This is a genomic window from Acinetobacter seifertii, assembly GCF_000368065.1.
Lineage (GTDB): Bacteria > Pseudomonadota > Gammaproteobacteria > Pseudomonadales > Moraxellaceae > Acinetobacter > Acinetobacter seifertii.
In genome coordinates this window covers 1,318,246-1,433,588 of sequence record NZ_KB851200.1, presented here as the reverse complement: position 1 = coordinate 1,433,588, position 115,343 = coordinate 1,318,246, and the positions used below count along the sequence as shown (strand labels likewise).

119 protein-coding genes and 6 pseudogenes (2 of these 125 only partly in view) are annotated in these 115,343 nt (G+C 36.9%); 82 read left to right on the top strand and 43 right to left on the bottom strand.

What is annotated here, in order from left to right; translation table 11 throughout:
* From sstT to F985_RS14165, 6 genes are all read right to left on the bottom strand, one after another.
* Window positions 1-1,055, bottom strand: partial view of a serine/threonine transporter SstT gene (sstT, locus tag F985_RS14190; protein ID WP_004702029.1) — the 5' portion only. It extends 148 nt beyond the left edge of the window; the window shows 1,055 of its 1,203 coding nt (coding positions 1-1,055); its start codon is at window positions 1,053-1,055; its stop codon lies off the left edge, out of view.
* Window positions 1,056-1,480: 425 nt separating this feature from the next.
* Window positions 1,481-1,789, bottom strand: coding sequence for an ArsR/SmtB family transcription factor (locus F985_RS14185; RefSeq protein WP_004702027.1), 309 nt, complete (start codon window positions 1,787-1,789; stop codon window positions 1,481-1,483).
* Between the two features lie 474 nt (window positions 1,790-2,263).
* Window positions 2,264-2,830, bottom strand: a complete 567-nt coding sequence (locus tag F985_RS14180) for a TetR/AcrR family transcriptional regulator (protein ID WP_004702025.1) — start codon at window positions 2,828-2,830, stop codon at window positions 2,264-2,266.
* Window positions 2,831-3,190: 360 nt separating this feature from the next.
* Window positions 3,191-4,354, bottom strand: a complete 1,164-nt coding sequence (locus F985_RS14175) for a ribosomal protein uL16 3-hydroxylase (protein WP_004702023.1) — start codon at window positions 4,352-4,354, stop codon at window positions 3,191-3,193.
* Between the two features lie 30 nt (window positions 4,355-4,384).
* Window positions 4,385-4,978, bottom strand: coding sequence for a Maf family protein (locus F985_RS14170; RefSeq protein ID WP_004702021.1), 594 nt, complete (start codon window positions 4,976-4,978; stop codon window positions 4,385-4,387).
* Window positions 4,978-5,361: a DUF2237 family protein gene (locus F985_RS14165; protein WP_004702019.1), complete on the bottom strand. Its 384-nt coding sequence runs from the start codon at window positions 5,359-5,361 to the stop codon at window positions 4,978-4,980. Before F985_RS14165 ends, F985_RS14170 begins: the two co-directional genes overlap by 1 nt.
* 138 nt (window positions 5,362-5,499) lie before the next feature.
* Between F985_RS14165 and F985_RS14160 the strand changes: the two genes are divergently transcribed.
* The 3 genes from F985_RS14160 to fba all read left to right on the top strand — a co-directional run bounded on the left by F985_RS14160 (window position 5,500) and on the right by fba (window position 8,212).
* Window positions 5,500-6,687: a phosphoglycerate kinase gene (locus tag F985_RS14160; protein ID WP_004702018.1), complete on the top strand. Its 1,188-nt coding sequence runs from the start codon at window positions 5,500-5,502 to the stop codon at window positions 6,685-6,687.
* 123 nt (window positions 6,688-6,810) lie between these two features.
* Window positions 6,811-7,053, top strand: a complete 243-nt coding sequence (locus tag F985_RS14155; protein ID WP_004702017.1) for a hypothetical protein — start codon at window positions 6,811-6,813, stop codon at window positions 7,051-7,053.
* A gap of 121 nt (window positions 7,054-7,174) precedes the next feature.
* On the top strand, window positions 7,175-8,212 hold the full coding sequence (gene fba / locus F985_RS14150; protein ID WP_004702014.1) for a class II fructose-bisphosphate aldolase: 1,038 nt from the start codon (window positions 7,175-7,177) through the stop codon (window positions 8,210-8,212).
* Window positions 8,213-8,332: 120 nt separating this feature from the next.
* Here fba and F985_RS14145 read toward each other — a convergent pair whose 3' ends face one another.
* Both F985_RS14145 and F985_RS14140 read right to left on the bottom strand, forming a co-directional pair.
* Entirely contained in the window at window positions 8,333-9,643 is a 1,311-nt protein-coding gene (locus F985_RS14145) for a peptidylprolyl isomerase (protein ID WP_004702011.1), read from the bottom strand.
* Window positions 9,643-12,084, bottom strand: coding sequence for an LPS-assembly protein LptD (locus F985_RS14140; RefSeq protein WP_004702008.1), 2,442 nt, complete (start codon window positions 12,082-12,084; stop codon window positions 9,643-9,645). The genes F985_RS14145 and F985_RS14140 overlap by 1 nt, the downstream gene beginning before the upstream one ends.
* 120 nt (window positions 12,085-12,204) lie before the next feature.
* Between F985_RS14140 and F985_RS14135 the strand changes: the two genes are divergently transcribed.
* From F985_RS14135 to pyrF, 28 genes are all read left to right on the top strand, one after another.
* Window positions 12,205-13,218 (top strand): aminoglycoside phosphotransferase family protein, encoded by a 1,014-nt coding sequence (locus F985_RS14135; protein ID WP_004702007.1) that lies wholly within the window; start codon window positions 12,205-12,207, stop codon window positions 13,216-13,218.
* The gene (gene murU, locus F985_RS14130) at window positions 13,218-13,907 is read left to right on the top strand and encodes an N-acetylmuramate alpha-1-phosphate uridylyltransferase MurU (protein WP_004702005.1); all 690 of its coding nucleotides are present in this window, start codon (window positions 13,218-13,220) and stop codon (window positions 13,905-13,907) included. Before F985_RS14135 ends, murU begins: the two co-directional genes overlap by 1 nt.
* Window positions 13,908-13,994: 87 nt before the next feature.
* The gene (gene rsmG / locus F985_RS14125; RefSeq protein WP_004702003.1) at window positions 13,995-14,627 is read left to right on the top strand and encodes a 16S rRNA (guanine(527)-N(7))-methyltransferase RsmG; all 633 of its coding nucleotides are present in this window, start codon (window positions 13,995-13,997) and stop codon (window positions 14,625-14,627) included.
* 21 nt (window positions 14,628-14,648) lie between these two features.
* Window positions 14,649-15,431, top strand: a complete 783-nt coding sequence (locus F985_RS14120) for a ParA family protein (protein ID WP_004702001.1) — start codon at window positions 14,649-14,651, stop codon at window positions 15,429-15,431.
* Entirely contained in the window at window positions 15,428-16,315 is an 888-nt protein-coding gene (locus F985_RS14115; protein ID WP_004701999.1) for a ParB/RepB/Spo0J family partition protein, read from the top strand. Before F985_RS14120 ends, F985_RS14115 begins: the two co-directional genes overlap by 4 nt.
* A gap of 49 nt (window positions 16,316-16,364) precedes the next feature.
* Window positions 16,365-17,000: a MotA/TolQ/ExbB proton channel family protein gene (locus F985_RS14110; protein WP_004701997.1), complete on the top strand. Its 636-nt coding sequence runs from the start codon at window positions 16,365-16,367 to the stop codon at window positions 16,998-17,000.
* Window positions 17,001-17,015: 15 nt separating this feature from the next.
* Window positions 17,016-17,444 carry an ExbD/TolR family protein gene (locus tag F985_RS14105; RefSeq protein ID WP_004701995.1) on the top strand — a complete coding sequence of 143 codons (429 nt, stop codon included), beginning with the start codon at window positions 17,016-17,018 and terminating at the stop codon, window positions 17,442-17,444.
* A complete protein-coding gene (msbA, locus tag F985_RS14100; RefSeq protein ID WP_004701993.1) occupies window positions 17,441-19,168 on the top strand; it encodes a lipid A export permease/ATP-binding protein MsbA in 1,728 nt (575 codons plus the stop codon). Before F985_RS14105 ends, msbA begins: the two co-directional genes overlap by 4 nt.
* A 2-nt stretch (window positions 19,169-19,170) precedes the next feature.
* Window positions 19,171-20,181, top strand: coding sequence for a tetraacyldisaccharide 4'-kinase (gene lpxK / locus F985_RS14095; RefSeq protein ID WP_004701992.1), 1,011 nt, complete (start codon window positions 19,171-19,173; stop codon window positions 20,179-20,181).
* A 9-nt stretch (window positions 20,182-20,190) separates the two neighbouring features.
* Window positions 20,191-20,952 carry a 3-deoxy-manno-octulosonate cytidylyltransferase gene (gene kdsB, locus F985_RS14090; RefSeq protein ID WP_004701990.1) on the top strand — a complete coding sequence of 254 codons (762 nt, stop codon included), beginning with the start codon at window positions 20,191-20,193 and terminating at the stop codon, window positions 20,950-20,952.
* An 11-nt stretch (window positions 20,953-20,963) separates the two neighbouring features.
* Window positions 20,964-21,944 (top strand): DNA polymerase III, delta' subunit, encoded by a 981-nt coding sequence (locus tag F985_RS14085; RefSeq protein WP_004701989.1) that lies wholly within the window; start codon window positions 20,964-20,966, stop codon window positions 21,942-21,944.
* Between the two features lie 12 nt (window positions 21,945-21,956).
* Complete coding sequence (locus tag F985_RS14080; RefSeq protein ID WP_001183024.1) at window positions 21,957-22,298, top strand: PilZ domain-containing protein; 342 nt, start codon at window positions 21,957-21,959, stop codon at window positions 22,296-22,298.
* A 17-nt stretch (window positions 22,299-22,315) separates the two neighbouring features.
* Entirely contained in the window at window positions 22,316-23,089 is a 774-nt protein-coding gene (locus F985_RS14075; RefSeq protein WP_004701986.1) for a TatD family hydrolase, read from the top strand.
* Between the two features lie 37 nt (window positions 23,090-23,126).
* Window positions 23,127-23,735: a TetR/AcrR family transcriptional regulator gene (locus F985_RS14070; protein ID WP_000375838.1), complete on the top strand. Its 609-nt coding sequence runs from the start codon at window positions 23,127-23,129 to the stop codon at window positions 23,733-23,735.
* A gap of 9 nt (window positions 23,736-23,744) precedes the next feature.
* Window positions 23,745-24,296 (top strand): type II secretion system protein, encoded by a 552-nt coding sequence (locus F985_RS14065; protein WP_004701984.1) that lies wholly within the window; start codon window positions 23,745-23,747, stop codon window positions 24,294-24,296.
* Window positions 24,286-24,666, top strand: coding sequence for a type II secretion system minor pseudopilin GspI (gspI, locus tag F985_RS14060; RefSeq protein WP_004701982.1), 381 nt, complete (start codon window positions 24,286-24,288; stop codon window positions 24,664-24,666). The genes F985_RS14065 and gspI overlap by 11 nt, the downstream gene beginning before the upstream one ends.
* Complete coding sequence (gspJ, locus tag F985_RS14055; protein WP_004701979.1) at window positions 24,666-25,481, top strand: type II secretion system minor pseudopilin GspJ; 816 nt, start codon at window positions 24,666-24,668, stop codon at window positions 25,479-25,481. The genes gspI and gspJ overlap by 1 nt, the downstream gene beginning before the upstream one ends.
* Window positions 25,481-26,440: a type II secretion system minor pseudopilin GspK gene (gene gspK, locus F985_RS14050; RefSeq protein WP_004701977.1), complete on the top strand. Its 960-nt coding sequence runs from the start codon at window positions 25,481-25,483 to the stop codon at window positions 26,438-26,440. Before gspJ ends, gspK begins: the two co-directional genes overlap by 1 nt.
* Window positions 26,441-26,669: 229 nt before the next feature.
* A complete protein-coding gene (locus F985_RS14045) occupies window positions 26,670-27,266 on the top strand; it encodes a 6-pyruvoyl trahydropterin synthase family protein (RefSeq protein WP_004701975.1) in 597 nt (198 codons plus the stop codon).
* A gap of 50 nt (window positions 27,267-27,316) precedes the next feature.
* On the top strand, window positions 27,317-28,030 hold the full coding sequence (ung, locus tag F985_RS14040) for a uracil-DNA glycosylase (protein ID WP_004701973.1): 714 nt from the start codon (window positions 27,317-27,319) through the stop codon (window positions 28,028-28,030).
* Window positions 28,027-29,151, top strand: a complete 1,125-nt coding sequence (locus tag F985_RS14035) for an enoyl-CoA hydratase/isomerase family protein (protein ID WP_081401291.1) — start codon at window positions 28,027-28,029, stop codon at window positions 29,149-29,151. Before ung ends, F985_RS14035 begins: the two co-directional genes overlap by 4 nt.
* A 7-nt stretch (window positions 29,152-29,158) precedes the next feature.
* A complete protein-coding gene (gene tadA / locus F985_RS14030) occupies window positions 29,159-29,662 on the top strand; it encodes a tRNA adenosine(34) deaminase TadA (RefSeq protein WP_031944487.1) in 504 nt (167 codons plus the stop codon).
* Between the two features lie 69 nt (window positions 29,663-29,731).
* A complete protein-coding gene (locus F985_RS14025) occupies window positions 29,732-30,172 on the top strand; it encodes an SRPBCC family protein (RefSeq protein ID WP_004701967.1) in 441 nt (146 codons plus the stop codon).
* A 10-nt stretch (window positions 30,173-30,182) separates the two neighbouring features.
* Window positions 30,183-30,869: a (d)CMP kinase gene (gene cmk / locus F985_RS14020; protein WP_004701964.1), complete on the top strand. Its 687-nt coding sequence runs from the start codon at window positions 30,183-30,185 to the stop codon at window positions 30,867-30,869.
* A 104-nt stretch (window positions 30,870-30,973) separates the two neighbouring features.
* Window positions 30,974-32,647 (top strand): 30S ribosomal protein S1, encoded by a 1,674-nt coding sequence (gene rpsA, locus F985_RS14015; RefSeq protein ID WP_002050239.1) that lies wholly within the window; start codon window positions 30,974-30,976, stop codon window positions 32,645-32,647.
* Between the two features lie 156 nt (window positions 32,648-32,803).
* Window positions 32,804-33,106: an integration host factor subunit beta gene (locus F985_RS14010; RefSeq protein WP_004701961.1), complete on the top strand. Its 303-nt coding sequence runs from the start codon at window positions 32,804-32,806 to the stop codon at window positions 33,104-33,106.
* 23 nt (window positions 33,107-33,129) lie between these two features.
* Window positions 33,130-33,495, top strand: a complete 366-nt coding sequence (locus tag F985_RS14005; RefSeq protein WP_004701960.1) for a lipopolysaccharide assembly protein LapA domain-containing protein — start codon at window positions 33,130-33,132, stop codon at window positions 33,493-33,495.
* 169 nt (window positions 33,496-33,664) lie between these two features.
* Window positions 33,665-34,363 carry an orotidine-5'-phosphate decarboxylase gene (gene pyrF, locus F985_RS14000; protein ID WP_004701959.1) on the top strand — a complete coding sequence of 233 codons (699 nt, stop codon included), beginning with the start codon at window positions 33,665-33,667 and terminating at the stop codon, window positions 34,361-34,363.
* On the opposite strand, the gene F985_RS13995 is transcribed toward pyrF, so the two are convergent.
* Window positions 34,360-35,271: a LysO family transporter gene (locus F985_RS13995; RefSeq protein ID WP_004701958.1), complete on the bottom strand. Its 912-nt coding sequence runs from the start codon at window positions 35,269-35,271 to the stop codon at window positions 34,360-34,362. The two genes, pyrF and F985_RS13995, sit on opposite strands and share 4 nt — an antisense overlap.
* Window positions 35,272-35,317: 46 nt before the next feature.
* Window positions 35,318-36,865 carry a flavin-containing monooxygenase gene (locus tag F985_RS13990; protein ID WP_081401290.1) on the bottom strand — a complete coding sequence of 516 codons (1,548 nt, stop codon included), beginning with the start codon at window positions 36,863-36,865 and terminating at the stop codon, window positions 35,318-35,320.
* Window positions 36,866-36,986: 121 nt separating this feature from the next.
* On the opposite strand from F985_RS13990, the gene F985_RS13985 reads away from it, so the two are divergent.
* The 4 genes and pseudogenes from F985_RS13985 to F985_RS26330 all read left to right on the top strand — a co-directional run bounded on the left by F985_RS13985 (window position 36,987) and on the right by F985_RS26330 (window position 42,328).
* Window positions 36,987-38,006 carry an AraC family transcriptional regulator gene (locus tag F985_RS13985; protein WP_004701956.1) on the top strand — a complete coding sequence of 340 codons (1,020 nt, stop codon included), beginning with the start codon at window positions 36,987-36,989 and terminating at the stop codon, window positions 38,004-38,006.
* Between the two features lie 83 nt (window positions 38,007-38,089).
* Entirely contained in the window at window positions 38,090-39,232 is a 1,143-nt protein-coding gene (zapE, locus tag F985_RS13980) for a cell division protein ZapE (protein WP_004701955.1), read from the top strand.
* 369 nt (window positions 39,233-39,601) lie between these two features.
* The gene (locus F985_RS13975) at window positions 39,602-41,767 is read left to right on the top strand and encodes a malate synthase G (RefSeq protein ID WP_004701954.1); all 2,166 of its coding nucleotides are present in this window, start codon (window positions 39,602-39,604) and stop codon (window positions 41,765-41,767) included.
* 100 nt (window positions 41,768-41,867) lie between these two features.
* Window positions 41,868-42,328, top strand: a pseudogene (locus tag F985_RS26330) (GNAT family N-acetyltransferase).
* A gap of 55 nt (window positions 42,329-42,383) precedes the next feature.
* Here the strand turns inward: F985_RS26330 and F985_RS13965 are convergent.
* From F985_RS13965 to F985_RS0104440, 5 genes and pseudogenes are all read right to left on the bottom strand, one after another.
* A complete protein-coding gene (locus tag F985_RS13965; RefSeq protein WP_004701952.1) occupies window positions 42,384-42,797 on the bottom strand; it encodes an ExbD/TolR family protein in 414 nt (137 codons plus the stop codon).
* A 19-nt stretch (window positions 42,798-42,816) separates the two neighbouring features.
* Window positions 42,817-43,239: an ExbD/TolR family protein gene (locus F985_RS13960; RefSeq protein WP_004701951.1), complete on the bottom strand. Its 423-nt coding sequence runs from the start codon at window positions 43,237-43,239 to the stop codon at window positions 42,817-42,819.
* A 15-nt stretch (window positions 43,240-43,254) separates the two neighbouring features.
* Entirely contained in the window at window positions 43,255-44,136 is an 882-nt protein-coding gene (locus F985_RS13955) for a MotA/TolQ/ExbB proton channel family protein (protein ID WP_004701949.1), read from the bottom strand.
* 41 nt (window positions 44,137-44,177) lie between these two features.
* Window positions 44,178-44,900: an energy transducer TonB gene (locus tag F985_RS13950; RefSeq protein WP_004701947.1), complete on the bottom strand. Its 723-nt coding sequence runs from the start codon at window positions 44,898-44,900 to the stop codon at window positions 44,178-44,180.
* A 109-nt stretch (window positions 44,901-45,009) separates the two neighbouring features.
* A pseudogene (locus F985_RS0104440) lies at window positions 45,010-46,200 on the bottom strand (TonB-dependent receptor domain-containing protein); the annotation flags it as partial.
* On the opposite strand from F985_RS0104440, the pseudogene F985_RS0104435 reads away from it, so the two are divergent.
* Window positions 46,201-46,572, top strand: a pseudogene (locus tag F985_RS0104435) (3'(2'),5'-bisphosphate nucleotidase CysQ family protein); the annotation flags it as partial.
* Between the two features lie 57 nt (window positions 46,573-46,629).
* Entirely contained in the window at window positions 46,630-47,364 is a 735-nt protein-coding gene (locus F985_RS13945; protein WP_004701941.1) for a histidine phosphatase family protein, read from the top strand.
* 58 nt (window positions 47,365-47,422) lie between these two features.
* On the opposite strand, the gene rpsT is transcribed toward F985_RS13945, so the two are convergent.
* Complete coding sequence (gene rpsT / locus F985_RS13940; RefSeq protein ID WP_002117906.1) at window positions 47,423-47,689, bottom strand: 30S ribosomal protein S20; 267 nt, start codon at window positions 47,687-47,689, stop codon at window positions 47,423-47,425.
* A gap of 212 nt (window positions 47,690-47,901) precedes the next feature.
* On the opposite strand from rpsT, the gene F985_RS13935 reads away from it, so the two are divergent.
* The 8 genes from F985_RS13935 to F985_RS13900 all read left to right on the top strand — a co-directional run bounded on the left by F985_RS13935 (window position 47,902) and on the right by F985_RS13900 (window position 57,160).
* Window positions 47,902-48,567 carry an NAD(P)H-binding protein gene (locus F985_RS13935; RefSeq protein ID WP_004701938.1) on the top strand — a complete coding sequence of 222 codons (666 nt, stop codon included), beginning with the start codon at window positions 47,902-47,904 and terminating at the stop codon, window positions 48,565-48,567.
* Window positions 48,568-48,579: 12 nt separating this feature from the next.
* Window positions 48,580-49,086, top strand: coding sequence for a ribonuclease E activity regulator RraA (rraA, locus tag F985_RS13930; RefSeq protein ID WP_004701936.1), 507 nt, complete (start codon window positions 48,580-48,582; stop codon window positions 49,084-49,086).
* A 24-nt stretch (window positions 49,087-49,110) separates the two neighbouring features.
* The gene (locus F985_RS13925; protein WP_004701934.1) at window positions 49,111-49,890 is read left to right on the top strand and encodes a glutathione S-transferase N-terminal domain-containing protein; all 780 of its coding nucleotides are present in this window, start codon (window positions 49,111-49,113) and stop codon (window positions 49,888-49,890) included.
* Window positions 49,891-50,032: 142 nt separating this feature from the next.
* The gene (locus tag F985_RS13920; protein ID WP_025469149.1) at window positions 50,033-50,965 is read left to right on the top strand and encodes a Dyp-type peroxidase; all 933 of its coding nucleotides are present in this window, start codon (window positions 50,033-50,035) and stop codon (window positions 50,963-50,965) included.
* A gap of 84 nt (window positions 50,966-51,049) precedes the next feature.
* Complete coding sequence (locus F985_RS13915; RefSeq protein WP_004701928.1) at window positions 51,050-51,406, top strand: hypothetical protein; 357 nt, start codon at window positions 51,050-51,052, stop codon at window positions 51,404-51,406.
* 134 nt (window positions 51,407-51,540) lie between these two features.
* A complete protein-coding gene (mfd, locus tag F985_RS13910) occupies window positions 51,541-55,002 on the top strand; it encodes a transcription-repair coupling factor (RefSeq protein ID WP_004701927.1) in 3,462 nt (1,153 codons plus the stop codon).
* A gap of 201 nt (window positions 55,003-55,203) precedes the next feature.
* Window positions 55,204-55,638: an HIT domain-containing protein gene (locus F985_RS13905; protein ID WP_004701924.1), complete on the top strand. Its 435-nt coding sequence runs from the start codon at window positions 55,204-55,206 to the stop codon at window positions 55,636-55,638.
* 52 nt (window positions 55,639-55,690) lie between these two features.
* Entirely contained in the window at window positions 55,691-57,160 is a 1,470-nt protein-coding gene (locus F985_RS13900) for an adenylate/guanylate cyclase domain-containing protein (RefSeq protein WP_004701923.1), read from the top strand.
* 48 nt (window positions 57,161-57,208) lie between these two features.
* Here F985_RS13900 and fdx read toward each other — a convergent pair whose 3' ends face one another.
* The 8 genes from fdx to F985_RS13860 all read right to left on the bottom strand — a co-directional run bounded on the left by fdx (window position 57,209) and on the right by F985_RS13860 (window position 63,321).
* Window positions 57,209-57,547, bottom strand: a complete 339-nt coding sequence (gene fdx, locus F985_RS13895) for an ISC system 2Fe-2S type ferredoxin (protein ID WP_002049779.1) — start codon at window positions 57,545-57,547, stop codon at window positions 57,209-57,211.
* Between the two features lie 18 nt (window positions 57,548-57,565).
* Window positions 57,566-59,425 carry a Fe-S protein assembly chaperone HscA gene (gene hscA / locus F985_RS13890; protein ID WP_004701921.1) on the bottom strand — a complete coding sequence of 620 codons (1,860 nt, stop codon included), beginning with the start codon at window positions 59,423-59,425 and terminating at the stop codon, window positions 57,566-57,568.
* Between the two features lie 38 nt (window positions 59,426-59,463).
* Window positions 59,464-59,982, bottom strand: a complete 519-nt coding sequence (gene hscB, locus F985_RS13885; protein WP_004701919.1) for a Fe-S protein assembly co-chaperone HscB — start codon at window positions 59,980-59,982, stop codon at window positions 59,464-59,466.
* An 83-nt stretch (window positions 59,983-60,065) separates the two neighbouring features.
* On the bottom strand, window positions 60,066-60,386 hold the full coding sequence (iscA, locus tag F985_RS13880) for an iron-sulfur cluster assembly protein IscA (protein ID WP_004701917.1): 321 nt from the start codon (window positions 60,384-60,386) through the stop codon (window positions 60,066-60,068).
* Between the two features lie 30 nt (window positions 60,387-60,416).
* Window positions 60,417-60,803 carry a Fe-S cluster assembly scaffold IscU gene (gene iscU, locus F985_RS13875; protein ID WP_002049835.1) on the bottom strand — a complete coding sequence of 129 codons (387 nt, stop codon included), beginning with the start codon at window positions 60,801-60,803 and terminating at the stop codon, window positions 60,417-60,419.
* 66 nt (window positions 60,804-60,869) lie between these two features.
* Window positions 60,870-62,087, bottom strand: coding sequence for an IscS subfamily cysteine desulfurase (locus tag F985_RS13870; protein WP_004701914.1), 1,218 nt, complete (start codon window positions 62,085-62,087; stop codon window positions 60,870-60,872).
* 1 nt (window position 62,088) lies between these two features.
* On the bottom strand, window positions 62,089-62,562 hold the full coding sequence (locus F985_RS13865) for an Rrf2 family transcriptional regulator (protein ID WP_004701912.1): 474 nt from the start codon (window positions 62,560-62,562) through the stop codon (window positions 62,089-62,091).
* 111 nt (window positions 62,563-62,673) lie between these two features.
* Entirely contained in the window at window positions 62,674-63,321 is a 648-nt protein-coding gene (locus tag F985_RS13860) for a hypothetical protein (protein WP_004701910.1), read from the bottom strand.
* A 210-nt stretch (window positions 63,322-63,531) separates the two neighbouring features.
* Here F985_RS13860 and F985_RS13855 point away from each other — a divergent pair, with 210 nt between their 5' ends.
* From F985_RS13855 to F985_RS13845, 3 genes are all read left to right on the top strand, one after another.
* Window positions 63,532-63,987, top strand: a complete 456-nt coding sequence (locus F985_RS13855) for a phasin family protein (RefSeq protein WP_004701909.1) — start codon at window positions 63,532-63,534, stop codon at window positions 63,985-63,987.
* A 169-nt stretch (window positions 63,988-64,156) separates the two neighbouring features.
* Complete coding sequence (locus tag F985_RS13850) at window positions 64,157-64,429, top strand: HU family DNA-binding protein (RefSeq protein ID WP_001043034.1); 273 nt, start codon at window positions 64,157-64,159, stop codon at window positions 64,427-64,429.
* Window positions 64,430-64,560: 131 nt separating this feature from the next.
* Window positions 64,561-66,426 carry a SurA N-terminal domain-containing protein gene (locus tag F985_RS13845; RefSeq protein WP_004701906.1) on the top strand — a complete coding sequence of 622 codons (1,866 nt, stop codon included), beginning with the start codon at window positions 64,561-64,563 and terminating at the stop codon, window positions 66,424-66,426.
* Window positions 66,427-66,465: 39 nt separating this feature from the next.
* On the opposite strand, the gene F985_RS13840 is transcribed toward F985_RS13845, so the two are convergent.
* Window positions 66,466-67,413, bottom strand: coding sequence for an AraC family transcriptional regulator (locus tag F985_RS13840; RefSeq protein WP_025469148.1), 948 nt, complete (start codon window positions 67,411-67,413; stop codon window positions 66,466-66,468).
* Window positions 67,414-67,662: 249 nt separating this feature from the next.
* Between F985_RS13840 and F985_RS13835 the strand changes: the two genes are divergently transcribed.
* Entirely contained in the window at window positions 67,663-68,826 is a 1,164-nt protein-coding gene (locus tag F985_RS13835; protein WP_228128581.1) for an alkane 1-monooxygenase, read from the top strand.
* A gap of 115 nt (window positions 68,827-68,941) precedes the next feature.
* Here F985_RS13835 and F985_RS13830 read toward each other — a convergent pair whose 3' ends face one another.
* From F985_RS13830 to F985_RS13815, 4 genes are all read right to left on the bottom strand, one after another.
* Window positions 68,942-70,147 carry an acyl-CoA dehydrogenase family protein gene (locus F985_RS13830; RefSeq protein WP_004701900.1) on the bottom strand — a complete coding sequence of 402 codons (1,206 nt, stop codon included), beginning with the start codon at window positions 70,145-70,147 and terminating at the stop codon, window positions 68,942-68,944.
* A gap of 21 nt (window positions 70,148-70,168) precedes the next feature.
* A complete protein-coding gene (locus F985_RS13825) occupies window positions 70,169-71,452 on the bottom strand; it encodes an acyl-CoA dehydrogenase family protein (protein WP_171063670.1) in 1,284 nt (427 codons plus the stop codon).
* 229 nt (window positions 71,453-71,681) lie between these two features.
* The gene (locus F985_RS13820) at window positions 71,682-73,055 is read right to left on the bottom strand and encodes an ABC1 kinase family protein (protein ID WP_004701896.1); all 1,374 of its coding nucleotides are present in this window, start codon (window positions 73,053-73,055) and stop codon (window positions 71,682-71,684) included.
* 233 nt (window positions 73,056-73,288) lie between these two features.
* Complete coding sequence (locus F985_RS13815) at window positions 73,289-73,591, bottom strand: hypothetical protein (protein ID WP_004701894.1); 303 nt, start codon at window positions 73,589-73,591, stop codon at window positions 73,289-73,291.
* A 191-nt stretch (window positions 73,592-73,782) separates the two neighbouring features.
* Between F985_RS13815 and ybaK the strand changes: the two genes are divergently transcribed.
* The 8 genes from ybaK (at window position 73,783) to F985_RS13775 (ending at window position 82,255) form a co-directional block, all read left to right on the top strand.
* Window positions 73,783-74,247: a Cys-tRNA(Pro) deacylase gene (ybaK, locus tag F985_RS13810; protein WP_004701891.1), complete on the top strand. Its 465-nt coding sequence runs from the start codon at window positions 73,783-73,785 to the stop codon at window positions 74,245-74,247.
* Window positions 74,248-74,677: 430 nt separating this feature from the next.
* Entirely contained in the window at window positions 74,678-76,825 is a 2,148-nt protein-coding gene (gene mtlD, locus F985_RS13805; protein WP_004701889.1) for a bifunctional mannitol-1-phosphate dehydrogenase/phosphatase, read from the top strand.
* 105 nt (window positions 76,826-76,930) lie between these two features.
* Window positions 76,931-77,557 (top strand): 2'-5' RNA ligase family protein, encoded by a 627-nt coding sequence (locus tag F985_RS13800; RefSeq protein ID WP_004701886.1) that lies wholly within the window; start codon window positions 76,931-76,933, stop codon window positions 77,555-77,557.
* On the top strand, window positions 77,545-78,063 hold the full coding sequence (gene cobU / locus F985_RS13795; RefSeq protein WP_004701885.1) for a bifunctional adenosylcobinamide kinase/adenosylcobinamide-phosphate guanylyltransferase: 519 nt from the start codon (window positions 77,545-77,547) through the stop codon (window positions 78,061-78,063). Before F985_RS13800 ends, cobU begins: the two co-directional genes overlap by 13 nt.
* Window position 78,064: 1 nt before the next feature.
* Window positions 78,065-79,120 carry a nicotinate-nucleotide--dimethylbenzimidazole phosphoribosyltransferase gene (cobT, locus tag F985_RS13790; RefSeq protein ID WP_004701882.1) on the top strand — a complete coding sequence of 352 codons (1,056 nt, stop codon included), beginning with the start codon at window positions 78,065-78,067 and terminating at the stop codon, window positions 79,118-79,120.
* Window positions 79,113-79,712, top strand: coding sequence for a histidine phosphatase family protein (locus tag F985_RS13785; RefSeq protein ID WP_004701880.1), 600 nt, complete (start codon window positions 79,113-79,115; stop codon window positions 79,710-79,712). The genes cobT and F985_RS13785 overlap by 8 nt, the downstream gene beginning before the upstream one ends.
* A 124-nt stretch (window positions 79,713-79,836) precedes the next feature.
* Entirely contained in the window at window positions 79,837-81,405 is a 1,569-nt protein-coding gene (locus F985_RS13780) for a histidine-type phosphatase (RefSeq protein ID WP_004701878.1), read from the top strand.
* A 106-nt stretch (window positions 81,406-81,511) separates the two neighbouring features.
* Complete coding sequence (locus tag F985_RS13775) at window positions 81,512-82,255, top strand: adenosylcobinamide-GDP ribazoletransferase (protein WP_004701877.1); 744 nt, start codon at window positions 81,512-81,514, stop codon at window positions 82,253-82,255.
* 74 nt (window positions 82,256-82,329) lie between these two features.
* Here the strand turns inward: F985_RS13775 and F985_RS13770 are convergent, their stop codons facing one another.
* The 6 genes from F985_RS13770 to F985_RS13745 form a co-directional block, all read right to left on the bottom strand.
* Window positions 82,330-83,439, bottom strand: coding sequence for a 3-deoxy-7-phosphoheptulonate synthase (locus tag F985_RS13770; protein WP_025469146.1), 1,110 nt, complete (start codon window positions 83,437-83,439; stop codon window positions 82,330-82,332).
* Window positions 83,440-83,535: 96 nt separating this feature from the next.
* A complete protein-coding gene (locus F985_RS13765; protein WP_004701873.1) occupies window positions 83,536-84,423 on the bottom strand; it encodes a sulfite exporter TauE/SafE family protein in 888 nt (295 codons plus the stop codon).
* A 153-nt stretch (window positions 84,424-84,576) separates the two neighbouring features.
* The gene (locus tag F985_RS13760) at window positions 84,577-84,858 is read right to left on the bottom strand and encodes a hypothetical protein (RefSeq protein ID WP_004701870.1); all 282 of its coding nucleotides are present in this window, start codon (window positions 84,856-84,858) and stop codon (window positions 84,577-84,579) included.
* Window positions 84,855-86,411 (bottom strand): PepSY-associated TM helix domain-containing protein, encoded by a 1,557-nt coding sequence (locus F985_RS13755; RefSeq protein WP_004701868.1) that lies wholly within the window; start codon window positions 86,409-86,411, stop codon window positions 84,855-84,857. The genes F985_RS13760 and F985_RS13755 overlap by 4 nt, the downstream gene beginning before the upstream one ends.
* Window positions 86,404-86,703 (bottom strand): hypothetical protein, encoded by a 300-nt coding sequence (locus tag F985_RS13750; protein WP_004701866.1) that lies wholly within the window; start codon window positions 86,701-86,703, stop codon window positions 86,404-86,406. The genes F985_RS13755 and F985_RS13750 overlap by 8 nt, the downstream gene beginning before the upstream one ends.
* A 61-nt stretch (window positions 86,704-86,764) precedes the next feature.
* Complete coding sequence (locus F985_RS13745) at window positions 86,765-88,900, bottom strand: TonB-dependent siderophore receptor (protein WP_025469145.1); 2,136 nt, start codon at window positions 88,898-88,900, stop codon at window positions 86,765-86,767.
* A 221-nt stretch (window positions 88,901-89,121) separates the two neighbouring features.
* Here F985_RS13745 and lpxB point away from each other — a divergent pair, with 221 nt between their 5' ends.
* Window positions 89,122-90,297, top strand: a complete 1,176-nt coding sequence (lpxB, locus tag F985_RS13740; protein ID WP_025469144.1) for a lipid-A-disaccharide synthase — start codon at window positions 89,122-89,124, stop codon at window positions 90,295-90,297.
* Here lpxB and F985_RS13735 read toward each other — a convergent pair.
* Entirely contained in the window at window positions 90,294-90,941 is a 648-nt protein-coding gene (locus tag F985_RS13735) for an error-prone polymerase regulator EppR (protein ID WP_004701860.1), read from the bottom strand. The two genes, lpxB and F985_RS13735, sit on opposite strands and share 4 nt — an antisense overlap.
* A 118-nt stretch (window positions 90,942-91,059) precedes the next feature.
* On the opposite strand from F985_RS13735, the gene F985_RS13730 reads away from it, so the two are divergent.
* The 4 genes from F985_RS13730 to F985_RS13715 are packed head-to-tail and all read left to right on the top strand — an operon-like array spanning window position 91,060 to window position 96,093.
* Complete coding sequence (locus tag F985_RS13730; protein WP_004701858.1) at window positions 91,060-92,079, top strand: HlyD family secretion protein; 1,020 nt, start codon at window positions 91,060-91,062, stop codon at window positions 92,077-92,079.
* A complete protein-coding gene (locus F985_RS13725; protein ID WP_004701856.1) occupies window positions 92,072-93,835 on the top strand; it encodes an ATP-binding cassette domain-containing protein in 1,764 nt (587 codons plus the stop codon). The genes F985_RS13730 and F985_RS13725 overlap by 8 nt, the downstream gene beginning before the upstream one ends.
* A 10-nt stretch (window positions 93,836-93,845) precedes the next feature.
* Complete coding sequence (locus tag F985_RS13720; RefSeq protein WP_004701855.1) at window positions 93,846-94,970, top strand: ABC transporter permease; 1,125 nt, start codon at window positions 93,846-93,848, stop codon at window positions 94,968-94,970.
* Between the two features lie 4 nt (window positions 94,971-94,974).
* A complete protein-coding gene (locus F985_RS13715) occupies window positions 94,975-96,093 on the top strand; it encodes an ABC transporter permease (RefSeq protein ID WP_004701853.1) in 1,119 nt (372 codons plus the stop codon).
* Window positions 96,094-96,128: 35 nt separating this feature from the next.
* Here the strand turns inward: F985_RS13715 and F985_RS13710 are convergent, their stop codons facing one another.
* Complete coding sequence (locus F985_RS13710) at window positions 96,129-96,998, bottom strand: DUF2797 domain-containing protein (RefSeq protein WP_004701852.1); 870 nt, start codon at window positions 96,996-96,998, stop codon at window positions 96,129-96,131.
* A 39-nt stretch (window positions 96,999-97,037) separates the two neighbouring features.
* On the opposite strand from F985_RS13710, the gene F985_RS13705 reads away from it, so the two are divergent.
* Window positions 97,038-97,499: a DUF6231 family protein gene (locus F985_RS13705; RefSeq protein ID WP_004701849.1), complete on the top strand. Its 462-nt coding sequence runs from the start codon at window positions 97,038-97,040 to the stop codon at window positions 97,497-97,499.
* A gap of 99 nt (window positions 97,500-97,598) precedes the next feature.
* Window positions 97,599-98,189, top strand: a complete 591-nt coding sequence (locus tag F985_RS13700) for a YidB family protein (protein ID WP_004701848.1) — start codon at window positions 97,599-97,601, stop codon at window positions 98,187-98,189.
* A 107-nt stretch (window positions 98,190-98,296) separates the two neighbouring features.
* On the opposite strand, the gene F985_RS13695 is transcribed toward F985_RS13700, so the two are convergent.
* From F985_RS13695 to F985_RS13685, 3 genes are all read right to left on the bottom strand, one after another.
* A complete protein-coding gene (locus F985_RS13695; RefSeq protein WP_004701846.1) occupies window positions 98,297-99,358 on the bottom strand; it encodes a porin in 1,062 nt (353 codons plus the stop codon).
* A 254-nt stretch (window positions 99,359-99,612) separates the two neighbouring features.
* A complete protein-coding gene (locus F985_RS13690; protein ID WP_004701842.1) occupies window positions 99,613-100,026 on the bottom strand; it encodes an HIT family protein in 414 nt (137 codons plus the stop codon).
* 18 nt (window positions 100,027-100,044) lie between these two features.
* A complete protein-coding gene (locus tag F985_RS13685) occupies window positions 100,045-100,314 on the bottom strand; it encodes a YARHG domain-containing protein (protein ID WP_004701840.1) in 270 nt (89 codons plus the stop codon).
* A gap of 263 nt (window positions 100,315-100,577) precedes the next feature.
* Here F985_RS13685 and F985_RS26155 point away from each other — a divergent pair.
* From F985_RS26155 to F985_RS13660, 6 genes and pseudogenes are all read left to right on the top strand, one after another.
* Window positions 100,578-100,698 (top strand): annotated as a pseudogene (locus F985_RS26155) (GFA family protein); the annotation flags it as partial.
* A gap of 250 nt (window positions 100,699-100,948) precedes the next feature.
* Window positions 100,949-101,149, top strand: coding sequence for a hypothetical protein (locus F985_RS13680; RefSeq protein WP_004701837.1), 201 nt, complete (start codon window positions 100,949-100,951; stop codon window positions 101,147-101,149).
* 12 nt (window positions 101,150-101,161) lie between these two features.
* Window positions 101,162-102,187, top strand: coding sequence for an IS30-like element ISAba125 family transposase (locus F985_RS13675; protein ID WP_001988464.1), 1,026 nt, complete (start codon window positions 101,162-101,164; stop codon window positions 102,185-102,187).
* Between the two features lie 553 nt (window positions 102,188-102,740).
* Window positions 102,741-102,965, top strand: coding sequence for a hypothetical protein (locus tag F985_RS13670; protein WP_004701835.1), 225 nt, complete (start codon window positions 102,741-102,743; stop codon window positions 102,963-102,965).
* Between the two features lie 178 nt (window positions 102,966-103,143).
* Complete coding sequence (locus F985_RS13665) at window positions 103,144-103,518, top strand: cell envelope integrity TolA family protein (RefSeq protein WP_004701833.1); 375 nt, start codon at window positions 103,144-103,146, stop codon at window positions 103,516-103,518.
* A 179-nt stretch (window positions 103,519-103,697) separates the two neighbouring features.
* A complete protein-coding gene (locus F985_RS13660) occupies window positions 103,698-104,465 on the top strand; it encodes a class I SAM-dependent methyltransferase (protein WP_004701831.1) in 768 nt (255 codons plus the stop codon).
* 118 nt (window positions 104,466-104,583) lie between these two features.
* Here F985_RS13660 and F985_RS13655 read toward each other — a convergent pair.
* Window positions 104,584-104,967 (bottom strand): annotated as a pseudogene (locus F985_RS13655) (alpha/beta fold hydrolase); the annotation flags it as partial.
* Window positions 104,968-105,022: 55 nt separating this feature from the next.
* Between F985_RS13655 and F985_RS13650 the strand changes: the two are divergent.
* On the top strand, window positions 105,023-106,048 hold the full coding sequence (locus F985_RS13650) for an IS30-like element ISAba125 family transposase (RefSeq protein WP_001988464.1): 1,026 nt from the start codon (window positions 105,023-105,025) through the stop codon (window positions 106,046-106,048).
* Here the strand turns inward: F985_RS13650 and F985_RS13645 are convergent.
* Window positions 106,010-106,759, bottom strand: a pseudogene (locus F985_RS13645) (alpha/beta fold hydrolase); the annotation flags it as partial. The gene F985_RS13650 and the pseudogene F985_RS13645 overlap by 39 nt on opposite strands.
* A 133-nt stretch (window positions 106,760-106,892) precedes the next feature.
* On the opposite strand from F985_RS13645, the gene F985_RS13640 reads away from it, so the two are divergent.
* From F985_RS13640 to F985_RS13610, 7 genes are all read left to right on the top strand, one after another.
* Window positions 106,893-108,080, top strand: coding sequence for an O-succinylhomoserine sulfhydrylase (locus F985_RS13640; RefSeq protein WP_004701824.1), 1,188 nt, complete (start codon window positions 106,893-106,895; stop codon window positions 108,078-108,080).
* A gap of 177 nt (window positions 108,081-108,257) precedes the next feature.
* A complete protein-coding gene (locus F985_RS13635; RefSeq protein WP_004701821.1) occupies window positions 108,258-108,494 on the top strand; it encodes a hypothetical protein in 237 nt (78 codons plus the stop codon).
* Window positions 108,495-108,751: 257 nt separating this feature from the next.
* On the top strand, window positions 108,752-109,081 hold the full coding sequence (locus F985_RS13630) for a YbaB/EbfC family nucleoid-associated protein (RefSeq protein ID WP_002113538.1): 330 nt from the start codon (window positions 108,752-108,754) through the stop codon (window positions 109,079-109,081).
* A gap of 9 nt (window positions 109,082-109,090) precedes the next feature.
* Window positions 109,091-109,687 (top strand): recombination mediator RecR, encoded by a 597-nt coding sequence (recR, locus tag F985_RS13625; protein ID WP_004701819.1) that lies wholly within the window; start codon window positions 109,091-109,093, stop codon window positions 109,685-109,687.
* Window positions 109,688-109,990: 303 nt separating this feature from the next.
* Window positions 109,991-111,115, top strand: a complete 1,125-nt coding sequence (locus F985_RS13620; RefSeq protein ID WP_004701818.1) for a ribonuclease D — start codon at window positions 109,991-109,993, stop codon at window positions 111,113-111,115.
* Window positions 111,116-111,613: 498 nt separating this feature from the next.
* Window positions 111,614-111,880: a hypothetical protein gene (locus F985_RS13615; RefSeq protein WP_004701816.1), complete on the top strand. Its 267-nt coding sequence runs from the start codon at window positions 111,614-111,616 to the stop codon at window positions 111,878-111,880.
* A gap of 131 nt (window positions 111,881-112,011) precedes the next feature.
* Window positions 112,012-112,347: a hypothetical protein gene (locus tag F985_RS13610; RefSeq protein ID WP_081401370.1), complete on the top strand. Its 336-nt coding sequence runs from the start codon at window positions 112,012-112,014 to the stop codon at window positions 112,345-112,347.
* A 73-nt stretch (window positions 112,348-112,420) separates the two neighbouring features.
* Here the strand turns inward: F985_RS13610 and F985_RS13605 are convergent, their stop codons facing one another.
* Entirely contained in the window at window positions 112,421-112,585 is a 165-nt protein-coding gene (locus F985_RS13605) for a hypothetical protein (protein WP_000086293.1), read from the bottom strand.
* A 435-nt stretch (window positions 112,586-113,020) separates the two neighbouring features.
* On the opposite strand from F985_RS13605, the gene F985_RS13600 reads away from it, so the two are divergent.
* The 4 genes in view from F985_RS13600 to F985_RS13585 are tightly spaced (at most 29 nt apart) and all read left to right on the top strand, a layout consistent with a single transcriptional unit that may run on beyond the window.
* Window positions 113,021-113,326, top strand: a complete 306-nt coding sequence (locus F985_RS13600; RefSeq protein ID WP_004701812.1) for a YcgL domain-containing protein — start codon at window positions 113,021-113,023, stop codon at window positions 113,324-113,326.
* A complete protein-coding gene (locus tag F985_RS13595) occupies window positions 113,319-113,705 on the top strand; it encodes a hypothetical protein (RefSeq protein WP_019459071.1) in 387 nt (128 codons plus the stop codon). The genes F985_RS13600 and F985_RS13595 overlap by 8 nt, the downstream gene beginning before the upstream one ends.
* A gap of 29 nt (window positions 113,706-113,734) precedes the next feature.
* Window positions 113,735-114,586, top strand: a complete 852-nt coding sequence (locus F985_RS13590; RefSeq protein ID WP_004701808.1) for an AAA family ATPase — start codon at window positions 113,735-113,737, stop codon at window positions 114,584-114,586.
* Between the two features lie 15 nt (window positions 114,587-114,601).
* Window positions 114,602-115,343, top strand: partial view of a vWA domain-containing protein gene (locus F985_RS13585; protein ID WP_004701805.1) — the 5' portion only. The gene runs 446 nt beyond the window's last position; 742 of the gene's 1,188 nt are visible here — the first part of the coding sequence; the start codon lies at window positions 114,602-114,604; the stop codon falls past the right edge of the window.

Sequence of the window (115,343 nt, the reverse complement as noted above, 5' to 3'; positions counted from 1 at the left end):
AATAAACTACAAGCTACTGGAATTAAAAGTAGTGAACCGCCTGCAACACCAGATGCTCCACATGCTGAAACTGTAGCGACTACTGATAAAATAATCATAGTTGCTAAATCAACATGAATTCCTAATGTGTGTACAGTTGCTAACGTGAGTACTGTGATGGTCACAGCTGCACCGGCCATGTTAACAGTAGCACCTAAAGGAATAGAAACGCTTGCAGTAGATGGGTTAACGCCTAAACGCTCAGCTAAATCGAGGTTAACCGGAATGTTAGCTGCTGAACTACGTGTAAAGAATGCCGTAATACCACTTTCTTTTAAGCATTTAAAAACGAGTGGGTATGGGTTACCACGAATTGTTAAACCTACTAAAATTGGATTAACTACAAGAGCAACAAATAACATTGTTCCTAATAGGATTGCTAATAAGTGCGCATAACTTTCGAGTGTTGCTAAACCAGCATCGGCAAAAGTCACAGCTACTAAACCGAAAATACCTACAGGTGCAAATGCAATTACTTTATGAATAATGGCACTCACTGCATGTGAAACATCATGCATGACTTGTTTGGTTGTTTCCGAACTATGACGCATTGCTAAGCCAAGACCAATAGCCCACGCCAAAATACCAATAAAATTCGCTTCACTAATTGCTTGAACAGGGTTTGCAATAAAGCTTAAAAGCAAGTTCTTTAATATGTCTGCGAGGCTTCCAGGGGCTTGTAAATTGTTATGGCTAACGCTATTGAGATAAAGCGTACTTGGAAAAGACAAGCTAGCAACTACAGCACTAAAAGCAGCTAATAGCATGCCCACAACATAAAGTAATAAGACTGGACGTAAATTTGCACTATGACCTACTTGGAAATTGGCAATAGAAGAAAGAACCAATACAAAAACTAAAATAGGAGCAACTGATTTCAATGCTTTAATGAACAGTTCACCAAACAAGCTTAGATAGGGTGTAACGTTTGGAAATAATAGTGCAACGCCTATCCCTAAAACAATCGCAATAATAATTTTGGTGACTAAGCTTAATCGAGAAAAGAATTCAAGCATATAAAGGCCTTATTAACCTATTCGTGGCTAAAGGTTGAACAAGCGGAGTATTTTATACTTAAGTGATCGGAATCTTAAGCTTTTTTATAGCAACTAATTGGGTTTATAAGCTATGGTAATATTAAGTATATGTTTTTAAAATATTAAAATAATATTATTAAAGTGCCAAGAAAGATGTTTTGCTTACATTACAATCAATAAACCAATTATGTAGACTTGGCTATTTAGTAAATGAATGGTTGAAGATAAAAGATGTAAAAAGAAATAGAAGAGATTATTTTTGTTTTCAATAGATTTGAATACTAGAAAAACTACGCGAATTTTCAATCCTCTTTGCTGGAACAACTACACCCGCTACCAAGTTGAAAAATCGCATATTTCAGGAAATACATTAATATTATTATAATTTTATAAGTGCAGATCAGTTACTTTATGCAATATAACTGATAAAGCATATTTAAAATTGAATGCATCTTATCATCCTTTATAGAGTAGAAAATTTGTTTGCCATCACGACGGGTTGAAACAACATCACTTTTACGTAACATCATCAATTGTTGTGAAAGGGTGGGCTGGGTAATTTGTGTTTTGTCTTCGATCTGAGAGACATTCAACTCCTCATGAGCTAAGTGACATAAAATTAATAAACGGTCAGTGTTAGCTAAAGACTTTAATGTTCCTACGACAGAATCAGCCGCATTTTTCATTTCTTCAATTTGGAGTCCATCTTTCATACTTTATACCTATATCAATATGGCCGGCATAGTATAGATTGATCTTGCAGAAATGAATGTAGCAAAACTAATCAATCCAATTGTTTTTGTTGAAAAGGTTTATAAGTGTAATTGATAAATATATAGCATTATTAAGGTAAAACAAGAATTTGTAGTTGTTTTGTGTCAAAAGTGTTGCGTTGTGTGAGAAGCGTAATTGTTAAGTATAAATGAAACAAAGTTGAAGTAAACAATCCTTGTTTTAACTCTCATCAATAGTTAATTCTGATTTATGTCAAAAAAGTCGATAAAAAAAGATTGAGTTTTTACTTTTTAAAGATATAATGGATCGTGTACAGACAGGTCTGTATATTCTGGTTTGGAATCTTATTCCAAAAAGAAGTCTAACTCTAAACTAGAATGACTTTCAGACGCAGCGTGATGAATAAGAAGAAGATTCAACAACATAAGAAGAATAATATCACGCTTTATTTTTTAATGTGCAGTTTTTTCAAACTCAATTAATCTCTCCACACGTTTCCAGTAGTCATAAATTTTTACTGAACCATGTTCAACTTGAGCTTGAATGGTCATACCTTCTAAAATATTGACTAGAAGTAAAGCTAAAGGGCGGGACTCTTCAATTTTAAGTTCAATAAGAAGGTCTTGCATTAGCTGGGTCAACCATATTTTATATAAGGTTGCAGGTTGGTGAGTAGAAGGGTACTGTTTTAATACTTCTTCTAGGGCTTTTTGAAACATACACCCATTAAAATCATCACTATTAAACCAATTTGAATACCATAAAAATATTGCTTTAATACGAGCTAATGGATTGTTTTCATCTTCGTGGGAAATAGCAGCAGTAAGAGAATTTTGCAAAAGTGAGTTTCTCAACAATAAACACTCTTCAATAAGTTTCTCTTTTGAAGGAAAGTATTTATAAAATGTCATTTTTGCTACACCAGACTCACTGATGATACGATCTACTCCTATAGAATTATAACTATATGAGTTAAAAAGTCTTAAAGCAGTGGTAATGATGTCATCTTTTTTTGACATGTTTTGATAGCCTCACACAAATATTTTGCTCTTAGCCTAAATGGTGGAATGCATAAATAAAAAGCACGAACGCGCAATTTTACATTGTATTGATTGTTATTGATAGAAAAAAATACGTTTTTTGAAAACAATAAAAGATATAAAGCCAAATGCTCTAAATATAAATTTTATATTTATTAAAAAAAATTTCTATATTTTACAAAGTCTGTAATAGATCATTTTTTCACTTAGCAAGATTGATTTATACCATAAACGAATAACCATAAACATGGGTTTAAAGAATGGTATATTTAAACATGTATTTATAAAAGAAAAAAGGAGAAATTTATAAATTTCTCCTTTCGTGATGATTAGCTAATATTATTCCGCAGGAGGTAAAAGCATGATAATTGAATCATTTAATAATTGAACAATATTCTCTAAAATATCCGAACTGCTTAGTTTGTTATTGAAAGGAACACTTTTTCCGTCAGCTATAGCTTTAAGTTGAGTGGCAAAAGATTCCACAATTGGTAAATCTTCTCCATTACCCCAAAACTTTAAAACACCATTTTGTTCTTTATAAAGCAGGCGAGAAGCAGGTTCTAGTAATAATTCATAGCCTTCTGACAAAATAGCATTTAAATCTTCAATTTCAATTTCATCAGGTTCTGGAATATTGTCTGGATATTTAGGTTCAGTCATGTAGGCCATAATAGCAGCATCAAGTACTGATGAGTTTTGCAACTGAGCTAAAACCAAATCTCTTAAATAAGCTAATTCTTCTGGATTAATTTCACCAACTTGAGAAATATTCTTCCGAGCAATATCTACAACTGGGTTTTGTAGTAATTCATCGGTAGCAAATTGATCGCTAATTCTATCGATCATGCCTGAAATATTAGACATGCGAAAACCAAATGAGTAGGTTAAACACTCATCTTCTGCAACACCATAGTGAGATAATCCAGGTGGAACATATAAAAGGTCTCCAGGAGCCAAAACTTCATCAAAATGAACATCGATTTCAGATAAAAGCTTTAAAGGTTGATTGGGTACAAATTGAGTAGTTTCATCACACATTTGTCCGAGTTGCCAACAACGGTGGCCATGGCCCTGAACTAAGAATACGTCATAAAAGTCAAAATGTTTTCCGACTGAACCACCTTTAGGGGCATAAGAAACCATAATATCATCACGACGCCATTGGGGAATGAAAGGAAACTTCTTCCATAACTCGGCTAAATCAAATGAGTAATGATCAACTGCTTGTACTAAAAGCGTCCATAGTTTTGGGAGTTTTTGAAAGTCACCTTTTGTTAACGGCGATGATTTTAAATGCCATTCATTTGGGTTCTTATCTTTTTGACGGATAAGACGAGCACTGACATGATCTTCTACAGCAAGTTCTTTTACATCATTTGGCTCTAACATACCAATAATTTCAGGCATGGCATTGCGCACAAGTAATGGTTTTTTCTGCCAATATTCTGTTAGGAATTGTTCAGCAGTAATGCCGCCTAAAACGGTTAAAGGTTGTGTCATGGAGATAACCTATAAATAAGCTAATAAATATTAAGGAATTTGAAGTTCAAGCTGTCTTAAAATCTGACAAAGCTGAATCATGGGTAAACCCATTAAAGTGGTTTGATCTTGGCCTATCATTTTTTCAAATAGACTAATACCTAGACTTTCACACTTAAAACTTCCCGCACAATGGAAGGGTTTGTCTAACTCGATATATCTTTCGATTTCTAACTGGGTTAGATTGCGGAATTTAACTTGATAGTGATCAATAAGAGTGTGTTCAAAACCTTTTTCAAGGCACTGGACACTTAAAGCTGTACTAAAAAAGACTGTTTTACCAGAGTTGGCCGTTAATTGAGCTTTGGCATTTTCAAAGTTTAATGTCTTACCAATAAAATCATGAGGTGCATGTTCTCGCCATGCAACCTGATCTGATCCAATTACAATTGCTTGAGGATTCTGTTGAGCTATAAGCTGTGCTTTAGCAAATGCTAATCTTTTTGCTAAATCGTCGGCATGAGTCTCACCACAAGGGCTTTCATCAATATCTGGGCTAATACAGGTATATTCGAGTCTTAAACGATTCATCAAATCCTTACGCGTTTGACTACTCGATGCCAAGATAATTTTGGGTTGCTTCATCAAACTGCAAATTCCATTAACACATCTAAAGGAACATAGCTTAATACTGCTTGATGACAAGCGTGGAGTTTGATGGGAGGTGCTTGCCCAGCTTGATAAGCTTCAACCCAGCGAGTTACACAGATGCACCAGAAGTCGCCAGGCTGTAAACCCGGGAAGCCTGCCTCAGGTAGAGGGGTGATAAGATCATTTCCAATTTTTTGTGAAAAATTTAAAAACTCTGAAGTCATTTGGGCACATACAGTGTGTTGCCCAAGATCTGTTACCGCTGTATGACAAAAACCATTTCGAAAATAACCAGTAATAGGATCAAAACAACAGCTTGCTAAAGGTTCACCTAAAACATTTAAACGATTGATTTGTGGATCTGGATGAATAGACATAATGGATGAAATATTAGATTACTACCTCTATCATAATCAAAACTTTGGCTTTCTACAGCTTTTATGCAAAAAAACTAACCTTTTTTGATGTAATCATTTAAAATTGGCGCGTTTTTAAAATCATAAAGAGAGCTTTACATGAATTTTCAGCGTATGACTGACCTTAACTTAGCAGGTAAACGTGTACTTATTCGTGAAGATTTAAACGTTCCTGTTAAAAATGGCGTGATTACCAGCGATGCTCGTTTACGTGCAGCACTTCCAACAATAAAAGCTGCTTTAAAAAAAGGCGCTGCTGTAATGGTATTTTCGCATTTAGGTCGTCCTGTTGAAGGTGAGCCAAAGCCAGAACAATCACTTGCACCAGTTGCAGCATATTTAACTGAAGCATTAGGCCAAGAAGTTAAATTATTTACTGACTATCTTGATGGTGTAGAGGTTCAGGCTGGACAAGTGGTTTTGCTTGAAAATGTTCGTTTTAATGTGGGTGAAAAGAAGAACAATCCTGAACTTGCACAAAAGTATGCTGCTCTATGTGATGTATTTGTTATGGATGCATTTGGTACTGCTCACCGTGCGGAAGCTTCTACAGAAGGTGTTGCGCGTTTTGCTCCTGTTGCAGCTGCTGGCCCATTATTAGCTGCTGAATTAGATGCACTTGGTCGTGCAATGCAAACACCTGAAAAACCAATGGTTGCTATTGTTGCTGGTTCTAAAGTTTCAACAAAACTTGATGTTTTAAACTCATTGTCTACTATTTGTGATCAACTTATTGTTGGTGGTGGTATCGCAAACACTTTCTTAGCGGCAGCAGGTTACAACGTTGGTAAATCTTTATACGAAGCTGACTTGGTTGAAACTGCAAAACAAATTGCTGCTAAAGTAAGTGTTCCGCTTCCTACAGATGTTGTTGTTGCTGATGCATCTCAAATTAATTTTGAAGATTTCTTGGGTTCTTTAGCGGCAGCGGAAGCTGTTGTTAAGAAAGTTGAAGATGTAACATCAAACGATATGATTTTAGATGTTGGTCCTGAAACAGCTAAAGCTTTTGCAGAAATTTTGACTACTTCTAAAACAATTCTTTGGAATGGCCCAGTTGGTGTGTTTGAAGTTGATCAGTTTGGCGAAGGTACTAAAGCACTTTCTCTTGCTGTTGCTGAATCTGATGCATTCTCGATTGCTGGCGGTGGTGATACTCTTGCTGCGATCGATAAATATAATGTTGCTGACCAAATTGGCTATATTTCAACTGGTGGTGGCGCATTCCTTGAGTTCGTTGAAGGTAAAACTTTGCCAGCAGTTGCAGTTTTATTAGAACGTGCATAATAGATATATGCAAAAATAAGAAGGGGTTGGGTTCAACCCCTTTTTTTCATGGATAAGTCATTAAATTGTCATATTTTTGAAATAAAATAATGAGCACTAAATCACCAATTGTGGAAAATAGTGATGAATTTAAAACTTACCTTAGCTGCTTTGTTAATTGTTCCAGTGATGTTGACTGCTTGTGGCAAAAAAGAAGAGTCTTCTAAAGCAGGACAAGATGCTGCTTCTACAGCAGTTGCTGATAAAGTAACTCCTGAACAGCAAGCTACAATTGATTCGCTTGATAAGCCAGTTTTAGATGAAAAGAATACCGATGTGGTTGAAGGTAGCGCTTCTAGCGAGCCGGCTGCTTCAGAAACTCATTAATTTGTTGTATTTTGTTAAAAAGTCCCTGCAAATGCAGGGATTTTTTTTGAAATACTGTGATTTGTTGCTGAATTGAAATAAATGACAAGGTAGAATAAGCCGCACTACCTGGGAGGATATTATGGCACTCATTTCAATGCGCCAGCTCTTGGATCACGCTGCAGAACATAACTACGGCGTACCAGCATTTAACGTAAATAACTTAGAACAAATGCGTGCAATTATGCTTGCCGCGGATGCAACTAATTCACCTGTGATTGTTCAGGCATCAGCTGGAGCTCGCAAATATGCAGGCGCTCCATTCTTGCGCCATCTTATTTTGGCTGCAATTGAAGAATGGCCGCACATTCCGGTGGTAATGCACCAAGACCATGGTACAAGTCCTGAGATCTGTCAACGTTCAATTCAGCTTGGCTTTAGCTCTGTGATGATGGACGGTTCATTAGGTACAGATGGTAAAACACCTACATCTTACGAATACAACGTTGATGTAACTCGTAATGTTGTTGCTTTAGCACATGCATGTGGTGTTTCTGTTGAAGGTGAGATTGGCTGTTTAGGTAGCCTTGAAACTGGTATGGCTGGCGAAGAAGACGGTGTTGGTGCTGAAGGCGTACTTGATCACTCACAACTTCTTACTTCTGTTGAGGAAGCAACTCAGTTTGTTGCTGATACCAATGTAGATGCATTGGCGATTGCTGTAGGTACTTCACATGGTGCTTATAAGTTTACTCGTCCACCTACAGGCGATATCTTGGCAATTGACCGTATTAAAGAAATTCATGCGGCATTACCAAATACTCACCTTGTTATGCATGGTTCAAGCTCTGTACCACAAGAATGGTTGAAAGTAATCAATGAGTTCGGTGGTGATATTAAAGAGACTTATGGTGTGCCTGTTGAACAGCTTGTAGAAGCAATTAAACATGGTGTGCGTAAGATCAATATTGATACAGACTTACGTTTAGCATCTACTGGTGCAATTCGTCAGTTTATGGCTGAAAACCCAGCTGAATTTGATCCACGTAAATACTTTGCTAAAACTGTAGATTCAATGAAGCAAATTTGTATTGATCGTTATGAAGCGTTTGGTACAGCTGGTAATGCTGATAAGATCCGCCCAATTTCTTTAGAGAAAATGGTTGATCGCTATAAATAATTCCCGTTAGGGTTTGATTTGTAGAAACCGGTTATGTAAATAACCGGTTTTTTATTAGCTGGATTTTTATTCATAAAAAAACCTGTGATAAACACAGGTTTTAATAGCGGCGAGAAGAACTTACTTTGGTAAGTTTTTCTTGTCGAGGCTAGGATCTTTAATTTCTACATAGGCATTGGCACGTACTTCACGTAACCAGCTATCAACTTCTGTGTTGAATTGACGCTCACCTAGAATTTGACGTGCCATACGCTCTTGATATTCATGAGTCATATCTTTTTCGCGTTTGTCTGTCACTTGTAGGATATGCCAGCCAAATTGAGTTTGGAAAGGTTCACTAATTTGACCCACAGGAATTTCCTGCATTTTTTTATCAAACTCAGGAACCATCATACCTGGTGTAACCCAGCCTAAACTACCGCCATCACGTGCTGAACCTGTATCGTTTGAATAGGTTGCTGCAAGTGTAGCAAAATCTTGTCCTGCTTTTAATCGCTTGTAAATGCTATCAATAATTTGTTTCGCATTTTCAGGACTAACGACTTCAGACGGTTGAATAAGAATATGGCGAGTTTGATACTGTGTTACTAAAGCTTTTTGTTCATTTTGCTTACGTTCTAAAAGTTTTAGAACATGTACGCCATCACGTACAGAGATTAGATCAGTTGTTTGACCTTCTTGTAGCGGAGTAATGCGCGCAGCAAGTTCAGCTGGAATGTCAGAAAGAGGGCGGAACCCCATATCTGCACCTTCAACTTTCGCACTTGTAGTTGAAAGCTTTTTGAGTGCATTTAAGTCATTACTTTGAGCAAGCTTCGAACGAACTTCTTTGGCTACACTCTGAACTTCTTGAGGGTTGTCCCCAGAAATTCGCATGTGAATCACATGTACTTGATTGCCAAGAGCTGCTTGTCCCTGAGGTGACTTTAAGAAATTGTCTACATCTTGATCGCTAATTTTAATGCGAGACATTACTTGTTGTTGACGTAAGCGATTGATTGCTAAATCTTCACCAATACGGCTACGTAAATTTTCATAAGTACCTGGTGCAATAGCATCTAACTTTTGTTGAAAGGCTTCTAAACTTTTGCTACCAGATTGATTTGCTACTTTAAGTACTGCTTCATTTAGACTTTTCTCATCAGGCTTAATGCCATAACGTTTTACTTGTTCAAGGTGAGCTTGACGTAAGATAAGTTGATCTAAAACCTGAAACTGTAGGTATTGTTGAGGTGGTACTTCTTTTTTTTGTGCTTGCAATTCATGGGTGGCTTCAGCCATTCCTTGTTCAAGATCACTTTTTAAAATTACGCTATTGTCCACAATTGCCACAACTTCATCAGCGGGTTGGGCAAAACTATGCATTGATGAAGATATTAATACAGCAAGGGTTGTTGCTTTAAAAAACTGTTTAAGATGCTTTGTCTTCATTAACGTTGTGTCCAAGATTGATTAATTTTGTTAAAACCTAACACGCGATTTTCGAGTAAAGATGCAAGTTTATTGTTTAAACCGCCTAAACCTTTAAGGGTAATTTCAGCCATGATCGCACGTTTTTCACTAACATTCGAAGCTTTCGGATCATCTAGGTCGTTATAGTAAGATCGACCATAGACTGAGATACCCCAACAGCATGATTCGTAGTTAACACCGAGTAAAATTTCACGGGCAACATCATTATCGATGTCATATTGTACGTGGCCCATAATACGCCAATTGTCTTTAATTGGTTGTATAAACGATGCAACAACTTGATCGTAAGTATCTTGACGACCAGGAATGTCTTTGCGATAGAAGTAACCTAAGTTGTAAAGGTTGCCTTTGTCGCCTGTATAGTAAACTTGGAAGTCTCTCTGGGCGTTATCACCATTTGACATCCATGCTGAATTGGCTGCAATAGTAAAGTTTTGGTTAAGCTGACTCGTTAAGCTTACGACAGGACCAGTATTACGTTCGGTATCAATCTCATCTTGTTCGTTTAAAGTAACGCGGCGATCTTCAAAGTAATAACTTTGTCCTACACTTGCACGCAAACGTTCTAAACCTACCGTGTCAAAAAAACTATAACTTACACCTAGTGATAAGAAGTTGTTGTCTTCAAGGCGGTCATGACCATAGAAGCGGTATGGGTTAAAGAGTTGATCATAATTGACTGATGCTGAAGTTGAGTCGAAGTTTGGGTAACCGTCTTGGTTCTTGTAAGGCGCATACGCATAAAATGCACGAGGGGTAATCGTTTGTAGGTATTTACCTTCGCGTTCAAAAGTTAAACCACTGTCCAGAGTAAACTGAGGTACAACAACTGATTTAGATTCCGAACTTGCGTCTAGACCCTGTGAGGCAATACTGTCCTTATCATAGAATGTCTGGATGGAGCGTACAGAAACTTCAGGAATAACAAAGGCTGATGGTGTTCGATAGTTATAACGTGTTGCGAACTGGTTATAAATACGCGTACCACTACTTTCCTGAGCAGAACCGTCATTAATTGATTTTTTAAAGTATGCCGTATCGTTATTAAATTCGTATTGTAATCCTTGTGGGTTACCAGTGACATAATTTAATAAAAACTGTGGTAAACGTGCATAAGGTTTATTTGCATCTAAAATTGTTGGATCTAGTGTTTGGAAGTCTTCAACTTTAAGCTGCGCTTTTAAGCCAGGAATACCGTGCTGATAGTTAAGTTCCCAAGCTCTACGTAAATTTACATCGGTTTTAGAGTTTGGGCTGTTATCTAAATCAGCAAAATAATCTTTATCCGATGCATAACGATATTCAAGATTGGTTGACCACTGATCGTTAATATCCCAGTTATGAAGGAAGTTAAAGTTTTTACGATCTTGATCATCGTATTTTTTATCAGATGGAAGTATACCGCCCCATATTTGACCTGAACCGAAGCCATCAGTTAAATATCTAAACGAACCTTGCAACATTGCACCACGGTCTGCTAAATAACGTGGAGTCACGGTTGCATCATAATTAGGCGCAAGGTTTAAATAAACAGGTACAGAAAGTTCAACGCCACCATCGTTTGAGAAGCCAAATTGAGGGTTGAGGATACCCGTGGTTCGGCGGTCATCGATTGGAAAGTTGAAATATGGAACGGCAATAACAGGAACATCTTTAACATAGATTTTTGTTCCACGCGTAACGCCGCGACCAGTTTCCTGATTTAGCTCAATTTTATTGGCTTGGATCTTCCATGCAGGTTTTTGACCTGGAGGGCAAGTGGTATATGTTGCATCGTTAAGAACCATCACATTTGGAGAGGTTTTTTCGATTTTTCCAGCATGACCATGGGCATGTTGTTGTTCGGCAATATAAAAACTATTGTCTAAATTACCAGTCTGAGTCTTTAGATTGTAATCAATTTCGTCACTTTGAGAGAGTAAGCCACCTTGAGCCAACTGTACTCGGCCTTTTGCATGTGCAAATGTTTGAGTTTTATCAATGGTCACTTTGTCGGCACGAACCGTGCGACCTTCTTGATCAATTACCACATTTCCTTCTAACACCGAGTCGCCAGCAGGGTTGTAATGACCATAATCAGCCGTAACGACCGAAGTGGTTTTATCTGCATCTAACGCTTTGGTTTCAGGATTAATAGGGGTAATCCAAGTTCCTTGACAAAATGCCGAACTCAAATATTTATTATTGCGCAACTGCGCCTCAGGTGCAGATTTATCAACATAATATTGTTGAAAGAATTCCTGTCCTGGATAGGCTTCCTTAATACTCGCCTTAAGTTGATTATTGTCTATGTTGGAGACAACATCAGCTGACTCAGCATAACTTGATTGTATGGAGCCACTACATAAGAGCGTAAAAATAGCGGTCGCTAAAGGATTAAATTTAAACTGATGCTTCATTGTCTCATTAACCAAGTATGCTAATTCACAATTAATTATTGTCGCATCATAGAGAAAAAGTTTATAAGTGGCTACACTTAACCCTTCAAAAATCTCAGCTTGTTTTAGATTTTATTGCAAATGAATACACAACGTGAACAATTGATACATACATGGCTTACATCTGTTCTTGAAAATGATCAATTTCAGATCGCTTTTTTAGCAGGTGATGCGAGCTTCCGTCGTTATGCTCGCATTCAGTTACAAAATAAAACATATATGCTTATGGATGCGCCTCCTGAAAAAGAAGACTGTGTTCCGTTTGTGACGATTGACGAGTTTTTTGCGGGTAATGGAGTTCGGGTACCCCAAATTATTGCAAAGGATCTTACTCAAGGTTTTCTTTTGTTAGAAGACTTTGGGGATGTGCTGTTATCTACATTATTAAATGATGAAACAGTAGATCAGTATTACGAACAAAGCTTTAAGCAGCTCGTTCATTTGCAATCGATTAATGGCACTGACAATTTTCCAGCTTATTCTTATGAAAAGTTAATGTCAGAAATGCACTTGTTAACAGACTGGATGTTGCCATCACTTGGAATTCATCCAACGGCTGAGCAAAAGAAAATTATTGATAATGCTTTTGATTTTTTGGCTCAATCAGCACTAGCTCAACCTCAGGTTATTGTACATCGCGATTTTCATAGCCGTAATTTGATGAAGATTGCAAGCCAAGAAGAATTGGGTGTAATCGATTTCCAAGATGCGGTTATTGGGCCCGATACATATGATTTAATCTCGATTACGCGCGATGCATATGTTCAGTGGAATGCCGAACGTGTTTATCATTGGTTTAAAGTTTTCTATGAGCTTTTACCAGTCTCTGCTAAACAAAACCGAAGTTTTGAGCAATTTAAACGTGATGCTGATTTAATGGCAATTCAACGCCATATCAAAATTTTGGGTATTTTTGTCCGCTTGTTTGAGAGAGATGGCAAGTCAGGATACCTAAAAGATTTACCGCGAGTGATGTGGTATTTACTTGAGGAAAGTCGTGGTTACGCAGAGCTTGAAGAGTTCATGTCATTTGTAAATAAGATAGTGATGCCTAAGTTTATCGAGAAATATGGTAGCTATGAGGTAGCAGCATAATGAAAGCAATGATTCTTGCTGCTGGCTTGGGCAATCGTATGCGACCACTTACGCTATATACACCAAAGCCTCTGCTTGAGGTAGGCGGTAAGCCACTTATTGTGTGGCATATCGAAAAACTTAAGAAAATTGGTGTGACTGAAATAGTCATCAATTCTGCCTGGTTGGCTGATAAGCTGATTAGTAGTTTAGGCGATGGTTCTCAATTTGGTGTGGACATCCGTTGGACACGAGAAGAAGAAGGTCTTGAAACAGCTGGCGGCATTATTAATGCTTTGCCACTACTTGGAGCAGATCCTTTTATTCTAGTGAATGGTGATGTTTGGACCACTATGGATTTTGAAGCTCTCTGCGATATTAAGCTAAATGATGATTTAGCACACCTTGTATTGGTTGATAATCCTAAACAACATCCTGAAGGCGACTTTACATTATTGGATGGGCGCGCTTTTGCATTTGATCAAGATGTGAAGGGTGAGAATCTAACTTTTAGTGGTGTGTCTGTTATCCATCCTAAGCTTTTTGATGGATTGGAACCTGGTAAACGTCCTTTAGCTCCACTATTGAAGCAATCAATGCAAAATCAAAAGGTATCCGCTGAAAAGCTTAAAGGTGCATGGGTAGATGTAGGGACGCCAGAGCGCTTAATGGAGCTAGATTTGCAAATTCGTGAAGGCTTCTACGATTAACTGCGTAATCCCTAATCGTTAAATAGTGTTCCACGATGCATAAATGGGTATACTTTGTTTTAAATTTTACTTAGATGTTATCTGTTTATGCATCCGTTTTTTCAAGAGTTACAACAGGGTAGTCAAAAATTAGGTTTATCGCTTAGCGATGAAGCTTTGGCGTTATTGTTAAAGTATCAAGATGCTTTGGTACTTTGGAACAAAGCTTATAATCTAACAGCGATTCGTGATCCGAAAGAAATGTTAGTGAAGCATTTGTTAGATAGCCTAAGTATTTTGAAAGACTTACCAGCAGGGCGCTTGCTAGATGTAGGTACAGGTGGTGGCATGCCAGGCATGATCATTGCTTTATGTCAGCCGGAACGTTCTTGTGTATTGCTTGATTCAAATGGTAAGAAAATTCGCTTTTTGAAACAGTTTATTGCTGACCTTAAGCTTAAAAACGTAGTAGCTGTGCAAACACGTGTTGAAAATCAAGAAACAATTGATGAGCTTGGTCAGTTTGATGTGATTACAAGTCGTGCATTTGCATCACTAACTGATTTTGTTGATGCTGCGCGTCCATATTTACATGATCAGAGCATAATTGCTGCAATGAAAGGACTCATTCCATTTGAAGAAATGGAAGAGCTTAAGCAAGAGTTTTCATGTAAAGTAATTGAACTGCATGTACCAAGACTTGATGAACAACGTCATTTACTTTTACTTCAACGAATTTAAATAAAAAGTATTAGGGTTACCATGGCTCAAATTATTGCGATTGCAAACCAAAAAGGTGGTGTTGGTAAAACAACGACTGCAGTAAATCTTGCAGCGTCACTAGCTGTATTGAAAAAACGTGTGTTACTTGTCGACATAGATTCGCAAGGTAATGCAACGATGGGGTCTGGAATTCAAAAGAATGATCTGCTTTATTCAATTACTGATGTTTTATTGGGTGAAGTTCCAATCGAAACAGCAATTCAAAAGGCAGAGGTTGGATATAAGGTTTTAGGCGCGAACCGTGAGCTTTCAGGCGTTGAGTTGGCAATTGCGGAACAAGAAGGACGTGAATTCATTTTAAAGAATGCACTAAATGAAATCAGAAATTCATTTGATTACATTATTGTTGACTGTGCACCTAGCTTAAGTTTAATTACAGTAAATGCCTTAGCGGCGGTAGATAGTGTAATTATTCCTATGCAATGTGAGTACTACGCATTAGAAGGTTTGGCAGATTTAACTCAAACTATCGATCGTATTCAAAAAGCTTTAAATCCTGATTTAGAAATCATTGGTGTGTTACGTACTATGTATGATGCACGTAATGCTTTGACACGTGATGTATCAGCTGAGTTGGAGCAGTTTTTTGGTAAAAAACTCTACGATACCGTAATTCCACGTAACGTTCGATTGGCAGAAGCGCCTGCACATGGTTTACCAGTTATCTATTTTGAGAAAAGTTCTAAAGGTGCAGTTGCATACTTAAATCTTGCAGCTGAGATGTTAAAGAAAAGTAAAGTGAAGAAAGGAAGTAAAGTATGAGCATCAAAAAACGCGGATTGGCGAAAGGACGTGGTTTAGATGCATTACTTGGTTCAATTCAAAAAGAAAAATTACAACTAGAAGCTCAAGCGCTTGATCATGGTCAATTAAAGCAAATTGATGTGAATTTGTTGAAACGTGGTGAATATCAGCCACGTCGTTTTATTCATGAACATGATTTGCAAGAGTTAGCATTATCTATTGAAAAGCATGGGGTAATGCAGCCAATCGTTATCCGCCCTGTAGATGATGAAGCTCATCCTTACGAAATCATTGCAGGTGAGCGTCGTTGGCGTGCTGCACAAATTGCCGGTTTAACTGAAATTCCTGCAATTGTTCGTGATTTAAATGACCAAGTTGCCATTGCTTTAGCGCTGATTGAAAACATTCAGCGTCAAGATTTAAACCCTATTGATCAAGCTTTAGCATTGCAACGTTTTCATGATGAGTTTGGTTTAAGTCATCAGGAAATTGCTGATACTGTTGGTAAAGCAAGAACAACTGTGAGTAATTTACTGCGTTTATTAAGCTTGGCTGATGATATTAAAGAGTTTATGCAACAGGGCCAGCTTGATATGGGGCATGCTCGTGCCATTTTGACTTTAAAAGGCAAAGAGCAGCTTGAAGTTGCCAAAATTGTTATCGAAAAAGGATTATCTGTTCGTCAGACCGAACAGTTAGTGCGCGATTGGAATGAGCCTAAACAGGAAAAAGAAAAAACTCCTGTTGCACCAGACATTGAGCAATTAACGCAAAAATTATCTGAGCGATTTGGTGCCAATGTTAAAATTGATCATAACCAGAAAGGTAAAGGTAAGCTTGTTATTCATTATCATTCACTCGATGAGTTAGATGGTATTTTGAATATTTGTTTGCCAGAGTAATTCTAAGTTAGGTCATATATTTCTAATTTATATTCTTGGGGAAGAAAATATGTGGGAACTTGTGAAAGCGGGTGGCTGGTTAATGCTGCCTTTAATTTTGTGTTCAATTTTAACGGTCGCTATTAGTATTGAGCGTTTTATACGTTTAAGACGTTCACAAGTTTTGCCCAAATTACTGATGAGTGATGGTAGTGCAGATGTTTCTCATATCATCACAAATTTGGAGCAGGATACTGCTGCCCAAAACACAGCATTAGGAAATATTCTAAAAGCTGGTTTTGAGCATCAGGAGCATGGTGAGCAGTTTGCTCGAGCACAAATGGAAGCAATGGCTTCTCAAGAAATTTCTTATTTAGAAAAAAATATTAATTTCTTGGGAACTTTAAGTGCGATTGCACCATTACTTGGGTTGCTTGGGACAGTTGTAGGGATTATTGAGTCTTTTCTAGTGATTGATTTTGGTTCGGCAGGTAGTCCAAGTCTAATGATTCCGGGTATTTCAAAAGCCCTAATTACGACCGCCGTTGGTATGCTTATTGCAATTCCTGCTCTTATTTCATATCGCTATTTTCAAAGAGTAGTGCAAAACTACATTGCGGAATTAGAGCAGCAGTCTACGCTCTTTCACGCATCACTGTTTTACAAACGCTCTTCTGTTGCTCAAGAACACCGTCGTGTTGGTTGAGGGATAGGGAACAATATGAAGTTTAAACGTTCTCAAGTTGAAGATATTCATATCAATCTGACGCCGATGATTGACTGTTTGTTGTTTATTTTAGTGTTTCTATTGTTATCTACTACTTTTAACCAGCCCAGTCGTATCAATTTAACATTACCAGATGCGCAAGGCGTCCCACCAAAACAGTACGATCATAAAATTGAAGTCGTGGTAGACTCTAGCGGTCATTACGCTGTCAACGGTCAGGCATTGTCTACCAAAGATATAGCAGATTTGAGTACTGCAATTAAGCAAATTGCTCAAGAGCGCCGTGATTTTATGTTTATCATTGCTGCAGATGCAAAAGCGTCTCATCAGGATGTTATTCGTGTTATGGATGTAGCAGGACAACTCGGTTTTGTTAACATCAATATTAGTACCAAAGTTCCTTCTAGAGGTTTTTCTGAGTGAATCAAGATTTTAAGGTTTATTTGCGTCTCATATCTTATTTAAAACCTTATTGGGGCGTGGCCTTATTAGTTCTTATCGGATTCGGTATGAACTCAGCAACAGAGGTTTCAGTTGCTAAGCTCATTAAATTCATTATTGATGCAATTCAAAATTCGAGTAGAGCGGATCTGGATTGGTTCCCTTTACTAATTATTTTATTAGTATTTTTCCGTGGTCTTGGCCTATTTATGGGTGGCTACTATACTGCTGTTATATCTCGTAGTTTAGTTTTTAGCATTCGCCAAGAGGTTTATGCAAAACTTTTAAGATTGCCAGCCCAGTATTATCTCGATAACTCTTCGGGACACATTACAGCCAAAATTATGTATAACGTTGAACAGCTGACGGCTGCTTCATCTGAATCCTTAAAAACCATCGTTCGAGATGGCATGATTACTTTGGGATTGTTGGGTTATTTGTTTTATACAAATTGGCGTTTGACTATTTGTATCATGGTTTTCCTACCTATTATTGGTGTTTTGGTACGTAGGGCATCAAAAAGAATGCGTAAACTTTCACTGCAAGTGCAAGATACTATGGGTGATGTCAACCATGTAGTACAAGAAAGTATTGGTGGTAGTGCAGTTGTTAAAAGTTTCGCAGGTGAAGAGTCAGAGCAAGAGCGTTTTTATAAGTCATCTGAAGAGAACTTAAAACGCGGTTTAAAAATGGTGATTGTACAAAACCTGAATAGCCCCGTTGTTCAAGTGGTTATGGCTTGCGCAATGGCTCTTATTGTATGGTTGGCTTTAAGACCACAAATTTTAGGTAATACAAGTGCTGGTGAGTTTGTCGCATATATTACAGCTGCTGGCTTACTTTCTAAACCTGTCAAAAACTTAACTGATGTCAATGAGAAGTTGCAGCGTGGTTTGGCGGCAGCACATTCAGTTTTTGAATTATTAGATTTACCTGAAGAAGAAAACAGTGGTCAGCTTCAGCCTAAGTTGCAAGGTGCAATTCGTTTTGATCATGTTGTACTTAACTATGCTGATGGCACTCAGGCGATTAAAGACTTTTCTTTAGATATCCGCCCAGGCGAAACTGTTGCATTAGTAGGCCGTTCTGGTGCTGGTAAAACCTCTTTAGTGAACATGTTGGTACGTTTCCAAGAAGTCTCAAGTGGTCAAATTTATTTAGATAATTTACCAATACGTGATATTGAGCTTTCAAGTTTGCGCACGCAAATTGCAATGGTAAATCAGCAAGTTGTTTTGTTTAACCGAACAGTACGTGAAAATATCGCTTATGGTCAGTTACATGATGCAAGTGATGAACAAGTGATAGCCGCAGCAAAAGCTGCTTATGCCCATGACTTTATTATGAACTTACCAAATGGGTACGATACTGTCTTAGGTGCTCAAGGCTTAAACTTGTCTGGTGGTCAACGTCAACGTATAGCAATTGCTCGTGCAATTTTGAAAAATGCGCCAATTCTTATTTTAGATGAAGCGACAAGTGCGCTTGATAATGAATCTGAGCATTTTATTCAACAAGCATTTGATGAAGCGATGCAAGATCGTACAACGATTGTGATTGCGCATCGTTTATCAACAATTGAAAATGCAGACCGTATTGTTGTGTTAGATCGTGGACAAATTGTTGAACAAGGTACTCATCAAGAATTACTTGCTAAACAGGGTGCTTATCATCAATTACATCAGCGTAATTTTGAGGACAACTAAGTATGTCTTTAGCCCAGCTGATACAAAATGCATGGAATAAACAATCAAATTGGTTAGTTGTTTTGCGTCCATTATCATGTTTGTATCGTGCTGGGTTTTTATTGAATCGTCATTTTTATAAGTCCGGTTTAAAAAAGGTCTATAACGCGCCTGTACCGGTCATGGTGATTGGAAATATTACAGTGGGAGGTAGTGGCAAAACGCCATTATTAATAGAGCTAGTTAACTACCTAAAACAACATAACGTAAAAGTAGGGGTAATTAGTCGGGGGTATGGTGGAGCTGGTCCTTTTCCTATGTTGGTAAAATCCCCAAGTCAGGCAGCTGAAGCAGGAGATGAACCTGCTTTGATTGTACAGTCAACTGGCGTACCTATGGCTGTAGGGCCCAATAGACAAGCAGCAATCGAGTTATTATTAGCATCAACAAAACTAGATTTAATTATTAGTGATGATGGTTTGCAACATTGGGCATTAGGCCGTCAAATAGAATGGATTGTGCTTGATCAAAATCGTGGCCTTGGAAATAGAAAGTTATTACCAGAAGGCTATTTGCGTGAACCTGCTGAACGTTTAAAAACGGGTACAGTAATCGAACATGCATTTGCCCCTTCAACAGCAATGCATATGCATTTGGATGCAGGCCAACCTTACTTGTTGAATGTTTCTTCAGCAATTGAGTTATCATTTAATACTCAAAATAATTACCATGCAGTAGTTGGTATTGGTTTTCCTCAGCGCTTTTACCAAACACTTAAAGGTTTAGGTATAAACCAATTTCAAGAGCATGCTTTTCGTGATCATCATGATTACGTTATTGATGACCTTGTATTTAATGATGACCAACCTATCATTACGACTGAAAAAGATGCGGTTAAGTTGTTACCGTTACTCGAAAAGCATCCAGAATTTAAACGGCCTATTTGGGTCGTACCTGTTAAAGCTGTTTTGTCTGAAGAATGCTATCAGGTTTTAAATCAGCAATTGCAAAAGCTTGATATTCAAATATCTTAGGAAGAAAAAATGAAACACATCGTTATTCCAGCACGCTTCTCAAGCTCGCGTTTGCCAGGTAAGCCATTGTTACTTATTCATGATCGTCCTATGATTTTACGCGTAGTAGATCAGGCAAAGAAAGTTGAAGGTTTCGATGATCTGTGTGTAGCAACCGATGATGACCGTATTGCTGAAATATGCCGTGCAGAGGGCGTTGATGTTGTTTTAACAAGTGCTGAACATCCATCGGGAACAGACCGTTTAAGTGAAGTTGCTCGTATTCAAGGTTGGGATGCGGATGACATTATTGTAAATGTACAAGGTGATGAGCCTTTACTGCCAGCTCAACTTGTTCAGCAGGTTGCTAAGCTTCTAGTTGAAAAACCAAATTGCTCAATGTCCACATTATGTGAGCCTATTTATGCTTTAGATGAGTTTCAGCGTGACAGCATTGTGAAAGTGGTCATGTCTAATCAAAATGAAGCTTTGTACTTTAGTCGTGCAACTATTCCTTATGATCGAGATGGTGCTAAACAAGCTGAATCAACTTTACATAGTCAAGCATTTCGTCATTTAGGTTTATACGCTTATCGTGTGAACTTGTTACAAGAATATGTTACATGGGACATTGGTAAACTTGAAAAGTTAGAGAGTCTTGAGCAATTACGTGTTTTAGAAAATGGGCACCGTATTGCTATTGCTGTAGCAGAAGCGAATTTACCGCCAGGTGTTGATACTCAAGCAGATCTTGACCGTCTAAATAATATGCCTGTTGAGTCTTTTGAGTAAGTGTTAATTTAATGAATCAGAATGTGATTTCTAAGGTTTATCCGTGGCAACAGACAATGTGGGAAACGTTAACAACACGTTTTCCCAATATTGGGCATGGCTTATTATTTTATGGTAAACAAGGTTGTGGCAAGCATGCTTTTGCTAAGCATTTCTTAGCGTGGGTACTTTGTTTAAATAAACAACCTCACGGTGCTTGTGGTGAATGTTCTAGCTGTCAATGGTTAAAGTCAGATACGCACCCAAACTATGTTCATATCACGACTGATGAAGAAAATAAAAAACAGAATGCAAAAATTAAAATAGAAAAAATTCGAGATCTATTGCCATTTGTCCAGCAAACTGGTGAAGGATGGCGTGTTATTGTTATTGAACCAGCCGAAGCTTTAAATCTTGCATCATCAAATGCACTGTTAAAAACTTTAGAAGAACCCGGTGAGCGTGTTGTTTTAATTTTGTTGGCTGATCACTATTTGAAATTACCAGCTACCATTCGAAGTCGTTTACAGCATTTTGCTTTAGACCGTATTTCATATGAGCAGGCAACAACTTATCTAAATGAGCATTTGGCTGAAATTGCGTCAGTGCCACCTGAATTATTGTTAGGTCTTTCTAATGATATGCCTTTGCAAGCAGTTGAAATTGCCACTAGCGATTGGTTTGCGAAAAGACAAACATTTTTAGAAGACTGGACTAAGGTAGTTCATCAAAAAAACATGCCTTTATTTTATTCGGCTAAGTGGCAGAAAGAACTCAACTTTAGTGATTTTATGATGCTTCTTGAATACTTGTTAGGGGATTTAATTTGTGTCAAGCTGAACCAACCACAGAAAAATATTGATTTACAATTTGATCAATTGGCACAAAACTATAATTTAGAAAGCTTATTCAGTCTTTATGAGGAATTACAGCAATCTAAAAGATTGGTTGAACAAAATGTACAAACACAACTCATCACAGATCAACTTTTTATAAAATTAATGAACGTTTAAGGGGAAACTATAATGCAGCCACAAATGGGTGGAATTATTCAGGTCAATATTCCTGATAGAGCAACCTTGCAAGCAAGCTATATGGGTTATGTGCAAGGTGGGGGCTTATTTGTGCCATCAAAGCAAAAAGTGAAGATGGGCCAAGAAATTTTTATTTTAGCTACGTTACCAGAACAATCACAAAAAATTCCTTTAACTGGTAAAGTAGTGTGGATTTCACATAAGCAAAGTGGCTTTAAGCCGCAAGGCTTCGCAATTCAATTAAGTGGTGATAAAGGTATTTACTATAAAGCTGAGGCTGAACGGATTTTAGCTGGTAGTATGTCTTTAGATCGTCCAAGTTATACCATGTAAGCAGATAGGAAAATACAGTGTTTGTTGATACTCATTGCCATTTAACAATGTTGGATTTAACACCTTATAACGGTGATTTAGATCTTGCACTTGCTGCTGCACGAGCAGAAGGTGTCTCTAAGTTTATGGCAATTTCAGTTGACCTTGATGATCATATTGCTTTAGCTGAAATCGCAAAGCATCATGAAGATGTTGGGTATACTGTTGGTGTACATCCTTGTGAGGATGTAGATACCATGGCCCGAGCAACGACTGAGTATTTAACTGAGTTAGCCCAATCAGAAAAAGTGTGGGCTTTAGGTGAAACAGGTTTAGATTATTACCATAGCACTGACTTTATTAATGAGCAAAAGGCTTGTTTTGCTCGGCATATTCAAGCCTCTAAAAATGTCAAAAAGCCAGTAGTTGTTCATACACGTTCAGCCAAACATGACACGGTAGATATTATTCGAGCTGAACAATCTACACATGGTATTTTGCACTGTTTTACTGAAGACTGGGAAACAGCAAAAGCCGTATTAGACTGCGGTTACTATATTTCCTTTTCAGGGATTGTTTCATTTAAAAATGCGCAAGATCTACGAGATGTTGCCAAGCAAGTCCCTTTGGATCGACTTTTAATTGAAACAGATAGTCCTTATTTGGCTCCAGTACCATATCGTGGTAAAACAAATGAACCAAAATACGTACCCTATGTAGCGAAAGCACTTAGTGATGTATATGATAAGTCGGTTGAGGAAATTGCAAGAATCACTTCTCAAAATTTTGAAAATTTACTCAAAGCGATTTAACTTATAGAAACTATATAAAGAGAGTAATTGCGTGAAGATGGACCGTCAAGCTCAGTTCCGAGCAAGAGAAGCGTTAATATTTCAAGTTGCGGAACAGTTGCTGTTAGAAAATGGCGAAGCCGGAATGACACTTGATGTGCTGGCTGCTGAGCTTGATTTGGCAAAAGGTACTTTGTATAAACATTTTCAAAGTAAAGATGAATTGTACATGCTGTTAATTATTCGTAATGAGCGCATGCTACTTGAAATGGTTCAAGACACTGAAAAAGCTTTTCCAGAGCATTTGGCTTTCTTTATGTTGCATCATTTGCATCACCCGGAACGAACTGTTTTGTTTCATCAAATTGAAGAAAAGCTTTCGATTACTGCTCAAGGTGTACACCATCTTTTTAATGAGCTGTATCAGGTAAGAAAACAGCGCTTACGTATCATTATTCGTATGACGGACCATTATTTAGAGTCAATCCAGAGTCATATGACTACGCGCGATTACTTGGCTTCAATCTGGTCGCTCACTCATGGAGCTGCGGCAATTCTGAACTCAAGTTTTTACCAACGTTATTTGGGTTCAAGAGATACTTTAAGGGTAGCTTATATTGATCAGGCATTGGCCTTACCGAAACAAGCAGTTGAGCAATACGCTTAATAGGTCGATATGAAATCGAAATCATTTCAATCACAAAAAGGCTTTACCCTCATAGAAGTGATGGTGGTCATCGTGATTATGACAATTATGACCTCACTTGTTGTATTGAATATCGGTGGTATAGACCAAAAGAAGGCAATGCAGGCACGAGAGTTATTTTTATTAGATTTGCAGAAAATTAATAAAGAATCACTTGATCAATCGCGTGTATTAGCTTTAGAAACTCATGGTGAGACAGATGTCTCACCATTTTCTTATGAATTATACGAATATCACGATCAAAGTACCTTGCAAGTACAAGATATAAAAAACCAATGGCAGAAATATGCTGAGTTTAAAACACGGCAACTTCCTACGCATGTGTCTTTCTCTGTGCAACCGATAGATGGGCAGAATTATTCTAAAGCTAAAAATACCGATTTAGTGGGAGGGCAAACGCCTCAACTCATTTGGTTTGGCAATGGTGAAGCCAAGACTGTTAAAATACAATTTTATCTAGAACAAAAACCGATTGGTTCAGAAATACAAATAGATCACTTGGGTAAAATAAATGAAATCTAAAGGCTTTACCCTCTTAGAAGTTATGGTTGCCTTGGCAATCTTTGCTGTAGCAGCTGTCGCTTTAACTAAAGTGGCTATGCAGTACACTCAGTCTACCTCTAATGCGATTTTACGAACCAAAGCTCAATTTGTAGCAATGAATGAAATTGCTATGATGGAGATTAATCAAGAGTGGTTGCAGGGCACTCAAAGTAAGCAAGTAACCTCTCAAGGTGAGACATGGCAGGTTGATAAATCAGCTGAATCGACTGTTAGCCCTAATGTTCAAAAAATTGATGTACAAATTAGCTTATATGATCCGGATAAGGGAAAAGTACAAAACGGTATTACGCATATGGTCTTTTTTAATTATCCAGTGAAAGCAAAATAATGATAAAAAATAAGTACTTTTGCAATCGAAGCAAAGTTTCACGTCTTGCAGCTGGATCAGACGTTGTAACGACTGACTGCTCAGAGCATAGCTCTTCGTCTTACGCTCAGACAAAGCGCTGTTTTAGTGATTCTCACACTCGAAAAACTGTTTCTCATCTTGCGGCGCGATCGAGCAGTGCTCGATTAGCTCGCGCCTCAGGATTTACGTTGGTTGAGTTATTGGTTGCGATTGCTATTTTCGCGGTTTTATCTTTATTGGGGTGGAAAATATTCGATTATTTGCTCAAGGTTCGTGATCGTAACGCCGAACATGAAGTGCATTTATTTGAATTACAAGATGCTTATCAACAAATTCTTCGTGATACTCTGCAAATTATTCCTTTATCTGCAAATCAAGGTGGGCAACTCCATCCAGCTTTAGAAATCGATAATCAAATTTTACGTTTTAGCAAAGCAGGCGTAACTGATCCTTTAAAACAGGGTTTGTCACCATTTGAACGAATTGAATATCGTTATGATGCTGACCAAAAAAAACTATATCGTCTTAAATATACAAATTTAAATACTTCGAATAACGAGCAACCTTTATCAAGTACCTTATTAAGCCAAGTTGACCAATATCAAGTTATGGTTTTGACTCCGCAGGAAGTAACAAAATGGCCCGAAGTTAATATTGATCCAACAAAACCTAACGAGTTAAAAAAATTACCGAAAGGAATAAAAATCCAAGTTACAGTTGCAGGAGTAAGTTATGAATGGGTTTATAGCTTAAATCAAAGCAACTTGGCACTTTCTCAGCAAGGTGGTTCATAATGGTTATTCGTTATAAGCACCAACAGGGCGTGGCTTTATTGACAATACTTATTATGGTCGCCTTGGCTACAATTTTAGCTGCTTCAATTGCTAAGCATCAAAATAATACTATGGAAAATACAGCTTACTTAATGCGGCAAAATCAATCTTTGCTCTATGCAAAAAGTGCAGAAGCTTTTTTTTCGGAATTATTAATTCAAGATGCAAATAATGCTGGTGGAGTGGATCATTTAAAGGAAACATGGGCGCAACCTATGCCACCGTTCCCAGTTGAAGATGGTTCTGTCTCAGGGCGTTTACTTGATGAGTCGGGGAAGTTTAATCTAAATAATTTGACCAACGGGGAAGGCGCTGTCAATGAAGATGCTAAAAATTGGTTCGAGCGTTTGCTTGTACGAGTAGGTTTACCCGCTGAGTTAAGTCAAGCTGTTATTGATTGGCAAGACCCAAATGATGAACCAGCTGGACCAATGGGAGCAGAAAGTAGTTATTATCAAGGTTTAGATCAAAGCTATATGGCTGCAAATACTAAATTTCATCGTATTGAAGAGTTAAAGCTGGTCAGAGGCTTTGAAGGTAAAAAATATGACCTTATCTCTCCATATATTTCTGCCTTACCTGAAAATACGAAGTTAAATATTAATACTGCTTCACCATTGGTTTTAGCAAGTATTGATGAAAAACTAGATATGGGAACTATAGAAAAAGAATTACAAGCACGACAGCAAAACTTAAAGTTCTTTCAAAATGTTGATGAACTTTGGCAATTGAATGCTTTTTCAGCGGTTGATAGTGAGAAGAAAAAGCAGGTGAGTAGTCTTATTGATGTTAAATCCAACTTCTTTCAAGCTCAAATTGAAGTTGTTCTAAACAATAGAAAGCGTCAGTTTACCAGTGCTTTAATGCGAAAAGACAAGCAAGTATATGTATATTCCAGGAGCTTGGCTCCATTTAACTGAATAAATTTATTGATATTTTTTTTGAGTCTGTAATACTTGAAACTTATTAATAAAAGGGATGGGGTCATATTTCTGCATAGACAGTATTTAAAGTAAAAATCAATATCTTCAAAATTCCTTCACATCTCTTATCATACTTTTTGCTAATTGTTTCTATTTGAAAAGTGGTGCGAAGTTTTTGTCTTTTGCTTTATAATAATGTTCTTAGAAGGAATGATCGATTTGGCACATGTTAATTCGTAAGTTATTTAAGTTTGAAAATGCACATGTTGTACGTAACTGTACATCGGATCGTTGTAAGCGATCGATTCATGGGCATAGTTATAAAGTCGAGTTATTACTTAAAGCTTCGAAATTAGATCATGGACAAATGGTATATGATTTTGGACTGTTAAAAGGTGTAATTAAAGACCTTTTTGATAGTTTTGATCATGCGATTTGTTTCTGGGAAAAAGATGATCCTCAATATATCGATGCTTGTAAGACTTTTAGTGCACGTTGGATTTCTTTACCAGTGTCTCCATCTGCCGAACAATTTTCTCGTATCTTCTTTTTCTTAGCTCAACAGGTATTACAATCGACCGTTACCCAAAATGGGGAAGGCGATGTTGAAGTTTATTCAGTGATTGTTCATGAAACTGATACGGGGTATGCCCAAAGTTTTCTTGAAGATATTCAAAATGAGCAAATGGGTTTGTTAAACCTTGAAGGAATTGTTTTTTCAGAACAAGTTCAATCTGAGTGGACTGATCCACAAATGTATGAAAATTTAAAACAAGGGATTAAATTTCATAATCCGCATGTTAACTTACAAGTAGAAGTGTAAGTTAACTTCCCTTTGTTTTTAGAAATGAAAATTGATCTAGGATGACATTAATGCAATTAACTGAGCAACAGCAAGACAAACTCAGTAAAGTTCAATTAGAAGAAAGCTGGAAAAGCTCATTAACTCCATTTTTGCTGAGCCCTTATATGGATAGTTTGCGAGACTTTCTCTTCCAAGAGAAGCAAGCTCAGAAAACAATATATCCACCAAGCAAACAAATTTTTAGTGCTTTAAATATTACGCCTTTAGATCATGTAAAGGTCGTTATTTTAGGGCAAGATCCATATCATGGCCCTAATCAGGCGAATGGGTTAAGTTTCTCCGTGCAAAAAGGGATTGCATTACCTCCTTCTTTACGTAATATTTTTCATGAATTAAACACTGATTTAGGTGTACCTGTTTCGCGTCATGGTGATTTAACTAAATGGGCCGAGCAAGGTGTACTTTTATTAAATAGTGTACTTACTGTAGAAGCAGGACAACCAACATCACATCAAAAACAAGGTTGGGAAGAATTTTCTGACGCAGTAATTGATGTTTTAAATGAACAACGTGAGCACATCGTATTTATTTTATGGGGTGCTTATGCACAACGTAAAGGACAACGTATAAATAGAGAAAAACATTTGGTTTTAACAGCTGCACATCCATCACCACTTGCGGCTAATCGTGGTGGTTTCTTTGGGTGTAAAGTGTTTTCAAAAACAAATCAATATTTGAAACAACATGGCATTGAGCCCATAGACTGGCAATTGGACGCATGATGAACTCTCCCAATGTAAATAGCTATCATCCGGATTTGGTAGTTGAAGAAGCGAAAAATGGTTGGCGTATTGTACGATTGAATCGGCCTAAATCTTTACATGCTTTAGATGAATCAATCGTAACGGCTTTATTACGAGTATTTGAAGACTTCCGTGATGATGAGCGAGTAAAAGCAATTTGGTTGGATTCGACAACACCAAAAGCTTTTTGTGCAGGCGGAGATGTACGCAAATTACGTCAGCTGGTGATCAATCAAGAAGTAGAAACAGCAAATAAGTTTTTTCAGCAAGAATATGCTTTGGATTTACTGTTGCATAACTATGCCAAACCTATTGTGGTGTGGGGCGAAGGTTATGTAATGGGTGGTGGACTAGGCTTGTTCATGGCGGCGCCTTTCCGCCTTGTTACGCCATATTCACGTTTAGCAATGCCTGAAATTAACATTGGCCTATATCCGGATGTTGGAGCAAGCCGTTTCCTTGCTGACCGTGGGCAAATTGGTTTATTTACTGGTTTGACTGGTTCAATTATGACTGCTGCTGGGGCATTTAGCATTGGTTGGGCGACACATATCTGTGAAGCACAACGTGATAATGTCCTGCAAAAAGTAGTTAATATTAATTGGGCTCACTATCCGGCAGGTGATTTCCGCGCGATTGATGATACTTTAAATAGTTTGCATCGCCCGGTTGCAGCAGGGCCATTACAAAATTCGTTAGACGTTATCCATAGTGTTTGTCGTGGTTCAAGTTTTGAACAAGACTATCAATCAATTGTTAGCTTACGAGATGCAAGCAGTGATTGGTTGCGTCAAGCCAGCGAAAATTTGCAAAAGGGTTCACCGAGCACAGCAGCCATTACTTGGTTATTATGGCAATGGGGTAAGCAAGTACATTCTTGGGACGAAGTTTTTGATTTAGAAGCGCAAATCTCTGAATGGAAAATTCGTCATCCTGATTTTGTCGAAGGTGTTCGTGCCCGTTTAGTTGATAAAGATTTATCGCCAGAATGGAAAGCATGTGAAGATCTTAGCTTAAGAGGTATTTTGGCTGATGATCCACCAATAACGTCTATTGATAGCTGGAATGCCTTACTTAGACAATATGGCGTAGTTTCATAGTCAATAAATGTCCAAATTTAGTAACGAGTATTGGATGCAGCTTGCTTACGAGCAAGCTGAGTTAGCGGCTGAACAGGGTGAAATTCCTGTAGGTGCTGTAATCGTAAGTCAAAATAAATTAATTGGAGCAGGTTTTAATGCTCCAATTGGTTTATCTGATCCTACTGCCCATGCGGAAATTCAAGCTATTCGTGCGGCTTGTGACTCATTGAAAAATTATCGTTTACCAGAAGACGCAACTTTGTATGTTACGCTTGAACCTTGCACGATGTGTGTAGGGGCCTTAGTACATGCAAGGATTAAACACGTTGTATTTGGCACAACAGAACCTAAAGCTGGTTCACTTGTCAGTGCGCGCCAATTATTAGAAAATGGTTATTACAATCATAAATTTACTTTTGAGCAAGGGTGTTTACATGAAAAATGTGCTCAACAGTTAAGTCTTTTTTTTAAGCAAAGACGTGAACAAAAGAAAAAAGAGAAACAACAAAAAACGTCCTTAAATGATTAAAAAATGTCATGGGGTTATGGCAAACTAGCGCCGTTTCATTGACATGATTTATTTAAATAAGGAACTTTCATGCGTAATGTAATTACTATACAAAAAGAATTTAATGCTCCGTTGTGTGATGTATTTAACCTGCTTTCTAAACATGCCACTTACAACAAGGCATTTGCTCCACTACAAGTTGTACGTGTGAAAGACTCAGCAGATCCTGAAAGACCAGATGGGGTTGGTTCTATTCGTCGTATGGGATTTGGTGCAATTAAACCGCTTAAAGAAGAAATTACTCATCTCGAAGAAAACAAGCGTATTGAATATAAATTGATTGATAATCCTTTAATTAAACATCATTTAGGCCGTATCGAGTTTTCTGAAATTACCCCTTATATTACTTTGGTCACTTATCGTATCGAATTAACAGCAAAAGCTCCTGTTGTAAGTAAATTAATTCTTGCACAGCTAAAACTAGCGATTACACTAGGCTTTTCGAGATTAGCTAAAGCATTTGCTTCTTAGTGAGAGTTCAATGACAGTTCAAATTATTACTATTGATGGTCCGAGTGGTTCGGGTAAAGGAACATTAGCGGCAAAACTTGCTGCATATTATCAATTTCATTTACTTGACTCTGGCGCCTTGTATCGTTTGTTAGGGTTGTCATTACATAAACATGATTTATTGGAAAAATTAGATAGCCATTTAGATGAGTGTGTGAATTATGCTCGTCAGCTTAATATCAAGTTTGAAACTTCATCTGAGGGAACATTAGTTTTCCTTGATGGAGAAGATGTATCGCAAACCATCCGCACAGAGCGAGTTGGTGAATATGCATCTAAAGTTGCAGCAATTCCTGAACTTAGACAAGCACTTTTTGATCGTCAAAGAGCATTTGCGCAAACTCCAGGTTTAGTTGCAGATGGCCGAGATATGGCAACATCAATTTTCCCAGAAGCTAATGCAAAAATTTATCTGACAGCTTCGGCTGAGTCGCGTGCTGGGCGAAGAGTAAAACAGTTGCAGGGCATGGGGCTAGATGCTAAAATAAACGACATTTTAGCTAATATACAAGCGCGTGACAAAAGAGATATGGAGCGAGAAGTTGCTCCTCTCAAGCCAGCCGCAGATGCTTATATTATTGATAGTTCGGAATTAACGATCGATCAAGTATTTAAGTTAATGGTTGATTATGTCAATAGCCGTACTGTTAGCAACTAAGATTATCAGTTGACGCATAGCTTGATCAGTCTATAAAGACTATGTTGATACTTAACTAAACCGGCCTTGTCTGATCCAAGACCGCTGAATTTATCAGGTATATCATGACCGAATCTTTTGCAGCCCTCTTTGAAGAAAGTGAATTAAACCTCAACGTTGAAAAGGGTGCAGTCATCCAAGGTGTTGTTGTAAACATCGATAGCGACTGGGTTACTGTTGACACTGGCCTTAAATCAGAAGGCATTGTTGATCGTGCTGAATTTTTAAATGAACAACGTGAACTTGAAGTTCAGGTTGGCGATACTGTTGACGTAGTTGTTGAAGCTCTTGACAACGGTATGGGTCAAACAGTTTTATCACGTGAAAAAGCTAAACGTGCTGAAACTTGGACTAAACTTGAAAAAATCTTTGAAGATGGCGAAATCGTTACTGGTGTTATCTCTGGTAAAGTTAAAGGCGGTTTCACTGTTGACATCGGTCCTGTTCGTGCATTCTTACCAGGTTCATTAGTTGACACTCGTCCTATCCGTGACACTACTCACCTTGAAGGTAAAGAGTTAGAGTTTAAAGTAATCAAACTTGATGCTAAACGTAACAACGTTGTTGTATCTCGTCGTGCTGTTATGGAAGCTGAATCTTCTGCTGACCGTGAAGCATTACTTGCTCAACTTGAAGAAGGTCAAACAGTTACAGGTACTATCAAAAACCTTACTGATTACGGTGCATTCGTTGATCTTGGCGGTATTGATGGTCTTCTTCATATCACAGATATGGCTTGGAAGCGTATCAAGCATCCTTCAGAAGTTGTTGAAGTTGGTCAAGAAGTTACTGTTAAAGTACTTAAATTTGACCGTGAACGTAACCGCGTATCTTTAGGCCTTAAGCAATTAGGCGAAGATCCATGGTTAGCGATCATGAGCCGTTATCCTAAAGGTTCTATCGTTAAAGCACGTGTTACTAACTTAACTGACTACGGTTGTTTCGCTGAAATCGCGGAAGGCGTTGAAGGTTTAGTACACGTTTCTGAAATGGACCACACTAACAAAAACATCCACCCATCTAAAGTTGTTCAGATCGGTGACGAAGTTGATGTTATGGTTCTTGAAGTTGACGAAGAACGTCGTCGTATCAGCCTTGGTATCAAACAAACTCGTGCTAACCCATGGGAAGAGTTTGCTAAGTCTCATGAGAAAGGCGAAAAAGTTTCAGGTACAATCAAGTCTATCACTGACTTTGGTATCTTCATTGGTTTAAATGGCGGTATCGACGGTCTAGTTCACTTGTCTGATATTTCTTGGAACGAACAAGGCGAAGAAGCTATCCGTCGTTACAAGAAAGGTGACACAGTTGAAGCTGTTATCTTGTCTGTAGACGCTGAAGGTAACCGTATCAGCCTTGGTATCAAGCAATTGAACAGCGATCCGTTCAATGATTTCTTAGCTGCTAACGAACGTGGTGCTTTAGTTAAAGGTACTGTGACTGCAGTTGATGCTCGTGGCGCAACTGTTAAGTTAGCTGACGAAGTTGAAGCAACTCTTAAAGCTTCTGAAATCAACCGTGACCGCGTTGAAGATGCGACTAAATTCTTAGAAGTTGGTCAAGAAGTTGAAGCGAAAATCATCAACGTTGATCGTAAATCTCGCTCTATCAACTTGTCTATCAAAGCGAAAGACGAAGCTGAAGAGAAAGAAGCAGTTGCTAACTTACGTACAGCATCAGCTTCTCAAGAAAATGGTCCTAAGACTATTGGTGACTTGATCAAAGCACAAATGAAGTAATAAGTTAACAAAGTACAGTTTCATGTAACGAAATTGTACTTTTTATACAAATTACTGTAAACGGTAGCGTAGTATTCAACATACTGCGCTACCGTTTTGTATTTAAACAGGTTATTATCAAACGACTTAGAGTAGTAATAAATAACGAGGTCGTAGATGACTACTGAAGCTCTTAATAAGTCTGATTTAATCGAACGCATTTCGCTAAAAAATCCACACTTGGCTGAACCTTTAGTGGAAGAAGCGGTTAAAATCATGATTGATCAAATGATTGAAGCTCTTTCGACGGACAACCGTATTGAAATCCGTGGTTTTGGTAGCTTTGCTTTACATCACCGTGAACCTAGAGTTGGTCGCAACCCTAAAACTGGTAAGTCAGTTGATGTTGCAGCAAAGGCGGTTCCGCACTTTAAACCAGGTAAAGCACTACGTGATGCAGTGAATGAATCTGGAAAATAAATAAAAACTCATAAGGGGTGCCTATGCGTTATATTCTAATTGCATTACTCATTATTTTATTTGGCTATTCTTTAGCACTCGTTTTGCAGAACCCAACAGAACTTCCTGTTGATTTATTATTTACTCAAGTTCCAGCAATGCGTTTAGGGCTATTATTGTTGCTTACCTTAGCGCTTGGAATTGTGGTTGGACTTTTATTAGGTGTGCAAGTTTTCCGAGTCTTTCAAAAAGGCTGGGAAATCAAACGTCTTCGCAAAGATATTGATCATTTGAGAAAAGAACAAATTCAAACTGCTCAATTGGCAGCGGCAGAAGCAGCTGCAAATGTAAGACATGAAAAAACTGTTGTAGATATTTATCCGCAAGATAAAAACTCTACTCCGTTATAATTATTCTTCATACTACTCTTTATCCAGTTATAAAGAGTAGTATTTTTCATTTCTGTATTTCAATTACTAAATAAATTCAAAATCAATATTTTCTTATTCAAAAACTTGTCTCAATAGATTTCTTTATTAGTAGCTGACTTGTCTATTATAATAGCGCTGATTTTATGTGATGGAAGAAAGTCTCTTGAGTATCATTGTTGCGTTGGATGCTAAAAGCCAATATGACGCTTTAAAAATTGTTGAACAACTTGATCCTACGTTATGCCGTGTAAAAGTAGGTAAAGAGCTTTTTACTCATGAAGGCCCATCTGTTGTAAAAAAACTTCAAGATGAAAATTTCGAAGTTTTCCTCGATTTAAAATTCCATGATATTCCTAATACGACTGCTCAAGCTGTATGTGCTGCAGCAGATTTGGGGGTATGGATGGTGAACGTACATGCATCTGGTGGTCGTAAAATGATGGAGACCTGTGTAGAGCGCTTAAAGGCAGGTAATTATCAAACTCAGCTAATTGCAGTAACAGTTTTAACTTCAATGGGGCGTGAGGACTTAAAAGATATTGGTTTAGATATCGAGCCTGTAGAGCAAGTTAAAAGATTGGCTAAACTTACCAAAGACAGTGGTTTAGATGGTGTGGTCTGTTCTGCTCAGGAAGCTAAAATTCTCCGTGAATTAATTGGACAAGATTTTTCTTTAGTTACTCCTGGAATACGTCCAGAAGGTAGCAATGCCGATGACCAAAAACGTATTGTTACTCCAAAACAAGCAATGCTTGATGGTTCTACTCATTTAGTTATTGGTCGTCCAATTACGAAAGCAGAGGACCCAACTCAGATGTTGAAATCAATTCTTGCTTCAATTGCTTAAAAGTTTAAAAACACAGTAATTAAAAGTGGAGCGAGTAGACTTAAAAGTAAGCCACTCATCATGGCATGTGGTACATAATGTGTGCCACATGACTGTTTTACCATAGCTAATGTTACATCCATTGAGGTAGCGCCAGCGCTTGAGATTGCTGGGCGCGGAAAACGCCATCCCATTGTATACATCAGTAAAATGGCCACTATTTCTCTAAATAGATCTGTAAGTAAAGCAATTCCGCCTAACTCGGCTGAGTGTAACTGTGTAAATAAAATGCCCGACATTGAATACCAGCCATAGCCTTGAGCCAAAGCTAGCATTTCGTTGAGTGTAAAATGGTTACCTAGTAAGAAATAGTTGAGAAACCCAGCTATACATGAACCTATAAAAGCAGCCAATGGCACAATAAGGATTTTCCAGCTTAACCATGTACGGTTGAAATGAGTAAAGGCAAGTTCGATTCCGATTAAAAAAATAAAAAGTAATAGTAAATACCAGCTATTAAATGGAATATGTACATTTAATCGAGTTAAAAAAATACCTAAAATGATACCTACAGCTAAAGCCAAAAATGCCTTTGCAATATTTTTTAAAGCATTTATAAAAAGTTGAAGTGAAATTTTTCCCTTTACACTTTCTTTATCGAAAACTGTATACGCTAATAAACATGTAAAAAAGGAACCGAGTGATGTCGTGACTGCAATTAATAGGGCAGGTGGTAGTATGGTAGAAGGATTGTTAATTTGATCAAGCGCAATCGTTAATTCTAAAGCAACACTTGTGAGTAAAATATAAGAAAAATAGGGCAAAACTTTGAAAATAAATTTTCGAATATTTAACGAAAGTTTAGGGCCTAAAAAGTAACCAAAAGCTATGACAATAAAAATTTGAATAATGAGGCTAACAGATTGCATATAATAGATAGATTGTTATCAACCTATCTATTATGTATTGAACATTTTATGCTGCATAGCTTTTAGAGCATTTATTTAGCAGCAAATAATCTTTGGTATTCACTTTACGAGTTTCTAGCCAATACTTCCAAGTGTAAGTTGGCCATAAGGAAAAGTTTTTTCCATCGGCAGCTTGATACCAGCTATTACAGCCCCCAGCTTGCCATACTGTCCCTTGAAGTTGTTTCTGTATTCTTTCATTGAAAGCATCTTGGACTTCCGGTTTAATTTCTATCGCGTGTTGACCAGATTTATCGACAAGTTCAATCAGCTGTAAAATATAATTAACTTGTGACTCAATCATAAAAATAACTGAGTTATGACCTAAAACAGTATTTGGCCCAACGAGTTGAAATAAATTAGGAAAATTTTTGGTCATAATGCCATAATAACTTTCTGCACCATCTTTCCAAGCTTGTTTTAATTCAATTTGGTTACGACCAATACAAGTAAAATGTTTTAAGTAAATACGTGGGTCGGTAATAAAACCAGTCCCATAAATCAGGCAATCGATAGGTCTTTCTTTTCCATCTTTTGTGATAATGCTGTGCTCTTTAATTTCTTGAATACCATCTGTCACTAATTCAACATTTTTACGGTTAAATGTCGGAAAGTATTTATTTGAAATAAGAATGCGTTTACAACCCATCACGAAGTCTGGTGTAAGTTTTTTAGCTAATTCTTTATCTTTGACTTGGAAACGTATAAAAGCCTCAGCTAATTTTTGCCCATATTTCATGATTTGAGGCTGGACAATTGGCACAACGCGGGATTCGTTACTCCAATAAAGGCGACTGCGATGAATTTGTCTATAAAGATTAGACGTTTTAAATAGGGCTTTACTTAAGTTTGAGTATTTGCGCTCATCTCTTGGAATCACCCATGCGGCTGTTCTTTGAAACACATATAGTTGTTTAACATCTTTTGCAATTTCTGGAATATATTGAATTGCACTACCACCTGTACCAATAGAGGCAACTGATTTATCTATAAGGTTATAGTTATGTTCCCATTGTGATGAATGAAATACCTTACCTTTAAACTTTTCGATACCATGAATATGAGGAATTTGTGGAATATGTAAGGGCCCAGAAGCAAATACTACAAATTGTGCTTCGAGAGAAGGTTGGTTTGTAAAGTCTAACGTCCATACATGGCGAGTTTCATCATACTGAACATGAGTAACTTCATGATTAAACTTACAGTAGTTTTTAATTTGATATTTATGAGTTATATCTTGAATATAGTCAAAAATTTCCGGTGCTTCTGCATAGCGTTTTGACCAGTCAGTTTTAGGTGCAAAAGATAAAGAATACATATGCGACTGAACGTCACATGCAGCTCCTGGATAGCGGTTTTCGCGCCAAGTTCCACCCACATCATTAGATTTTTCTAAAATAAGAAAATCTGTTTGCTTGTTCTGTAATAGACGAATAGCCATTGCAAGGCCACCGAATCCAGCACCAATAATTGCGATTTTAGTTTTTTGAATAGCGTTTTGTTTTGCACTGTGCATTGTAAACCCTGCATATACCGTAAAGAGGATTGCAGGCAAGACTAACGTTTTTTGATCAGTTTAAACATGATTGTACCGACGTGAAAATTGATATATTCGGCAATTAATTTTATTACTTCTTTATAGTAAAACATTTCAGTCTAGGGAAATTGATAGAAGAATGAAACGATCGGCACTTGGTTTAATCTATTTAATTCAAGGAATGCGCAATGCGGGCATTGATGTCGACTCACGTTTGGCTAATATAGGCATTAAAGTAGATTCTTTGGACCCAAGTTCAACAATTCACGATAGTTTAGAATGGGATATTCAACAAATTATTAGTGAAAATGTTGATCCTGAAAAAGGTTTGTTCATCGGGCAGCACTATGCATTAGCAGGTTATGGTCCTTTATTAATGCTACTTGTAACAAGCCAAGATATACAAACTGCATTGGAAAAAGGCATACAGTATCAAAAACTCACTCATTTATTTGGCACTTTAAGTTTACAAGAAACAGAAAATCACATCCTTCTGAACTATTTACCTGTCGACTTAAAAACAGAGATTGGTTTGCTTCGTGCCCAGTGTGAAATTTCAGGGACTTATAAATTTATTCAAGATATTTACACCATGATGGGCTTAACAATGCCTCTTATGCGTATAGATTTGCCATTTCTCAAACCAAATAATACAGATACCGTTGCTCAATATTTCTCATATTATGGAGATGATCTGCATTTTAATTCTACACATGCAGCATTTAGCCTAAGTAAGAATGTGCTTGGAATAAAAGTTCCTTCAGCGGATATCATTACTCATCGTATCTATGAAGCGAAATGTATTAAAGAAATAAAACGATTAAATGAGCAAGATCATCAAATACCACCCATTATTCAATATGTACAAGATTATCTAGAGCTACAACAAGGAATTATCCCGAGCATGGCGGAAACCGCTTTCGCTTTAAAAATGCCTGAAAGGACATTAAGGCATCAATTGCAGCAGCTTAATACGAGTTACAAACAGATTCGTGAACAGATTATTAAGAATAAGGCGCTTAAACTTATGGAATATAAAGAATATTCAATAGAAGTTATTGCTGAGTCGCTTGGCTATTCTGAACCTGCAGCTTTTAATCATGCGTTTAAAAGATGGTTTGGGCAGAGCCCTCGGCAATATGGAAAAGAGTTTTACTGAGCATAACTCTTGATGCTAAAAGCTAATGTGGTCGGACAAAATGTTCGCTATACTCTCTTCAGTTAAAATTGAAATAAAATGATATGTTAAATTTAAAATCTTCTCATAGTACTGCTTTTACTCCTTCTTCCCCAGCAGAGCGCTATGCTGAGGCATTGGCTTCAGGCCAGTTTATGGCAGATGAAGCACAAGCACAGGCAGTGCAAGAATTAGATCGTGTTTGGAAGGAACTTTTAAACCGCTATAAAGCTTCTAAGAAAGCTTTCCGTCGCTTTCGTCGCCAAACCTCTCCAAAAGGCGTCTATATGTGGGGTGGTGTAGGTCGAGGAAAAACTTGGTTAATGGACCAATTTTATGAGTCTGTGCCATTTCGTCGTAAAACACGTATGCATTTCCATCACTTTATGCAACACGTTCATAAAGAATTAAATAAACTTTCTGGTCAACGTAATCCACTCGATATCGTGGCTGATCAAATTTATAAAGATGCGGTTGTTATTTGTTTTGATGAGTTTTTCGTTTCAAACGTAACAGATGCAATGATCTTGAGTGATTTATTCCAGAAGTTATTTGTTCGTGGTGTAACACTGATTGCTACTTCGAACATTGCACCAGACGGTTTATATAAAAATGGCATTCATCGCGACCGTTTTATACCTACCATTGAAATGGTTAAAAAGAATTGTGCTATTTTAAATGTAGATGCGGGCGTAGATTACCGTTTACGTGTTTTGAAACAAGCTCAATTATTTAAATCACCATTGGGCAATGAAGCGCAAAGTTGGATATCTGAGCGTTATACTGCCTTAACGCATACGCAAGCAAATTCTCAAGAACCAATTGTGATCAATAACCGTGTTGTTGAAACACTAGGTCACACCGAAGATGTTTTATGGTGTGAGTTTTCTGAACTTTGTTTAAAGCCGCGTAGCCCAGCAGATTTTATTGAAATTGCTAATATTTATAATACAGTTCTGGTCAGCAATGTTCCGCACTTAACTGACTTCTTGTCAGAAGGAACGCGTCGATTTATTTATCTAGTCGATGAGTTTTATGACCGTGGCGTGAAATTACTCTTAACTTCTCAAGATAGTATCATTGATATCTATCAAGGCGAGAAATTAGCTTTTGAAATTGAGCGTACGCGTTCTCGTTTGTTGGAAATGCAGTCAGATGATTATTTGCATTCAGAACACCGACAAATTGATGAAGCTAAAACTTCTTAAGAAGATAGTTGTGAAAAGCGCTCTAAATAGAGCGCTTTTTTTATAACAAAAAATTGATAAATTTAATTAAATAGTGCTTTTTCACAGCTTAAAGTTTGATATAACTGAATACGCTTTAGAAAAATCAGATACTGAAATTTTTTGTTTGTTAACAAAAAGTCTAGTTTCAGTATTTTTAAATATTGAATAAATTGTTGAGAAACCTAGTTAGAATTTTAATATTTTCCTATATAGAAAAATTTTTCTTTGTCAATAGTTTTGCAAGGGAAAATGCTTACTATTTAGGAATGTGATATTAGTATTCAGCTTAATTTAAATCGGTATACTAGGTTTCTCTTGGTATAAAAAGTAGCAACTTCAGGAAAGACAATGACTGCACGTATTCAAAAAGGCAAGTTAGCGATTGCTAAAGAACTTTACGATTTTATCGAAAATGAAGCTTTACCAGGTTCTGGTTTAGATAGTGAAACTTACTGGAAGAACTTTGAGCAAGTTGTTGTCGATCTTAGCCCAAAAAATAAAGCGTTATTGGCTAAGCGTGATGAATTACAAGCAAAAATTGATGAATGGCACCGTAATAACAAATTTGAATTAGGTGCTTATAAAGCGTTTTTAACTGAAATTGGTTATTTATTACCAGAAGTTGAAGATTTTCAGATCATAACTGAAAATGTAGACGAAGAAATTGCATTATTAGCAGGGCCGCAGTTAGTAGTACCTGTACGTAATGCACGTTATTGCTTAAATGCAGCAAACGCACGTTGGGGTTCTTTATATGATGCACTTTATGGCTTCGATGTAATTTCAGAAGAAGGTGGTGCTGAAAAAGGGAAAGGATATAACCCTGTACGTGGTGCTAAAGTAATTGAGTTTGCTAAAAACTTCTTAAATGAGGTTTTCCCGCTTGCACAAGGCTCACACGCAGATGCAACTAAATATGCAATTGAGCAAAATAAACTTGTTGTGACTTTAAAAGATGGTACTCAAACAGGTTTAGCTCATGAAGCTCAGTTCGTTGGTTTTAATGGTGAAGAAGCAAATCCTTCAGAAGTTGTACTTTTAAGTAATGGCTTGCATGTCATTATTGAAATCGATGCAAATAGCCCAATTGGTCAAACTGATTTAGCGGGTGTTAAAGATTTAACACTTGAAGCTGCGGTTACGACGATTCAAGATCTTGAAGACTCTGTTGCAGCTGTAGATGCTGAAGAAAAAGTTGAAGGTTACCGTAACTGGTTAGGTTTAATGAAGGGTACACTTCAAGAATCTATCGAAAAGAATGGTAAAACAATTGTCCGTGCTTTAAGCAAAGACCGTGAAATTAAAAACTTAATTGGTGGAACAACAAAACTTCATGGTCGTTCACTTATGTTACTTCGTAACGTAGGTCACTTAATGACGAATCCTGCTATTTTGGTAGATGGTGAAGAAATTTTCGAAGGTATTATGGATGCATTGGTAACTCCATTGTTATCAGTTGCTGATATCCGTAGTACGAACGAAAATAAAAACTCTCGTAAAGGATCTATGTATATTGTTAAGCCAAAAATGCATGGTCCAGAAGAAGTTGCTTTTGCTGTTGAATTATTTGAACGTGCTGAGCAAGCATTAGGTTTACCCGCGAAATCTTTAAAAATCGGTATTATGGATGAAGAACGCCGTACATCTGTAAACTTGAAAAACTGTATTGCTGCTGCTAAAGATCGTACTATCTTTATTAACACTGGTTTCATGGACCGTACAGGTGATGAAATCCATACTTCTATGGAAGCTGCACCAGTTGTTCGTAAAGAAGCGGTTAAAACACAAAAATGGATTGCTGCTTACGAAAATCGTAACGTTGCCATTGGTTTGAAATGTGGTTTACAAGGTAAAGCTCAAATTGGTAAAGGCATGTGGCCAAAACCAGATAGTATGAAAGATATGTTAGCGACTAAAGCTGCTCATCCAAATGCTGGTGCTTCATGTGCTTGGGTTCCATCACCAACTGGTGCTGTACTTCATGCGATGCATTACCATCAAGTAAATGTAAAAGCGCGTCAAGATCAGTTAAAAGCTGAAGAAATGTTGTCATTAGATGACTTGTTAACTCCTCCATTTGCACCAGAAACAAACTGGTCAGCAGAAGAGATCAACAATGAACTTGAAAATAACTGCCAAGGTATTTTAGGTTACGTTGTTCGTTGGGTTGACTTAGGCGTGGGTTGTTCTAAAGTTCCTGATATTAACAACGTAGGTTTAATGGAAGACCGTGCAACATTGCGTATTTCTTCTCAACACGTTGCGAACTGGTTACGTCACGGTATTGTGACTCGTGAACAAGTTGAAGAAGTGCTTAAACGCATGGCAAAAATTGTTGATGAGCAAAATGCGAATGACCCATTGTATAAACCAATGGCAGCTAACTTTGAAACGAATATTGCTTTCCAAGCAGCTTCTGATCTTATCTTTAAAGGTTGTGAACAGCCTTCTGGTTATACTGAGCCGTTACTTCATGCTGCTCGTTTAAAGTTAAAAGGTTATACAGGTGACTAATTTTAACCTGTTTTGAAAAAAAGCCTCTTCGGGGGCTTTTTTTATTTTCGGTATGTTTTGTGCTTATAGAAAGGGAATTTATAGCTAAACGGTTTTGCATTTGATTATTTTAAAAGATCTTGATCGTAAGAATTGGATTCTATGTGCAAGATTATCATTGGATGAATCTCAAAAAGATTATGTTGCACCAAATGTATATTCTATTGCTGAGTCTAAAGTAGAAGAACATTACTGTCCAAGAGTCATCTGTTTTAATGATGAAGTCGTTGGGTTCTGATGTATTGCGTCGAAATTGATCCACCTGATAAGACATTATTTTGGTTATTTCGTTTTATGATTAGCAAAGATCATCAAGCTAAAGGTTATGGTACCAAGGGATTGCAAATGGCAATTGATGAAATGGCTACAAAAGAAGCTAAACGAATTAGAACGATGTATAAGTCATCCAACTATGTGGCTGGAAAACTTTATAAAAAAATGGGTTTTATAGAAACTGGAGAATATGATGAGTGTGGAGATATTATTTTAGAGTTGAATATTTCGCTTCAAAAAAAACGCTAACTGAAGATTCAAGTTAGCGCAGGAGTTAATAGAGTTAAATAGATTAAAAGTAATATTAGTTACTGCTTACAATTCCAATTTTAGTTACACCTAAACGCTGTGCTGTAGCCATCACCATCGCTACATTTTTATATTCAGCCATCTGGTCTGGTTTGAGTTTGATCTGGTCTTGATCTTTTTTGGCAACAACACCTTGAAATAAAGTCTCTAGTGCTTTGCGGTCAGAAACCTTTTGATTATTCCAAAATACTTGACCAGTTGAATCAATTCTTACATCAATAACTTCGGGTGGCTTTTCATTTGTTGGTGGCGGTGTGCCATTTGGCAGATTAATATTAATCGCGTTGTTGGGTGCAGGTATGGTAATAATAAACATAATGATGAGTACCAACATGACATCAATAAGCGGTGTCATGTTGACTTCCAACATCACATCATCATCATTATTTGAACCGACATTCATACCCATAAGATTCTCCTTAAAACAGTTATGGGGAGGCTGGAGGGGTAGTAACAAAGGCAATTTTGCCAATACCAGCTTGTTTGGTCGTACTAATGACCTGATCTATCGCTTCAAAATGGGTAAGCTGATCTCCTCGAATATGTACCTCTGGCTGCGGTCTTTTTTGCGCCACAGCCTGTAATTTCGCTAATAAAATTTCTTTATTTGGTACATAACTTTCATTCCAGAAAATATCTCCTTTCTTATTGACTGAGAGTTGAATATTTTCAGGCGTAGTTGCGTACGGCGTATTTTTTTCTTCAGGTAGTTTCACAGGTACTGTATGTGTAACTACCGGAATCGTAATTAGGAAAATAATAAGTAAAACCAACATGACGTCCACCAGAGGCGTCGTGTTAATTGTTCCAATCATTTCGTCTTCATCTTCAGAACCAACACTCATACCCATAATGTTTGCTCCTGATTATTTAATACTGCGGTTAACTGAATTATTAGTATTAATTTCTCCGCTTAATAAAACTGCATGTAAATCTGAACCAAATGAACGCACGTTTTCCATCACTGCTTTATTGCGGCGAGTCAACCAGTTATAACCAAGCACCGCTGGTACTGCGACTGCAAGACCAATAGCTGTCATAATCAGTGCTTCACCAACTGGACCTGCAACTTTATCAATAGATGCCTGTCCTGAAATCCCGATAGCTGTTAACGCGTGATAGATTCCCCATACTGTTCCGAATAGACCTACGAAAGGGGCTGTAGATCCAACCGTTGCTAAAAAGGCTAAACCTCCACTTAAGTGGTTTTGTACTTTTTCAATTGAACGTTGTATTGAAATGCTTACCCAAGTATTGAAGTCAATGCGTTCAAGTAACGAACCGCCGTGTGACTTAGTTGAGTTAATTCCTTTTTCTGCAATAAATCGATAAGCGCTACTTTGTTCTAAACCTTCAGCAGCATTATCAAGAGAAGTAGCTTCCCAGAAATGTCTTTCAGCTTCTTTTCCTTGTCGTTTAACTTTTCCTTGTTGTAATAGTTTAGAAACGATGATGTACCATGTACCGATAGACATAAGTACTAATATGAATAGGGTTGATTTTGCAACTAAATCACCTTCACGCCAAAGTGCTTCTAAACCATAAGGGTTTTTAACGGTTTTACTCGTTGCAGGCTTTGGCGGTGGAGTCGGTGTGCTTGAGTTTGAGGTTGCTTCAGTTGTTGCGGTTGCAACAGGAGTATTGCTCGTTTCTTCTGCAAAAGCTGTACTTAATGGGAGCAGTGAGCAAGCTGCGATTAGGCTTGCAGAAGCGAAACGTACTAGCGGTTGAGTTGATTTTTTCATCATATTTTCTCCAATATTTTTAATTTCTGATTAATTCAATTTGTTCATTCAATTACGAAAGGATATTCAATTTCATACCAGTCCTGCTGAGGCACACCATCTTTCATTGCTGGTTTGAATGTACATAGGCTGTAAGCTTTAGTTGCTGCTTTATCTAAGGTTTTGCTACCACTCGATTTTTTCACCTTCGCATCAATCACTTTGCCGGAAGTATCAACTAAAACACGTATGCGCACCGTACCTTGTTCTTCATTCATCAGTGCTTCACGTGGATACTCTGGTTTTTCACAACCTGCGGAACCTTCTGAAACGCCACGAGTTGCGCCAGCTGGTTTAGGTGCTGGAGCAGCCGCAGCTGGTGCAGGTGCCGCAACTGGACTTGGTGATGGTGCACTAGGTGCAGCCGGTGCTGCTGGAGCAGGAGTCGCAACTTTAGTTGGTTGAGCTATTGGAGTGTTTTTTTGCACAGGAGTCACAACTTTCTCAACCTGTTTAGGAGGCTCTGGAACCTTGGCAACTTTTTCCACCATTTTTGGCGGTTCAGGTGGTTTTTCCTTAGGTTTAGGCTCCTCTGGTTTTGGTGGTGGAGGCGGTTTAATATCCTGAATAATTTGTAATTCCACAGGTTTTTCTGCTGGTTTTTGAATATTGTTTGCTAAACCTGACATCAGAATATAGGCAACAAGAAGATGCAGAAAAATTACTGCAGCAATACCAATAAGGCGTTTGGCAGATTTATTTTCTATGTCTGTAAAAGTCATGCCCATAGTTACTCCTGAAACTGTAGACAAACAATTTTTGAAATAACTGTTTGGCTAAGAATGAGTATTTGTTCTGCAAACTAACTTTTGAGTGTTATATTTGCAGAACAACCATTTAGAACTTATATGTACCTCGTACAAAGTAAGTGCGTCCTAAAGGATCTGCGTAACGTGGGTCATATCCCATTTGGAAGTTATCAATTACATTAGAAGCAGGTGGATCTTCATCAAAAATATTCTTAATACCTGCTGTTAACTCTAGGTTTTTAAAGCCTTTGTAAGTGCCTGAAATATTGTAAGTTGTGTAATCACTTACTCTATGGTTTTGATCATTTGAGTTTTGATCTTGATAACCGCGTGAGAAGTTTTGTTGTAGGTTTAAAGCCCAATTTTCGTAGTTCCAATTCACATTGGCGGTATGTTTCCAGCGAAGAATAATTGATTGATAATCTAAGCCAGTATATGAGCCTGCAACACCTATCCATTCACCATCTGGTTCTGCTTGATATTTGTAGTCTGTGATATATGTGCCATCAATATTGAAACCAAATCGACCTGTAGCTGTCATTGGGGAAACCCAACTTAAGCCCACATCAAAACCAGATGTTTTAATGCCACCTAAATTTTGTTGTGTAGTAATAATATAATTTAGTGAGCCATCAGCATTACGTACAAATTTGTCTGCATATTTTACAGGGTCATTAAAAATAGCAGCTTCAGATAGAGTAGCAATTTGCTTGTCCACTTCTATATTGAAGTAATCGAGAGTAAAGGCTAAATTTTTAACAGGTTCAAAGACTAAGCCTGCTGTAAAAGATTTAGACTCTTCAGGATCAAGACTCTTGTTTCCACCATTTTGGCGTTTAAACTGCATATTACAGTCGCGTTCTTTTTTACCTCCAGGTTGTATAACACCTCCAGGGCAAAGTGCTGGGTCATTATATGTTGCACCAGTATTCGTTACTGAGTTTGGCCCATTAACCTCCCAAAGTGTAGGTGCTCTGAAACCTGTACTATAAGTGGTACGGAACATCAGTTGTTTAATTGGTTCCCAACGAAGTGCGAATTTTGGATTAAAGGTATCACCAAAATCATTGTAGTCATCATAACGAGCAGCAATTTGAGCTTCTAAAGTTTTGTGCAGTGGAATATGAAATTCGGTAAATACCGATTTGATATTACGATCACCTTTATTTTCTGGTTCATCTGGATCATTACCAGTACTAGGAGCAAGTCGAGCAACATCAGCAATTACTTTTGAAGTCCAATCTTCATAACGATAGCTCGCTCCAACTGCGAACCCTATTCAACACAAGCACCTGTACAAATTGGTTTAAGCCATAGTAGTAAAAATCCGAAATATCATAAATTTATTGAACCGATTGAAAAAAAACGTACCGTAATTCGACGTGAAGCGGGAAGTGCTTATAAGTTTTGCATGATGTTAGAAGGTGAAATTGATATTTACCCTAGATTTCATCCTACCTCTGAATGGGATACCAGCTCAGGTCAGGGATTATTAGAGAGTATAGGTGGGGGGTTACTCACCTTAAAAGGTAAACCCTTTGAATATAACCAACGTGATACTGTATTAAACGGGGGCTTTATCGCATTTCGTGATCAAGAAAGCAAAAAAATAGCATTTGAAGCTTTGGCTCAATCGGGTGTTTTGGATTGAGAGTTATTGTAGACATGCTATAGTGGCAAAATATTGAGAAAAGATGATACGATCAAAATGGCACTCGATTTATTGCCTAAAAGCATGTTTGAAGCAATTGATTTATTGCCTGATGCTTCAACCCCTGTAACCCTTTTTACACGTCACTCTTTAAGAGAGCTGGTAGATGGGCAAGGCTTGGCGGGATACGACCTTCAACTTACTCCTCAAGGCCGTGAGCTTGCACAAGCATGGGGTAGCTACTTAATTAAAAATACGGATCGTGTGATTCAACACTGTATTTCTAGTCCAATTCAACGTTGTGTCGATACGGCTGCACTTATGATTGAGGGTGCAGACGGTGTAAGTCCTGAACCTAATACGCATACGATTGAAATTGTTGAGCAAGGCTTATTGGTAGAGCCGGGAAGTTTTGTACTCGATATTCAGCAGGCTGCTCCTTATTTTCGTAAACAAGGGGCACTCGGGTTTATTAATAGTTTTGTGAATAATGCTTTGCCAGGCATGAAACATCCAATTACTGGTGTTTTAGATGTATTAGAACTGATTTATCGAACTCATCCTAAAACAAAAAGTGGGCTAAGTTTAGCTGTAAGTCATGACACGATTATTGCAGCTATAGTTGCTGTAATTTCGGGTAATAATCAGATACAAAAGGCAGATTGGCCTGCAATGATGGAAGGTTTATTTGTATGGTTTGAAGGGGATGAATTTCCCAACTGTAAATTAAAGTGGATTTGGAGAGGCAAGGCTTACGAGTTGGACGTATCAAAATTTCATAATGAACAGTAAAAGCAAAAAATATAAATAATAAAAAAAGCCCTATTGGGCTTTTTTTATATGCTTCAAATTAGTTAGCTAACGCTTTAACTTGAGCATTTAAACGGCTCTTATGACGAGCAGCTTTATTTTTGTGGATGATGCCTTTATCAGCCATGCGGTCGATTACAGGAACAGCTTTTTTATAAGCTTCTGTAGCAACTGCATAATCACCACCAGCGATTGCACTTAAAGTACGCTTGATGTAAGTACGAACCATAGAACGCAAGCTTGCGTTGTGTTTACGCGCTGTAACGTTTTGGCGCGCACGTTTTTTAGCTTGAGCAGAGTTTGCCACTCTTGCACTCCTTGAAAATAAGTTGGTCTGGGCGGGCTGTGGTCAATCCAGTAAACTGGTGTAACCATCACCAGCCCGTAAACAAGTGCCATATTGTGATGAATCAACACCGTGAAGTCAAGCCTTGCGAGCATTTTAAGCCGTTTTAGGGGCTGCTAAAAGCGTAAGAAAAGGTTAAATTTGAAACAAACTTAAAGAAGGTTGGATAAAAAATGACTATAAGCAAGAAAAAAGCAATTGTAGTAGGTGCTACAGGACTTGTTGGTTTAGCTCTTGTAGAGCAGCTTGAGCAAACACCAGAATTTGAAGCAATTACGGTTGTTGTTAGAAAAGAATCGCAACTACTTAATACATATAAAAAAGTTACTCAACTAGTCATAGAGGATTTTTTATTACTTAATGACGAAGACGTAAATGATCATACTCATGCATTTAGCTGCTTAGGTACAACTCTAAAAATAGCAGGTTCAAAGAAAGCCTTTTATGCTGTTGACTATGAAATAAATGCTCATTTTGCCGACTTGATCCAAGATAAACATATGCATTTCTTAATTGTGAGTGCGCTTGGAGCAAATGCTAAGTCACCAGTTTTTTACAATAAAGTAAAAGGACAACTCGAAGACTATATTCAAAGTTTAGATATTGAAAAATTATCGATTTTCCAACCATCTTTATTAATTGGTAAACGTAGCGATGTGCGTTTTATTGAAGATTTAGGACAAAGCCTATTTAAATTCATTGAAAATAAATGGCATAAACCATTCAAATATAAACCCGTTACTGCTGAGCAATTGGCTCATACCATGGTCGTAGCGGCGCTAGCGCAAATTGAAGCATTTAAGCGATATGATAATCTGAGCATACAGCAAACTCGATAAGGGAGAATAAAAGTGTCTAGAGTACCATTTGTGACATGTGATTTATTGGATGATAACCCAGAAAAAGATTTACAAGTGGTCATACCCTCAATGGATGGTAAGTTCTTTAAAAGTTATGGTGCGCGTCAAACCTTTGGCGGACAGGTTGTAACTGTAAAGTGCTTTGAAGATAACTCACGTGTAAAAGAGTTATTGGCAACGGATGGTACAGGGAAGGTGTTGGTTGTGGATGGTGGTGCTTCAATGCGCTGTGCACTTATGGGAGATATGATTGCTGAGTCGGCAGTTAAAAATAACTGGAATGGCGTGATTATTTACGGCTGTGTACGAGATGTTGATGCACTTGCAACTCTGGATTTAGGTGTACATGCATTGGCAGCAATTCCACAAAAAAGTAATCGTAAGGGCATTGGTGAAGTAGATATTCCTTTGTATTTTGGTGGAGTCACAATTCAATCTGGAGATTTCATTTATGCAGATAACAATGGAATTGTGATTGCTAAGGAAAAATTAGTTTAGCTCCACAATATAAAGGAACATGACATGGTGAATCATCAAATTAAAGTGCTGCAAGCAGTAGCATCTGCAATTGCTGAGGGTGGTAGAGGGGTTACAGGTACAGCATTTCCTAATCAACCTGTTAAAGCGTTAAAACTCTATGAATTTGAGGGTTCACCATTTTGTCGTCGTGTTCGTGAAGTGATTACACTTTTGAATTTGGATGTCGAAATTTATCCGTGCCCTAAAGGAGGAACAAAGTATCGTTCAGTTGTAAAACAAATAGGCGGTAAATTACAGTTTCCTTTTTTTATTGATGAAAATACAGGCGATAAGCTATACGAATCACAAGATATTATTCATCACTTATTTAAACATTATGGAAAGACAGGACAAACACCTCAGAAATTTTCAAATTATCCAAAAATGCCATATCTGGCATTTGCAGGAACGTTATTGAATGGTGCACGTGGGGTCTGGATTAATAAAAAAATAGTAAATAGAGCTGCACCTGAGCAAAAACTTGAATTATGGAGTTTTGAAGCAAGCCCATATTCGAGAGTAGTAAGAGGTTTGTTATGTGAACTTGAAATTCCTTATATTTTGCATAATGTTGCAAAAGAAAGATGGCAAGATATGGGGCCTGCCATTCTTCGCTTAAAACCGGGTAAATATGTACCTTTAAAAGATGGGAAAAGAGAAAAGTTATTGCCGATTATGCAAGGTAAAATGCAAGTACCTTATCTAGTTGACCCAAATACAGGGGTTAAAATGTTTGAATCTGCTCAAATTGTAAAATATTTAAAACAACAATATGGTAGTTAAGATAAATTAAAAAACTTAAAAGAGATTGGGGAAATTCAGTCTCTTTCAAAACATAAAAGAATAAGAAATCGTACGATAAAAAAATGAGTATGCTAAATTACTACCGTAAATTGTAAAAATAAGGCCTGTTTTTATGGAATGTATGAGAATTCAGCCAGTAACAAGTCATCCTGGAGAAAATGCATTATTTATTGTATTGGGGTTAGCTCAAGGTGATTCTGTTGTAGAAAAAGTAAAAGATTTTGCTGCTAATTTTTCAGCATTAACCAGAAGTTTATCTAACCGTTATCCGGATAGTAAATTTAATGCTACTTTGGGATTTAGCTCAAATGCATGGAGCATTTTATTTCCCGAACAAGCAAAGCCACAGGAATTAGAAACATTTCAAGAAATTAAAGGCCCAAAGTACACAGCTGTTTCAACACCTGGTGATTTATTCTTTCATATTCGTGCTGATCGACAAGCTCTCTGCTATGAATTGGGAAGTATAATCAATGAACAGTTGGGTAAAGTGACTTATCCAATCGATGAAGTACATGGTTTTCGTTATTTCGATGGTCGAGCGATTATTGGCTTTGTAGATGGAACAGAAAACCCTGAACCTGTAATTGCTGCGCAGTGGGCGCTAGTGGGTAGTGAAGATCCTGAGTTTATTGGGGGAAGTTATGCATTTATTCAAAAATATACCCATGACATGGAAAAATGGCGTGCTTTAAGCGATGCAGAACAAGAAAAAGTGATTGGACGCAAGAAGTTTAATGATGTTGAACTTGGTGATGATGAAAAGCCTTTAACAGCTCATAATGTGGTAAGTAAAGCGCATGATGCAGAGGGCAATGAACTAAAAATTATGCGTGCCAATATGCCTTTCTCGAATCCTTCAAAAAATGAATACGGTACTTTTTTTATTGGTTATTCGCGTAAATTTAGTACAACACGCCAAATGCTTGAAAATATGTTCCTAGGAAATGAACAAGGTCATCTTGACCGTTTACTTGACTTTAGTACTGCGCAAACTGGTACTTTATTTTTTGTACCGACTGTAGATTTCCTAGATGATTTGGGTGACGAATAGTCGCTAGAAATTAATTAAGCGTAAGTGATGGAGGTGAATAGGTTGCCTCCATTATTTACATTGAAACTAATATGATGTGATGAAATGTTTAAAAAGTTAAGCCAGCTTTTTCAAGGCTCGAAAGAGTCACCAGAGCAAATATATTTACAAGAGAATCAACTTAGTTTTGATTCTGAGCGCGGACCCGTAATTAAAAATATTGTCATTAACGAGAAATGGTCAGAGCATCTTGAATATTTTTCAAATCGTAAATTACAAAACTTTGATGATTTACGTAAGTTATTTCAAATTACGCCACAAATTAATGAAAAAATCGACTTAGAGATTGCAAGCCAACGCTATGTCGAAAGGTTAGGTAATACTGAAGAAAAGTTACTTGGACTTAAAGCAATCATACAAATATTGAACCAATATTATGTGATGTTTCTACGTGATAAATAAGTTCAAACATTTGTTTAAGAACTATAAAAAAGTATCGTAAAGTAGTAGCTTGATTTCAGAAAAATAACTCAATTCAATAAAAACATCATGCTACTATTAACCTCATATCTTTTTAGCTCATAAAAGCCATATACATGTTTCAACAAGAAATCTCTCAATTGAATTTGCAACAGCTCAAGGCCGGTGAAAAGCGTTGGGTGGGGTCATTATTAGGTTCATCAGCCGCTTTATTGCTTAAAGAAATTGCGACTCAGCATTCTTCTTTATTAGTTTTAGTCGCTCGAAATAACCAACATGTTGCACAATTAGAAAGTGAACTTGAGTTTTATGGGATAAAACCGACAATTTTCCCTGATTGGGAAATTTTGCCTTATGATCGTTTATCACCGCATCAGGATATTGTCTCGGAGCGTCTTGCGATTTTATCGAATATGCCGCATCAAGGCGTATTACTCATCTCAGCAAGTACTTTGGCTCAACGCGTTGCACCTTATTCATGGGTTTTAGGTAAACACTTTGATATAAAAGTGGGACAAAAATTTGATTTAGAACAGCAAAAATTAAGACTGGTTCAGGCTGGCTACCACTTGGTAGATACAGTGTATGATCATGGAGAATTTGCGGTACGCGGTAGTATTATGGATATTTTTGCATCTGGGCAAGAAGCTCCTATCCGCATAGACCTATTTGATGACGAAATTGATTCTTTAAAATTCTTTGACCCTGAAACCCAAAGAACAACGACAACACTAAAAAGTTTTACTGTTCTACCAGCTAAAGAGTTTCCATTAAAAGAAGCACGGTCAGTTTTTCGAGATCGTTATTCTGAGTTTTTTCCGACAGCAAATCCTAAGAAAAATCCAATTTATCAAGATGTCTTAGATGGCATAGCATCTCCCGGAATTGAGTTTTATTTACCATTATTTTTTGATAAAGAGCAAATGCAATCGCAAAGTATGTTTACAACGTACTTACCAAAGAATTGCATTGTAATTACAACTAATGATATTGATACTGATTTAACTAACTTCTGGAAAGAAGTTATGCGTTGTTATGAAGATCGACGTCATAATATTGATCAACCTATTCTTGCACCTGAAGAGCTATTTATTTCTCCAAATAATTTGCTGAGTGCTTTAAATCAGTTTCCACGAATGCTTGTGAGTGCAGAAACGATTGAAGAAAAAGCTGGTGCACTTAATCTTAAAACTGAGCAACCACCTAAATTACCGGTCGATCCAAAAAAAGAAAAACCATTTGCGGCTGTAAAAAAATATATTGATGAAGCAAACCATCCTGTTCTACTAGTTGCGGAAAGTGCAGGACGTCGAGAAAGTTTAAAAGATGCATTGCGTTCAAGTTTGGGTGAAATTCCGAATGTAGAGAATTTTGAGCAATTCAAAACCAGTCAATTTGCAATTGCGATTACCAATGCACCTTTAGACCGTGGTTTACTTATAACTGATCAATTAACAGTTATTTCAGAAAATCAGCTTTACGAACACCGAGTTGTACAGCGTCGCCGTAAGCGTCAACAAGAAGTTTCAGAAGAATTTCTGATTCGAAGCTTAACTGAGCTTAGTATAGGTGCTCCTGTTGTACATATTGATCATGGTGTGGGGCGTTATGCTGGCTTAATTACACTTGCTATCGAAGGTCAAGACTATGAGTTCTTGCAACTGGATTATGCTGAAGATGCAAAAGTGTATGTCCCAGTAACCAACTTGCATCTGATTAGCCGTTATAGTGGTGGTGACCCAGATTTAGCACCATTACATAAAATTGGTACTGATGCTTGGAGTAAAGCAAAACGTAAGGCATTAGAGCAAATTCATGATGTTGCAGCCGAGCTTTTACATATTCAGGCACGTCGTCAGTCAAAACCCGGCTTTGCTTTTGAATTGGATCAATCGCTTTATATGCAATTTGCGAGCGGCTTTGCGTATGAAGAAACGCTTGATCAGGCCAATGCAATTGAAGCCACACTGTATGATATGCAGCAAGCAAAACCAATGGATAGATTGGTGTGTGGTGATGTGGGTTTTGGTAAAACCGAAGTGGCCATGCGTGCAGCGTTTGTTGCAGTGCAAAATGGTAAACAAGTTGCGGTTTTAGTTCCTACCACATTACTTGCCCAACAGCATTATGAGTCTTTTAAAGACCGTTTTGCTGATTGGCCCGTTCGTATTGAAGTGTTGTCACGATTCGGTTCAAACAAAACTCATGTGAAAAATATTGAAGACTTGGCAGATGGTAAAGTCGACATTGTGGTAGGTACACACAAACTATTACAAGAAAATGTTCAGTTTAAAGATTTAGGCTTAATGGTTGTGGACGAAGAACATCGTTTTGGTGTGCGTGACAAAGAGCGAATTAAAGCTTTACGTGCCGATGTTGATATGTTGACTCTTACCGCAACCCCAATTCCTCGTACGCTTAATATGGCCTTTTCTGGTATGCGTGATTTGTCAATCATTGCCACTCCGCCAGCACGTCGTTTAGCAGTAAAAACCTTTGTACAAGAACATACAGATGCTTCAATCAAAGAGGCGATTTTGCGTGAGTTATTACGTGGTGGACAAGTTTACTTCTTACATAATGAAGTAGATACCATTGAGCGAGCGGCTGAAAATATTCGCATGCTTGTTCCTGAAGCACGCGTGGCAGTAGCACATGGACAAATGCGCGAACGTGAACTTGAACAAGTTATGCAGCAGTTCTACCACAAAGAATATAATGTGCTGGTGTGTTCAACCATTATTGAAACGGGTATTGATGTTCCAAATGCCAATACAATTTTAATTGAGCGTGCAGATAAGCTTGGCTTAGCGCAATTGCACCAGTTGCGTGGACGTGTAGGTCGTTCGCATCATCAAGCTTATGCTTACTTATTGGTGCCTTCAATCAAACATTTAAAAGGTGATGCTGAAAAACGCCTTGATGCAATTCAACGAGCTTCTACATTAGGCGCAGGTTTTATGCTCGCTACGGAAGATTTAGAAATTCGTGGTGCTGGTGAATTGTTAGGTGAGCAACAAAGTGGTTCAATGCAGGCGATCGGATATAGTCTGTATATGGAAATGCTTGAGAAAGCGACCAAAGCAATTCAACAGGGTAAAACACCGAATTTCGATGCACCATTGTCGTTAACTGCCGAAATTAATTTACATATTCCTGCACTTATTCCAGATGATTACTTAGGTGATGTACATCAACGTTTATTATTCTATAAGCGTATTAGTAATACAGATACTCAAGAAAAACTGGATAATATCCGCATGGAGCTTATTGACCGCTTTGGTGTTCCAGCGCAATCAGTTAAGCACTTATTTAGCGTGCATCAGATCCGCTTAAAAGCGGAGCATTTGGGTATTACAAAAATTGATATTAATACTCAAGGCGGCAACATTGAATTTTCACCAGATACTCCTGTTCAGGCTATTAGTATTATTCAACTCATGCAAAAGAACCCGACCTATTATCGTATGGAAGGTGGACAACGCTTAAAAGTGATGGTGCAGCTTGAAGATTATGAAAAACGAATTCAATTTATTAATGATTTACTACAAAAATTGATGAGTGAATTACATGCTTGAGTTCTGTTTTTTTAATAAGCGGTAGCTGATCGGAACATTTGTTTTGCTGTGATTGGATTTTATGCACTTTTTTATACCTTGAGATATGAATAAGTGCATAAAATCATTGTTATTTGTAAGCAAACGGGCTACTAATAATATTCACATCAAAACTGATGTGGTAGTATTAGCCATTATTGTTTATTGTCATTTATAAAAGATATGTTTAGTTTGCATCCACAACTTGCTCAAGATACTTTTTTTGTAGGCGATTTTCCGCTTTCAACATGTCGTTTAATGAATGATATGCAATTTCCTTGGTTGATTTTAGTACCACGTGTACCAGGGATCACGGAATTATACGAATTAAGTCAAGCTGACCAAGAACAGTTTTTACGTGAATCAAGTTGGTTATCTAGCCAGTTAGCTCGCGTTTTTCGTGCTGACAAAATGAATGTTGCAGCTTTAGGTAATATGGTTCCTCAATTACATTTTCACCATGTTGTCCGCTATCAAAATGACGTAGCTTGGCCTAAACCAGTATGGGGTACACCAGCCGTGCCATACACAAGTGATGTTTTGGCTCACATGCGTCAGACCCTTATGCTTGCTTTACGTGGTCAAGGTGATATGCCTTTTGATTGGCGTATGGATTAAATCAATGTCATGCCACATGTGAGTGTGGCAACATTGAAATGTGGAGGATAGGGTGCAATTAGAGAGGTTTATAGATCGGGAACCTAAGCAGTTTGCATATTTTCATCGTTTGATGGGGTATTCAATTCTGTCATTGATTTTAGTGATCTATGCCTTTACCTCACCAGATACTAATTATCAAATCTATATTCCTCCTTTCTTTCTCTTTTTACTTTTTGTTAGTTCTAAATTAGAGCACTGGTTACAGTACCAGTTTGATAAGAAAACCCAAAAAAGTGTTTTCTTTGCGATAGATGCAATTGTGGTGGCGGTTACTCTAGCGGGCGTACATCTCAATCTTGTTCCTACATTTATTGCGCTTTTTGCATTATTTTACTCAGCAATTAATAGTCGTATTTCGTTTGCAGTAATTTGTTTAACGAGTCTACTTGGTGCGATTATTTTTTATTTAAGTACTTTTTTCCTATTTGGTTTTCATCCATATTTTGAAGCAACGAGCCAAGAATTAACGGTAATTACCTTACTTGGTTTAGTGATGTTTATAACCATTGGAAATTATTACCAACATCGCTGGGTTAAAAAAATTAGTCAGCAACGCCAGCATTATTATGACCAAATGACGCGTTATATCGCTTTTGCTAATCAGTTAAGTCGCTATGCTCCATTACAATTATGGCAATCTATTATGCGCGGTGAGGCTGAGGCAAAAATTGAATATAAACGTAAGAAAATGACAGTATTCTTTTCTGATATTCAGGGTTTTACTGAGTTATCCGAAACCTTAATTCCAGATGATTTGGCTTTCTTGCTTAATGACTATTTAAGTCATATGACTGAAATTGCGAAGCAATACGAGGCGACTGTTGATAAATTTATGGGAGATGCGATTCTCATATTTTTTGGAGATCCGAACTCACAAGGTGTTGAGCAAGATGCCAAATCATGTGTAGAAATGGCAATTGCTATGCGTCAGCAAATGAAGTTGTTGCGCGAACGCTGGAAGAAAATGGGATATTCAGCCTTACATATCCGTATGGGGATTAGTACGGGTTATTGCCACGTTGGGAACTACGGGGCAACACATCGTATGGCTTATACGATTGTGGGTCGTGATGTAAATTTGGCGGCACGTTTACAATATGCTGCTGAAATCGATGAGATACTCATTTCTGATGATACTTATCAACTTATTAAAAGTGATTTTCTATGTGCACCTAAAACACCTATTTATTTAAAAGGTATTCAAGGTGCAGTAAAAACATGGCAAGTCATGGAAAAATATACAGGTAACAAGTCAGATCATCAGCAATGGTTTGATTATGAGTATAAAGGTTTTCATTTAGTCCTGAACTTAGAAGAAGTACAGAACTACGAATATCCAGAGTTGGTTGAAGTGCTTGAAAAAATGATTCAACGCATTAAAGTTCAACAAACTTTGATTAATACTCAAGGTGTGGCTCAGCTTAAACTTGAAGATGAAGTTAAACAGATAAATATTGATCAAAAGCAAAACCAAATATAAATTACAAGAATAAAAAAGCTGCCGAAGCAGCTTTTTCACTATTATATTTTAATGATTTTCTGATGCATGGTTAATTGTGTATTTCGGAATCTCGATTTCAAGATCTTCATCTACGATTTTAACTTGGCATGAAAGGCGAGAGTCTGGCTCTAAGCCCCAAGCACGGTCTAAAAGATCGGCTTCAACATCATTCATTTCTTCTAAGCTATCAAAACCTTTGCGAACAATGACATGGCAAGTTGTACATGCGCATGACATGTCACAAGCGTGTTCGATTTTGATACCTTTGTTGAGCAGGCTCTGGCAAAGATTTGCATTTTGTTCAACCTCAAATTCTGCGCCTTCGGGACAAATCTGAGCATGAGGAAGTACTTTAATACGTGGCATATTGATCACCTATACCTTTTAGTTTGATTTTGACCAATCGTCGAGTTTTGTGCCTTTTAAGGCATGGTCAATATGTCGATTCATTCGTAGTGCTGCAAACGCATCACTATGTACTTTAAGCTGTTGAACTGCTTGCTCAATCGCTTGGATATCGCTGCCTTCAAGCTGTGTTTTCAAGGATTCTTTTGCAGAGTTAAGAGCTTCACGCTGGTTTTCATCAAGTAAATCTGCATCTACTTTTAATGCTTGCTCTAGAGCCTCAAGTTCACGTTCTGCTTCAACTTTGGTTTCCTTTAAGTGACGAAGATTTTTGTCTTCTTCGGCATGTTGAAAACCTTCAATTAATAAGCGTTCCGTATCTGCTTCAGATAAACCATAAGATGGTTTGATATCAATATAGGCTTGTACACCAGAAGTTGTTTCACGAGCAGAAACAGTGAGTAAACCATCTGCATCAACTTGGAAAGTGACTTCAATACGAGCTTGGCCTGCTGTCATTGGTGGAATACCATGAAGCACAAATCTGCCTAATGAGCGGCAATGTTCAACTAAATCACGCTCACCCTGAACTACATGAATTAACATGGCAGTTTGGCCGTCTTGATAAGTTGTAAACTCTTGACGACGGGCTACAGGAATAGCGGTATTACGAGAAATTAGGCGTTCAACTAAACCACCCATTGTTTCTAACCCAAGAGAAAGAGGCGTCACATCTAAAAGAAGTGAACCATCTTGACTATTGCCGATTAACTGATTTGCCGTAATCGAGGCACCAATAGCCACAACTTCATCCGGGTTGATTGTGCAAAGAGGCTCTTGATTAAAAACGTCACGGACTGCTTTTTGAACCGCATAAGAGCGGGTAGAACCACCTACCAAAACAACATTTTGAATGTCAGTTAACTCAAGCTTGGCATCACGTAGTACACGCTTACAAACACTAATGGTTTTATCTAGAGCCACTTGAATAATGCTTTCAAATGTAGGGCGATCTAGTGTAAGAGTTGTATCAATCAGCTTTAATTCAACTGAATCTTGATTAGATAATTGTTCTTTAGCTTGACGCGCTGCGACTATAAATACGGCATAGTCTTCGTTACTTAATACATCAATATTAAGCTGTTTTTTTGCCCATTTCACAATTAGACGGTCTAAGTCATCACCACCTAGAGCTGTGTGACCCCCTGTCGCTAGGACTTCAAATACGCCTTGTGAAAAACGCAAGATTGATACATCAAAAGTACCACCGCCCAAATCGTAAATTACATAGTTACGGTCGGTCTCTAAGTTACTTTCTTGATCCAATCCATAAGCAACTGCGGCAGCTGTAGGTTCATTTAATAAACGTAATACATTTAAACCAGCAAGTTGAGCAGCATCACGAGTTGCTTGGCGTTGAGCTTCATCAAAGTAAGCAGGAACTGTAATCACAGCACCATTAACAGGATTTTGTAGACTATCTTCAGCACGATCTTTTAATTGTTTTAAAATTTCAGCTGAAATTTCTACAGGTGTTTTACGTCCAGCACGAGTTTCAAAAGCAGGCATCTCGTTTTCTGAGCCTACTAATTCATATGGATGCTGAAACTTAATATCTGCTTTTGAGCGACCCATAAATCGTTTAACAGATACAATCGTATTTTTTGGATCTGCAATGATAAATGGTTTAGCTTCTTCACCATAATGAGTTGTATTGTCCCCATAATGAACGATAGAAGGAAGTAATCTTCTATTTTGAACATCATTGAGTACTTTAGGTTTGCCTGATAACACTGTCGCAACTAGTGAGTGTGTTGTTCCTAGGTCAATACCAATCGCAATGCGATGTTGGTGTGGGGCACTGGATTGACCCGGTTCAGCAATTTGCAAAAGTGCCATGAGTTAAATCCCTTGAAAATAAAATAGAAAAAGCAAAATTAAAAATCATCGTCTAAATCAAAGCTGTCTTCTTCATCTAACAGTTGATCTTCTGCTTTATCAATATCGTTCAAAACACGTTGAAAGAAACGTAACTTACGTACTGTATCACGTGCTTCAGCCCAATCTTCTTCGCTGTAATCAATTTTGAATTCACGAACCAGGCCATCAATCCATTGTTGTACTTCTAGCTTTAAAGTACGTAAATGTTCAGTTGTTGTCGCTTCGTCAAGTTGTTCACGAAGTTCTAAAGCAGATTGTAGAAATTCAAAATCACTAATAGATTGATCAAGATGATGATCTTGCTTCTTAAGAGCTAAAAGATAAGCAGCACGACTATCTACTTGTGATAGTGTTTTAAAAGCTTGATTGATTTCACTTGATTTGATCAATGCTTGATCTTTATCTGAGGCTTTATCTGGATGATATTGTTGCTGCAAACTCAAGAAATTTGATTTTAAGCTTGCCAAATCGATATCGAGTGCCACAGGTAAATTGAACAACTCAAAATGATTCATTAGAAATGGGATCCGCGTTAATTAAATACATTAAAACAGTGCTTGATAGACACTGTTTTAATGAGAAAAAGGAAAGGAGAGGATTAAACAGTGAAAGATTCACCACAACCACATTCACCCTTTTTATTAGGATTGTTAAATTCGAACCCTTCATTAAGGCCATTTTTAACATAGTCCATTTCTAAGCCTTCTAAATAAACTAGGCTTTTCGGATCTACAAAAACCTTAACGCCGAACTGTTCGAAAGTTTGATCATGTTCATCGATTTCATCTACAAACTCGAGAACATAAGCCAACCCAGAACAACCAGAAGTTTTCACACCAACGCGAATGCCTTCACCCTTACCTCGGTTTTTAAGGTAATTGCTAATATGAGTCGCAGCATTTTCAGTTAAATGAATCATGAAAACTCCAACGTTTATAATGGTAACAAATTAAGCTTTTGACTTTTTACTACGATAATCTTCAATCGCAGCTTTAATCGCATCTTCAGCTAAAACAGAGCAGTGAACTTTTACTGGTGGAAGAGCTAACTCAGTCGCAATATCAATATTTTTGATTGCTTGAGCTTCATCAAGAGTTTTGCCTTTTAACCATTCAGTTACAAGAGAACTTGATGCAATTGCAGAACCACAACCGTAAGTTTTAAAGCGTGCTTCTTCGATTACGCCACTGTCATTTACTTGGATCTGTAAACGCATCACGTCGCCACATGCAGGTGCACCCACCATACCTGTACCAACATTTTCAGAGTTTTTGTCTAAAACACCAACATTACGTGGATTTTCGTAATGATCAATTACCTTTTCGCTATAAGCCATTTCGCTTCTCCAAACCTCGGGGTCAGCCTAATATTAATATGAGGGTTAAAACACTAATTTCAATAATTAGTGTTCTGCCCATTCAACTGTAGAAAGATCGATACCTTCTTTGTACATATCCCAAAGCGGAGAAAGTTCACGTAATTTCTCAACAGCGGCTTTGGTAATTGTAAGCACGTGGTCAATGTCTTCTTCAGTCGTGTATTTACCAAAACTAAAGCGAATTGAGCTGTGTGCAAGCTCATCAGATAAACCTAATGCGCGAAGAACATATGAAGGCTCTAAAGTTGCAGAAGTACAAGCTGAACCACTTGATACGGCAGCATCTTTAAGCGACATCATTAAAGATTCACCTTCAACAAAGTTAAAGCTGACATTTAAATAGTTTGCAACGTTTTGAGTTGGATGACCATTTAAGAACACTTGTTCAAGATCTTGTAAACCGTTCCAAAGTTTGTCACGAAGTTTACGAAGACGCTCTTGTTCAGCATGCATGGTTTTGCCTGCGATTTCAAAAGCCTCACCCATACCTACGATTTGGTGAGTAGCCAAAGTACCAGAACGCATACCACGCTCATGACCACCACCATGAATTTGTGCTTTTAAGCGAACACGTGGGCTACGACGTACATATAATGCGCCAATACCTTTTGGACCATAAATTTTATGAGCAGAGAAACTCATAAGGTCAATTTTCATAGTAGATAAGTCGATATCAACTTTACCAGCTGCTTGTGCTGCATCTACATGGAAAAATGTTTTGTTGGCACGTGTTAATTCACCAATCGCCGCTACATCTGTAACTGTACCAATTTCATTGTTTACCATCATAAGAGAAACAAGAATAGTATCTGGGCGAAGGGCAGCCTTCACCATCTCAGGAGTAATTAAACCTGTTTGTGGTTGTGGCTCTAGGTAAGTAATTTCAAAACCTTGTTCTTCTAATTCACGACAAGGATCTAGAACAGCTTTGTGTTCAATTTTACTTGTAATGATATGTTTGCCTTTAGAAGCGTAGAATTGAGCTACACCTTTAAGAGCAAGGTTATCTGATTCGGTTGCACCAGAAGTCCAAACGATTTCACGTGGGTCAGCTTTAATTAAATTTGCGACTTGCTCACGTGCATATTCAACTTTTTCTTCTGCTTGCCAGCCATAAGCGTGGGAACGAGATGCAGCATTACCAAAGGTACCGTCGAAAGTTAAACACTCCATCATACGTTCTGCAACTTGCGGATCTACTGGAGTGGTTGCTGCGTAATCAAGATAAATTGGACGTTTCATATCAAATACCTGTACCCGATAAAAGAGCTGAATCTATGCCAGTCACATTTTGGCGTAGTGCAACAGTTTGAACGTTGTCTCGGCTAATGAGGTCGGCAAGAGTGATTTTGGCTAAATAGTCGGCAATATGATGAGAGAGTTCTTGCCATAAATCGTGAGTCAGACACATTGCACCATTTTGGCAGTTACCTTTATGGTCGCAACGCGTTGCATCAACGGTTTCATTTACGGCTTCAATGATTTCTAACACAGTAATTTCATCAGCGTTTCGAGCCAAATGGTAACCACCATTTGCACCGCGAACACTAGAAACTAACCCATGACGCTTAAGTTTAGCGAACAACTGCTCTAAGTAAGCAACTGAAATAGATTGACGTGCGGCAATTTCGGCGAGCGTGATCGTTTGTTCAGTTGGCTGCAAAGCTAAATCAAGTAGAGCAGTCACTGCGTAGCGACCGCGAGTTGTAAGGCGCATGATTCGATACACATGTTAAGACTAGATAATAGGATTTTATGAATCCCGACTAAAATAGTCAAGTTTTTTTATTTTTAATTCAAGTGTAGGATCAGAATAGAAAAAAATGAGTTATGCTGCCCATAAATTATATATCAAATAAGCAAAAAATATTAGGCTAATTATACCAAAGCACAAGTTAATATTGCGTTGGCGTTGCTGTAAACGTGCAATTCGATTCTGATATTGTTTAATTTCTACATTTAATGAATTGATCTCTGAACGTTGTTGATCGATTTTTTCAAGTAATGGGGCAATTCTTTTGCGTGAAGCAAGTGTCTCAGCTTCGTCATCTGGCGTGTTAAACCATTGTTTCCAGTCTGCTAGAAGTTTAGGTAATGTGAGATGTGAAATTAAATCGATGAGTTCTTTTTTAGTTTCTGAATCTCCATCAATTCGCATGTTGTTTAAACTGCGTTGATTTGAGAAAGCGAAAATCTTGATAAGATCAATAAGTGTACTATTTATTTCTAAGTCAATACGACGGTCATATGAGTGAATATCAAATAGCAAGCCTTTTTCAGTAAATTGCACATAGAAGTCGAAAAATGGCAAATAGCTATTAATGCGGATTGTGATTTTATTAGCGATAAACTTTTTCGCTTGCAAGCGAAGAACACCATCGTGGGTGAGAATAAATGAGAAAAAAGTTTCTAAAATAATTAGAACAATATTCAGCAACAGACGTGGATGTTTTTGTCTTTGTTGCGTTTCACTCATAAAAGTTTATCCTTAAATATTAGAGATTAATTGAGGGAATGAGACATCCTATCTCAAACTTAGCATAATGTCCTGTTAAATATATTTACATGACATGATTGTTTTGTAGAACAGTTTCATAAATGTATCAAGTCTTGACTTTGATATTATAAGAATATTTTGTGGTTAAATAAGACTTCGTCTGTCTCATCCGATCAGGAGCTTAGATCAATGGATAATGCAAATATAGAAACACAAGTAGAAGAGCAAGGAGAAAAAAATAAATTAAAATCAAAAAGTTCTAGGAAGTCTGCATTAGATTTTAGAAAGTATACTAAACAGATCTGGTTAGCAGGTCTAGGTGCTTTTTCTCGTGCTGAAGAAGAAGGCAATAAACTATTTGACTCGCTAGTCAAAGTAGGTGAAGAGCTTGAGTCTAAAACAGGTGATTTAGCTGATACAACTGTTGGTAAAGTAACCGAAAAAGCCAAAGAGTCTGTTTCTGACACCAAAGACAAAGTTGAAAAAATCTTAGATACCAGTGTGAATCATTCTTTAAATAGAATTGGCTTAGTTACTCCTAAGGATTTACAGCATATAGAACAACTCTTGGTTCAACTGCATATAAAGGTTGATGCTTTAATTGAAGAAAATCAAAAATTGAAGGCAAAATTGAATGAAAAGTAAAAAAATGTAGGGATTTAGCAAATATATAACAGTTTTTTAGCATTTATTTTTGCTAAAAGCTCTGCTCTAGTATTGCGTTTTCCCCCAAAGCATTGCTATAAAGGCGTCATGGCCTTTTAAACTATAGCCTTGGACCTTAAACAAACGATATTAAGAGGATGTTTTATTCATGAATAAATCAGAATTAATCGATGCAATTGCTGAAAAAGGGGGAGTATCTAAGACTGATGCAGGCAAGGCACTCGATGCGACAATTGCGTCTATTACTGAAGCACTAAAAAAAGGTGACACAGTAACTTTAGTTGGTTTCGGTACTTTCAGTGTTAAAGAACGTGCTGCACGTACTGGCCGTAACCCTAAAACTGGTGAAGAGCTTCAAATTAAAGCAACAAAAGTACCTAGCTTTAAAGCTGGTAAAGGTCTTAAAGATTCAGTTGCTTAATCTTTTAAGATGATTAAACGCGCCAATATAGGCGCGTTTTTTATTAAAAATCTGAATTGACCAATATTGCTCATTCATTCATTGTGGTTTTTCAGTTAAAATTCTCCTCGAAATAAAATATTGGAATACTTATGGAATCTTTTCGTACAGTCATTAAGGGTTGGCTAGGCAAAGTCCTTTTAATTTTGTTTTTGACCCCTTTAGCGCTTGTAGGTATTAATGGATATTTTAATAGGGGAAACAAGGCAGATGTCGCAAAAACTGTCAATGGACAGGACATATCAAAAAAAGACCTTGAAACTTTAACGCAAAGGTATAAAGAACAATATTTAGCTGCTGTAAAGGGTGATGAAAGTTTACTTAATTTACCGGTAATTCAAGCGAAAGCACTTGATATATTGGTATCTCGTAATTTACTTATTCAGCAAGCTGAAAAACTCGGTATCTCTTTAAGTGATGCTCAAATTGAGCAAATGTTGGCTCAACAGCCAAGTTTGCAAGAAAATGGCCAGTTTTCACAAAAATTATATGAAAATTATTTGCGTTCGATTGGTATGACAAGCCAAGCTTTAATTGCGAGCTTGCGTCAAGATCACGCTTTAAAAATGTTGACTTCAACTTTTTCAGATTATTCTTTAGTAAGTAAAGTTGATTTAATGCAAATTGCGAATTTGCAAACAGAACAACGTACATTACATTTGGCTAGTATCAAGTTAGACAGTTATAAAACTGGCTTAACTGCATCGAATCAAGAAGCTACTGACTATTACAACAAACATCAGAATGAGTTTAAACAGCCTGCTTCAGTTGATGTGGATTATGTTGTCTTATCTCCATCTTTAATGGCGAAGCCTGCACCAGCAACAGATGCTGAGCTTAAGCAAGCCTATGCGAAGTTTGTAGAAACTCAGCAAAAAGATGCTAAACGTGTTGTTAAACATATTCTTATTACGACTGATGGTCGTGATGATGCAGCAGCCCAAAAGCTTGCTAAAGATGTATACGCAAAAATCCAAGGTGGTCTTTCATTTGCTCAAGCAGCAGCCCAGTTTTCAGAAGATCCAACTTCGAAAGCGAAAGGCGGCTTAGTTGAGGCATATGCACCTGGTATTTTCTCTGATGCATTTGATAAAACTGTTTTAAGTTTGAAAAATGGTCAAGTTTCACAGCCAGTAAAAACACAATATGGTTACCATATTATTGAAGCAGAAACCCCAGCGACTCAAATTCCTTCATTTTATGCTGAGAAGGCACGCTTAACTGCAGAAGTTGAAAAGAATAAAGTTGCTACTGTTTATTCAGATACCGTTAATAGTTTGAATGAAACGATTGTTGGTAATGATTCTTTAGATGCAGTTGTACAACAAGTTAAAGGTACAAAAATTGAATCTTTAAATGGTGTAACTTTAGCTACTCAAAATCCGCAATTAAGTGATCCAAACGTAAAAATTAAATTGTTTAACGATGATGTGAAAAATGGTGATCGTAATGCTTCATCAAATATTCAATTAGCGAATGGCGATACAGTCTGGATTAAAGTACGTGACTATCATGCAGCTGGTGTTAAACCAATTGCTCAAGCGATGAATGAAGCGAAAGCTAAAGTAATCGATGAAAAAGCACGTAAAGCGGCTCAAGCAAAAATTGCTACAATGTTGACTGAATTCAAAACTCAGCCAGCTGAACAGGTTGTTGCAAAAAATAAGGTACCTTTTGAATCTGCAGGTGTATTTACTCGCTCACAAGGTTTGAAACGTGCAATTGAGCGTGCAGCATTTAGTGTTCCTACGCCAAAACCTGGTATGTGGTCTGTTACAACAGCAAACTTACCAAATGAGTTAGTCGTTGTTGCTGTATCTAATGTAAATTCAGCTGCGGTAAATGCTATGCCAGCTGACCAGTTAAAGCAATTACAGCAGCTTTATCGCCAGTCTCGTGGGCAGCAAATACTTGAAGATTACAGCGAATACTTAAAGTCACACGCTAAAATCAAATAAAATTTATGTAATAAAAAAAGCGCTTCGGCGCTTTTTTTATTACTGATCTAGACTGCTCCCAACATAGTTTTGTCTATATTGTTTAGGCGATAAATCAAATACTCTTTTAAATGCTTGACTAAAGGCTGTTTCTGAAGAATAACCGACTTTATTTGAAATTTGTTGAATTGATAAATTGCTTGTACGCAGATATTGGCTCGCTAAACGAAAGCGATAATGCTGTAAATATGTAAGAGGAGGTTCACCAATAATACTATTAAAAAGATTGGCAAACTTAGATCGTGACATGCAACATTGTTCAGCTAATGATTCAACAGTCCAGCTTGCTTCAGGTTGACTATGAATTGCTGATAGAGCATTACTCAGCTCAGGGTGAGTTAAGGCACCTAACCAGTTTTGCTGATCTGACATTTGTTGAATATGATCACGAATACATTCAATTAAAAGAATGCTCACTAAATGATCGATAATCTTGTCATGCCCAGGTTGAATTTTTTGTGTTTCGACTGCTAAAAAATACAGTCCTATTTGCAACCATTCAGGAGGAGTGGTTTGATTCTCTCGTTGAATATGCATGATAGGTGGTAATGCATTAATAAGTGGTCCTGCCATATGCGTATCAACTTGACAGCGTAAACAGAGCAGTAATGTATTTTCAGATGCTGCTGAACCGAGCTCAATCGGGTCTTGTCGATGTCCGTTAAATAACGGAGTAATATCGACAGGATCTACAAGTTTACTTGCAGTCGCTTTTGAGTCTGTAGCATGGTGAGCTTTTCCAGAGGGAATTAAAATAATATCTCCAGCCTTAGCTGTTATTTTTTCTGAAGCATTTATTTGAATATATACAGAACCGGTTAAAACGATATAAGCAAGTAAAGCAGATTGATCTTGTGTTTTAAAAGCCCATTCATTTTGTGCTTTGATATAGATATATTCTGACTTATTTAAGTGGATATCATCAAAAAATTTACTTAGTGCATCCATGTTTACGCGATCAATCATTATTTTAATAAAATTATAGTGAGCTGTAAGAATAGATCAACATGTGTTTTTAGGTCAAAAAAGTGGAAGAAAATGCCAAAGACTTTGAAATAGGTTTTTTGGACGGTTACAACTGTTAAGCAAATGGTATTTCTTTAACTATATAGATATATAGAAAAAGGAAATATGACTATGAATGCACCAGTAAATGTTCAGCAAGAACTTATGCCAGTGCCAGCGTCTATGCGTTAGATAGATCGTAAGCGCTATTTATGGATGATTAGTCCGGCTTTACCTGTAATTGGTTTAGGTATTTTAGCTGGTTACCATTTTGGTCCACGCCCATTAAAGAAAGTATTTGCTTTGGGTGGCCCACTTTTATTACATGTTGTGATTCCTGCAATTGATACGATTATTGGTAAAGATGCACGTAATCCAACTGACGAAGAAATTAAACTTCTAGAAAAAGATCCGTATTATTCGCGTTTGGTGAAGAGCTTTATCCCATTACAATATGCAGCAAACGTTTATGCATGTTATTTAACAAGCCGTAAAACTACTTCTTTTATAGATAAAATTTTACTTGGTATTTCTATGGGTGCAATTAATGGTATTGCGATTAATACTGCTCATGAACTAAGCCATAAGCATGATCGTATTGACCATATTTTATCTCATCTTGCTTTGGTGCCTACAGGTTACAACCATTTCCGTATTGAGCATCCATATGGCCATCATAAGCGTGCGGCAACGCCTGAAGACCCTGCTTCTTCACGTATGGGGGAAACATTCTATGAATTCTGGCCGCGTACAGTTATTGGTTCTTTCAAGTCAGCAATTGAAATTGAGAAAAACCGATTAAAACGTAAAGGTAAAGAGTTTTGGTCACTCGATAATGAATTACTGCAAGGCTGGGGTATGACTGCTGCTTTTCATAGTTCGATGATTGGACTTTTTGGTAAAGGTACGATTCCGTATTTAGCGACGCAAGCATTTTACGGTATTAGTCTTTTTGAAATTATTAACTATATTGAGCATTATGGTTTGCTACGCCAGAAAAAAGAAAACGGCCAATATGAGCGTACAATGCCAGAGCATAGCTGGAATAATAACAACGTAGTGACAAACTTGTTCTTATATCAGTTACAGCGTCACTCAGATCACCATGCTTATCCAACTCGTCCATTCCAAGCACTGCGTCATTTTGATGAAGCACCTGAGTTACCAAGTGGTTATGCAAGTATGTTGCTACCAGCATTAATTCCTTCACTGTGGTTTAAAATGATGGACAAGCGTGTATTTGATCACTACAAAGGTGATTTAAATAAAGCAAATATTTCACCAAAACGTCGTGCAAAAATCTTTAAAAAATTCGGTGTAGTTGATAAGTCATTAGAAGTTACGCCAGTTAAATAAATAAAAAATATATACCTGAAATACCTAACCCTCTAATCATATGATTAGAGGGTTTTTATTTTGTAGATAGAGTAGTACTAAGCAGTAAGGAAGTTTTAACTTCCTTGCAACGCTCTTATTTTAATTCGCTTGACGATTTACCAAGCTCACGTCGAGCAATAATAAGCTGCTGAATTTGTTGAGTTCCTTCAAAAATATCAAGAATTTTTGAATCACGTGCCCATTTCTCAAGTAATTCATCTTCGTTATAGCCAACACTTGCTGCTAACTCGACACACTTCAAAGTAATTTCATTACCTACACGGCCTGCTTTTGCCTTGGCGATGGAAGCTTCTTTTGAGTTTGGTTTCTTGTTGTCAGCCATCCATGTTGCTTTCAACATGAGTAACCGTGCTGCTTCCCATTCGGCCTCCATACGGTAAATTTGTGCCGCAAGATTGGACGTTTGTAAATATGGAGTTGAGTAATTTGGGTCCAACTGATCTTTAAAAATTTCTTTAATACGTTCTAATGAAGCTTTAGCACAGCCAATGGCCATAGCAGCGACTAACGGGCGTGTATTATCAAAAGTTTCCATTACACCTGCGAAACCTTTAGCAACGTCCACTTCGGCATTACCTAAAAGATTTTCGGCTGGCACACGGCAGTCAGTAAAACTAATAACTGCCGTATCAGAAGCTTTAATTCCCAATTTATGTTCAAGGCGCTCCACCTTCATTCCAGGCGTGCCTTTAGGCACTACAAATGATTTGATGGCTGCACGTCCAAGTTTTCGGTCGAGTGTAGCCCAGACAACCACAGAGTCTGCACGTTCACCAGAGGTTACGAAAATCTTTTCACCATTTAAAATGTAGTCATTACCATCTTTAGTTGCTGTAGTACGGATAGCAGCAGAGTCTGAACCACAGCCGGGTTCAGTAATCGCCATTGCAGCCCAAGTACCTTTAAAACGTTCTAATTGCTCATCATTTGCAACTGCTGCGATGGCAGAATTTCCTAAACCTTGGCGTGGCATACTGAGTAATAGCCCAGTATCGCCATAACACATTTCAATGATACCTAGTGCTGTCGACATGTTGGTGCCGTTACGGACACCTTCATTATCTGTTTCACCTCGTTTGCTTGCACCAGCTGCACCTGCATTAATTCCTTCGCCACCTTCGTTCATACCGTCGATGAGTGAGGCAAGCATATCAAGCTCTTTGGGATAAGCATGTTCTGCTTTATCGTATTTACGGGAAATAGGGCGTAATACATTGATCGCAACATCATGTGCTTGATCAATCATCATTTTGAATTTTTTGGGATTTTGTAAATTCATGAAAATGTCCTCAGATTGATCTTAAGCATGTAAGCCAGAATGTAAAATTGCGGTCGCACGTAAATCACGGTACCAACGTTCAACTGGGTGTTCTTTTGTGAAGCCATGACCACCCAAAATTTGTACGCCATCTGTTCCTATTTTCATGGATTTTTCTGAACAAAGAAGACGAGCTAAATATGCTTCACGATGGAAAGATTTACCTGCTTCAGCAAGACTTGCTGCATTTAAAATCAGCATACGCATAGCATCAATTTCAATTGCCATGTCTGCAATCATGAATGCGACACTTTGACGATGTGAAATTGGTTCTCCGAAAGCAGTTCGCTCATTGGCATATTTAATACAATAGGCTTTTACAGCTTCACATGTACCTACAGCCATTGCACACCACATCAAGTTGCCCAAATCTACAAAGGCTGTGTAATCAAAATCTGTTGTGCCTAGTCGTAGAGCAGGTGTGTGGCTAAATTTTAAAGTAGCTGTCTCTGTTGCTTTGAGGCCCATTGCCGGAGTGTTCTTAATGGAAATAGTGTCACCCACTTGCACTAGAAATACATCTGGCTTGCCATTAAAGTCAGCACTCACCAATAACACATCAGCCAAATCACCTAAAATGACTAAGGTTTTTTCACCATCAATGTAAAATTGATCATTTTCAAGAGAAGCTTTTGTTTTTAAAACATAAGGGTTGAATGCTGGAGTTGCTTCTTGTACTGCAAAGGTTGCTGTAATGTCTGAGTCTTCAGCAAAACATGGCAGATACATTGACTGAACCTCGGCAGATCCCCAACGTGTGATTGCATTAATAACGCTAAAGGTACTGAGTAATCCCGCTGTAAGACTAAAATCACCTTCAGCTAGTTTTTCAGCGATGAGTAAGTTGCTTACAATATTTTGTTCAGCAGCAACGCCACCTAGTGCTTCTGGTAGGGCGTAATAATTTAGCCCTAAATCTTCAACATATTGCCAAAGGTTTTCTGGAAATTGTGCTGCTTGATCGGCATCATGAGCTAATGCTAGTAAAACTTCTTTAGCAAATTGAGACATTGCTTCAGAAGTCATTTGTTGTTCTTCAGTTAGGCTTAAATCAAATAGGTTTTTCTTTTGCTGAGGTAGTCGTTGTTGTGGAATTTGTTTAGGTTTAAATGCTTTTTGAGTTTGGCTTAATGCTCTAAAGCCAGCTTTTGAACCTTGATAAAGAGACTTTTCAAGAAATTTACGTAGTTTGAGTTGATCAAGTACATCGCTTCCAGCTAATTTTGTGATCAGCGATAAACCCAACCCTTGGGCTTTATTGATCATATTTGTCATGATTATGGTGTCCTAACACATTGTTATTGGTTTATGCTGACACGCAGTATAAGAAAAAACTATGTCGTTACTGACATTCAAAAAAAGAGTAGATAAATGGTAAAAATAAAATAGACTTGATTTTATGTTTTTGATTTTATAAATAAAAATTAGTTCTTAAAAATAATAATTTTGTTTGCATTGACTAGAATGACATTGAGCCATTCTAGTCGTAATCAAATTAAGCAAAGTTACGAATCATACGACGTACATTTGTCTTGGCATCAATAACAGTCATAAATGTATATGCACCAATAAACTTACGGCTAATAAACATAAACTCTTTTGGAGGGACAGAGAAATATCGGGATGCCATTGATTTACTTGCCTGCTGCATAACACGACTATGTAACTGGCTTTTTTTCCAGTCATAACGTTCATGTTCATCCATCAGGCCGGCTGGCATATCTGGATTATTTACAGGTGTGCTGAATGCTTCAGTCGCAAGTAAAAATACATCTGCCATGCCAGGTTTAATACTTTCAGGCATTGCATCGAAAAACTCATATCCAGTCATTGCTTGGACCATCGCATGTTTATCATGCTGATAACCCGCTTGTATGAGATTGCGTGCAACTGAGAGTAAGTGTTCATCGAACTGACGGATCGCGCCGAAGTCTAATAGTACGATTTTATCTTGAACATCTTGGCCATTACCTAAACGAACTAGGTAGTTACCAAAGTTAGGGTCAGTTTGCATTTCACCCCACTCAAAAATCTCACGAACAGCAATCTCTAATGACGCTTCACCAAGTTGATTACGGCGTTCTTGTGGAAGAGAAAGCATAACAGGACTATTAATAGGTACGCCGCGTTCAAACGTCATACATAAGACTTGATCTGTGCAGTAATCATCTACAATTGTAGGGACAATATAGCGCTCATCATCTTTTAAGCGCTCACCAAAGCGGCGAGTGGTTGCTGCTTCTACATCATAATTGACTTCACGATGCATCATTTCGCGTACTTCATCAAACCACTGATCAAACTCACGTGTCTGAGGAACCATACGTGTAAGCTTAAGCATGTTTTTAAATAGACTCATGTCTGAGTCAATTGCACTCGCTACACCAGGGTATTGAATTTTTAAAACTAACTCTAATCCATCTGATTTGCGGATTGCGCGATGAACTTGTGCAAGAGACGCTGTACCAATAGGTTCATGATCAATGGTTAAATCGTTTAACTTAGAACCAAGTTGTTCTTGTAAATGTGGCTTAATCGCAGGCCAGTCTAAAGCAACCGTTTGGTTGTTTAAGGTATTTAACGCCTGAGTAATTTCTTCTGGTAAAAAATGTTCACCATAAAGAGCCATCATTTGGCCAATCTTAACAATAGAACCTTTAAGTTTGCCAATTTCAGAAACAAGATAATTAGCTTGTTCGCTCATTGCCTTTTTACGCTTCTTCTCTTTTTCTTCTTCACTAGAAAAAAGGGTAGAGGCACTTGCAGTAGCCCAACGTGTTCCTGCCAGTAAAGAAGCTTTCGCGATTGATAAGCGTCGATCCATGGAAGAAGTTTTTAAACTCTTAAGCTTATCGTTCTGATTTGACATGAAAATAGAATCCTATGCGCATCATGCAGCCAAACGCTGGTGATCTAAAATTGTAACGAATATTACATGTTTTGAACGTATTAAAATAGTTCCCTCAGACTGAATGGTGAGTTGAAAGTATCATTTTATATCTTAATTTTCTAAAATAGCCTAAGCAACATAATAAAAATTAAAATACAATTTCTCCAGAAAGAGGAACTAGATTAAAAAGCCATTAAATATTAATCATTAACTTACATTTTAAACTGAATTTTTAATTCAGCTTTTTGCATTAAGTGGATACGATTAGCTTGAATATGTTGAATAACCATTTGCTTGACAGAATCATGCATAAAACCAAGAGCATGGGCCTTTACAATAACGATGCTCGGTAGTGTATAGAAAAAATACTTAACATCCTCAAAAGTGGCATTATTAAAAATGCCTTGTTCGATTAAGGTCTGCTGTAAAAATTGCTTTTCATTTAATACATGATCTGAAGATTCATCCCAAAAACGGTGACGCATTGCCATCAGATTATTGTGTTTGTAACTCATAAATTTGCCAGTTCAGACTTTAAATCTCAATTAAATATATTGGAGTCATCCACTCAATATCAAGTTCAGATTGTTTTTTGTTCAGTGTCTGTTTGATTTTTCATGTAAATGATGTAAATAGCCTAAGCAAATTTTAAACTTTTCACTAAAATAAATATAATTAATACCATTTCATTAAAATCTAAAATCCTATGACACCTGCATGTAGACTGTTAAAAAGTAATAAAATCGAATTTTCAATTCATGAATATGAGCATGATGCAAATGCTAAAAGTTTCGGTTTAGAAGCTGCCGAAAAATTAAATCTTGATGTAAATGAAGTTTTTAAAACGCTACTGGTAACTGATGAAAAAAATTATTTTGTCGCAATTATACCTGTTAATCATCAACTCAATTTAAAAAAGGTTGCTACGGCGGTTGGCTGTAAAAAACTACAAATGGCAAATCCAAAAGATGCAGAACGTTTAACAGGGTACTTAGTGGGTGGAATTAGTCCATTAGGACAAAAGAAACGTTTGAAAACTGTGATAGATGCTTCTGCACAAGAACTTGGCAAAATTTATGTAAGTGGGGGGAAAAGAGGATTAGATATTGGTCTAAATCCGAATGATCTGGCGCAAATATTGACGGCGCAATTTGTAGATATCCTTGATTGATTAAAATAAGGGCAATATAAAATTGACTTATTAAATGAAAATGATTATCATTATTGTATGGAGTTTGGTTCTACCAAAAGATAACAAGAGTTAGATAAATTTCTGGTATTGGTAGACCTGCAGACATAATAAAAACAATGCAGGTTTGTTTAGCAGTAAATGGACCTAAGAAAAATAAACATTATCAGCGCAATAAAAAGAACAAGTAAAGATAGCAAGCAAGGATAGCTTGCTATCTTTGCATTAGAACTCGGTTTCAGAATTATTTTCATTATTCAACCTTTTAGAGTTTTTAAGTTCTCTCAGTAACAGATTACTTATATTTTTGATTAAAAAATAACCAGTAATGTTTCATTTATTATCATCCTGACTTTTTAATCAATTTTTTGTATACCCTGAATAAAACATGATCAAAAAAAGAGGTAAAAACGTGCTTATTTTTCATGGAAAACCTGTTCATGGAGCTATCTTTGATATGGATGGGACAATGTTTGACACTGAGCGCTTACGGTTTCAAACATTGCAACAAGCATCTCAAGAGCTGATTGGGCAGGAGTTTTCACACGAATATTTAATGCAATGTTTGGGTTTAAGTGCGACAACAGCAGAAAAACTAGCACAACGTTTATATGGGGTAGATGTTCCGTATAAAGAAATAAGAAAAAGAGCTGATGAGATGGAGCTTGAGCATATTCGTAAACACGGCGTGCCTATTAAAAAGGGATTAGTTCAAGTTCTTGAACGTTTAAGAAAATCTGGTTTAAGAATGGCCGTAGCCACTTCAAGTCGTAGAGCAATTGCCGAAGAATATTTAATAAATGCCAATGTTTATAAGTTCTTTGATGTGATTACTTGTGGTGATGAAGTAGAACAGGGGAAACCTCATCCTGAAATATTTTTAAAAGCAGCAAGCCAACTTAATTTAAACACTAAGCAATGTTTAATGTTTGAAGATTCTGAAAATGGTCTAACCTCAGCTTACACATCTGAGGGTCTAACGATTTTATTAAAGGATATTAAAGAGCCAAATGATGAAATGCTCGAAAAAGCAGATTTTTATTATGATCAGATGTATGACTTTTTAACCGATCTTGACCAGTTCATTCCTGTTATGGATATGCCGGAATTACAAGAACCTTTTCCACAGAGTCTTAATCAACTTACGGTTGGAATACATGGCTTCGGTGCTATTGGTGGGGGATATATAGCTCAAATATTGTCACATTGGGATGGATATACAAAACCAAGAAAAATAATTGCTTCAACTCGTAATAGTCTTTTTCGCGAGGCCGTAAATGCGTTTGGAACCTATAGTATTCGCTATGGACAATTTTCTTATGATGAACGTATTGAGAATATGACGATTGTTGACTCTGACAATGAGCAACAAATGTTAGAGATGTATACTCATTCAAGTTTGATTGCACTTTGTTTGCCAGAGCAAGCGATTGAAGCTGAATCAAAAATGATAGCCAAAGGACTATACGCCCGTTTTAACTCGCCACTTGAAACATGTATAGAACCGCTAACTTTTTTAATTATTTTAAATAAAGTGGGTGCTAAATATTTAGTGATGAAGCATCTTCGTGAAGCTATATTAGAGTTAACGAATGATGAGGATGTGACTGAACATATTTTAAAAGAGCATTACTTTTGTGACACTGTAGTAAACCGAATGGTTTCAAAACTTTCTAATCAGAATTTATATCGACAACTTCGTATTAAGCATAATTTCCTTGAACAGCATTTAGAAGATGTTGAACAAGAAGATCAAATTGAAATTGAAGACTGCAATAAACTGACTCAAGATCAGCAAAACAATGCATCGGTTTATGTTGAAAATATGCGTCGTAATTTCCAACCTGGTCATATCTTACAAAGTATGGATTTAATCTTATTCCACAGTGAAACGGATATGCCAATTTATATTGAAAAAGGCAGTCCTTTACTCGAAAAGCTACGTCAGGTTGTATTGGTTGAACAAATTACAGATATTCAACTTATTAAAAACCGCCTATGGAACGGCGTGCATGCGATGCTTGCTTGGTATGCATCTTTAATGGGTTATGAATCTATTGGGATTGCTATGGGTGATCATTCAGTAAAAGCATTTGCAGAAAACTTAATTACAGAAGTAAAACAGGGGCTTGCAATTGTATTGCCTAACTATGCAAAAGATCTGAACCGAATGGCTCAAAGTTTTCTAGACTCATGTGAATATGCATTTAAAGATCCGTGCCAACGAGTAGCTCGAGATCCATTACGCAAACTCAACCATAATGAACGTGTCATGGCATCAATTGAAATGAACATAGGTCATGATTTACCTTATAAGAATTTATTAAAAGGTACTGCTCTAGGTTATGCCTATGCGATTCAATTTTTAGAAATTGATGATAATGCTGCTATTCATCATTTACAGCAACAAATTCTAAAATTAGATCTGAATATGACTCAAAAAAGACAGCTTGAAGTTGATTTGGTCCAAAACATTCAGTATTTGTTTTCTGAACAAGACCAACAGCTTTTGGATATGAAAACTAACAAAGCCAGAACGACAGCTACCCAATATGTCTGAAGGCATTTAATGATTTAACACTCTACAATTAAAAGGCAAACATGTTTTAATACAAAACTTAAGTGACTTTGAATTAAAACTGTGCTGCTAAAACCTACGACGTTCATGGTGCCAACGACTATACGGGATTATCCGGAATGGCACCTAGGACGTCAAAATTATGCTTTATGGTATCTAGAGATTAATGATCAGAAATTAGTTGATTATCTAGATGTCTTACGTACACATTTTTCAGAATTTTTATTAGAACCGAATAATCGTCAATATCATGTCACATTATTTATATGTGGATTTTTAACCCATGAACCTAGTGTTTATAGTGATGACTTTAGTTTCCATGATTTCTCAAAACAAAGAGAAATTTTAAAAAAAGAAAATATTTCACCATTTCGATTAAAAATTGGTTCAGTTGATAGTTTTAGTAGTGCTTTATTTGTAGAAATCCAAGATACCGATAATGTTTTATCTCACATACGTCAAAAATTAGGCATAGTTTCTAATGAAATTGCTGCTTTAGATTACTATCCCCATATCACCTTAGGCTTATATAAAAACATTTGTAGTAGTGATTTGATTTTGCAAAAAATTTCTCAATTACCTGTACAATACAAAAACGCTGAATTTGAACTGAAAGTTGAGCATTTAACGTTTGGTTTTTATGAAGCTCAAACTTTACAAGGTAAGCTGTTTTCGTATCAGCATTTGTTTTTAGGTGATTCATGTTGCAACTGATTTTGGGCGGTGCCCGCTCTGGCAAAAGTCGACTCGCTGAACAAACGGCAATATCTACACAATTACCTGTGACTTATGTGGCGACAGCGCAAGCGCTTGATCCAGAAATGCAAAGTCGAATTGCACATCATCAAAATCAGCGTCCTGCACATTGGTCCTTAATTGAAGAACCATTATTTTTAGCAAATGCTCTGAAAAAAATTGATCAACCTAATCAAATTATTTTGGTAGATTGTTTAACTCTTTGGTTAACCAATTTGTTACTTTTAGAAGATCAAAGTGTTCAACAATTTGAGTGTGAGCAACTATTAAAAGTTTTAACTACACTTGAGTCAGAAATTATTTTAGTAAGTAATGAAACAGGGCTTGGTGTTGTCCCACTCGGCGAGATTAGTCGCCGTTTTGTCGATGAAGCGGGAAGATTACATCAAGCGTTAGGGCAAATTGCAGATAAAGTTGTGTTTTGTGTAGCTGGTTTTCCAATGATTTTAAAAGGTGAGAAGTAAAATGAACTGGTGGTTAGAAACTGTAAAGCAACCTAATCTGGATGCAAAACAACAAGCTGAGCAACATCAACTCCAGCTCACTAAACCTACTGGTGCCTTAGGTGATTTAGAGCAGATTGCAATTACACTTGCTAGTTTACAATCAAATGCACATCCTCATGTTAACCATCCATGGATCACAATTTTTGCAGGCGATCATGGCGTAGTTGAAGAAAATATCTCTGCATATCCTCAAGCTGTTACCCGTCAAATGTTGCAAAACTTCACGACGGGTGGCGCAGCAATTAGTGTACTTGCTAAATATCATGAAGCTCATTTACAAGTGATTGACTGTGGCACAGTGGGCGAAGCATATGAATACTCAGGTGTTGAACGTCACTGTATTCGTGCTGGGACTGCAAATTTTGCTAAACAAGCCGCAATGAATGCTGATGAATGCCGTGCTGCGCTAGAGTTAGGAAAAAATAGTGTAGATACTGCAAAAGCCGACGGCGCAGATATTTATATTGCAGGTGAAATGGGAATCGGGAATACCTGTTCTGCTTCTGCCTTAGCTTGTCTTTTACTAAATGATACTGCCGAGCAATTGACTGGAGTTGGGACAGGAATAGGTGCCGATCAGTTAAGACATAAAATTGAAGTCATTGAGAAAGCTATAGAACTTCATCATAAACATGTCGTTGGTGATGTCTTCAAAACATTATGCGCCGTAGGTGGTTTGGAAATTGCCGCAATTACCGGTGCTTATATTCGATGTGCACAAGTGGGTTTACCAATTATTGTGGATGGTTTTATTAGTTCTGTAGCCGCTTTATGCGCTGTGCGGATGAACCCTAAAGTACGTGACTGGATGTTATTCGGTCATCAATCGGCTGAGTATGGCCACCGCCGTATTTTACAAGAGCTCAATGCTGACCCGATTTTAAAGATGAACTTGCGTTTAGGTGAAGGTAGTGGTGCTGGTGCTGCATTGGCATTAGTTAAAATGGCATGTGTATTACATAATCAAATGGCTACCTTTGCCCAAGCTGCTGTAAGCGGGGATAAAATTGGGTAAATTTAGAATCGATTTACTCAGACATGGCGAAAGTCAGTATAGCCATACTCTACGTGGGCATTTGGATGATGAGTTAACCGCAAAAGGTTGGCAGCAAATGCAGTCAACCATTGAGCAAGTTACAGACCAGACATGGGATGTCATTGTAAGTTCTTCATTAAAACGGTGTGCTTGTTTTGCTGAACAACTTGCAAAGACAACTCAGCTGCCTTTACGTCTAAATCATGACTTAAAGGAAATGTATTTTGGTGAGTGGGAGGGTGTATCAACTCAGCAAATTTACGAAACTTCACCCGAACTACTTGTAAATTTCTGGCAGAAACCGAGTCAATATTGTCCACCACAGGCAGAAACCTTAATACAATTTCAAACGAGGATTTTGAGAGGCTTTCAAGATTTACTCTTAGAGATGCGAAAACAAAACTGGCAACGTGCATTGGTTGTTACGCATGGAGGCGTGATTAAGCTATTGTCTTGCTTAGCACGGCAACAACCTTTAGATGACTTGTTAAAAATGCAGGCAGAACTTGGAAAATTATACTCATTCGAATTTTTTGAAGAAGAAGAACAATTAACTTTTATCTTGAAATAGTGGTTTTATATTTTTATACAATTGTAAGTTATTATTTTTATATAGATATTTAAGTCCGTTTAATAGAACTGTAATTGCTAAAAACTAAGCTAGGGACATTTCTTATTAATACCTCATCTGACTTATGAATATTTTATTTAAAACGACTGTACTTACCGCCTCATTATTGCTTGCGGCTTGCAATAACAATGATGATCAAGAAGTTCAAACTACACCATCTACAAACTCATCGAAATATTATCAAACCAAAACACCTTATCAACCGCAACAAGATCTAAAAAGCTATGAACAAGCACCCAATGGGTTCCAACCAGTTTTTACAGAGCTAGTGGCACGTCATGGTTCACGAGGACTCTCAAGTCTTAAATATGATTTAGCACTTTATAATTTATGGAAACAGGCAAAAGTAGAAAATGCTTTAACGCCGTTAGGTGAGCAGTTAGGTACTGACTTAGAAGCAATGATGAAGGCCAATATCCTGTTAGGTTATGGTGTTGAAGGTATTCGCCAATATGGTTACGGAAATGAAACCATGACTGGTATTTTAGAACACCGTGGCATTGCCGATCGCTTATTACAACGTTTACCAATACTTGTAAACTCTCAAGCATCTATATTGGTACAAAGTTCTGGGGTAGATCGTGCGGTGGATAGTGCTAAATTCTTCACTGCTGAACTTATTAAGCAACAACCCCTCTTGAAAGATAAGATTGTACCAATGTCTTATACCAGTTTATCGAGTTCAAGCGTTCCTAGTCTTGTAGATAATGGTGTTGATCGTTTTAAACTTTATTTTCATAGTCTAAATGCGACTGAAGATTTGACTCAGCCATTGAGTGCTAGCCAACAAAAAATTTATGATGCTAGTCAGGCTTATCAAGATTTCGAAGCAAACAATAAAGATTTAGCCCAAAAGTTGAGTGAGTTATCAAAAAATCCTCAGGCAGAAAAAACTGCTCAGACCGTACTCACTCCAATTTTTAAAGCAGACTTTATTAAAAAGCTTGGCACAACAGGTTATAGTTTTAGCAATAATGGGGCTTTTACAGTAACTTCACCTAAAGGCGAACAAATTACAGAAAAGGGTAAGGGTAAAAATACCATTGCTAGTGCAGTAGATGCTGCGGCTTATATTTATGAACTTTATTCTATTTCTGGTGGCATGAAAGATGAGTTAAAAGGTGTTGATTTTGATAAATATATGCCTTTAGATGCTGCGAAATTCTACGCTGAATTTAATGATGCCAATGATTTTTATGAAAAAGGCCCAAGTTTTACAGAGTCAAACCAAGTTACAAGTGAAATTGCTCAAGGGCTTAAACAGGACCTGTTCCAACAAGTTGATGCGGTTGTAAATAAAGCCCAACCATATAAAGCAGTTTTACGTTTTGCTCATGCTGAAATTATTATTCCTCTAGCGACCAGTTTAGATCTGCATAATATGATGCAGCCTTTACCCCTACGCCAGACTTATAACTATTCAACAAGCACATGGCGTGGTGAAGTAGTTTCACCTATGGCAGCCAATGTACAGTGGGATATTTACCAAAATAACCAAGGTAATACTTTAGTGAAGATGCTCTATAACGAAAAAGAGACGTTATTTAAGTCTGCATGTAATTATGCACGTTACACACCAACAAGTTTTTACTACGACTACATTAAATTGAAACAGTGCTATCAAATGCAATAGATTTTCAGTTTTTAAAGTCTTTCATGGGAATAGGGATTGCTATTCCCATTTTTATTTCTTCATAATTCAGTTTATTTTTAAATATAGTTCAGTTAGAGAGTGGGATATGACACCTTTTTGGATTGCATTGCAATTTTTAACTGTTCTGCCTATTGAGTTAAAAACAATACCAACGACGCAACAAAATGGTCAAGCTATTTTGTTTTATCCACTGGTTGGGCTGATTATCGGTGGCATACTTTTTATTTTCACCTGTCTTTTGGCTAAACTCCCTATTGTTCTACTTGCCTCAATCATACTCACTTTATGGATTTGGTTGACTGGTGGATTGCATCTAGATGGGTTAGCTGATACTGCCGATGCGTGGGTAGGTGGTTTTGGTGATAAACAACGTACTTTACAAATCATGAAGGACCCAAGTTGCGGTCCAATTGGAGTACTGAGCTTAGTCATTATTTGTTTACTTAAATTTGTACTGATTTATGTGTTGATTGAACAACACCAAACATTATTTTTAATACTTGTACCTATGGTTGGACGCGTTGTACCGTCTATTTTGTTTTTAACTACGTCATATGTTCGTGAAAAAGGTTTAGGGCGTTCTTTGACAGATCATTTACCTAAAATTCCTTCATGGATAATAACAGGGTTTGTTCTGCTATTACCTTTGTATTGGGAATTGCAAGGGCTTATTACGATTATTGGCTTTTTAAGTAGTCTTGTTTATTTAAGACACTTATTTATAAAACGAATAGGTGGTATTACAGGCGATACTGTCGGCGCAGCAATTGAGATTAGTGAAACTGTACTGCTTTTTACTTTTGTGGTGAGTTATTTTTACTTATTTTGATATTAAATTTTGTCCAAGCAAAATAAAAAAGCCCTCATTTTTGAGGGCTTAATTTTCAATCTTAAAAAGATGAATTAACGGTTTGGTAAAACATCTTTTAAAGCTTCATGCATTTCAAGCAATGTCTTTTCAGTAGTTTCCCAATCGATACAACCATCAGTTACCGATTTACCATATTCAAGATCACAAAGATTTTCAGGAATATCTTGGCGGCCACCTTTTAGGTGACTTTCAACCATAATACCTACAATTGACTTATTACCATCTAAAATTTGTTCAGTAATATTTTTAAGAACAAGTGGTTGTAAGTACGGGTCTTTATTTGAGTTGGCATGACTTGCATCAATCATGATCTTATTGCTAACTTTTGCTTTCGCTAAAGCAGTTTCTACTTCTGCAACAGAGCCAGCATCGTAGTTTGGTTTACCATTACCACCACGTAATACAACGTGCGCATAAGGGTTACCATTTGTATTAATGATTGAAACCTGACCGTCTTCGTTCAAGCCTAAAAAGCTATGACCATATTTAACAGACTGCATGGCATTGGTTGCAACAGTTAAACCGCCATCTGTACCATTTTTAAAACCTACTGGAGATGATAGACCAGAAGACATTTCACGGTGAGTTTGGCTCTCGGTTGTACGCGCACCAATAGCAGACCATGAAATTAAGTCTTGGTAGTATTGTGGCGAGTTAGGATCAAGTGCTTCAGTTGCACAAGGTAAACCTTTTTCATTTAACTCAAGCAAAAGCTTACGACCAATACGTAAACCTTTTTCGATGTTAAATGAGTCATTCATATCTGGATCATTGATTAGACCTTTCCAACCAATTGTCGTACGTGGTTTTTCAAAATAAACACGCATAACCAAATAGAGAGTATCTTTAACCTTTTCGCTTAGTGCTTTTAAGCGATCAGCATATTCGTGAGCAGCTTTAGGATCATGAATAGAGCAAGGACCAATAACGACAAACAAACGCTTATCAGAACCATCCAAAATATCGCGAATAGTTTCACGGCCTTTTAGAACAGTTTGTGAAGCAACATCAGATAAAGGAAGTTCTGACTTAAGTTCAGCTGGTGTTACAAGAGTTTGGATGCTTTTAATATTAACGTCGTCGATATCTGGCTTTGAAACGGAATTTAAATGTGTAGTCATTGCTGTCACTGGTTCGATCATACTAAAGGTTGTTTTGTGTACTGAATATACCATGAAATAATTATGAAAATACTACATCCCATGGTATTTCAGTTTGGAAAAATCCTATTGATTTTACTATCTTTCAGTCGAGTTGCCTGTTTTTTCAGCAACTTGAGCTTGTTGTTGTACCACAGGTGCTTTCGGTTTTGCTTTGACTGGATGAACCATAAAGTTAACACCAAGGGCAAATAGAGTGATACCTAAAATTTTACGGATTAAACGTTCAGGCATGCGAGAGCTAATTAATGTTCCTACAATAATTGCAGGAATTGAACCTACCAATAACCATGTAAGCAACATAAAGTCGACATTACCTGCACTCATATGTCCAAGACCAGCAACTAGCGTAAGTAATACGGCATGTACAACATCTGATCCAATAATTCGAATCATTGGCAAGTTCGGGAACATAATCACGAGTGCCATAATTCCAAAGGCACCAGCACCAACAGATGATAGTGTTACGAATACACCTAAAATGATGCCCATAATCACAATGTAGGTACGCTTATTTTGAATAGCTAATTGTTCATTTTCACTATGAGTAGTTTCTTTGTTGCGGAATTTACTAAAAAACTTCTCAATACGAGAGCGGAAAATAATAGAAACACCCGTCAAAGTCAGCATAAAACCTAACACCATTGTTAATACGGCTTTATAGTGCGTAGATTGACTTAAATAATGCTCGAGTACCCAAGTGGTAACGAAAGAAGCAGGAATACTACCGACTGCGAGCCATAAAACGATAGGCCACACGATATTCAATTTCTTTGCGTGAACCATTGATCCACAGAACTTTGAAATTGCGGCATAAAGTAAATCGGTACCAATTGCGATATGAGGTTCAATTCTAAAAAGACCAATTAAAATTGGTGTCATTAATGACCCACCACCAACTCCTGTAATCCCTACACAGAAACCAACTAACATACCCGCTAAGATAAATTCAAAAGCACCAGACATCTTTATCGCCACTTATCACGAAACGCAGATATCTTATTCCTTTTAGAGATAAACTTTTGTCATGAATAATGATTTACTTATGCAAAAAAAAGCTAAGCAATGCAAATATTACTTAGTTTGTTTTATTTTTAATCATTATTTTTAATAAAGAGATTACTTTGATGGCTTGAGTGGATTAATTAAAAGTATCAGAGCAAAAGTTAAAGGTGTTGCAAATATCCACCAGCTAACAAAACCAATAGATAAACCATTTTTTTTGATAAGAATAAATCCGCTCAAAACAAACAACAGACAAGCGGATATTCTTAACAATGAGTGAGATTTCTGAGCTAAGGTTTTGAAATAACCAGTTGATTTCGGTGATCGATATTTCTCGCTCGATATGAATAGTAAATACATACCTAGCACAGTCAGGGTAAAAACAATAATCATCATGAATTCACCTCAATATTTAACTTACTCAGTTTCTTTTGAATTTTTTGTGTAGCTTTATGCTGAATAGGTCTAATTTTGCAGAATATGAAAAGTGCTAAAGCTGCAAATATCCATAAAAATACGTCTATACGTGCAAACGTCCAATAGTCGCTGAGGCTTTGAATGTAATTATATTTGATTAAATAACTTAGATTTAAGATTGGAAGTACAATACAAAGCAGAATAAAAATACTCAATTGAGTTCGCCACAAATGCTGCTTTTTAGTGATCAATGCAATAATTAGGCTCATCAGCCAGACTAAAAAGAAGCTATAAATTTCATAATTGATTGTAGTTATAGTGACGGTAAACAATCGATTCGCATATAAATAAGCAAGTGTTGCACAAGGCAAGCCTACAAATGTGGCAACATTTAAACGGTCAACTAAATAGTGCCCGAAATGAAACTTAGTATTTTTATTTTGAAGTTGGCGTTTAAGGCTCCAAAGTAACAAGCCAGACGCAATCATCACACAACCTAAAATGCCTGAGAAAAATAATCCTAAGCGAAGTAAAGGTTGAGCAAAAGTTGCCATGTGTAAACCATATACTCCCGCATAAAGTGTGGCAACGGCACTATGATTACGTGTATCACTTAAGACTTTGCCAGTTGTAGCATCTAGGATGATTTGCGCTTGATTACGAGTAATGGAGCGGTCTTCTTGCTGAATAAACGTAATTTGAGCCTGATTCGTATTTGGGTTTTTAACACTCATAGTTGCTAAAGTTTGATTTCCCCAGCGTTGTTCAAGTTGAGCTAATAGTTTTTCGATGGGTAGATTTTGCGCAGGATGCGGAGCATTACTTTCTGAGACTGTTTTGCTACGTATATCATTGAAATATTGATATGGATTATTTGGATAGAGTTTTTGCATTCCCCAAGGTAGATATAAATAGAAGAAAATAGCTAAGCCTGTAAAAGTAATAGTCAAAAAGAAGGGTAATGCAAGTACAGATGATACATTATGAAAATCTAGCCATGACCGCTGAGACTTAAAGGTGCGTAAGGTAAAAAAGTCGGTAAAGATTTTTTTATGGGTAATAATGCCTGAGACTAAGGCGATCAACATAATAAAAGCTGCTAAAGATACAATTAGCCGTCCAATGAATATCGGAACACCAAAAAGTTGATAGTGAAAACGATAAAAGAAGTCACCACCTTCGGTTGCCGAAAGTTTTAGTTCTTGACCTGTGTTTGCATCGAGTGTGGCATTGCCATAACCACCGTCAGGTTTTTCCCAATACATGGTGTTAACGGGGCTTTCTGCGGTAGCAACAGTTAAATACCAAGACTTGGCATCTGGAGCGTGTTTTTGTAAATATTGATATGCTGTTTTAACTGCTACATCTTGTTTTATTTCGTACTGTGCAAGTGCTGGTTGCATCCATAAATTAATTTCATGGCGGTAATACGACAAACTTCCCATTAAAAAAATAGCAAATACGAGCCATCCAAAAATTAATCCAGTCCATGAATGTAGCCATGCCATAGATTGGCGTATACCTTTATGCATAACTCACCATCCGTGTCACAAAAAAGAAAAGAAGACATAACGCGATTGATAGCCCAGTCAGTTTCAAAAGTGATTGAATGCAGAAACCTATAATCACGAAAAGTACATAAAACAAAATAGAGATAAATGCTGCCAAATAAATGGCTTCAGGTTTGTCTAGGGTCAAATGAAAAATGCCAGTAAGACCAAGACTTAAATAAGCCATACAGGCATAACCCATACCGAAAACGACTAAGAATCGGTAGAAAACTTTTATGCGATATGACATAGGGAGATTTAAAGTTTTGGACATCTTTACTGGCACATAAAAAATAAAAAGAAAGCCAACACCTAAACTGGAGTTGGCTACACGATTAATATTTAAATTTTACAGCAACTGTATAGTTAGCTGAGGATCCATAAAAACCTTGACCATTAGGGAAACTATACAAATATTTCTTATCGAAAATATTATTACCGTTGGCTTGAAGCGTAATGTGATTATTCACTTCATAGCTCGCCATTAAATTCACTAAAGCATAGGAATCTTGTTTAATGGTGCTGTTTGCTGTCGAGTCATATAGTTTCACGGCGTCTTGCCATTGTAGTCCTGCACCAACTTTTAGCTTAGGTAAAACAGATGGCGTATAGGTCGTCAGCAAGTTAAGAGTTTGGTTCGGATTATACGTTCTCGCTTCACCACCATTTTTAATATCTTTAATACTAAATTGAGCATAGCCAAAAGTAAGATTGACGTTATCAGTGATTTGACCTGATAAGCCAACTTCAACACCTTGTGATTCTAAATCACTAGTTGGTACTTTTCGGTTAAATGGATTTCCGTCTGAGTTACGTAGCGGATAATTATTTTGCTCGGTTTTAAATACCGAAAAAGTACCTGTTAAACGGTCGTCTAGCCATGAGCTTTTAACTCCCATTTCATAACTTTTACCCTCAACAGGTTTCAAAGCTTGATTGGTATTTTGATCGATACCAGTTTGAGGACGGAAAATAGAGGTATAGCTCATATAACCTGTATATTCAGGCGTAAAGTTATAGGTTAGGCCTGCATAAGGTGAAACTTTACTTTCACTATATTCCATGGGTGAACCATAGCTTTCGCCTTTACTCTCAGCTCGCACATAGTTTGCGCCAAGCAAAAGTTTTAAATCTTCATTGAGATGTAAACGTGTAGCTGCATAAATTGAATCTATATTTTGCGTATAGTTCGCTGCTTCCGTGAAATCTGACCACGTTATAGATTGAGGTGTCCAGCTTTCCCAATTTGTAGTGGTAGAATTGATAACATTGGTGTCGTTAATTGTTCCCGTAGATTGATTATCATGCTGACGACTACGTACATAGTTATAGCCTAAAGTTGCTTCATGCTCTCGATTAAAAAGGTTATAAGTTCCTTCAAGATTAAAATCTACAGCATGTTGTTCTTGATGCTCTTGACCACCCCATGGTGTCAAAGACACTCCTGAACCATCAGCTTTTGGATAACCATAATAATAAAGAAGGCGACTATTGTGTTTACTATCAAGATAGTTATAAGTCAGCTTAGCTGCCCATTGATCATTAATTTTCTGTTTTAATTCAACAAAAGCATTTTGCGTTTCATTATCCCAATGTGCCCAGTCAGGGTTTGGGTTATATGAGCGATCATAAGAAATTTGTTTACCATTGGCATCGAGTAAGGGTAGAGCACCCCAATTGTTTGCATTCGGTTTATTTTTTTCTTGGCTATAACCTACGGTAAGTAACGTGGTATCTGTTAAATCAGCTTCAACAATACCAGCGAAACCATTTTTTTCTGAAGAATATCGGTCAAGGTATGAGTCACCAGTTTGTTCATAGCCCATAATGCGACCACGGACTTTTCCACTCGGTAGAATTGAGCCAGAGACGTCAGCCTCATAACGCTGAGTGTCCCAAGACCCGTAACTTATACCGCCGCTTGCTTGAAATTCTTGAGTTGGGCGTTTTCGAATATTGTTGATAGTTGCACTTGGGTCACCAAATGCATTCGTTAAAGAGTCAGCACCTTTAACGACTTCTACACGATCATAAAAATAAGTATCAGGATTGGTGTTGTTGTAGTTATAACCTGAGAGGGGAAAACCTACGCCGTCAGTCAATATATTTGAAATCTCAAAACCACGAGCCATATAAGTAGTTCGCTCGGTTTCCTGATTGGTAACTGTGACTCCGGGTGTGTTGTTTAGAACATCTCGAGTGCTAGTAAGACCAAAGTCTTCAATTTGTTGACGAGTAACGACATTAATAGTTTGAGGCGTTTCTTTAGCTTCTATATTAAGCTTGGTTGCACTACTAGAGTTTTTAACATTATATGCTTTTGTTTGTTCAGAAGACTGCTCAGCATTGGATGCTTTAACTTGAATCGTCTGCAAAGATTGCACATCTGTGTCTTGAGCAAACGTGAGATTTGCATAACAAATCGCGCAAGCGATTACAGAAAGTTTAAATGGTCGAGGTGGGAAGGTCATAATAGTAAAGATAATGTAAATAATTCTCATTTATTTTATTGTTTGTAAATGTAAGCTACAATTCAAATTGCATTGTTAATTTTGATTAAAATATAGTGAATGAGTGTAATTCTAGATTATGGCGTGCGGAGGCAGACTTTCGCCAGCATGTATCTAGCAAGTTCAAGATTAATAAACCTCTATGCTAGAATGTATTATTTCAAATTCTTGGGTAAACCGACTTGGCAAATCGAAAACTTAAAATAGGCATTGTAGTTGGGGAAGTTTCTGGAGATACGCTAGGTGTCAAACTTATGCGTAATTTCCGTGAGCAAGGAATTGATGCTGAGTTTGAGGGAATCGGCGGACCCCAAATGATTGCTGAAGGTTTTAACAGTTATTACCCGATGGAAACTCTATCTGTGATGGGGATTGTTGAAGTATTAAAAGACTTAAAAAAATTGTTCGCCGTACGAGATGGTTTAATTAATCAATGGACTCAGCATCCGGTTGATATTTTTATCGGTATTGATGCGCCAGATTTTAACCTCAGACTTTCAAAAAGTATTAAAGAAAATAATCTTCCAATAAAAACAGTTCACTATGTCAGTCCATCTGTTTGGGCGTGGCGCCAAGGACGTGTTCACGGCATTAAACAAAGTATCGATTTAGTACTTTGCTTATTTCCGTTTGAAAAAGTTTTTTATGAACAATATGAAGTTCCAGCGGCATTTGTGGGGCATCCATTAGCTAGACAATTACCACTTGAAAATCCAATTCAAATTGCCAAACAGCAATTAGGCCTTAATGAAAATCAAAAACATATTGCGTTATTACCAGGTAGCCGTAAAGGTGAAGTAGAGCGACTTCTTCCTATGTTGTTGGGTGCTGCTAATATTTTGCATACCAAATATCCAGACATCCAATTTTTAATTCCGGCAATTAATGATGCCCGTAAGCAACAGATTGAGCAGGGTGTTCAACAACTAGCACCTCATTTAAAGGCTTTTATTCATATTTTAGAAAATACTGATAGTGAATCTAAAATTGGCCGTATGGTCATGAATGCAAGTGATATTATTGCGTTAGCTTCTGGAACGGCGACTTTAGAAGCCATGCTCATGCATAGACCGATGGTCACTTTCTATAAGTTGCATTGGTTGACCTATATAATTGCTAAGCTTTTGGTGAAAATTCCTTATTATTCTTTACCGAATATTATTGCGGGTAAGAAAGTCATTGAAGAACTGATTCAGGCCGATGCAACACCGGAAAATTTAGCCGCTGAAATAGAAAAACTAATGAACGTTGACACGGCTCAAATTCAGGTAATGCAACATTTAACTATGCATAAACAGCTTATTTCTGGAAATACAGAAGATCCGGTACAAGCCATTTTGCAATGTTTAAATCGTTAATTTTTAAGATTTGATTGGTTAATTGCTTTTAATCCTGCCAATGAAAATTTTTTAAAATGTTCAACTAAATCGTGTAATGGCATCTGAGCAATATTTTTAAGCGGCTCAGGTGCTTGAGCATTTGGTCCAGCAATAATGAGCATCATGCAAGGTGTCATCACGCTTAAAATACAAGGCAAAACAGCTGGATCATTTTCATTTAAACCTGCAACTTGACTAATGAGCTTACGAATAAGAAAAAATTTTCTCATACCTGCAAGTTCAATAAAACTTAATAAATGCTCAGAAGGTGAGAACAACTCACGAATAAAGACTTTGCCATGCCAAACATCTTTTTCAGTTAACTTATGCAGCAAAGTTTCAAGTAATAAGCTCAGCTTTTCTTCTGGTGAGTGAGTGCTCTCGACAAGTTCTAGTAAGTATTGTTCATCAAGATAGTGGGCATGCGCTTCCACCAAAACTGCTTGATATAGTCCATCTCGACCATCAAAGTGATAATTAATTGCAGCTAAATCGACATTGGCAGCGCTAGCAATTGTTTTGTTTGCTGTCTTTGCAAAACCATATTGGGCAATTAGTGGTCCTGCTGCCTCAATAATTTTAGACTTGGTTAAGTCACCATCACTTCGTCTAGATCTGGACATGTTTAAACCTAATTTTCATTCACCATAAAAGTATATCTTTTATTCAAAGATTGGAGTAATTTAAATTTAAATTGAATTTAAACTAAGAAAATTTGAATTTAATAAGAAGGATAATAAGATGAATAAAAAAGTGATTGCCATAGTCCTAGTTATTTTAGCTCTGGTTATCATCAGCTTCTGGGTATGGAAATATAATAATAAGAATCAAAAAGATAATGATTTGACTCTATATGGAAACGTGGATATTCGCCAAGTTTCCCTCGCATTTGAACAGTCTGGCCGTATAGAGAAACTCTTAGTTCAAGAAGGCGATAAAGTTAAAGCAGGTCAAGTACTGGCGACCCTGAATACCAATTCTTTAGAAATTCAGGCTAAGCAAGCTCAAGCACAACTTAAAGCTCAACAAGAGGCAATTGTTAAACAACAAGTCGGAGCTCGGCCAGAAGAAATTAGTCAAGCAAAAGCACAACTTGCTTCTACACAGGCTGACTTAGATAAATCCAGCAAAAACTTGCAAAGGTTGCAAATATTGGTGAACAGTACCGATGGTCGGGCAATAAGCCAACAAGAGCTCGACTATGCCAAAAGCAATCAACATAGTGCTGAAGCAGCAGTCCGTGAAAGACAAGCTAATTTAGAATTGATCATTAAAGGGGCTAGACAAGAGGATCGGGAAGCAACCAAAGCACAATATGACGCAACCAAAGCTAATTTAGATCTAATCAACTATAACCTTAGTCAAGCTGAACTAAAGTCTCCTGTAAATGCTGTAGTACGGGCTCGACTACAAGAAGTTGGAGATATGACTACTGCACAAATGGCAGTTTATACACTGGCCTTGACCGATCCCAAATGGGTTCGTGTATATGCAAATGAAAAAGATTTAAGTTCCATTCATATGGGTGGTACGGCACAGGTCATTCGTGATTCTTACCCTAATCAACCTATCAATGGAAAAATTGGCTATATATCTTCTGTGGCTGAGTTCACTCCTAAAACTGTACAGACTGATGAGATAAGAACAACTCTAGTTTATGAAGTTCGGGTTTATGTAAATGACCCGGATGATCAATTGAAAATGGGTCAACCAGTGACTGTAAAAGTACCACTTGTTTCAGGTGAGAAAGCTCATGACTGATAATAATGTAGTGGTTCAAGCTCATCATTTATCTATGGCTTTTAAAGCTGAAAATAAAAAATCAGCAGAAATTAAGGCAATTAATGATTTGAATATGCAAATCAAAAAAGGTGAGCTTACTGCTTTAGTTGGCCCAGATGGTTCAGGAAAAACAACTTTATTAAGATTAATTGCAGGACTATATAAAGCAACTTCTGGTTCTTTGCATGTGCTTGGATTTGATATCGATAAACACTCGCAAGCTGTACAAGACCGTATTAGTTATATGCCACAACGCTTTGGGCTCTACGAAGACTTAAGTGTACAAGAAAATTTAGATTTATATGCTGACTTACATGGCGTTCCAAGGGAAGTACGTAGTCAAAGATTTAAACGTTTATTGGAAATAACGGATCTTACTCAATTCACTGAGCGTCTAGCTGGGCAACTTTCTGGTGGTATGAAGCAAAAACTAGGTCTGGCATGTACTCTAGTTCGTTCACCAGAGTTATTGTTACTTGATGAGCCTAGTGTTGGAGTAGACCCTCTATCAAGACGAGATTTATGGATCATTATTGAACAGCTTGTTCAAGAAGAAAGCTTAAGCGTTATTATAAGTACAGCTTATATGGATGAAGCAGAAAAGTGTGACTACGTGTATATCATGTATGAGGGCAAAATTTTAAAGCAAGGTTCACCTGAGCAATTAAAAGAAATAGCGCATGGACAAACATGGAAAGTAAAGTTTTCAGAGCAAATTAAGGCACGGACTTTACAAGCTCAATTGCTTGGAAATTCTGTTGACATTATTGATGCTGTTCCAAAGGGTGAACAAGTAAATTTTATCGGTCGCCAAAAAGAATTATCAACAGATATTTTACCTCAGGGGCTAGTCGCTCATAGGCGATCAGCAGAACTTGAAGATGCGTTTATGATGTTGTTGCAGCAGACTCAAAAGCAACGAAAACTAGTATCTGTTCCTGAGCAGAATTTTCAATTAGAACAAAACAATCATTTGAAATCAGAACAACCCGTCATTGTGGTTAAAGATTTAGTTAGAACCTTTGGTGATTTTACTGCCGTTGCCAATACATCATTTGATGTAAAGCGAGGCGAAATATTTGGATTACTTGGGCCGAATGGCGCGGGTAAAACCACAACATTTCGGATGTTATGTGGATTGTTACCAGCAAGCAGTGGGTATCTAGAAGTTGCTGGTAAAAACTTACGTACAGCTCGTGCTGAGGCCAGAGCAAAAGTAGGGTATGTCTCTCAAAAATTTGCGCTTTATAGTAATTTAACAGTTTTGGAAAACTTAAAATTTTTTGGTGGGGCCTATGGATTAGCTGGCAAAAAACTAAATCAACAAATTGATAAAGCCTTACAGCAATACGATTTAAAGCCACATATTAAAAGCGGTGATTTACCAGGGGGTTATAAACAACGATTATCTATGGCTGCCGCATTATTGCATGACCCAGAGATTTTATTTTTAGATGAACCTACGAGTGGTATTGATCCACTTGCACGGCGTTCATTTTGGTACAGCATTGGCGAGCTGGCAAATCAAGGGATTACTATCATTATTACCACTCATTTTATGGAGGAAGCAGAATATTGTGACCGCATTGCAATACAGGATGCTGGAAAGTTATTGGCCTTAGGCTCACCCCAACAAGTACGTAATTTAGCCAGTCAAGATAAGCATATTGGTGACATGAATGAGGCTTTTATAGCGATTGTGGAACAAGCACGTGCTTTAAGGCATGCTGTTTAGGAGGTCTATAATGAGCTTAGGATTTTGGAATCGATTGATCGCATTAGTTCGTAAAGAAACTAAGCAGCTCATTCGTGACAAAAGTAGCCTCGGAATTGGACTCGTTTTGCCTGTTATTTTAATTCTACTGTTTGGTTATGGACTTTCCTTTGACTTAAATCAGGCCAGGGTCGGAGTTGTCGTTGATCAGTCTTCACCACAAATCCATCAAGCTTTAGCGGGTTTGAATGGCTCACGATATTTAACTAGTCAAGAGTTTCATAATTTACCTGAAGCAGAGCAGGCCATTCGAGATGGCGAAATTGATGCCATTTTGCATTTTCCTTCAGATTTCGCCACTCAGGCACAGCAAGGTAATGCAAAGGTTCAACTATTATTAAATGGTACATCCACCACCATAGCAACAGCCTTAGAAGGTTATGTTGCAGGTGCTTTAGCTACCGCGCCGTCTATACAAGTTGACCGTGGGCAAATATTAGCAACGTCAAGCGCCATTAATATTGAACAACGAATATGGTTTAACGAATCTGCGAATAGTACTTGGTTTTTAGTCCCTGGCTTAATGGTACTCATTTTGACTTTAATTGGCGCATTTTTAACGGGGCTGCTTATTGCCCGTGAAAGGGAAAGAGGAACACTAGAAGCCTTATTTGTTACGCCCGTACGACCTTTTGAAATTGTATTAGCAAAACTCATTCCCTATGTGGTGGTCGGCATGATTGATATCGTGATCTGTATTATTGCTGCCTATTTTATTTTTGAAGTGCCCATGCGCGGTTCATTATTCGCAATTTTATCGGCTTCATTTCTCTATTTAGTTGTTTCTTTATTACTTGGTTTAACTATATCCGGTTTTGCTCAAAGTCAGTTTCAGGCAAGTCAAATTGCTTTATTGGCAAGTTTTATGCCCGCACTTATGCTGTCAGGATTTGTTTTCGATACCCGCAACTTACCTTTAGTTGTGCAAATTATTAGCCAATTGCTTCCAGCTACACACTTTATGATTTTAATTAAAACTTTATTTATGGGAGGTGATGATTGGAAGTTATGGCTTAAAGAATGTGGCTTTTTACTGGGATATATCGTCGTTTTGATATGTGCCGTGAACTTTTCACTAAAAAAACGGTTGGGATAAAGTTATGGGGCAGCAACTAATCGCTTGGCTAAAACATTTAAGTTTTTTAGTTAAAAAAGAATTCTTAACCATTTTTAGTGACCCTGCAAATAGAGTCATTCTATTTGTACCAGCCCTCATGCAGGCACTTTTATTCGGTTATGCTGCAACTTATGATGTTAACCGTGTGGACTATGCAATTTTAGATCAGAGTAATGGACAAGTCTCATATGAGCTAATCTCAAAACTAGATGGTTCTGGTATTTTTAAACGTGTTGCAACACTTGAATATACCGAACAAATCAAACAAATAATTGATAGCCGTCAGGCACTGGTCGTGATTACGATTCCTTCAGACTTTGAGAACAAATTAAATGATAACCAAAGTTCACCTATACAGGTCATTGTTGATGGTAGGAATTCATCAACCGCAGTTGTAGCCGGTTCATATCTAAATAAAATAATTGGGGAGTTTAATCAGCAAAAATTTAACTCAGCTTTGCCGATTAGTTTTGAAACAAGAACATGGTACAACCCAAATCAAGAGTCTCGTTGGAGCTTAATGCCATCATTAATTGCAGCTTTAAGTATGATGCAGACATTACTTTTATCTGCTTTATCAGTTGCTCGTGAACGTGAGCAAGGTACTTTCGATCAGTTACTAGTGACACCATATACACCATTACAAATTATGATTGGTAAAGCCTTACCGCCAATTTTTGTAGGGTTGATGCAATCAACTATTATTCTCTTGATTATTTTGTTCTGGTTTAAAATTCCCATGTATGGCTCTATTGGGCTACTTTATTTTGGTTTATTGAGTTTTAACGTAGCTGTAGTTGGTGTGGGTTTATCTATTTCAGCGTTATCTTTAAATATGCAACAAGCCATGCTATTTACGTTTTTACTCATTATGCCTTTAATGTTACTTTCAGGCTTACTTACACCAGTAGAAAATATGCCGAAAGTATTACAAATAGCAACGTACGCAAATCCATTAAGATTTGGAATTAACTTGGTACAACGAGTTTATTTGGAAGGTGCAGGCTTTGCACAAGTCAAATACAACTTTATCCCAATGATTATACTGGGAGTAGTTACTTTACCTTTAGCAGCTTGGCTATTCAGAAACAGATTATCTTAATTAAAAAGCCCCATTTTAGGGGCTTTAAAACCTATCTAGGCACGTATAATAAGCTCGTAACCCGTATATTTACGAATGTTGATCACACCAATATCAAAGATTAAATATTGGCCTTTAATACCTTGTAATACACCACGAATTTTTGGTGTTTTATCTAGGTTTAGAGATTTAATTTTTTCAGGATATTGTTCTACTGGGTAGACAAATTCGCGCGGTAACTCATCTTCTAATAATTCAACAGTTTCGTTAAATTCAAGATTTTGGCTGAATTCCTCACGAATCGTTTGAATTTTTGGTGCAAACTCCGCGATTAATTGATCACGCTGTTCTGTCAGTTTAAGAGGTTCAGCTTCACCCTTAAGGAGTTTACGCCAATCAGTTTTGTCAGCAATTAAAGAACCAAACATCGTTTCAAGCTGACCAGATAAACGGCGTGATCCAACTTTCATAATTGGTAAAGCCTGAGTTGCTCCTTGATCTAACCAACGACCTGGCATATGACTAACACGAGTAATACCTACTTTTAAAGCACTCGAATTTGCCAAGTACACAATATGGGGTTGGAAACAAACATTATGGGCAAAGTCATCTTCACGACATGTACCTAAATGGTAGTGGCATGTTTCTGGTTTCATAATGCATAGGTCACATTCAGCTTTTGTTTTAAAACATTTAAAGCAGTGACCTTGAGAATAAGACTTCGGTGTTTTAGTGCCACATGAAGTGCAATAGATATTACCTGTCCATTCGATTTCTAGTTCTTGTCCTAAATTAAAAGGAAGATCAATTTCTGAACGGTCTAATACAAATTTGTATTCAACATTTGCCTTGGTTGTCTGTTGATCAGTTACACTAGCATCTTTTAGGCCTGCATGCATTTTATGGCAAATGCCTTGTAGTTCCATAAAGTTTAAACTCACATCTTTCAATTAAGGGTTGCAGTTATGGCTGAACAAAATGTCATCACTTCTATGCTAGACGATTTATCAAACGAACAGCCCATTCATACTGCACTTTGTATTGGCCAGAAAATTGACCAGAATAACGCAATTCAATGGCACTATTTTACCGTAATTGAGCTTTTAAGTCTGCCTTTTACTCAGCGTTATGATTTGGGTTTTGTATTGTTTGATACAGATGAAATGCAGAACATAACTGAACTACAAAAGTCACAATTGTTAGTGAAGCTAAGAGATTTATTAGCAAAACGAATTGTTGTAGTAAGTAAACGCAGTGATGAACAGTTATTACGTTCTTTAGGTTTTACGCAACTCATTGATAAAACATCACATGATAGTGATTTTGCTTTATGGCAATTTAACATCTTGACCTATAAGCATGTTCCAGATTGGTTTAATTCAAAGTTCTGGGCAAACCCAGAGAACTGGAATAAATTCCGCTGGTAAAAGAGCACTAAATCTCTTTCAAAATTTAACAATTTGGCTTTTGCTGTCTCAACAAGAATCCGCGTATGCTCGTGTATAAACCATACATAAGAGTTACACATGACAAATTTAAGCAACATTGTAGAAGTTTTGGCTCAGCAGGCTTTAGGTGGGAACCAGCAAGCATCAGGTCAAGGTGGTTTGGGTGGAATTTTAGGTTCTGTATTGGGACAAATGGGCGGTAATACTTCTTCTGGTGCTCAAGGCGGTTTGGGTGGAGTATTAGGTTCGGTATTAGGACAAGTGACAGGCAACAACAATGCACCTCAAACAGGTGGTGGCGTACAAAGTTTATTAATTGCGGTTGTACCTTTAATTTTAGGTTGGGTTCAACAACAAGGTGGATTACAAGCTGCTTTAGAAAAGTTAAAAGGCGCTGGCTTAGGTAGCCAAGTTCAAAGTTGGGTTGACCCAAATCAAAGTAATAGTGAAGTTCCTACCCAGCAATTACAAAGCCTATTTAACCCAGCAGATATTGAGCAAGTTGCCCAGCAGGCTCAAGCGCCAAAAGAACAAGTTTATGGTGCGATCGCATCTGTGTTACCTCAGGTTATTGACTCTTTAACACCTCAGGGTGACAGTACAGATCATCAAGAAGCGAATCAAGACATTCAAAATGTGATGAATCTGGTAAGTGGTTTCTTAAAATAAGAGATATACTTTAAAAAAGCCGATCATTTTTATATCGGCTTTTTTAGTACGTACAATAAAATAAAAGGGCGCAAGCCCTTTTATTTTTATGAAGGATGGTTAATAACTTAGAAGTTATATTCCATACCAGCACCTACAACAGTACGTTTATCGTCTTGAGCAAGCCAGTCACGTTTTTGTTGAGCAACAATACCGTAGAAACGTGCTTGTTTATTGATTTTGTAGTCTAAGCCTACGCCGTATTGATCAATTTTACGATCTTGCTGACCATCTACAGAAGCTTTAGATGATTGGTATTGTCCTTTTACAACAAAAGGTGTTTCACCAATTTTGTAAGTTATAGCACCAACCCATGCATCTTCTTGTAAGCCTTTATATTTAGTCAACTCATCAGTTGGTTCAGCATGTTGCCATAAACCACCCAACACAAGACCAGTTGCGCCAAGCTTGCTAAAATCGTAAGAACCTGTTACACGGTAAGCATCAGAGAAAATATTGCTAAGGCCATAAGCATTGTATTTACCTTGTACGCTGTAGTTAGCAGCAGCAGCCAATGCTAAACCAATGTCTTTATTTTCGTAGCCGAGAGAGCCTGAAACTGAGTCACCAAAACCATTACGTTTGTCATCGTTACCAGATGCGCCTGGAGTTGGATCAGCAGGCGTTTCACCTTGTTGGAACATTACATTGAATGTTACACCAGCAAGAAGTTTAGGATCAGATTCAAAACCAATAACGTTATTTAGACGTTCTTCACCATACATTGTGTTGGTAATATCTAAAATAGTGTGGTCGTTATAGATGTCTTGGTAGTTACCAGCGGCATTTTTGAAGTAAGAGTCAAATTTACCAACTTTTAATGTACCAACATTATTTGATTTGATACCGATATAACGGTTACGTTGACCAAGATCTGTACCATCACCATCAGCATTAATTTGCCATTCAGCTAAATAAACTGCTGACAAGTTATCAGTCAATTTCTCTTCGCCTTTTACCCCAATACGAGACGCGTTAGAGTTAACTTCGGTAACGTCACTTTTACCATCGAAATTTTTGTTGTCAACTTGGTCAATGGTAACATTGAGTTTACCGTACAAAGTTGGCGCTGCTTGCACCGCGTTTACGCTTAGAGTTGCAACTGCGGCAGCGAGAAGCAATTTCTTCATTGAGATTTCTCCAAAAGGTATTTTTAAATGGCGTATGCCTAGCTAACTTTTATTTTGTAGTTGGCTTATGTACAAAAAGTTACAGAAGCTCACCAACTTGCTAAGAAGTATCTGTAAACTTTGTGACAGTGGAGTGAAGAAGAAATGACAGTTTTATGACAAATAAGAATTAGAAATACTTTATTTTATTTTGATTTTATTACACTTTTTAAATAAAAAAAGCGGAGCCTAAGCTCCGCTTTTAACTCTTTAAATCAAAGAACTGCTTTAATTTTTTCGGCTAAAGCCTTGATTTTATCTTGATCTCCTAATTGCGCAGCATGTTTACCAAGCTGGTGAACATTTGTTGGAATTAGGTGAAAGTGAACGTGAGGGACAGTTTGTCCAGCAGCGGCGCCAGATAATTGCATGAGAACAATACCATCTAGGTTTAGTGCTGTTTCCATTGCTTTCGCAATCTTTTGCACAATCTGGATGGTGTAAGCTGCTCCCTCAGGGGGTAAATCAAGTAAAGTTACTGCAGGAGTTTTTGGAATAACTAATGCATGACCATCGGCTTGGGGCATAATATCCATAAAAGCTAGAACTTGATCATCTTCATAGAGTTTTATCGCTGGAAGTTCACCACGTAAAATTTTTGCGAAGATATTTTGATCATCATATGCCATGAATTATTCCTTTAAGTACTATTTACACTTCAATTCTTTTTGACGTTCTTTAATTGCGTCTAGACGTTGCTGCTCTTTATCAGAGAATTTTGGCTTAGTCGTATGACAGTTTTCATTACCATATTTTTCTTTAGCATCTTGGTCTTTAAAGCAAAAGCCTTTTGATGCATAAATCAAATTGTAATCATCTTGCAATTTTTGACATTCTTGCTCAGGTGTTGCAGCTTGAGCACTGAAGCCGGCAAGAGATACCATTCCAGTGAATACTGCAACCAATAATTTATTCATGAGCTTTTCCTCAGTTAAGGTATGAACCTGTACTCAATATAAGGTTTATTCCCAATATTTCAATGACTATTAATTACTCAAGTGTTATTAAAAATCATGTTTTATCTTATAATACAAAAAAGCTTTACATATCAATATCTTTTTTAAAATTTAAATTAAATCAATTAGTTATATTTTATTTTAGATTAAATAATAAAAATATATACATAATAAATATTTAAAACGATTATTAAAATTTCATAGTGATGAATTAAATACGCTATATGAGTAACATCGGTTCTTGTTTATGTAATCAAGAAAATTTCTATATTTCTTTAAATGAAAACTATTTATTACTGTCATTGCAGTTTATGGCGAAAACAAACGGGTACGGGAGCGAATGCGTGACTTTGGTCGAAGAAAGCTTTTTGTATAAAGTCAAAATATGAATGGGGAGGTTAGCGAACGCTCATGAAAGTTTTAAATGTTTGCCTGTTATTAAAGAATTTTTAAAGTACTTCGAATAACATCTTTTTAATTTTATATCTTTTAATATTTCTTAAGTGTTCGTTACATAAATGATGTGTGTTCACTGTTGAATATATTCTGTATTTAATTGAGCATGAAATGACATAACTTAAAAAGGATGAATCACATGATAGATGAAGAAAAGCCTTTAAACTTTGAAGATGATGAAGAGCCTCTTGATTTTGAAGATGAAGAATTTATAGACGATAAAAAAGAGGATGAAATGTATAACTCGATCACTAAGGATGGATCTAGCGTTGATCCTGCCGATGACGGAACAAGACATGGCAGAGTAAAACTTGAAGTGCGACATAAACCACCTAATTAATTTAAAGGGTTTATGGAGTATATAAAATTGTCATACCATCATCTTAACTTTGAAGATCGTACTGCATTAATGCTTGAGTCAAGAAAAGAAGGCTTTTCAGCCAGAAAATTTGCTGAACTTATTAAAAGACATCCTAGTACGATCTATCGTGAGCTTAAAAGAAATAGCATCAATGACGTTTATCAAGCTCAATATGCTTCTGATAACACTTTTGCTAGACGTAGACGTGGTCACAGAAAACTCAAAATCGATTCAATCCTCTGGAAATTTATTGTTGAAGCGATCCGTTGTTTATGGTCTCCTCAGCAAATAGCAAAGCGTTTAAAGACATTTCCTGATTTGGATCAAACAATGAATGTAAGCCATACAACGATTTATTCAACGATACGAGCATTACCCAAGGGTGAGTTGAAAAAAGACTTATTATCCTGTCTACGTCATGAAAATAAAAAGCGAAAAGCTAACGGTGAACCTAAAAAAGATTCTATATTACAGGATATTAAAACTATTCATGAGCGCCCAGCCGAAGTTCAAGAAAGAAAAATACCGGGTCATTGGGAAGCTGATTTAATTAAAGGTAAAGACAATAAAAGTTCGATAGCAACACTTATTGAACGAAATACACGGCTCTGTATCTTGGCAACATTACCTGATGCAAAGGCAGAATCAGTGCGCAAGGCTTTAACTGAAGCTCTGAAATATTTACCTGCAGAACTGCGTAAAACGTTGACCTATGACCGTGGACGTGAGATGTCAGAACATAAAATACTCGAAGAAGATTTAGGCATAGATGTATATTTCTGTGACCCACATTCACCCTGGCAAAAAGGCACATGCGAAAATATGAATGGTTTAATTAGGCAATATTTACCTAAAGGGATTGATTTAAATCAGGCAGATCAGCATTATTTAAATCAAGTTGCCATGTCACTGAATACTCGTCCTAGAAAGGCGTTAGATTGGCTTACACCATTAGAGAAATTTGCTCAGCTTGTTGATTATCATATGGCTTTTGAAACTGTCGCACCTCATGTTTGAATTCGCCCATATTCGCCCTGAAGACGGTGATCCGATAGAACTTGATGAGTAAAAACATCAATTTAAATAATATTATTCTTTTTAATATTTAAGTATAAGTGTAATATCCGATCGCTGTCACAAACAGCAAAAGTCCTGAATGATCAGCGCAAAAAATCAAAAGGGTAGAGCCTGCTTACAAAGCGGGCTTTTTATTTTTTGTATAAATTTAAACTGAAAAGTTGGCTGAATGAGAAGAAAATATTCTTGTTTTTAAACTAATAAAATATGCATTAAAATAATAACTTATAGCTAAATACTCCACTTATTTATAGTGAGCATTTAAAAGAAGCACGAATGTAAATAATAAAAATAAAAAAAGTAGAAAAGCCATAAGTTAAAGCATATCGTTAAATTATTTAGGTATTTTACACAATTTAACATTTTATGCAAATTGGTTTGCATTTTATTAAGATTTGTTAAAATACGATCAAAATATGATCGTTTTAAATATGTGACAATTTTTGTTTAATTTGATAGATTGTTTTATTTTTTACAACAATGGGTAGGCTGTATGGAAAAATTGTTATTCGCTTTTGCTGTGGTACTGACGCTGAATGGTTGTGCATCACTCACCCATAAAGCTGATGAAAATTATGTTAGCAAGTCACCAATTACTCCGGTGAATACCGCATTTAATGGAACGAAAGTACCTGAGCATGGAATTTTTACTGAGCAAGATATTGCTAACATGCCTGAACATTCAAATATCAATTCACGTTATGAGGTAGCATTTTAATAAGTGAACAAAATTTGAAATTGAATAGTTAAACTAAATAAACTGGTCAATTAGCTGAAATATTAAATTTACTAGCATTACTATTTAGTAAAAGCTGCTAAGTATAAAACCACCAGTTTGGTGGTTTTTAAAAAGATAAAATGTTAAATTTTAATCATTGAAAAAATTGGTTTTATAAATGAAAAGTATCATTATTTTTACTTCTATATTTTTATTATGCGGGTGCGCAATTAATACTAAGTCATTATCATCACCAAAAAGTAATGATGATAAAACGATATTAGAAGCTGAAAAATATAAGCAACAATATCAGAAAAAAATCTTTCGAACTTGGGATGTCCCGTCATCTTCATCTGGTATGAGTGCTAGTGTTAAAGTTTTTTTAACTGACACAGGTCAAATTGAGCAAATTATTTTTCTTGATAAAGAAGATCCAAAGTTTAAATCAAGTATTGAAAAAGCTATATGGCGTTCAAGTCCATTTAATTTACCTAATAATCCTGAGGTTCGAAAACAAGCTAGAAAATTCAATATAAAATTTATATCTAAGTAAATTTTTCAATATGAACTTGTTCTTTACTTCAAGAAACTACCAGCAGGTGGTTTCTTTGTTTTTATAGGGAATTTTACGATTTATTGATAACTTTAGGTTATTAATTATTTAAAAACTAATCATTATTTTTTATCAGCTTTTTCTTCTATGTTTAGTTTATCGAAAAAGAGGAATAAGCCATGTTGAATCAACATGAGATTAATTTAAAGCAGTACCACAATAAATCTTTAAGTTATTTGAATAGCACCGCTCATTCTGAAGGGGTTGAATTTGATAAATTTATTAAAGAAATTGAGAAATACCCAAATGCGGTTGTTTTAGATTTAGGTTGTGGTGGTGGTCATGTGGCTTATAACGTTGCTCATCATGCTGATCTGGTTTTTGCTTATGATTTATCTCATGAAATGCTCGATACTGTTTCAAAAGCTGCCAATGACCGAAAAATAAAGAATATCTTTGTACAACAAGGTATAGCTGAAGATATGCCTTTTACAGATGAACAGTTTGATGTAGTCATTAGTCGATATTCTGCTCATCACTGGCAACATGTACCAACGGCCATGAAAGAAATAAACCGGGTTTTAAAACCTAATGGTACCGTTATTTTTGTTGATATTGTTAGCTCAAGTTTTCCCATATTAGATACCTTTTTGCAAACTATAGAAGTGATTCGAGACCCGAGTCATGTAAGAAATTACAGTATTAAAGAATGGGTTTACTTCATTGAGGACGCTGGCTTTGAGTTAACTGCTTTAGACAAACAATCGCTCATGCTAGATTTTGATAGTTGGGTAAAGCGTATGAAAACACCTGAAGATCAGATAAAAACGCTTAAGTATCTACAAGAAAATGCATCAGATATTGTCAGAAAATATTTCAACCTTCAAAAAGACGGAAGTTTCGAAAGTAAGGTAGGGTATTTTGTATTTAAAAAGATATCTTTTTAACTCGGTTGTATGTTGAAGATTTCTAATATTAGCAATCTTCAAAACTGATCAAATATATAGTTATGGTTTATAAAAAATGAAAAAGCCCTTTATATCAGGGCTTTTTCGTAGTTGTTTTTTAAATTATAGTCGAACGTTCCGTCAACCAATCTGCCAGTTTAGGCCAAAATTCTTGTGCACTTGCTTGGCTAGACATCAGTCCTAAATGACCTCCGGGAATAAGAGTAAATGTCACATCTTGGCTACTGGTTAATTGACTTAATGGCTGAGCAGCATCTGCTGTGACTAATTGATCGCTACGACCTGCACCGACTAGAAGAGAACAATCAATATTTTTTAATTCAATTTTTTTATCTTTTAATTGAATATAGCCTTGATTCAACGGATTTTGTAGCCATACGTTGAATAACATGTCCTGATTAATACCACCAGGATAATCAATCATATTGTTTAAAAAACTACTTAATGTGGCGTGCTCTTGTACAAATTGAAGGTCATGAAGGGGCAGAGTAAAACTTGAAGTGCGACATAAACCACCTAATTAATTTAAAGGGTTTATGGAGTATATAAAATTGTCATACCATCATCTTAACTTTGAAGATCGTACTGCATTAATGCTTGAGTCAAGAAAAGAAGGCTTTTCAGCCAGAAAATTTGCTGAACTTATTAAAAGACATCCTAGTACGATCTATCGTGAGCTTAAAAGAAATAGCATCAATGACGTTTATCAAGCTCAATATGCTTCTGATAACACTTTTGCTAGACGTAGACGTGGTCACAGAAAACTCAAAATCGATTCAATCCTCTGGAAATTTATTGTTGAAGCGATCCGTTGTTTATGGTCTCCTCAGCAAATAGCAAAGCGTTTAAAGACATTTCCTGATTTGGATCAAACAATGAATGTAAGCCATACAACGATTTATTCAACGATACGAGCATTACCCAAGGGTGAGTTGAAAAAAGACTTATTATCCTGTCTACGTCATGAAAATAAAAAGCGAAAAGCTAACGGTGAACCTAAAAAAGATTCTATATTACAGGATATTAAAACTATTCATGAGCGCCCAGCCGAAGTTCAAGAAAGAAAAATACCGGGTCATTGGGAAGCTGATTTAATTAAAGGTAAAGACAATAAAAGTTCGATAGCAACACTTATTGAACGAAATACACGGCTCTGTATCTTGGCAACATTACCTGATGCAAAGGCAGAATCAGTGCGCAAGGCTTTAACTGAAGCTCTGAAATATTTACCTGCAGAACTGCGTAAAACGTTGACCTATGACCGTGGACGTGAGATGTCAGAACATAAAATACTCGAAGAAGATTTAGGCATAGATGTATATTTCTGTGACCCACATTCACCCTGGCAAAAAGGCACATGCGAAAATATGAATGGTTTAATTAGGCAATATTTACCTAAAGGGATTGATTTAAATCAGGCAGATCAGCATTATTTAAATCAAGTTGCCATGTCACTGAATACTCGTCCTAGAAAGGCGTTAGATTGGCTTACACCATTAGAGAAATTTGCTCAGCTTGTTGATTATCATATGGCTTTTGAAACTGTCGCACCTCATGTTTGAATTCGCCAGGTTTTTGAGTAATTGAATATGACCGTCGAACCAGCCTTTTGGGTCAAGAATTTTAAATCCCAAAGAATTTAAAATACCTGGAGTATGAATCAACCGCTTTGGTAAACCAGAATAAATACGTTGCTGAAGTTTTTTATTATGACTAATAGCATTATTTATGGTTCTGTAGAGTTTTCCAATATAACCAGATGCATAACTATTGATAGGGCTGCCTAACACTATAAGGTTTTTGACATAATTAGGTTGGTTATGCGCCGTATATAAAGTAACGAATATGCCTGCCATACTCCATCCATGTAGTGAAATTTGACTGCTACCTGAATGCGTTCGTATTACCTCGATGGCTTTAGGAATAAAATCTTCAATAAATGATAAAAAGTTTAGATGTCTATCTTTAAATCCTAAACGTCCCCAATCGACAAGGTATACGTCGAAACCTGCATTCTGGAAATGTTTAATAAGAGAACGATAGGGATATAAATCATAGATCGCCATATTAATCGCTAAAGGTGCAACAAAAACTAAAGGTTCTTTAAAGCGCTTTTGAGCAGCAGCATAGTAACGAATGCGAGTTCCATTAAATTGACCAATAACTTCGAAATGCGTGCTTTGTGACAACACCAGTGTTTTGGGGTGGAATAGTCGGGTAGAGAGGTGCTTGATTTGACTTTGTTCAGAGACAAGGGACTTTAAGCGTTTCATCTTGTTTTACCAACTATACTAAAGATTGATTGAAGTCTAAGCGATAATTTTCAGGTTTACCTTGACCTTAAATACCCTAGGCACTCAAAATGATGATAGTTTTTAGTACATGACCAGTAAAGGCGAACATTTAATGAACCAGTCTGATGATTTAGAATACCAACTTGATACTTTAGCCATTCGTACCGGACATACTCGTAGTTTTGAAGGTGAGCATGGCGAACCGATTTTTTTGACTTCATCTTTTGTATATGAAAATGCTGCTGAAGCGGCTGCAAAATTTTCTGGTCAAGTTCAAGGAAATATCTATTCTCGTTTTACCAATCCGACTGTATCGATGTTCGAAAAACGCTTAGCAGCTTTAGATGGTGCTGAACGTGCTGTTGCGACAAGTTCTGGAATGGGCGCAATTCTGTCGATTGCTATGGCTTATCTAAAAGCGGGTGATCATGTCATCTGTTCAAGAGCTGTTTTTGGTTCAATTGTCGCTCTATTTGAGAAATATATTGCCAAGTTTGGTGTAGATATTACATTTGTTGATTTACGTGACTTGGATGCATGGAAAAATGCAGTACGTCCAGAAACTAAACTTTTATTTGTTGAGTCACCATCAAATCCATTAGCTGAAATTGCTGATATTCAGGCACTTGCAGATATTGCGCATGCGAATGGCGCATTGCTTGCGATTGACAATAGTTTTTGTACGCCTGTTTTACAGCAACCATTAAAATTTGGGGCAGACCTTGTCATTTACTCGGCAACTAAATATTTAGATGGACAAGGGCGTGCATTAGGTGGTGCAGTTGTTGGTAAACATCAACTTTTAGAAGAAGTTTTTGGTGTTGTCCGTACTTTGGGCCCATCTATGAGCCCGTTTAATGCATGGGTTTTCTTAAAAGGTCTAGAAACTTTACGCTTACGTATGAAAGCACACTGTGAGAGCGCTCAAATTCTTGCCGAATGGTTATCTACCCATGACAAAGTAGAAAAAGTTTACTACGCAGGCCTTCCAACTCACGAAGGACACGAACTTGCAGCAAAACAGCAAAATGGTTTTGGTGGGATTGTTTCTTTCGTTGTTAAAGGTGAACGTGAAGGCGCTTGGAAAGTAATTGATAACACCAAGTTTATTTCTATTACAGGTAATTTGGGTGATGTTAAATCGACAATCACACACCCTGCGACAACAACACACGGCAAACTTTCTGCTGAAGCCAAACAAGCAGCAGGAATTCAAGAAGGTTTAATCCGTGTTTCAGTTGGTTTAGAAGATATTAACGATATTATTGGTGATATCTCACGCGGATTAGATTTAATCTAATTAATTTATATATTTAAGACTGAGCCATACTGGTTTTAGTATGGCTTTTCTTTAAATTCACTTTTACTTTTAACCAACGATTGAAATAAAAAAACTACATTTTGTTATAAATGACTTTAAAATCGAAACGTAAAAAAGTTCTAAAGTTAATAAAAATAACAAAGCGAGTTTTTAACCATGCTTAAACCTATAATTTTTTTAGTCGCTATAGGGGCAATTGGTTTAATTGGATATAGAGTATTTGCCCAAAAAGATGAACCAACTCAAATCAGCGAAACTGTATTGTTGATTAATGATGCGAATAAATCAGTTGAAGATGCCGATCATTCAATTGAAAAAGCAAATGCCTCTTTTCAGAAAATGCCTTTAAATGAATACAAACCTGACAATAAAAATCTTCAAGCTTCACAGTAGTGTCAGTTAAATTAAAGAACCAGTTCCTAAGTCTCAAAACTTTTGTATAGAAAACTTTAAATGGATGAGTTAACGAAAATAGTTTCATAGATACCAATAGAAAACATTAATTTATTGTGTCAGAATTGCGGATTAATTTTGATTTAAACGTAATGACCTCAATGATCTTGATGATCGGTCGGGGTAATAAAAGAGTTTAAGTTCCGAAGTGTTATGTGACTATCAATCATATTTGATAGAGATACGGAGTTAGGTTTATGAATATCAATATGCTCATGCAGCAAGCGCAGCGCATGCAAAAAGATATGGAATCAAATATAAAAAAGGCCAAAGAAGAGCTTGCTCAAACTGAAGTACATGCCGAAGCTGGCGGTGGTTTAGTTAAAGTAACCATGACTGGTCGTTATATCGTAAAACGTATCGAAATTAATCCAGAATTACTTCAAGATGAACCAGACATGATTGAAGATTTGATTGCTGCTGCGGTTAATGACGCTGTGCGTCAAGCAGAAGTAATTTCTGAAGAGAAAATGCAAAAAGCTAACTCAGGTATGGGTTTACCTCCTGGTTTAGCAGGCATGTTCTAAGGAAATTCAGTGTTTAGTGATAGATTTGAACAACTCGTTCAAGCTTTACGTATTTTGCCAAGCGTTGGACCGAAGTCGGCCCAACGTATGGCTTTACATCTGTTGATGAAAAATCGTGAAGGTGCCTTTGCTTTAGCGCATGCTCTACATGAAGCATCAAGTTATATTCATGAATGTAGTGTTTGCCACTCTTTAACAGAGCACGAAATTTGTGACATTTGCGCCTCAACAGAAAGAGAAGATCAACTGCTTTGTGTAGTTGAGTCTCCGGCAGATGTGATGGCAATTGAGCAAAGTGGTAGTTTCCGTGGCAAATACCATGTACTAGGTGGTCATCTTTCTCCTTTAGATGGGATCGGGCCAGAGGAAATAGGTATTCCTTACCTAATTCAACGCTTAAGCCAAGGAACTATTGAAGAAGTTATTTTGGCAACTAATGCTACAGTAGAAGGTCAGGCGACAGCACACTATTTGGTCGAAGCCACGAAACATTTACCTATTCATATGACACGTATTGCTCAGGGTGTACCACAAGGTGGTGAACTTGAATATGTTGATAGTCATACATTAAGTCAGGCTGTTCATAACCGCATGCGTATGAAATAAGTACTTCGGTGCTTATTTCAAAGTTTTTAAAATCAATCCTATTATTAAAAATAGTTTTAAAAGACAAAAGTATATTTTTAAAAATTACTTAGTGAATATATAAATTAAAAAGAAGCGGTTGTGGAAAAATAAATTTTATAAGGGTGTTAAATTGAAAAACTTTAAAATAATGATCAAAAAATTATCTCTTTTTAGGGAAATTGTTCAAAAATAGATTATTCATCCGAGATTCAGTAGCATTTTTCTATTGCTATGTTATATATACCAGAGTTTAAAGCACTCTTTGCATTTACTTGAGAAAGCATGTTTCAGTTTATCCAACAGCAAACCGAATTGGTTGATGTCCTTCAACAAATGGATCAATGTTCAACATATGGACTTGATACAGAATTTATTAAGGTTGACACCCTTTGGCCTAAACTTGGAGTATGTCAGGTCAATGTCAACGAAAACGTATATTTGTTGGATGGGGTATCGTTAGATTTAACTGAGTTTTGGAAAAAAATCTTTGTTGCTCAACAAAATATTTTTCACGCATGTAGTGAAGATATCGATTTAATTTACCACTATGCCGATGAACAAAACCTGTTAAATGTTTTTGATACTCAAGTTGGGCTTTCTTTTCTCGGACATGGTTTACAAGTCAGCTATCAAGGTGCTTTAAAGCTTTGTTTAGACATTGACATTGAAAAAGATCAAACACGTTCAGACTGGTTGGCGAGACCTTTATCTCCTCAACAGCTATGTTACGCTGCAAATGATGTTTTATATCTTATGCAATTGGCTACCCATATTCAGGAGCAGCTTAAACAAAAAGGGCTTTACGACTATGTTGTTGAAGATTGCAGTAGTCTCACCAAAGAAATTATTAGTGAAACACCAACTTCATTGCTTTATACAGATGTAGGGAATTATCGACATTCGCGTCGTCAATTAATGCAGTTGCAGAATTTGAGTGAATGGCGAGAACATATAGTTAAAGCAACTAACCAGCCACGTAGTTTTGTTCTTAGAAACTCGACAATGATTGATTTAGTCGAAAAGAATCCGCGTAATAATTTCCAATTATCTCAAGTCAGAGATATTCGCCCAAATGTTGTTCGTGAATATGGCAAGATTATTCTGGATCTTTTAAAAGACTTACCAGTAGAAGGACAATGGCCAGCTAAAATTGCTAAACCTTTTAAAATTACTTCGAAAAAAACTTTAGATAAAATGGATGCGTTAATTGCTAATGCTATAGATCAGACCTCCATTCCAAAAGAAGTTTTGCTTCGTAAGAAATGGTTAAATGCGATTCATCAGCATGTGCTTTCTAAAGGTGACGAACAAGATTTACCTGATTACTTGTTGGGGTGGCGTTACGAATTACTCACCAAACCGCTTATTGAGCTATTTACAGAAGAGAAGGCAAGTCTCTTATTTTAAATTTATAAAGGTGTTTTTAGTTCAAATAAACTCTTTGTATTTAAGAAATAGTTTGTTTGGCTAATATTTATTCAAATAATGCTTGTTAATATTACTTTAAAATAAGACTATTTTATAAGCACAGCTTTATGAACTTAATTTTTTATTTAGCTTTGCTTTATATTGGTGAACTTTTTTAAAGTTTAATTACTATAAATATCAGTTAATCTTAATTATATATACCTATGCTGAATTAAATTAACTTTATTCATGAGAAAAATTCAATTGCGTATATATACAGGTCTGTATATTCTTGGCAGCAAGAAAAACAATTTCAAAATAAATAATATATAACTATAAGTTTGTTTCGGTGCAGAAATATAGAGGCCTTCTCGGGGAGAGGAGGCCTCTAATTTTATTTGTGCAATCTTAAAAAGTTTTTAAAATCAATAATAAGTTAATATTGAAATTAATTTTTTATGCTATAAATAAAGCTTACTAATAACTAGAGAGATAAACATGACTAATAATTTTAATGCTGAACAGGCAAGAAAAAATGCTAAAGATGTAAAAATTGATCAAACAATATTGTTAGAAAAAATCTTATCTGGAACTGAGGAAATTTCCAAAGAAGGTAAACGCCGAGCAGTGTTTCAATTTCCAATAGATGCCTTACATCCTGAACATATTACCCAAGTAGAAGAAGAGCTAAAAGCTCGAGGTTTTAATGTTTCAACTAATATTGAACAGTCTGGTACAACGGTCAATATTGAAGTTAGTTTCTAAATTTTTTATCAGACGCCCATACTTTAGGGCGTTTCTTATATTTTTTTACAATCTAAATTTATAAAAATCAATATATTGTTTGACAGGCTTATACTTCTTCTGTAGCTTTATTTTTTGAGTGGAATATGGATATGAACTTCCAAACAATACTTTCATCTTTCAAAAATCAATCTACTGGTACAGATGCATTTAAAAACTTAAAAAATGCGTGTGAGCAGTATCTAAAACAATCTCCAGATCTAAACCAAAAATCAGCGACTTATCTTATTTATGGGTTTGCTCGTAGTTATGTAATCTTATATGAAGATGAAGCAGTGACTACCGAGTTTGCGCGAGCTTCAAAAGAAACATTAATGAATTACATGAGTCATTTAAATGAGGCCTTACTTACTCAAGATGACAGCTTAATTTTGAGTGCGTTAAATCAGGTGAGTAATGACTATATGCAAGGCTCAAGAGTCTTTTAAAGTCTTTGTTTAGCTTATTAATAGGATACTTCTTTAGTCATCAAGTTAACCAAAGAAGTATCTAGTGGTAATTTTAATGTGATTTTTTCTTACCACCGCCATCTTGTTTATTGACGGTAGACCATGCAATACGTTCAGCTTCTTCTTGAGAATGACCTCTATCTACTTCACTCTCAACAATATGTTTAGCCTGACGCTTTTGCTTTGCTGTATAAGATGATTTATCGCCACGAGACATAGCATAGACCTCCTATTTATAGATCTATAGTTATTGAAACACATCCGAATTTATAATCGGTTAAATAATGTCTTATCCTGTATGCATAAGTTAAAACTTACCAAGGTTTAATTTAAAGCAGAATTTAAATTAAATTTATAATTTTCAATAAATTAAACTGGATTAACTTCAGTTAAATTAAAGTTTGATTGTTTTCAAAATGTAATTTTTTCATTTTATAAAAGTAGTTCAAAGGATTTTTTATGTAAAATTAATAGGTTATTAAAGGTAGAAAATTTAAAACTTTAGAAAATTAAAAGTTATTTGTCGACCTTAATGATTGTTGTGGGTTAATATTTCGCAAGAAAAGAAAAAACGACTGATGCGTAAACAAACCTGCGTGTGTCTGTTGTTTTTTTTCATGTATGCTGTCCTTAGTTCAAGAGTTGATTTGAAATGCACTGTGATATTTATAGATCGAGCAAAAAAGATGAAATGTACATTTATATTGCTCGTCCAAACTATCCTGATGATACGGAGCAAACCGATCCGTTTGAAAAAGTTCCAGAAGCTGTTTTACAAGCATTTGGTCGTGCAACATTTGTCATGCATTTAGAATTGGCTCCAACACGTAAATTAGCGCGTGTAAATGTTTTACATGTTCTAGACTCATTACAAACAAAAGGTTTCTTTATTCAGATGCCGCCAGAAGGGTTAATTAACCCAAATGCAGTTGAACCAGAGGGCTTACGTGGTGCGTGAAGATCAAGCTGGAGTTTTAAATCAATTACTTTCTTCTCTCGATGCAATTCCTGAGGAAATCATTGCTTTAACAGCTTATGGCGTTGGCGCTCTTATTGCTTTGTGGTGTTGGTGGCGTTTAATGCGTCGTTTACCTACTACTTTTGGCGCAATAAGCTGGTTAGTTGTGTTTGCTATTTTATTGACGCCAACCGTTTCGGAAGGGCCTAATGCATCTGTAGCACCAGCTATTTTTGGTTTACTGTTTGGTGTGTTAACTAAAGACAGTCCTTTAATCTGGTCAAATTTATCCTTAATTCTGTTTGTGGTTGGTCTAGGTTTGGTTATTGGCTATTGTTGGTCAAAATATTCAACAAACAAGAGCATGCGTTCCATCTAACCATTGAAATAGAAAAATAAGGTCTCTACATGTCTGCTGATACCCAACATTTTACCGGTACAGATCAATATATCGCGACTGATAGTCTTAAACTTGCTGTAAAAGCAGCTCGTGCTTTGCAAAAGCCTTTATTGGTTAAAGGTGAGCCAGGTACAGGTAAAACTTTACTTGCTGAGCAAGTTGCAGAAAGTCTTGGTTTAAAACTCATCACTTGGCACATCAAGTCAACGACTAAAGCACAGCAAGGCTTATATGAATACGATGCTGTGTCCCGCTTGCGTGATAGTCAACTCGGTGATGATCGTGTTTACGATATTAAGAACTATATTAAGCCCGGTAAACTGTGGGAAGCTTTCACCAGTGAAGAGCGCTGTGTGCTTTTAATTGATGAAATTGATAAGGCGGACATCGAGTTTCCAAATGACTTGTTACATGAACTTGATAAGATGTCTTTTTATGTTTATGAAACAGGCGAAACGATTACGGCTACTCAACGTCCAATCGTAATTATTACTTCAAATAATGAAAAAGAATTACCAGATGCGTTCCTGCGTCGTTGCTTCTTCCACTACATTGAGTTTCCAGACGAAGCAACTATGCGTGAAATTATCTCGGTACATTTCCCAAGTATCTCTGCAACCTTAGTAAATGAAGCACTTCAAGTTTTCTTCAAACTTCGTGAAATTCCTAATTTGAAGAAACCACCATCTACTTCAGAATTAATCGATTGGTTAAGTCTGCTTATGGCAGATGATATGCCTGAAGATGTATTACGTAATCGAGATACATCAAAAGCGATTCCACCTTTGTATGGCGCACTCATTAAAAACGAGCAAGATGTGCAACTGCTTGAACGTTTGGCTTTCATGTCACGACGTTAAAGGAGGGAATAACCCATGTTTGTGCGGTTATTTTACACCTTACGTAAATACGGTGTTCCAGTTACTACACGTGAGCTCATTGACTTAAACCGTGCAGTAAGTGAAGGTTTAGTTTTTGCCGATCAGGAAGAGTTCTACCAGCTTGCTAAAACCATTTTAGTTAAAGATGAACGCTTTTTTGATAAGTTTGACCGTGCCATGAAAGATTACTTTGATGGCATAGAAACCTTTGATATCGATGAATTACTCAAGCAAGTCCATAAATTACCAAAAGACTGGTTCGATTTAGAACTTCTCGAAAAGCATTTAACACCAGAGCAAAGAGCTGAACTTCAAAAAGCAGGCTCTTTAGAAGAACTGATGAAAATGCTAGAGGAACGCTTACGCGAACAGCATAAAAAACACCAAGGTGGTAACCGTATGGTTGGCACAGGTGGAACATCACCTTTTGGCGCTTTTGGTGACCATCCAGAAGGCGTCAGAATTGGTGGGCCGGGGCGTAAACGTTCGGCGGTTAAAGTCTGGGAACAGCGTAAATACCAAAACCTAGATGACGACCAAGTCCTTGGAACTCGTCAGATGCAAATTGCGTTACGACGTTTACGCAAATTTGCTCGTCAAGGTGCTGCTGAAGAGCTAGATGTTGACGGAACAATTCGGGAAACAGCCAAGCAAGGTATCTTGGATGTTCAAATGGTTCCAGAGCGCCGTAATCGAATCAAAGTATTGATGTTGTTTGATGTGGGCGGTTCAATGG

Coding starts and splice junctions, on each gene's coding strand:
- F985_RS14185 (WP_004702027.1), bottom strand. CDS start 1,789: ATGAAAGATGGACTCCAAATTGAAGAAATGAAAAATGCGGCTGATTCT.
- F985_RS14180 (WP_004702025.1), bottom strand. CDS start 2,830: ATGTCAAAAAAAGATGACATCATTACCACTGCTTTAAGACTTTTTAAC.
- F985_RS14175 (WP_004702023.1), bottom strand. CDS start 4,354: ATGACACAACCTTTAACCGTTTTAGGCGGCATTACTGCTGAACAATTC.
- F985_RS14170 (WP_004702021.1), bottom strand. CDS start 4,978: ATGAAGCAACCCAAAATTATCTTGGCATCGAGTAGTCAAACGCGTAAG.
- F985_RS14165 (WP_004702019.1), bottom strand. CDS start 5,361: ATGTCTATTCATCCAGATCCACAAATCAATCGTTTAAATGTTTTAGGT.
- F985_RS14160 (WP_004702018.1), top strand. CDS start 5,500: ATGAATTTTCAGCGTATGACTGACCTTAACTTAGCAGGTAAACGTGTA.
- F985_RS14155 (WP_004702017.1), top strand. CDS start 6,811: ATGAATTTAAAACTTACCTTAGCTGCTTTGTTAATTGTTCCAGTGATG.
- fba (WP_004702014.1), top strand. CDS start 7,175: ATGGCACTCATTTCAATGCGCCAGCTCTTGGATCACGCTGCAGAACAT.
- F985_RS14145 (WP_004702011.1), bottom strand. CDS start 9,643: ATGAAGACAAAGCATCTTAAACAGTTTTTTAAAGCAACAACCCTTGCT.
- F985_RS14140 (WP_004702008.1), bottom strand. CDS start 12,084: ATGAAGCATCAGTTTAAATTTAATCCTTTAGCGACCGCTATTTTTACG.
- F985_RS14135 (WP_004702007.1), top strand. CDS start 12,205: ATGAATACACAACGTGAACAATTGATACATACATGGCTTACATCTGTT.
- murU (WP_004702005.1), top strand. CDS start 13,218: ATGAAAGCAATGATTCTTGCTGCTGGCTTGGGCAATCGTATGCGACCA.
- rsmG (WP_004702003.1), top strand. CDS start 13,995: ATGCATCCGTTTTTTCAAGAGTTACAACAGGGTAGTCAAAAATTAGGT.
- F985_RS14120 (WP_004702001.1), top strand. CDS start 14,649: ATGGCTCAAATTATTGCGATTGCAAACCAAAAAGGTGGTGTTGGTAAA.
- F985_RS14115 (WP_004701999.1), top strand. CDS start 15,428: ATGAGCATCAAAAAACGCGGATTGGCGAAAGGACGTGGTTTAGATGCA.
- F985_RS14110 (WP_004701997.1), top strand. CDS start 16,365: ATGTGGGAACTTGTGAAAGCGGGTGGCTGGTTAATGCTGCCTTTAATT.
- F985_RS14105 (WP_004701995.1), top strand. CDS start 17,016: ATGAAGTTTAAACGTTCTCAAGTTGAAGATATTCATATCAATCTGACG.
- lpxK (WP_004701992.1), top strand. CDS start 19,171: ATGTCTTTAGCCCAGCTGATACAAAATGCATGGAATAAACAATCAAAT.
- kdsB (WP_004701990.1), top strand. CDS start 20,191: ATGAAACACATCGTTATTCCAGCACGCTTCTCAAGCTCGCGTTTGCCA.
- F985_RS14085 (WP_004701989.1), top strand. CDS start 20,964: ATGAATCAGAATGTGATTTCTAAGGTTTATCCGTGGCAACAGACAATG.
- F985_RS14080 (WP_001183024.1), top strand. CDS start 21,957: ATGCAGCCACAAATGGGTGGAATTATTCAGGTCAATATTCCTGATAGA.
- F985_RS14070 (WP_000375838.1), top strand. CDS start 23,127: ATGGACCGTCAAGCTCAGTTCCGAGCAAGAGAAGCGTTAATATTTCAA.
- F985_RS14065 (WP_004701984.1), top strand. CDS start 23,745: ATGAAATCGAAATCATTTCAATCACAAAAAGGCTTTACCCTCATAGAA.
- gspI (WP_004701982.1), top strand. CDS start 24,286: ATGAAATCTAAAGGCTTTACCCTCTTAGAAGTTATGGTTGCCTTGGCA.
- gspJ (WP_004701979.1), top strand. CDS start 24,666: ATGATAAAAAATAAGTACTTTTGCAATCGAAGCAAAGTTTCACGTCTT.
- gspK (WP_004701977.1), top strand. CDS start 25,481: ATGGTTATTCGTTATAAGCACCAACAGGGCGTGGCTTTATTGACAATA.
- F985_RS14045 (WP_004701975.1), top strand. CDS start 26,670: ATGTTAATTCGTAAGTTATTTAAGTTTGAAAATGCACATGTTGTACGT.
- ung (WP_004701973.1), top strand. CDS start 27,317: ATGCAATTAACTGAGCAACAGCAAGACAAACTCAGTAAAGTTCAATTA.
- F985_RS14035 (WP_081401291.1), top strand. CDS start 28,027: ATGATGAACTCTCCCAATGTAAATAGCTATCATCCGGATTTGGTAGTT.
- tadA (WP_031944487.1), top strand. CDS start 29,159: ATGTCCAAATTTAGTAACGAGTATTGGATGCAGCTTGCTTACGAGCAA.
- F985_RS14025 (WP_004701967.1), top strand. CDS start 29,732: ATGCGTAATGTAATTACTATACAAAAAGAATTTAATGCTCCGTTGTGT.
- cmk (WP_004701964.1), top strand. CDS start 30,183: ATGACAGTTCAAATTATTACTATTGATGGTCCGAGTGGTTCGGGTAAA.
- rpsA (WP_002050239.1), top strand. CDS start 30,974: ATGACCGAATCTTTTGCAGCCCTCTTTGAAGAAAGTGAATTAAACCTC.
- F985_RS14010 (WP_004701961.1), top strand. CDS start 32,804: ATGACTACTGAAGCTCTTAATAAGTCTGATTTAATCGAACGCATTTCG.
- F985_RS14005 (WP_004701960.1), top strand. CDS start 33,130: ATGCGTTATATTCTAATTGCATTACTCATTATTTTATTTGGCTATTCT.
- pyrF (WP_004701959.1), top strand. CDS start 33,665: ATGGAAGAAAGTCTCTTGAGTATCATTGTTGCGTTGGATGCTAAAAGC.
- F985_RS13995 (WP_004701958.1), bottom strand. CDS start 35,271: ATGCAATCTGTTAGCCTCATTATTCAAATTTTTATTGTCATAGCTTTT.
- F985_RS13985 (WP_004701956.1), top strand. CDS start 36,987: ATGAAACGATCGGCACTTGGTTTAATCTATTTAATTCAAGGAATGCGC.
- zapE (WP_004701955.1), top strand. CDS start 38,090: ATGTTAAATTTAAAATCTTCTCATAGTACTGCTTTTACTCCTTCTTCC.
- F985_RS13975 (WP_004701954.1), top strand. CDS start 39,602: ATGACTGCACGTATTCAAAAAGGCAAGTTAGCGATTGCTAAAGAACTT.
- F985_RS13965 (WP_004701952.1), bottom strand. CDS start 42,797: ATGGGTATGAATGTCGGTTCAAATAATGATGATGATGTGATGTTGGAA.
- F985_RS13960 (WP_004701951.1), bottom strand. CDS start 43,239: ATGGGTATGAGTGTTGGTTCTGAAGATGAAGACGAAATGATTGGAACA.
- F985_RS13955 (WP_004701949.1), bottom strand. CDS start 44,136: ATGATGAAAAAATCAACTCAACCGCTAGTACGTTTCGCTTCTGCAAGC.
- F985_RS13950 (WP_004701947.1), bottom strand. CDS start 44,900: ATGGGCATGACTTTTACAGACATAGAAAATAAATCTGCCAAACGCCTT.
- F985_RS13945 (WP_004701941.1), top strand. CDS start 46,630: ATGGCACTCGATTTATTGCCTAAAAGCATGTTTGAAGCAATTGATTTA.
- F985_RS13935 (WP_004701938.1), top strand. CDS start 47,902: ATGACTATAAGCAAGAAAAAAGCAATTGTAGTAGGTGCTACAGGACTT.
- F985_RS13925 (WP_004701934.1), top strand. CDS start 49,111: ATGGTGAATCATCAAATTAAAGTGCTGCAAGCAGTAGCATCTGCAATT.
- F985_RS13920 (WP_025469149.1), top strand. CDS start 50,033: ATGAGAATTCAGCCAGTAACAAGTCATCCTGGAGAAAATGCATTATTT.
- F985_RS13915 (WP_004701928.1), top strand. CDS start 51,050: ATGTTTAAAAAGTTAAGCCAGCTTTTTCAAGGCTCGAAAGAGTCACCA.
- mfd (WP_004701927.1), top strand. CDS start 51,541: ATGTTTCAACAAGAAATCTCTCAATTGAATTTGCAACAGCTCAAGGCC.
- F985_RS13905 (WP_004701924.1), top strand. CDS start 55,204: ATGTTTAGTTTGCATCCACAACTTGCTCAAGATACTTTTTTTGTAGGC.
- fdx (WP_002049779.1), bottom strand. CDS start 57,547: ATGCCACGTATTAAAGTACTTCCTCATGCTCAGATTTGTCCCGAAGGC.
- hscA (WP_004701921.1), bottom strand. CDS start 59,425: ATGGCACTTTTGCAAATTGCTGAACCGGGTCAATCCAGTGCCCCACAC.
- hscB (WP_004701919.1), bottom strand. CDS start 59,982: ATGAATCATTTTGAGTTGTTCAATTTACCTGTGGCACTCGATATCGAT.
- iscA (WP_004701917.1), bottom strand. CDS start 60,386: ATGATTCATTTAACTGAAAATGCTGCGACTCATATTAGCAATTACCTT.
- iscU (WP_002049835.1), bottom strand. CDS start 60,803: ATGGCTTATAGCGAAAAGGTAATTGATCATTACGAAAATCCACGTAAT.
- F985_RS13870 (WP_004701914.1), bottom strand. CDS start 62,087: ATGAAACGTCCAATTTATCTTGATTACGCAGCAACCACTCCAGTAGAT.
- F985_RS13865 (WP_004701912.1), bottom strand. CDS start 62,562: ATGCGCCTTACAACTCGCGGTCGCTACGCAGTGACTGCTCTACTTGAT.
- F985_RS13860 (WP_004701910.1), bottom strand. CDS start 63,321: ATGAGTGAAACGCAACAAAGACAAAAACATCCACGTCTGTTGCTGAAT.
- F985_RS13855 (WP_004701909.1), top strand. CDS start 63,532: ATGGATAATGCAAATATAGAAACACAAGTAGAAGAGCAAGGAGAAAAA.
- F985_RS13850 (WP_001043034.1), top strand. CDS start 64,157: ATGAATAAATCAGAATTAATCGATGCAATTGCTGAAAAAGGGGGAGTA.
- F985_RS13845 (WP_004701906.1), top strand. CDS start 64,561: ATGGAATCTTTTCGTACAGTCATTAAGGGTTGGCTAGGCAAAGTCCTT.
- F985_RS13840 (WP_025469148.1), bottom strand. CDS start 67,413: ATGGATGCACTAAGTAAATTTTTTGATGATATCCACTTAAATAAGTCA.
- F985_RS13830 (WP_004701900.1), bottom strand. CDS start 70,147: ATGAATTTACAAAATCCCAAAAAATTCAAAATGATGATTGATCAAGCA.
- F985_RS13825 (WP_171063670.1), bottom strand. CDS start 71,452: ATGATCAATAAAGCCCAAGGGTTGGGTTTATCGCTGATCACAAAATTA.
- F985_RS13820 (WP_004701896.1), bottom strand. CDS start 73,055: ATGTCAAATCAGAACGATAAGCTTAAGAGTTTAAAAACTTCTTCCATG.
- F985_RS13815 (WP_004701894.1), bottom strand. CDS start 73,591: ATGAGTTACAAACACAATAATCTGATGGCAATGCGTCACCGTTTTTGG.
- ybaK (WP_004701891.1), top strand. CDS start 73,783: ATGACACCTGCATGTAGACTGTTAAAAAGTAATAAAATCGAATTTTCA.
- F985_RS13800 (WP_004701886.1), top strand. CDS start 76,931: ATGGTGCCAACGACTATACGGGATTATCCGGAATGGCACCTAGGACGT.
- cobU (WP_004701885.1), top strand. CDS start 77,545: ATGTTGCAACTGATTTTGGGCGGTGCCCGCTCTGGCAAAAGTCGACTC.
- cobT (WP_004701882.1), top strand. CDS start 78,065: ATGAACTGGTGGTTAGAAACTGTAAAGCAACCTAATCTGGATGCAAAA.
- F985_RS13780 (WP_004701878.1), top strand. CDS start 79,837: ATGAATATTTTATTTAAAACGACTGTACTTACCGCCTCATTATTGCTT.
- F985_RS13775 (WP_004701877.1), top strand. CDS start 81,512: ATGACACCTTTTTGGATTGCATTGCAATTTTTAACTGTTCTGCCTATT.
- F985_RS13770 (WP_025469146.1), bottom strand. CDS start 83,439: ATGATCGAACCAGTGACAGCAATGACTACACATTTAAATTCCGTTTCA.
- F985_RS13765 (WP_004701873.1), bottom strand. CDS start 84,423: ATGTCTGGTGCTTTTGAATTTATCTTAGCGGGTATGTTAGTTGGTTTC.
- F985_RS13760 (WP_004701870.1), bottom strand. CDS start 84,858: ATGATGATTATTGTTTTTACCCTGACTGTGCTAGGTATGTATTTACTA.
- F985_RS13755 (WP_004701868.1), bottom strand. CDS start 86,411: ATGCATAAAGGTATACGCCAATCTATGGCATGGCTACATTCATGGACT.
- F985_RS13750 (WP_004701866.1), bottom strand. CDS start 86,703: ATGTCCAAAACTTTAAATCTCCCTATGTCATATCGCATAAAAGTTTTC.
- F985_RS13745 (WP_025469145.1), bottom strand. CDS start 88,900: ATGACCTTCCCACCTCGACCATTTAAACTTTCTGTAATCGCTTGCGCG.
- F985_RS13735 (WP_004701860.1), bottom strand. CDS start 90,941: ATGTCCAGATCTAGACGAAGTGATGGTGACTTAACCAAGTCTAAAATT.
- F985_RS13730 (WP_004701858.1), top strand. CDS start 91,060: ATGAATAAAAAAGTGATTGCCATAGTCCTAGTTATTTTAGCTCTGGTT.
- F985_RS13725 (WP_004701856.1), top strand. CDS start 92,072: ATGACTGATAATAATGTAGTGGTTCAAGCTCATCATTTATCTATGGCT.
- F985_RS13720 (WP_004701855.1), top strand. CDS start 93,846: ATGAGCTTAGGATTTTGGAATCGATTGATCGCATTAGTTCGTAAAGAA.
- F985_RS13715 (WP_004701853.1), top strand. CDS start 94,975: ATGGGGCAGCAACTAATCGCTTGGCTAAAACATTTAAGTTTTTTAGTT.
- F985_RS13710 (WP_004701852.1), bottom strand. CDS start 96,998: ATGGAACTACAAGGCATTTGCCATAAAATGCATGCAGGCCTAAAAGAT.
- F985_RS13705 (WP_004701849.1), top strand. CDS start 97,038: ATGGCTGAACAAAATGTCATCACTTCTATGCTAGACGATTTATCAAAC.
- F985_RS13700 (WP_004701848.1), top strand. CDS start 97,599: ATGACAAATTTAAGCAACATTGTAGAAGTTTTGGCTCAGCAGGCTTTA.
- F985_RS13695 (WP_004701846.1), bottom strand. CDS start 99,358: ATGAAGAAATTGCTTCTCGCTGCCGCAGTTGCAACTCTAAGCGTAAAC.
- F985_RS13690 (WP_004701842.1), bottom strand. CDS start 100,026: ATGGCATATGATGATCAAAATATCTTCGCAAAAATTTTACGTGGTGAA.
- F985_RS13685 (WP_004701840.1), bottom strand. CDS start 100,314: ATGAATAAATTATTGGTTGCAGTATTCACTGGAATGGTATCTCTTGCC.
- F985_RS13680 (WP_004701837.1), top strand. CDS start 100,949: ATGATAGATGAAGAAAAGCCTTTAAACTTTGAAGATGATGAAGAGCCT.
- F985_RS13675 (WP_001988464.1), top strand. CDS start 101,162: ATGGAGTATATAAAATTGTCATACCATCATCTTAACTTTGAAGATCGT.
- F985_RS13670 (WP_004701835.1), top strand. CDS start 102,741: ATGGAAAAATTGTTATTCGCTTTTGCTGTGGTACTGACGCTGAATGGT.
- F985_RS13665 (WP_004701833.1), top strand. CDS start 103,144: ATGAAAAGTATCATTATTTTTACTTCTATATTTTTATTATGCGGGTGC.
- F985_RS13660 (WP_004701831.1), top strand. CDS start 103,698: ATGTTGAATCAACATGAGATTAATTTAAAGCAGTACCACAATAAATCT.
- F985_RS13650 (WP_001988464.1), top strand. CDS start 105,023: ATGGAGTATATAAAATTGTCATACCATCATCTTAACTTTGAAGATCGT.
- F985_RS13640 (WP_004701824.1), top strand. CDS start 106,893: ATGAACCAGTCTGATGATTTAGAATACCAACTTGATACTTTAGCCATT.
- F985_RS13635 (WP_004701821.1), top strand. CDS start 108,258: ATGCTTAAACCTATAATTTTTTTAGTCGCTATAGGGGCAATTGGTTTA.
- F985_RS13630 (WP_002113538.1), top strand. CDS start 108,752: ATGAATATCAATATGCTCATGCAGCAAGCGCAGCGCATGCAAAAAGAT.
- F985_RS13620 (WP_004701818.1), top strand. CDS start 109,991: ATGTTTCAGTTTATCCAACAGCAAACCGAATTGGTTGATGTCCTTCAA.
- F985_RS13615 (WP_004701816.1), top strand. CDS start 111,614: ATGACTAATAATTTTAATGCTGAACAGGCAAGAAAAAATGCTAAAGAT.
- F985_RS13610 (WP_081401370.1), top strand. CDS start 112,012: ATGAACTTCCAAACAATACTTTCATCTTTCAAAAATCAATCTACTGGT.
- F985_RS13605 (WP_000086293.1), bottom strand. CDS start 112,585: ATGTCTCGTGGCGATAAATCATCTTATACAGCAAAGCAAAAGCGTCAG.
- F985_RS13600 (WP_004701812.1), top strand. CDS start 113,021: ATGCACTGTGATATTTATAGATCGAGCAAAAAAGATGAAATGTACATT.
- F985_RS13590 (WP_004701808.1), top strand. CDS start 113,735: ATGTCTGCTGATACCCAACATTTTACCGGTACAGATCAATATATCGCG.